Here is a 115,343-nt window from a genome sequence, read left to right as displayed (position 1 = left end):
ATTCATCGGCTGGCAAATCGCTCAAGAAATTTTAGGAAAGGAAACCAGCTTCGACCGTACTGCCTATTCACCTAATAACTACATTCAAAAACTATAATATAGCTAAAAGGGAGCGGGAAAGAACTCGACTGGTAAAAAAAGAGTTCGTCAACAAGTCATTATTTCATGTTGTTGAGCTGAAACAGTCTATCCCCAGACTGTTTCACTCCCACCCCCGCATAGCTCCAACAGTCAGAGTAGTGACTGTTGGAGGTTGGAAATAGAGCGAACTTTGTTCGCAACAGTCGTAATGGTCAGATTTGGAGTGTAAAACACGAACAAATCTACCAATTAACCACTGCGCTGAGATGGTGGCACGAACCCTAAGAAGTGAGGTTGAGCTTGAGCCCAACCTCTTTTTATATCTTTTTTCAAGAAAAAGTGATTTTACATATTCTTCAACTCGATGACCATGTCGCGAATCTGGGCTGCCAATTCGAAGTCAAGCACTTCTGCTGCTTCCTGCATTTGACCTTCCAGTTTCTTAATCATAGCCTTGCGTTCGTCTTTGTTGAGGGCGTTAAAGTCCACCACTTCTTCCTTGTCCTGAGTGACAGCCTTGGTCACACTAATCAGGTCACGGATTTCCTTCTTAATGGTCTGTGGAATAATCCCATGCTCTTCATTATAAGCCATCTGGATTTGACGGCGGCGGGCTGTTTCCTCCATGGCCTTCCGCATGGACTCGGTGACCTTGTCCGCATACATAATGACATGCCCTTCAGAGTTACGGGCCGCACGACCAATTGTCTGGATGAGCCCCCGTTCATTACGGAGGAAGCCTTCCTTATCAGCATCCAAGATTGCCACCAGACTAACTTCTGGCACGTCAATCCCTTCACGCAAGAGGTTAATCCCTATCAAGACATCAAAGACGCCCAAACGCAAATCACGGATAATCTCCGTACGCTCCAAGGTCTTGATGTCCGAGTGCATATACTTGACCTTGACGCCCGTTTCTTTCAGATAGTCGGTCAAGTCCTCTGCCATTTTCTTGGTCAGGGTAGTGATAAAGGTCCGCTCGCCTTTGTCAACACGAGCATTGATCTCACCCAATAGGTCATCCATTTGGCCCATAGTTGGACGGACTTCTACCTCAGGATCCAACAGCCCGGTCGGCCGAATGATTTGCTCGACAACGGTATCGGTCTGCTCCATTTCATAGTCACCTGGCGTCGCAGATACATAGACAATCTGGTGGACATGGCTCTCAAATTCTTCCCTGCGCAGCGGACGGTTGTCCAGTGCACTCGGGAGGCGGAAACCATAGTTGACCAACATCTCCTTACGTGAGCGGTCACCATTGTACATGCCCTTAATCTGACCCATGGTCATGTGGCTCTCGTCAATCATAATCAGGTAGTCTTGAGGGAAAAAGTCCAGCAGTGTGTAGGGAGGCTCGCCCTCGCTTCGCCCGTCCATGTGTCGTGAATAGTTCTCAACTCCGTTGGTGTAACCCATTTCCCGAAGCATCTCGATGTCGTAGTCGGTTCGTTGTTTCAATCGCTGAGCTTCTAAGAGTTTTCCTTCTGCTTCAAAGACCTTGAGCTGCTCTTCCAGCTCTGCCTGAATTTTGGCAATAGCCGTTTCCATGTGGTCATCGTTGGTCACGAAGTGGGTGGCAGGGAAAATCGCCAAGTGATCCACATCGCCCAAGACCTTACCTGTCAGGCTTTCAATCTCACGAATGCGGTCAATTTCATCCCCGAAAAATTCCACACGGAAGGCATGTTCATCACGAGAAGCTGGGAAAATCTCCACCACATCTCCACGCACACGGAAGCGCCCCCGTTGGAAGTCAATGTCGTTGCGTTCAAACTGGATATCTACCAGAGAATTGAGCAACTGGTCCCGGGAAATCTCCTGACCTGGTCGCAGACTAACCACGCTGTCAGAATATTCCTTGGGGGACCCCAAACCGTAAATACAGGAAACTGAAGCCACGACAATAACATCGTTTCGCTCCAGCAGGGCTGAGGTCGCTGAGTGGCGGAGTTTATCAATCTCATCATTGACCGAACTATCCTTTTCGATATAGGTGTCGCTGGACGGAACATAGGCTTCTGGCTGGTAGTAATCATAGTAAGATACGAAGTATTCGACCGCATTTTCTGGGAAGAACTCCTTGAACTCACTGTAGAGCTGACCAGCCAAGGTCTTATTGTGGGCGATGACTAGGGTCGGCTTATTAACACGGGCAATGACCTGACTCATGGTGTAGGTCTTACCCGTACCCGTCGCCCCCATGAGAATCTGGGCTTTTTCGCCACCCTCGATATTATCGACCAAGGTTTCGATGGCTTGGGGCTGGTCACCAGACGGTGAATATTTAGATACAAGTTTAAATTGGTTTTCAGTATTTCGATTGATCATAGTTCTATTATAGCAAATTTTTCTTGTGGATAGGATTTGTGAGTTTCTTAACTTTTTTCTAAAAAACTATTGCATTTGTACTAAGATAGTAGTATAATAACTGTAATTTATTATATTTATCTAGGAGGTTCTTATGATTCAATTTAACCACGTTAGTAAAGCCTATGGCGACACAGTAGCCCTTGATGATTTGGATTTGACCATCGAAAGTGGGGAAATTTTCGGCTTGATTGGACATAACGGTGCTGGTAAGACAACGACAATCAGTTTGCTCACTTCTATTATTCAAGCCAGTCATGGAACCATCTCCGTCGACGGACTTCATCTGGAAGAAAATCGAGATGAGGTCAAAAAACGGATTGCCTATGTACCAGACTCGCCTGATATTTTTCTTCACTTGACTGCTTTTGAATATTGGCACTTTATGGGCAAGGTTTACGGAGTGAACAAAGACACTGTTGACCAACGTATCAACAAGCTAGCCAGCCTTTTTGACATAACTGCCCGTCAGCACGAACCCATTGACAGTTTCTCCCACGGTATGCGACAGAAAACCATTATCATCGGCGCCCTCATTCCCAAGCCAGATATTTGGATTTTGGATGAACCCTTGACAGGACTGGATCCCCAGGCCTCATTTGACCTCAAGCAGATGATGAAGGACCATGCCAAGGGTGGCAACACCGTTCTCTTTTCGACCCACGTTTTGTCTGTTGCAGAACAACTCTGTGACCGTATTGGCATTCTCAGAAAGGGACGACTCATCTTCGTAGGCAGTCTGGAAGAATTAAAATCCCAATATCCTGACAAGGACTTGGAAACCATCTACCTAGAATTAGCAGGTCGCCAACAAAGAGAGGCAGGTGAGGTCGGATGAACAAATCTCTGATTTGGGAATTGGTCAAAATCAATATCCTCTACTCCAACCCGCAACTGCTAGCTTCCGTCAAGAAAAAACAAAATAAGAATAAAGATGGACGTTTTTCAGCCTATCGGAGCATCCTTATCCAACAAGGCTTCCTCATTCTGATGATGGCTATTCTCTACTCCGTCTTCTTTCTAGGGATTGATTACAAACGGTCCACAGGTTTCTTCTCCCTACAACTAGCCCAATTTGCTATACTGGCAACCGTATACGGTTTCACAGGCTTCTTTTCTGTCTTCTACGACAGCAAGGACACCAAACTCTATCTACCTCTTCCCTTAAAAGCAAGCGAGGTTTTTATCGCCAAATTCTTATCGGCTCAAGGTATGGTCTTGCCCTTCCTCATCCCCTGCCTCTCTCTTCTTATCATTACCTATTGGCAAATAGGTGGACCAGCCTTTGCACTTTTTGCCTTGCCAAGTTTTATTCTCCTATGGTTCCTAGTCAATCTTCTCAATATGATTTTTATGCACTTTATCGGAGAAATCTTGACTAAGAGCCCACATAAGACAACCATTTCTACCATTCTTCTGACAGGCTCATCTCTGGTTTCAATGGGAGCGCTTATGTTTCTCCAATCCCAGCAGACTGTTTCCCTCCAATCAGATGGTTTTGTTCAGTTTCCAGAATTGCCACTTTTTGTCGGTTTCCACTACATCATCAGCCAACCAATTTCGTTGGGGACAGTTATCAATCTCATCCTTCCTATTTTCTTCATGTTGGGATTGGTCCACTTTGCCTTTAAAACTGTTATTCCGAATTATTTCCAACAGGTTTTGGCGATTGATACTGCTTCATCAAAACGTAAGGTCGGCAAACCAAGGAAATTACCTCAGAATTTAAATCAGGCCCTTATCAAACACCATTTATCTACCCTCAACGATAGCAACCTGATGGTACAGACCTTCTTACAGTCATTGGTGCTAGGAGTTGCCCTGCTCCCTTCAATTTCAAAAATTACTGAAGGTGGTAGACTGGGTGTTCTTTCATGGGAATATTTCGGAATTGCTTTACTGGCCGGCTGTTTGTTAGGAAGCATGTTCGCAGGTGCTACAACCTTTATCGGAACAGCTATGTCCTTGGAAAAGGAAAACTATCACTTCATCCGAACCTTACCCATTAACTTCAAACAGTTTACGATTCAGAAGTTTTGGGTGATTGCTGCGGTTCAATTCCTGGTTCCGACTTTGCTCTATCTCATGTTAGCCCTATTTGTCATGAAAGTAAACATGGTCTTAGCCCTCTTCTTTGGTCTAGGCATACTTGTTTCTGCCCTACTAACTGGACAAATATACTACTGGAGGGACCAACGCCTACTCATGCTCAACTGGCAGAACTCCAACCAGCTTTTCGGTCGCGGAGCGGGTCAATGGCTGATTGCTGGTTCCATCTTGCTAACGATGATTTTCGGATTCATCTTGCTCGTCATCAGTAGTGTAATGACTACCATCATTGGTCCGACCTTAGTAAGCTCTGGACTAGCAACCTTGATTCTTGTCCTTTCGGGATTACTGCAATTCTTTCTCTATAAATCCTATTGGCAAAAATTGTAAAAAAAACCAGATTTCGCTCGTCGAAATCTGGTTTTTGAATGCTATTAGTTTTGTTCTGCGTAATATTCTTGACCGTAGCCTGCTACTTCTGCGTTGACCTGCCAGTGGATACCGAATTTGTCTTGCAAGGAACCATAAGCAGGTGACCATGGCACAGCTTGCAAGTCCATTGTAATTTTCATAGCACCTTCAGATAGTTTTGTGAACAAGTCTTTCGCGGTTTCTGCGTCTTCTGTAATCAAGGCAACAGTAATGTTGTCGCCAACTGAATAAGGCATTTCTGGGTTATTGTCAGAAAGCATGAAACGTTGTCCGTTCAAACGGAATTGGGCATTCATGACATGGTTTTCTAATTCTGCTGGACAGTCTGGCAAGAAATCTTTGTATAAGTTTACTTGTTCCACCTCTGCACCAAGTGCATTTTTGTAGAATTCAATCGCTTCTAAACCATTTCCATTTGTTACCAAATATACTTCCATCGCTTTAAGCATGGGATACCTCCAAATCATTGATAGCCCATTATATCACGAGTTAGTTATACGGACAAATTTTTTGTTTAAAAAAGTTGAGTTGTCATCAACTCAACTTATACTTTATTCATACCCGCCACCAGGTACACCGAAGTATTCTTCTAATGTTAGTCCTGAATTATAAATATCCGTCGCTTCTTGTCCAATATAACGGACATGCCAGGTTTCCGCCATGTAACCTGTCGAGCTTTCTTTTCCAGGCAAATAACGTACGATAAATCCATAATGATGGGCGTTATCAGCCAACCACTGGGAAGCTACTGGTTCTTCCAACAGATTACCAGCGCTGTCAATAAGATCGAATGCTAGACCTGTTTGGTGTTCGCTATAGCCCGCACGCGCTGAATAGGTATCCGCTGCTGCTTGACCATCTTGATTGACATAGGATTGGTACAAACCAGCCTGTGTTTCATAGGAGCGGAAACCACTATAGTTGTTGGAAATGGCAAAACCTTGTGCCTGCATATCTGCAATTAACTGCTGGAAAGCCGCCAAGGCTTGAGGATCTTCACCAGGAGCGTAACTAGCTGCAAGAGGGTGTTTCTTATTAGCGATAATGACTTCTCCATATTTTCCTTGTACACTGTAATATGAGCCATTGTAGGTTGCAGTTGTTGCTGAATTTATCTCAGTACTTTGCTGTGTAGATGAGTTCTCAGTATCACCTGTTTCGGAACTTTCAGCATTGCTATTAGACGTCGTTTGAGAAGAGCTCTCGCTCGTCTTCACCGTTTGATTAGTTTCACTTACTTTAGAAGATTCTGTTTGATTTTCAACTGCACCACAAGAAGCTAATAACATGCTAGAACATAACAAAAGGCTTACGGTTAATTTTTTCATAGTTTTATTCATTACTCTTTATTCACTCCAAATATCAAGAAAGAATCGCCATTCGGTTTCACATTAAACACCTGATTTTTCGTAACTGTGTCTGACTTACCATTGAGATATACTTCCCTAAATTGATTATGTACAGTAACAAGATAATTCTCACCATCTTTTCTTACATCTGTAACGGTATAATCGATTGTCGATTGGTAATTAATATTTGCTCCAGCAACACCACCGTTCTCAATATAGTTGACATAATCATGGTAAACCTGACTAGAGGTGTCGAAATACTTATCAAAGCGAACTGTCCTTGAATTGATAGATGAACGCATTGACTCAATATATTCTGACATGAATGATTGGATATTGCTCTTGAGTGCTTGTTCAGCTCGAGCTTGTGCTTCCTTCTCTTCCTTCGCCTTTTTAGCTTCTGCTATTTTCTTACTTGTATCTGAAGACAAGGCCAACTCTCCTTCAAGCTCAGTTAAAGCTGGATCGACTAAAACTGTTGCTGTCTCCGTCTTATAGCCTCCACCTTCGTATTTAAACTCAACGGAAATATCGAGTCTCTGATTCTCCAATACTTCTACCGCAGATTGTAGGCCTGTTGCAATCTCTTTGCCATTAGCTATTACTTTAATTTCAGTAGCACCGGTCACTTCAGTAGGAAGATTCAATTTTAATTGTTTCTTAACTGTTGATAAATTTAAATTCAATTTATTTTCTGACGCTTGTTTCAGGCTGGGTTGCAATTCTGTTTCAAAAGCGCCTAACTTTGTAGTTCCCTTAGCTTTCAGAGATTGATTGGCAAAACGAAACTCGCCTAAAGAAGTTTCTTTATTAGCTGCAATCTTTGTTTCATTTATGACCAAATCTGATAAATTACTATTTACAGTAATTTCGAGTGGATAGCTAACAACTTGGTATTCCGAGAAGATGCCCAGTTTTTTACCAGTTTCCTGTAAACCAAGTAATTTGTTACCACGTTGATCATTATAAGTGTTTTTTCCTCCAGAAGCTTCAATGGCTTTCAATTCCGTTTCGATATTAACACCTTCATCATTCAAATAAGAAATGAAAGACTTCGCTTCTGTTTTTGACCACTTTGCCTCTTTCGTAGATAGCAAGTTGGCAATTCTATCATAATCATTACTTTCAATTGCTGTTGAAAAGTCTTCTATGGCAACATCCATTCCTGTTGTCTTGTCCATGTAATAATAACCGGCTGCAAGTCCTAGTACCGCTACAGCACCTAAACCAAAAGCAATTTTCTTTTTACGACTAATAGGTTTAGCTTGAGCAAACTGAGGTGTAGGAGGTTGCGTCTGCACTTGACTAACTGGGATCGGAGCAGGCTCAACTACAGCATCAACAACTTCTGAGGCAGGAACTACTACTTCCTTTACCTGCTCAACTGTTTCCTGAACAAGTTCTTGAGAAGCCTCAACCGGCAAACCTGCGATAGCCTTGATTTGTTTAATATCGAAATCAAGATCTTTCGCTTTGATGAATTCCTCAGGACTTGGTTTACGACCGACTACCTTTTCAAATAATTCAACCCATTTTTCTTTAGTTGCCATATAGCCTCCTATTTATTAAAATAAACCTGCCAAGAACATTCTTCCAATAATTGAAAACGCGATTAATGATGAAATAAAAATAATCAAACCATTAACAAAGATTGCAATGAGATAACGATATAAAGAATCCATGTTGCTAGAATTCTTAAAGTTAGCCAAAGCATAAACACTAGCTGCACTCATCGCGGTTAGAGCCATCCAGCTAGCAATTCCTGAAATAGTAAACAAACCAAGAAGAGAAGCCACCGCTGCAATTGCATATAAGAAAGCATTTACCGCAAATAAGCGTCCATAATATTCTAGTGAATAAGCAAATGTATATTGTTCTTCTTTGTAGATGTAGCGTTTTACAACAAAACCTGCAAGTACAATTGAGAAAATAATTAAGAATATACCGATAAAGCTCTTAAATAATATATCTAAACCAAGGCTGACTTGTGGTGCTTGATATCCATAAGAACCATTTCCAAATTCACCATTCAAGAGGCCTGTTAAGCTGCTTGAAAAATCATTCACACCCGAAGCAATTCCATTTAAAGGAATATAAATCGTCAAAGCTGCAAAAAGAGAAATCAAAGCTAAAGAGACCCATCCATTATACTTGTGGGATTGTGTTACTACTGATGTCGGAGCCTTTACGGCTGACCAAATCCATTCACGGAATTGTTTAAAGAAAATACCAAAAGCTGACGGCTGGGCAGGTTGTTGGTGTACCTGTTGTTGCACCGCATCGTTGACTGGGTGCTGGGTCCTAGGTTCTTGTACAGGTGGGATTACCTGACTTGTTTCTTGAACAGGAGTTGTTACTTGAACAGGTTCTTGCACTGTTGCCCCCTGATCTTGAGCTATTTCCTCAGTAGTTTCTACTACTTCCTCTTCGAATTCACCTGCTGCCAAGGCTGCCGCAATCTCTGCCTCCTCTGGCGAACGGCCATTAACCGCTTCGAAGTATTCAATCCAATCAATCTTTTTCATAAAAAAACTCCTTTTATTCTATTGTGAAAATTCACGTAATAATTATAGCATATTTTAATTTATAAATACAGTAATTATCATTACTGAAACTAGATTAACTTTACTATTTCAAGGAGATTGAAACTTCCTATCTTATAAAAGTACACGAAAATACTTTGTATTTTATATTGGTATTTTCATGAAAAAAATGGTTGTGTTAGGTTATTCAAATAACAAAGCAATAAAAATCATTCTTTCCACATTTTATCAAATTGTATGATAAAGTAATGGAAACATTTCTATTAGAAATACCATTCTATATTTCCCTTAACTAGCGATAAATAGATAGAAAAAACTTGTTCCCACCATATCTGCAAATGCATGCCCTAGGAAAAATGGTAAGATGTTGTCATACATACGTGTATATAGGAAGTAATAGAATAGACCAAATACAACACCGATAACCAGTGCTGATGGAAACCCTTGATAGGTATGGAAGGATGTCCGTACAACAGTTGAGAACAAAAGTACCAAAGGTCGATACTTTTTATTGGTACTCAATAGCAAACCTAAGAAGAACTCTTCATAGAATCCATTCATTAGGGAAAAAAGGACGCGACTACGGCTGAGGGAAGTAAACTTATCTATGGCTGTCAAAATATTCCAATCGTAATAAGGTAAGTAACCTAAATATGTAAAATTATCCGTCAAACTGGGGAACAAGTCATAATAATCAAATGCCAAGTCACTTAGTAAGCCTGCACCTAAAAAGATTGCAAGCACCCAAAAAAGCACATCCCACTGAAGTTTCACATTTAATTGCTTGAAATCAAAGTGACGAATTGCGAGATAAACCAATGCAATTGCCAAAAGCTTAGCCTCATTACCAATCGCCCACCAGTCAACGTAAAAACGAAATAAGCTGACATCCTCTGTCACCGAAAAAGAGGCAACCCATATTCGAGTTGAGATAATAATATAATCTACCTAAATGGTTGCAGTCAAAATAAGTACATCAAACCACCTTAATTCTTTCAATGGTCGTTCCGGATGAATTTTCTTTAGCAAGTTTTTACCTTTCCCCTTTTTAATCATTTTATTTTTGCGAATAATAGTTTGCATTTATTTACTAAATCATAATTCGTCCCTTAAAAAAGTGAATACTTTTATAGCAGTATGTCAAGTAAGTCTTGATAATTTGAAATTGTATAGGTCGGTGTAATCTTGCTATTTTTTTCTAGCTGATTAGGATTATACCAGACCGAATCCATGCCCGCATTATTTGCGCCTTGGATATCAGCCGTCAAGCTGTCACCAATCATGAGAAATTTGGACATATCTGAACAGCCAATTTGCTCTGCTATTTTTTCATAAAAATCAGCTGCAGGCTTCTGTGTTCCCATCTGTTCTGAGATAAAGACCTGCTTGAAATAGGTCTGAATAGGGGAGTTGAGGAGACGATTTTCCTGAATATAGGTCACACCGTTGGTCGCCGCATAGAGCTGGTAACCACGGTCAACCAGTTCTTTAAGTAATAGGTCTGCACCTTCAAATATCTGACCTTGCTGACCAATAAATTCCTGATAGCGAAGGGCCATTTCACGACCATCCACTTCCCTCCCAAAATGTGCAAAGGTTTTGGAAAAGCGCGTGTTGATCAATTCTTTCTTGGTAATTAAACCTTTTTCAAGTTCCTTCCACATACCTTGGTTGAGCGGACGATAGATGGCTTTAAAGGCCTCTATATCCTCCACATCCATGAACTCCAAAAATTGAGTGAGGGCCACTTCTTCTCCTTGGTTAAAATCCAAAAGTGTGTGATCAAGATCGAATAATAAATATTTATATGACAACTTTATATCCTCTCTTTTACTAGTGTTTCTGCCTTTTCCGTGCTTAAGCTCTCCAGCGTTGGGTTTTCGTCAACATCATTGGATAGCTTGCTTTCATGAGGAATTTTATAAATGCATTTCCTTGGCCGTTTGAAATAGCATGTTTCCCCTTTTCAAGCATTTGTTCAAAGGTAATATCTGGCTCTAAAAATTCACCGTTGGCATAGCAGTAAGAGCAAAAGAAATTAGAGTGGCTGCCGTCTTTCTCTGATCCACGAACATCTTGACCATGCAAATTTAAGGGCATGGCACAAGATTGACAAAATTTTTCCATTATTTTCATACCTCATTTTCGAAGATAGTCCATTCTATCATAAAGAAGTCTGTTATTTCTACTCTTCCTTACTAATCGGTGCCAGACTTGCTAGGACCTTCTTAAGTCCCATCTCTGGGAAATTGATTTTGAGTTCTTGGTTGCTGCCTGTACCTGATACTTCAAGAACAGTTCCGCGCCCCCATTTCTTATGGACAGCGATGTCACCAACTGACCAGTTGGTGCCTGAGCCTGACGATTTGTTGCTTGATGCGAAGGGCATGCTGCCTCCGAGCTTGGCAGATGGTTGGACGGTTGCTTTCCGGCCTTGCATGGCCTCTTGCAAGCTCATGCCTTGTCCAAACTGTGTCGCTCTGCCATTGACATAAGAGGCCTTAAAGCTGGTATTGGCTGGACGAGCAAGACCTTGATAGTCCAATAGGTCGCTGGAGATTTCTCGAATAAAGCGGCTTGGCTGATTGTAGTTGCTGCGACCAAAAAGGAGTCGAGAATTGGCATTTGTCAGATAAAGGGTCTTCTCTGCCCGTGTGATACCCACATAGGCAAGTCGACGTTCTTCTTCTAGCTCATCCTCATCTTCTGCTGCGCGACTGAGTGGGAAGACATTTTCTTCCATACCAATTAGAAAGACAACAGGAAATTCCAAACCTTTGGCTGCGTGGAGGGTCATGAGGGTCACCTCAGATGCCTCACGGCTATCGTCGTCCGTATCAGCAATCAATGCCAAATCAAGCAGGAAACGAGTCAAGCGATCCAGACCTGTTTCTTCTTCCTCAGTATTCTTCTCATCGAAGTTTTTGGTCACAGATAGGAATTCTTGGATGTTTTCAATGCGGGCATTGGCTTCTAGTGTGTTCTGAGCTGCAAGGGCATCGACATAGCCTGTTTGCCGCAAGACAGCCTCGACTACTTGGGTCACGGTCAAGTCATCCAGTTGATTGCGGAGCTTATAGAGAAGGTTGGCTAGGTCGAATACTGCCTGCGCTGCCTTGCCCTTGACTGGTGACAACATAATATCCTGCGAAGCCTCCAGCAAGGACATACCATGTGTGTTGGCAAAATCGCGGATCTTATCGACTGTACCTGGTCCCACGCCACGCTTTGGCTCATTGACAATGCGCTCGTAAGAGATATTGTCCGATGGGTTGGCGATGATATTCAAGTAGGAAATAACGTCCCGAATTTCCTTACGGCTGTAGAACTTAGTGCCGCCGACCATGGTGTAAGGGATATTGGACTTGAGCAGGGCTTCTTCAATGGTACGGGACTGGGCATTGGTTCGATAAAGAACGGCAAAATCCTTATAAGCCTTGCCTTCTCTATTTAACTGGTCAATCTGCCCTGCAACATAAATCGCTTCATCATTCTCATCCCTGGCACGATAGTAGGTAATCAAATCCCCTTGGGCATTCTGGGTCCAGAGTTTCTTAGGACGACGGTTGCGGTTGTTTTCGATGACCTCATTGGCAGCCTGCAAAACAGTCTTGGTAGAGCGGTAGTTCTCCTCCAAAAGAACGACCTTGCTTTCTGGATAGTCCTTTTCAAAGTCTAGGATATTCTGCATATCTGCCCCACGCCAGCCATAGATCGACTGGTCCGCATCACCGACCACGCAAATATTCTTGAAACGCGATGCCAAGAGTTTGACCAACTGATACTGGGCATGGTTGGTATCCTGATATTCATCGACATGGATGTACTGGAATTTCTGCTGGTAATAGGTCAGGACCTCTGGATTTTGGTCAAAAAGGCGAAGCGTCAACATGATCAAGTCATCAAAGTCAACAGCCTCTGACTGCCTTAGTTCCTTTTGGTAAGCTGTATAGCATTTGGCAACAATCTGCGTGTATAAATCGCCTGCCTGTGCTTCATAAGCCTTGTCATCAAGCAAGTCATTTTTGGCATTGGAAATGGTGCCCAGGATAGAACGTTCACTCCACTTTTTCGGATCTAAATTCAGATTTTTCAAAATCCGTTTCATGAGTGTGCGCTGCTCACCAGGGTCTACAATAGTAAAATTACGATTATAGCCGATATGGTCGGCGTCACGGCGCAAAATACGGACACACATGGAGTGGAAGGTAGCAATCAAGCAACCCTGAGTTGCAGGATTGAGGGCATAGGCCCGCTCCTTCATCTCCCGTGCCGCCTTGTTTGTAAAGGTAATGGCCAAGATGTTCCACGGGTTTACCATCTTTTCATCAATCAAGTAAGCGATACGATGGGTAAGAACACGGGTTTTTCCCGAACCAGCCCCTGCCATAATCAAAAGCGGACCTTCAGTTGTCTGCACCGCTTCCGCCTGTCTGTCATTCATTCCGTTTAATAATAGGTTCATTTTCTCATACTTTCTTAGAATATGTATTTACAAGTGAAGTGCTTTTTAAATAAGAGATAGTTTTTCGCTAATCAAGGTAGTTTTTTGAAGGAGTACCAACTGTATCGTCATTTAGTTTTTCTTTTATTACTTCGACGTACGAGAAAACTTCGTTTCCCTATTTCCAACTTCAAACACTCCACTGGAGTGTTTGATCTCGCCTTGCCTGATTGAAACAGTCTGGGGGATACGAATAGTCCGGTGGACTATTCGTACCTGAGCCTGAAAACAAAAAAGCGAAGTACATCAGCTGGTCACCTAGAAACAAGAAAGCATTGAGTTATGCCTACGGCTCGTTGCCTAGTACTAAAAGTAAACTAAAAGACTATATTTTGAAAAAACTAACGATGAGTAGCTGAAAAACTAGCTTTAGAATAGAAGTGCTACACTGTGAATACAGGTTCTTAATTTTCATTCTCTCCATTATACCAAAAAATCTCTCGATAGGCAGTTGCAATATGATAGATGACAAGCAAAAAAGCCCAGAGGCATCTCTGAGCTTTACTATTTCTATTGATTATTTTGCGCCCAAGGCAGCTACTGTGATGTAGTTGTATGGTTTGTTGAAGTGTGGCAAGAAGAACAAGTCAGTCAATGCCAATTTCTCAATTGTTACACCTTCTTGGATTGCCAATGAGAAGAGGTGGATACCCAATGAGATATCTTCACGAGCTGCCATTTGAGCACCAAGGATACGACGTGAATCTTTATCGTAGACGATCTTGATAGTTACTGGGAAGTTACCATGCTCCATGAATTCTGGTTTTTGGTTGTCAGTTACTTCAGTAACAGCAGCGTTCAAACCAAGACGAGTAGCTTTTTCAAGTGTCAAACCAGTTGATACAAGGTTAAGACCGTAGATAGAGATACCGTTAGAACCTTGTACACCGATACCTTCAAGGTCAGTACCACAGATGTTGTGTGCTGCTACGATACCAGTACGTACTGCGTTTGAAGCCAAAGCGATGTAGCTTGTGTCGCCAGTAGCGTTGTCGTAGATAGTTGCACAGTCACCGATAGCGTAAACGCCTGGGATTGAAGTCTCTTGGCGTTTGTTTACAAGGAAGGCACCGTTGCGGAAACGCTCAATTCCTTCACCTGCAAATGCAGTATTTGGACGGAAACCAACAGCCAAGATAACCATATCAACATCGTATTCGTTCTTGTCAGTGATGATTTTCTCAACTTTGCCATCACCAGCAACTTCTTGAACAGTTTCCCCGAAGGCAAGTTTGATACCGTTGTCTTCCATGTTTTTAGCCATAAGGTCTGACAAGTCGCGGTCATAGTAACCAGCCAAACATGTATCTACAACGTCGATAAGGATAACTTCTTTACCTTTACGTTGGAATGCTTCTGCAAGCTCAACACCGATGTAACCAGCACCAACTACTGCTACGCGGTTGATGTCTTTGTTTTTCAATTTTTCAATAACATCTGCTGAGTTTTGGTACAATTTAACGAATTGCAAGTTTTCAAGAGTTGCTTCAAATTCAAGAGAACCTTCTTTGATTGCAGCACCTTTGATTGGTGGCAAGATTGGTTGTGAACCTGTAGCGAAAAGAAGTTTGTCATAAGCTTCAACATGCTCTTGACCGTTTACAAGTGCAGTAACTGTTTTTGCTTCATAGTCGATAGCTGTAACAGGTGACTCCATGTACACTTTAGCGCCAAGGCTTTCCAACTGTTCTTTATCAGAGTAGAAAAGTCCTTCTGGACCAGCAATTTGCTCACCAATCCACAAAGCCATACCACAACCCAAGAATGAGATGTTTGAGTTTTGGTCAAATACAACGATTTCGTTTTCTTGACCGTAGTTTGTCAACATAGTTTTGATTGCGGCAGTACCTGCGTGGTTAGCACCGACAACAACGATTTTAGACATAGTAAAATCTCACTTTCAAAATAAATATTTTTTTACATCATCCATTATACTACAAATTTGTTACCGATTTCAAAAATTTTGCTCAAAGTATCACATTTTTTAATAGAAATTTCACTATCCATCAAAAAAAGTGTGTAAATAAGGTCAAAATTACCTCTGTCTATTATTAGCAAGACATATTCCAAGTAGACCTAGCATACAAGCTCAGCAGCTATATCTTTTTTCTATTATAGAAATAGGATGCACAAAAAAATCCCATAGGCACGAACTACGGGATTCAACTAGTTAGATTGGGATTAACTAATTTGATTATACGCTAATGGTTCGTTGTTTACAAATACTTTTTAAATATAGATTGTTATAGCTTTTGACTATAACAAAAAGAGCAGGGAAGAAAGCTAACTTCACCACTCTCCATATCTTTTCTTTATCGAATTTGCTCAAAGCGTAAATGAACGACAATCTTATCAGCATATCCATTACGTTCCAAATCACGTTGCAAACGATAAGAAATATAATGTTCAGCAATGGTAATATAACCGGCATCCAATAAACGATGCTCAACTTGTGACTGAACCATGCTGATGGTTGGACGTTCTGTATGAGCTTCTTCCAAATCAAGCACGACTTTCTTCGTCACTTGAGCTAGGTTTTTCCGCCATGTATCGTCGATTACATATACAGTTTGAGCTGCCTTGATAATGGCTTGATAAATTTTTTCTGGGTCAAATTCTACAACTTCACCACTTCGTTTAATAACCTGCATATCTAACTCCTTTCCGGTTTTCAGTAAACCCTTTCATACTATAATTATCTACGTTTTTAAGCATTTTGTCAAGTTTTCTTTTCATAAATTGGTCTAACATTATTTTTCCTCAAACCAATTCTTATGTTATAATGTAGCTATCAATAAGAAAAGGAGAAATATATGACTTCTGCAATGCCAAAGCGTCAAGAAATTGATGTGCAATTAACTTGGAATACAGATTTGCTATTTCCAACACCTGAAAATTACAAAGAAAATTTGATTGCTTATGCAAATCAAGTTACTGCCTTCGAAACTAACTTCAAAGGAAAACTATCAGACAAGGAAACCATCGTAAGTGCTCTCACAGAATATGAGAAAATTGTTATTCTGGATAGCAGACTTTCTCACTATGCGTTTCTTCCACTCGAAGTCGATAAGATGAACACTGAGCTTGCTAGCCTAGCCAACGAATACGACCTCGTTTCTGCCAAGGCACGTCCTCAACGAGATTTCCTCTATTCAGAACTTGGTCAGTTAGATGAAGCCTTTCTTCTTGAATTAAAAGAAGAACAACCACAATGGGCTGCTTTCTTTGATGCTATTCTACGTGACAAACCTCATCAACTCCACCCACTTCAAGAAGAGCTTCTCTCAAACTTTGCACCAACATTTGGTCAGCCTTATAACAATTACGGTGTGACTAAGTTTGAAGATATGACCTTTGACAACTTTGAGGCAAATGGCGAGACGCTCGGAAACAGCTATGTACTTTTTGAAAATGATTATGAACTCAGCCATGATACCGAAATCCGTCGCAATTCCGCTGCTGGTTTCTACTCAACCTTGAAAAAATACAAGAATACTACCGCAGCGACATATCTATCTCATATCAAGAATGAGCAAATCGAAGCTCGCTTGCGTGGATTTGACAATACCATTGACTTCCTCTTGCATCGTCAAAACGTATCTCGCGACCTCTTCGACCGACAGATTGATGTCATCATGAAGGAATTGGCTCCACACATGCGCCGTTATGTGAAATTGGTTGCCAAGGCTCATGGCTTGGAAAAAATTACCCATGCCGATTTGAAAATCAGCTTGCCATCGGAATACAACCAACGCATCACACCTGAAGAATCTAAGCAATTCTTGATTGACTGCTTAGGCATTCTTGGTAAAGATTATGTGAAAATGATTGAACAATCATTTGATGAGCGTTGGATTGACTTTGCTCAAAACGAAGGCAAGGCAACAGGTGGTTTCTGTGCTACTCTTTACGATGGACCATCCTATATCTTACTTTCATGGACAGGTTTGATGAACGAGGTCTTAGTATTGGCTCACGAATTGGGTCATGCTGGTCATTTCCAATGGGCGAAAAAACAAAGCGTCCTCAGCTATGAACCTTCACTTTACTTCATCGAGGCACCTTCTACTGCTAATGAAGTCTTGACATGTAACACCCTTTTGAAAAACAACCAAGACCCTGGCTTCCAGGCTTACTTGATTAGCGAGTTAATTAGCCGTACCTACTTCCACAACATGGTTACTCACTTGCTTGAAGCAGCCTTCCAACGTGAAGTCTACACTCGTTTGGACAATGAAGAATACCTCAACGGTGATATTCTCTGCCAAATCAAGTTGGATGTCATCAAGGAATTCTGGGGTGAAGACTTTGAAATCGGTGACGATGCAGGTCTTATCTGGATGCGTCAACCGCACTACTACATTGGTTTGTATCCATATACCTACTCAGCTGGCTTGACCATTGGTACAGCCATGGCAAAACAATTGGAAGAACATCCTGAAGAAGTTGTTGACAAATGGTTGGAAACCTTGTCACTCGGTGCTAGTCTTTCTGCCCAAGACCTTGCAAAACACGCAGGTGTCGATGTTTCGACTGACCAACCACTTAAAGAAACCATTGCTTATGTCGGTTCTTTGGTGGATAAATTGAAAACACTTATCTAAGACATATAAAAGACTTGAACTTATTTTGTTCAGGTCTTTTTGTTCATTCTTTCTTGATACCAATTTTTGATATAGGTCAATTCATCCTGACTTAAAAAATGTCCCTTGTCAAAACGAGCTAGGTTGGCTCTGGGAAAGGCTGACACTCGCCAGTCTACTACAAGATTTTCAAGAGCCAATGGGTCAATTAACACATCATTCTGACCTAACGTAAATAAAAGTTCTGCTCTGCTATTTTCCATAGGAAAAGCATAATCTAAGGCTGAGGGATGGAGTAAGATATAATTGTCCGCCAGGTTTGACTGCTTGGTTAACAAGCCCATGATAAAGTTAGCACCGTTTGAAAAACCTACGAAAGTAATCTGACGATAATCTCGGATGTCCAAGTCCTGCCAAAAATCCAGAAAAGCCGACAAGCGCCTTTCAAAATCAACAAGATCCAACTGACCGTCAATGAGAGGTGCAAAGAACCGCCTTTCCCTGCCTTGGCCCCAACTGCCATCGAAGGAAAGGACAGAAGCTTTTGGATCCAACTGTTGGCGCAGAAAGAGCATGGAGTCCTTGTTTCCACCTGTGCCGTGGAAAAAGACCAACAGACGAGGACTGGTCCCTTTGATGAAGCGATAATCCATACTTCATTTCTCCTAATAACGTTGGGAGAGATTTTTTTCGATATCCTGTCTGTCCTCCTCAAAGAAACTTGGCAAAAATAGGTCTACCTGATCCAACTCTTCATTCTGAGTTGGCATTTCCGATTCGCGCTCACCAGTCATAGTTGCCACCTCAAACATGAGGTAATTGGGCGCTCGGAAGTATAAGGAATGAATGAAATCTCGATTAATGATACCAGAATGTGGACGATTGATGAGATTTAATCGGCTAATCAGATCTTCCAAATCAGACTTATCTAAGACACCAAATGCAATATGATGAGTAGCCCCAACTCCCAATACACTGATTGAAGACTCTTGGTCTAAAATCAAATAAAGGCGATGCTGGAAGCTATTGTCAAAGAGCAGAGAAATCACCATCTTATCCTCAAAGACAAACCGACCTTCCTCAACAAAGCCGAATGTTTCAGTCAGCAACGATACCAACTCCTTTTCCTCCCGGATACGCATATGAAGACTGGCGATGCCAAGAATAGCGTATTCCGACGGAATTTCATCTGTTTCATACGGAAACATTTCTCCAATTGATTCATGATAGGTCAAACCAAGCAACTGGCCATCTTCATCTTGGAAATTCAGAATATGCCCATTTCCAAAAGCAAGAATTCCTTCATTCTCCACTTCCAAATCTGTCAACCTTTTCTGCCAAAATTCTAATGCCTCAAAATTTTTTACCAGAAAAACAGTTCTTTCCAAACGATTGGTTCCGTTTCGACGACTGGGATGCTTAGGCATATCAAAAATGGTGTATTCCGTTCCAAAACGACCTTCATCATCACCGAAAAAGAGATGATACATGCTTGAATCTTCTTGGTTGACTGTTTTCAAGGTCAATTTCAAACCAAGAATATGATGATAAAAATGATAGGCTTGGTGTATGTTCCCTACCAAACTTGAAATGTGATGAATACCTGTATTGTTCATAGCTTTACCTCAATATTTAATTTGAATGCATTTTATCACTAATTAGTTATAAAATCAAGAAAAATGCACAAAGAAAACACCTGAATGACCTCAAGTGCTTCTAGGAGATTATATGAAAAAGATGGTTTTATTATAAGACACTTTCCTTAAACTAATCTAAATCAAAAACAACTAGAAAAAATGTTCTAGCTGTTTCTATCTATTATAAAATGAAGGAGAGGATTAAGCCACCTAGGATTCCACCTACAAGTGCTGCAAGTAGATTATTTGTCGCTTTACCAACTTTTCCGCCTCTGGCTGCCGAAGCAACAAATAAGCCGATACCTGCTGCCAATCCCATGTCAACCCAAACTGCCCCAGACTGGGTCATGAGCCCAACACCGTGGTTAAGGGTCCAAATTGTTCCGACAATCATAGAAGCTGCCATCCATCCTCCAATGGCACCCCAGTGCTCAACCATTTTTCCCCACATCATGCGAATGACAAATGGGAAGATAAAAGCACCTACAATTGTTGCGATTGCTTGTTGAATTGTCATCTTTACTCCTCCTTAATCTTTTTCCATATCTTCTTCGACTTTTGCAGCAACCAAGCCACCCAAAACAGCACCTACTGTAATAAGAAGAATGGTTGGAAGAGAATCTGCCAGTGTTCCAAATCCATTGAGAAAGGCATCACGGAAAATACCACAGAGGGCAATTCCCAATCCCATATCAACAAAAGCTGAATCAGAATCGTGTTTGATTAGACCTAGATAGTGGTTCATAAACCACATAGGTCCAATGATAATAAAGGCTGCAAAGTAGCCACCTGCTATGCCATAGGCTTCCGCAAAGGCTCCCCAAACACTCATGACAATCATACCGGCAATCATATAGCCGATTGTTGAACGTAAAAATTTCATACTTCCTCCTTCGGATATTCTAATCTACCACCTTGTAAATCAGATAAATTATTTTATGCTTGTTTCAAATATGCCAAATCATTCTTAACGAGTGTATCAGCTAGCAATTGTTCCTGTTGAGCCACTTCTTCCTCAGACCAAGCATAATAAGCTGCCATTTCCTTGATGATTTTAGGTGCTATTGCATCCAATTGCTCACGCATAAAGAGCATATAGTTGGTGCGACGGAGTAAGTAATCCACTACTGTCAAGGTCATTTCTTCCTTCATAGCATAGTGAAGAGAAAGCAAATCACGCTTGTTGAGGGTAGACACAGCCTCTACTTTATGGTTCAAGGCAAAGACTTTTGGAGCATTTGATCCGTACAAGTTGGCAAGATAGAGGGCATCGTCGTAGTCCAAACCTTTTTTCACACCTAATTGAGCCAAGTGTTCGATTTCTTCTGCTACATTAGCTGGGTTCAATTCACCACCAGATACAGGATAAGTCTTAGAATTGATGAGTTTGAAACTGCGACCATGTTCTTCTTTGAGAATATCTGCTACTTTTTCTAAAGCCCCCTCTGCCATCTTACGGAAATCGGTAATTTTACCACCAGCAAGTGTGAGCAAACCATTGTCATCACGGTCAAGGGCAGAACCACGCGATACAGCAGACGGATCCAAGTGTTTTTCAGAAACGCTACCTTCCAGATGGGTCAAATCATGTTCCACATCATCACGGGTCTTTTCATTGTTTAAGTAACCTTTGACTGTTTCAATTAAGCTGTTGAAACTATCGTCGCTGAGTTTTCCATTGTTACCACCGTTGTAGTCAGAAGCACCATTTCCTGACAAGAGTGGACGAAGACCTGCCCAGCCACTTTCAATATCATCCAAGGTCAAGTTTGCTTCTGGGAAGCGATTATTGACAATATCCAAGAGATAATCGACATCTTCTTGAGTGACCATTGGATTTGCCAAATCGCCTGTATAGTCCGTATCTGTCGTACCAAAATAGGTTTTATTTTCACGAGGAAGGACAAAAACCATACGGCCGTCAGCGTGTCCAGTGTCAAAGTAGGTTGGCTGTGGCACAGACAAGCGAGAGCTATCAACAACTAGGTGTACACCCTTGGTTGGACGCATCTGAAGGACACCTGAACCTTCGCCACCCAGATTACGCACTTCATCACTCCATGGTCCTGTTGTATTGATGACCAAACGCGCACGGATTTCAAAGGTGCTGTCTGTCAGCAAATCACGAGCGACGATTCCGACTACTTTTCCAGCCTCATCCTTGATGAATTTCTCCGCTTTGACACGGCTGGCAATCAATGCACCGTCTTTGGCTGCACGTTTGATATTTTCAATTACCAGACGGGCATCATTGTTACGGAAGTCCAGATAAACACCGCCACCAAGTAGTCCTTCTTTTTTCAAATGCGGGGCACGTTCCAGCACTTCTTCTCTTGTTAACACCTTATTGGCAAGGTCTGTATTGTTGACACCAGCCAACAAATCATAGAGATCCATGGCCACTTTCAAGCGGAAGAGGCTAAAGGTAGATCCTTCTTCATCATAGACGGGTAAGAGCATTGGATCTGGTTTTGGAATGTGAGGAGCGATGTTTTGTACTACTGCACGTTCTGAAACTGTATCAGAAACTACCTCTACATCAAACTGTTTAAGGTAGCGTAGTCCACCGTGAACCAATTTGGTTGAACGACTTGAAGTTCCCTCAGCAAAGTCTTGCATTTCAATCAAGGCTGTTTCCATACCACTAGCAGCAGCTTGGAGGGCTACACCAGCCCCCGTAATACCACCACCGATAACCAGAAGGTCCAACTGTCTATCCTGCATTTTTTCAATCGCCAAGCGACGTGTTTCTTTTGAAAATTCCATGTCTTCACACTTTCTAACTTTTTACTCTTCATCCAATTGTGCAAATAATTGCGTTGCAGCAACAGCTTTTTTCCAACCTTTGTAGAGCTGTTCTTTACGGGCCTCGTTCATAGCTGGCTGGAAGGATTGTCCAACTGCGTTCAATTCTTTCAATTCATCCAGATCTTTCCAGAAACCTACTGCAAGACCTGCTAGGAAGGCAGCACCAAGTGCGGTTGTTTCCAAGTTTTTAGCACGGGCAATCTCGATACCAAGGATATCAGCCTGGAATTGCATGAGAAGGCTGTTCATAGCTGCGCCACCATCAACCTTCAAGACTGAGATGTCAATACCTGAGTCAATCTGCATGGTGTCAATAACATCGCGTACTTGGTAGGCAATGGATTGGAGAGTTGCTTTCACAAAATCTTCCTTGGTTGTTCCACGCGTCAAGCCAAAGACTGAACCACGCGCATCTGAATTCCAATAAGGAGCTCCCAAACCTGTAAAGGCTGGTACAACATAGACCTCATCATTACTAGTTGACTTGCGAGCCAACTCTTCTGATTCTGGTGATTCTTTAACCATCCGCATACCATCACGAAGCCATTGCACAGCTGAGCCTGCGATAAAGATTGACCCTTCGAGTGCATAGTAAACTTTTCCGTTGATGCCATAACCGATAGTGGTCAAGAGGCTATTCTCAGAAAGCTGCATTTCCTCACCAGTGTTCATAACGATGAAGGAACCTGTTCCATAGGTATTTTTCACCATACCTGGCTCAAAGGCCAACTGTCCAAAGAGGGCTGCTTGTTGGTCACCTGCCATACCAGAGATAGGAACTTCTGCTCCGTAGAAATGGAATGGAGCTGTGGTACCATAAACTTCTGAGTTGGAACGAACTTCTGGCAACATAGCTTTTGGAATATTGAGGAGTTCAAGGATTTCATCATCCCACTTGAGTTCCTTGATATTGTAAAGCATGGTACGAGCTGCGTTAGAGTAGTCCGTCACATGGCACTTACCATTGGTCAATTTCCAAACCAACCAAGTATCAATAGTTCCAAAGAGGATTTCACCTTTTTCTGCACGTTCTTGAGCTCCAGGAACTTGGTCCAAAATCCAACGAACTTTTGTAGCTGAGAAGTATGCATCAATGACCAAGCCTGTTTTCTTATGAAAGAGTTCGGCATGTCCATCTTGTTTTAACTGTTCTGCAATGTGGGCTGTCTGACGTGATTGCCAAACAATGGCGTTATAAATCGGAAGTCCAGTTTCCTTGTCCCAAACAACTGTTGTTTCACGTTGGTTGGTGATACCAATCCCTTCAATCTGGTCTGGACGAACACCACTTTCAATAAAGGAACCTGCAATAACAGACTGAACAGAATTCCAAATCTCATTGGCATTATGTTCTACCCAACCTGGTTTAGGGAAGATTTGTGTAAATTCTTTTTGGTAGCTACCAACCTTTTCACCTTTTTTGTTAAAGATGATGGCGCGTGAGCTCGTTGTACCTTGGTCAATGGCCATGATGTATTTTTCTGCAGACATTTCCTGTCCTCCTTGTAGGTTTATCTTATTTTTGAAAGCGTTTCCGACTTCCTTGTGATTTTATTGTAATCCATTTTTCGAAAATAATCTTATCAATTTTTTTACTATTTCAAAAAAAACTGATAAAGTTATCGTCTTTTAGGAGCAAAAGAAAAACTTCCTAGATAACTAGAAAGCTTTTCACCGCCGTTCAATCCGAAACTGCTTTCGTTCGACCAAGCGTTTTGACTGCTCTAACTTGCGCTGATGAATTATCTGAATAAGGCTCTTTACATCCTTCAACTCCTGAGTAGTTGGTAGACCATAGATATGATAAGATGGGTCTTGCTGCCAAGGATAATCATGGCAAATAACCAGATCATAGTATTGGTCTGATTGGATAGGTTCGATTTGAATGGACCGATTACGTTCTAAGGACTGACGAAGGACTTGTAAAATGGGAGAACTAATGACAGACGGATAACTGGATGCCCACCCAATTTTTACCATGGTTGGCTCCACCTGCATAAAATAAGAAAATAATTGTGTCAAGGATAGCAAATGGCAGGTAGCCAGCCCTTTCCTTCTTCCAAAAATCTCCTCAGATACATGATGCAAGATACTAGAAGCAGCCTCTTGCATGAAGGGAGCATAGCTATCCAACTCATCAAAGCCACTATCGATGCAGGAAGTGAAAAAATAGAGCTGACTAAAAACCTGATTGAGATGATATAGTTCGCCTTCTTCCACTGTCAAATCTGTCTGCAAGAGAATTTTTACACGTTGAAAGGCCCAACTAGTTGCTTCCATAATGGGTCCACCAAAGCCCAAGACCTGTTCTAATTGATGGGCTGCCACTATCCCTTGACTAAACAAGAATGCAAAAATCGACATGGTGTCCCCCTCTTGAAAGGAAGCCGACGCTTGCTGGCGTATGGTTAAAAAGAGCTGACGTAGGTGACGGTAAAATTTATGCTGCTCATAGGGGGCCATTAACTGATAAACTGCCTGGAAATCCAAATCCTTCAATCGCATTCTTTTCTGGACAATCATCAACCAGAGAGCCAGTTGATGGGCCTGCCGAGGATTAAACTGGGATTGATAAAAGCGTTCAAATATCGGCAGGTGCCCAAGTTGCTCCATAAAGACCCGATCTTGTTCTAACTCCTTGAAAGGCTTGGTCAACCAGAATAATTGATAATAAAAATAGCGAATTTGCAACTCACTGCCCCGCAAACGACCGTTCCGTATGGTCACCTGAAACTCTTTCAGGACTTTGTTTAATGACGAAAGGTGTCTGTTCAAAGTAGCCTCACTCAGCAATAAATCTTGAGCTAGCATGGGGATGGAGCATTCATTTTTATCAAAAAAATAAAGTAAAATCTGGTACTTGATACTGGTTCTAAAGAGATAGGCAAACAGGTCTTGACTGGATAAATTAGCTCCGCGTTGTAAGACAATTTCCTCTTCTTTAATCTGAAAGAAAAGACCAAACTGCTCAACCTCTTCAGAGAAACTTTCTATATAGCGTAACAAGGTAGATTTAGACAGATGGAGCTCCTGGGCAACTTCCTTTATTCCAATAGGTGCAATGGACTTGCGCAAGAGAAGAAAGAGCTGGTAAATGGCGCGCTCACGTTTTTCCAATAAATCTAGAATATGCACACAATCACCACCTATTCTTGGTCCGTATTTTGCCACAAATACTGATTGGCTGCCTCCACAATGAATGGTTGCAAATCTGTCCTCCTTGGCAAACAGAGCCAAGATTCTTGTAGCAAATCTTCCACCGTCATTTCCTTAGAGATGGCAAGAGCAAGAACATTCATCTGTGCCATGTGGTCAGAGGAAGATACCAATTGACCACCAAGAATACGTCCATCCTCTCGACTGACCACCATTTTGAAGTCTATTTCTTTTTCATCCCACTGGCTGAATGGTTGTCGGATGCGAATAGTGTCTGTGTCCAACCACAGGTTTGCTTCCCTTTCCGTCAGACCTACGCTAGTCAGATTATAGCCAAACACATGGGTGGAAACAATGCGTTGAACAGGCTTTAAGCGCTTCTTCTTAGCCAGAAGATTTTCAGCAACCAGACGCCCTGTCAACATAGCATGGTTAATCATGGGCAGATAGGCCTGCCCAAACATAGTAACAGGCATCCGGATTAAATCTCCTACCGCAAAAATTCCAGATTGACTGGTTTCAAGATAGTCATCCACCAGAATACTACCATCTGTATTCAGGTCCACTAATCCTTCCACCAAATCTGTATGGGGTCTAAAGTTGGTACCCAAAAGAACAAAGTCAGACAGGTAGGTTCCCTGCAAACTGCTTAACTGGACTTGACCCAACTCATTCAAGTTAACTTCATTAACTGTTTCCGAAAAATGATAGTCCAAGCCTATCCGTTCGAATTCATTCCAGATGAAGTCGACCATTTCCTGATCAAAATACTTGGCCAAGGGCCATTCTTGCGACTCTATCAATCTAAGCTTCAAAGGCAAACGACTGAGAGCCTCTAGGCTTTCAAGACCAATTTGACCAGCGCCTATTACCGTCACATTCTCTGCCTCTCCGAGCTTTTCTAAGCTCTTTTTAGCTTGGCCAAGGGATTTACTTGTCAAAATTTTTTCTGATAGATCGACCGACTGATGTTCCCAAACTTGTTGGGCTCCCATGGCTAAAATGAGATAGTCGTAGGATAATTCTCGCGTGCTTTCTTCTTTTTTTAGCCTTATTTTTTTAGATACAGCTTCTATGGAAATGCATTCCCATCCAAGTAAGAAATGAAGGACCGACTGCTCTAGCCCCTCAAAATAGCCAACCCTTGCTTCTTCCCAGCTTGAAATTTCTCCTTTTACTTTCCAATTGAGTGCATTGGGAAAATAACCGATACTTTCTTCCTTGTCAATCAAGTAAATAGTCGCTTGTGGATAGCGTTTCTGGCATTCCATTGCAGCTGTCAAACCAGCGAATGAAGCACCAATGATCAAAATATTCATCCCGCTTCCTCCCTTCTTCTCCATTATAGCATTGACAAGGCAAATTCTTATTGAAAAGGTTTACACATCCAAACAAAAAAGCACACCTATTTTATGATGTGCTTGAATAAATTTAGATAAAAGGTCGAAAATAGCAGTTAATGCCTTGGATGGCCTCACATTTGAGTTTATAGGCTCGGGTTAAAAACGTCCACTGGACGTTGCTCGCTCTCTTGTTTCTTGGCTCGCGTTAAAACAGTCTATCCCCGACTGTCCTCGCTTTCGCATTTCTAGGCTCGGGTCTTCTATGGTCACTTTCGTATTTCTTGGTGACCAGCTGATATACTTCGCTTTTTGGTTTGCAGGCTCAGGTACGAATAGTCCACCGAACAAGCCTCGCTTTCGTATTTTCAGGCTCGGGTCTTCTGTGGTCACTTTCGTATTTCTTGGTGACCAGCTGAAACAGTTCCCCGAACTGTTTCACTCCACCAGACATTGTTCGCTCTCTTATTTCAAGGCTCACGTTAAAATAGTCACTCCCCGACTGTCCTCGCTTTCGCATTTCTAGGCTCGGGTCTTCTGTGGTCACTTTCGTATTTCTTGGTGACCAGCTGAAACAGTTCCCCGAACTGTTTCACTCCCCCAGACATTTTTAATAATCTGGTCTAACCACACCAGTCACAGTTGCTTTGGTTGCTTCGTAGTCGCCGTCAACGACGACTTTGATAATGCGTTTTGCATCTTCTTCTCGACAAGGTACCAATGGTAAGCGGAGTGGTCCAACTTCAAATCCCATGTAATTGAGAACTGCCTTGACTGGTGCAGGACTTGGATAGGAGAATAGAGCATTAACTTTCGGAATAAACTTGCGTTGAATGGCTGCCGCTGTTCGGATATCTTGCTGCTCAATGGCAGTAAACATCTCAAACATTTCATCGCCATTGGTATGGGAAGCAACGGAGATTACACCATCTGCTCCCAAGTTCATAGCATGAAAGGCATCGCCATCTTCACCTGTATACACTAAGAAATCCTCTGGTTTGTTTTCAATCAAGTAAGCCATATTGGCAAGGCTGGTACACTCTTTTACACCAATGATATTTGGATGCTCCGCCAAACGCAACATGGTTTCTGGCGTCATTTCGACCACGACACGACCTGGGATATTGTAGATAATGATTGGCAAATCAGAAGCATCCGCAATAGCCTTGAAGTGCTGGTACATACCTTCTTGTGAAGGCTTGTTGTAATAAGGCACGATGGCAAGACCTGCCGCAAAGCCACCAAAGGCCGCAACTTCCTTGGCAAACTCGATGGAGTCACGGGTATCATTAGTACCGATACCAGCAATCAAAGGCACACGACCATTAACAATTTTTTGCACCGCCGCAAATAATTCTAACTCTTCTGCGTGTGTAAGGGTTGGACTTTCGGCAGTTGTTCCTGCCAACAAAATCCCTTCCGTATGATGAGCCAACAAATGTTCGACCAATTCTGGCAATACATCATAGTTAATTGCACCATCTTCTTTAAAAGGTGTAATCATGGCTGTAATGATTTTTACATCGCGTAAATCTTGAATAGACATAGATTTTCTCTCTTTCTCTTGACAAAAAAGGCTGAAACCAGCCTTTGATTTTTTCTAAGTCCTCAAACTTATTTCAATTCAAATTTCAATTCTGCAGTTGGACGAACCAATCCACGTTCATGGAGAGTTTCAGCGATTTGAACTGAGTTCCATGCTGCACCCTTGAGCAAATTATCTGAAACAACCCACATGTGAATACCATTTTCCTTATCCAAATCCTTACGAATACGACCAACGAAAGTATCACGGCTACCCACTGCGTTAATAGCTTGCGGATAAATTTGATTAGCCACATCATCTTCCAACACTGCACCTGGGAAGGCTGCGATAGCTGCTTTCACTTCATCAATCGGAGCAATTTCCTTGGTTTCAATGTAAACAGACTCAGAGTGGGCAGACAAGACTGGGATACGGACACAGGTTGCAGAAACGGCAATGCTGTCATCTTCCATGATTTTCTTGGTTTCTTTTGTCATCTTCATCTCTTCATAAGTGTAGTCATTTTCGGTGAAGAGGTCGATTTGTGGAATGGCATTGAAGCCGATTGGGTAGTGTTTCTTATCACCACCTGAAGGAAGAATGTTTGCTTCTACCGCTTTTGGCTCGACTCCATCATTCAATACAGAACGAAGCTGAGCTTGTGTTTCCAAGATAGCCCCCATACCAGCACCAGAAACTGCCTGATAGGTCGATACGATAATCCGTTCCAAGCCCCACTTCTGACGAACAGGTTCAAGCGCAACCATCATCTGAATGGTCGAACAGTTAGGACAAGCAATGATACCATTGTGGGCATCAAGTGCGTGAGCATTTACTTCTGGAACAACCAAAGGTACATCTGGATTTTGACGGAAATAAGAAGTGTTGTCCACTACAACTGCGCCAGCTTTAACCGCGTAAGGAGCGAACTTAGCAGACGTAGAACCACCAGCTGAAAAGAGGGCAATATCCACGCCTTCAAAAGCTGTTTCTGTTGTTTCTTCAATGATAATGTCCTGTCCCTTGAACTGCAAGGTCTTACCTGCAGAGCGGGCAGAAGCCAAGAAACGTACTTTCTCGATTGGTAGAGTTGACTCTTCCAACATTTTAATCATTTGGGCACCAACTGCACCAGTCGCACCAACAACAGCTACTACATAAGCCATAGAAATCTCCTTTAGGTCAATTCTTCAAAATTTTCTAAAAATTTGTTATTTCATAATTATACCATAATATTTTCAAAAGAAAAGCCCTGAGAAAACTGAATTTCTCAGGACCAATTTAAAATAATTATGCAGAGTAGGCAAACATCTGCGAACGTTGCTCAATTTCCTCTGGGGTCAAAGCACTATTATAAAGGACAAATTGACGGAGATTCAACTCATCAACCGTCCAACGAAGTTCCGTTTGACGACGGGTTGCACCAACTTGGACATGATCCATAGCTGTTGCTGAGGTAAATGGAGCTTGCGACATGGTCGTCTGACCAGACAATTTTCCATTTACATATAATTTAACTAGATACTGGCTACCTGTCCCAACTTGTTCATAGGTTATGGCCACAGTATTCCAATTTCCATTTATTAGTCGCTGACTGGCATCTGTAATATGGCCGATTGTCTGACCACCACTGCCAATACGGCTTTCAAAAATCAGTTTTCCATCTCGCACTATGAGAGCTGAGTACTCATTTTTTAGACTGGCACTTGATGTTGAGAATAGGCTATAAAAACCAGAAGTTGTGCTGGCTTTAAAGTCCATGAAAATTGTTCCACTATTGATAGCTAAAAGGTTATCCTTGATACTGCTATCTAATTCAAGGCGTTTCCCATTTTGGGCATTTGTCTGAAGAGGATCCAAACTCAATACCTGATGATTAGCAAAAGCAGGTTCGGCTTGACTTGGAACGTATTCAAATAATTCCACCTCTTTCAAGGTCATCATGCGATTATTGATCTGATTTGGTCGCACACGCGCCTCCAGAATAATCAACTCCACTCTATCCGCTCGAACCTCTCGTGTAAATTGATAAGTTTCAATCTCTCTTTCATATGGCACTGAAATTTCAGTTGATTGATGAACCAAGTTAGCACCATTATAAGCCTTTATTCGATATTTAGTGACCGTTCCGTTGTTATTGATACGCTTGGTCATGACCAGACTATGCAATCTAGTTGCTTGGCCATTTCTAGTCTGGATAGTGATGGTCTGTGGCAAGGTGACCCGACTATCGCTCAAATTCCAACGAAGTTCCGTCAAACTTTCCTTATTGCCATCCATCAAGTTAGATAAGCCACGCCCAAAGGTATCCTCGTAGACATTTTCACCACGAACCGTTAGACGAGAACTGTCAATCTTCTCTACTCTAAATGCTGGTAGCTCTTCGACAGCATTTCCAACCTCGTACAATTCAACTTCCCTGATGGTCATGGTCCGATTATTGATAACATCTGGACGGAATTTAGCTTCTAAAATAATCAACTCAACCTTATTGGCAAAGACTCTACTTGTAAACTTATAATGATCTTCTGTCTGAGCATAGGGAACTTCAATCATACCCGAATCATGTGTCAACACCGTATCAGTATATGTTTTGATACGATACTTGGTGACTGTACCATAATTATTGATCCGTTTAAACAGAGAGAGCTTGTCCAGCTGAATAACCTGATTATCGCGTGTCTGGATAGAAATAGTTTGCGGAAGTCTTACCTTGCTATTACTCAAATTCCATAGCAATTCTGTTAGTGTATCTAGGTTGCCATCCATCAAATTAGCCAGACCGCGTCGATGACCATCCTCATAAACATCTTCGCCTCTCACTAAAAGGCGGTCCGATGTAACTTTCTGACTAGACGTCGCCAGTGACGGTTCAAAAATAGCTTTTAAATAGACCTGTTGATTTTCCGGTGTCACAATAGCCCCACTAACAAGCCCGTCAAAAACAAGCACTCCTGTCGTAGAATTCCAGTTATAAACCAAGGTCCTAGCATCCAACTGTCCGATGTAGCTCAGTTGGTGACCTGATTGGATCCGTAATTGAGGACGTCCCAAGGCCAACACCGGTTTAGTGAAGGACAGATACAACCGATTATCACGACCCAAACTAACAGTTTGTACGGCACTGGCGTAACTTGTACTCACAGGTTTTGTCAAATAATCCCAAGTGACCGTTTTGTAATATAAACTATAGGCATTCTGATTACCAGTCGTATGCTCGTAGAGAATACCAAAGGTATCATTGCCAAGATATTGAATGGAATTGTAGGCGAAATTTCCTTCCTGAATAAGAGTATGATGGGTCCAGATTAAACGACCATTAGTCGTTACCTCTGCCAAATGGATAGTACCATTGGTACGATTACGGTCAGGACCAGCTGCATTGGCTAAAAGAACATACTCTTTACCATTACGAACGTGACGAATAGCCGACAATTGAACATAAGGATCATGAACATCTTCCATCACCTCTAGCTCTTTCAACCAGGTTTGACCTCCATCTAAACTTGTTGCCACACGTACCTTACCAGCTAAACCACGCATAAACATTTTCAACTGACCATTCCCCAGTTGCACTAGGCTTGCTTCTGTTCCCTGTTCTTTTCGATTATTCATCGTACTAGAGTGCAAAACAGTTCCATCAGCCAAGGGACGATCATCATTGAAGCTTTTACCAGATTTCCAGGTCCTACCATGATCATCTGAATAGAGTACAAGAGCCGATTGAGAACCATGTAAACCAGTCACCCAGTTGGCAGAGTAGGCAGGAACAACCAAACGCCCTTTATTTGGACCAGTATGAAGGACAATGCCTGTACCAGGACCCAGACCTAAAAACTTCATAAAGTCTTTTTTTACACTAGGTGTAATATCTGTAGGTCTAGACCAAGTTCGTCCATCATCATCACTATAGGACATCCAAATATAGTTGGCATTTGCTACACGAAATAGACCTGGATCAGCCGTCTGATTATAGATATTCCCTATCAATTCTTGATCATAGTACAAGTCACCCATATTTGCATAGGCTGGACTGGTGTCGCGAATATTAACACGGTAGAGGGTAATTTGTCCATCTGGCGTATAAATATAGCCATTTTCTCTCAAAGTAAAGGGTCTATCATTCTTGTTACTATAAAGATTTAGATAGGATTTTCCATCGATGACGGTATACTCTACCTCTCTTTGAGACGGCATTCCAAATAAGGCTTGGCCTTCTGGATACATATCGTAAATAGCAAAAATTCGTTTCGTTGTAGGGTCTTGAACAAGAGCTGTATCGATGGTTAAAGGAGCACCAATCGTCGGATTACTTGCCTTGGCATTATTTTTTAAATCAACTATTTTAATGGTCGGTCCCCAAGTAGTTCCATTATCCGAACTCCGTTTAACAGCCTGCGCAATATCGCCCCAGTCACCTGAATGGTCATGACGCATATCTGTAGCAGCAATCAAGGTTCCTTTATCCGTTCTTAACAGAGCTGGAATACGAAAACTTGCTGCCCCTTCTGGACCTTTCTGACCAGCTCTACCTCCTTCAAAAACCGCTACCTTCTCAGATATACCCACAGTTGCTGGACTGCTTACCTCTGGACTTTGACGGACAAATAATTCGGAACGTCGTGCCACTTCATCCGCTGTCAACACCTTATTATAAAAGGTAAAATTCCGAATATCCATGCGGTCCACACCCCAACGTAGTTCACTTCCACGTTTGGTTGCCCCAAGTTGAGCATGGTTCATAGCTGTCGCGCTGGTAAAAATTCCTTGACTAGCTCTAGTTCCACCTGAAAATTCACCGTTGATGTAGAGCTTAACATCCATCTCCTGACTATTTAGGACTTTTTCATAGGTCATGGCAACTGCATTCCATTCCCCGTTGACCATATTGGCATCCATCTGCGTGACATTGGCAATGGTCCGTCCACCATCTACACGGCTTTCAAGCATAATACTGCTATCTTTTGCAATGAGTGCCGTATATTCATTAGCCTTTGTATCACTGGATGTTGAAAACAGACTATGGAAACCAGCATTTTGACTAGCCTTATATTCCATATAAATAGTACCATTCTCAGACTGCTTAATCAGCTGTTCAGTGCCTTCGTCTAGGACATGGCGTTTATCATTGCTGGTATCTAATTGGACAGATTCGACCTTGGTAACTTCATTAGCTTCAAATTCCTTGGCTGGACTATCTTCATTTATTGTGACGGATCCTCCACGAAATTCCATTGAAGTATCGGATGGGGTAGGGGGAGCTTCTTCTACTGGTGGTTGCTGGATATGAGGGTCTGAAAATACTGGAACCTCTACCCCAACAGCAGCTGGGTCTACCACCTCTTCAATATCTAACTCCGTATTTTCGACTACTGGTTGGAGGACAGCAACTGCTTGCTGGTTCTCAACAGTCGGTACAATCTCTTGCCCCTGAACTTGCTCGATACAGAAGAAAGCAGGTAGTATCATGCTTGAAAATAGGGACACCTTGTAAATTGATGATTTGGTAATCTTTTTCATATAATCTCCACAATTATTTTCCGTCCTAGTTAATCACAACCAGGAAGTAGTAAAAGAAAAACACTAATTCCTTATCTCAACTAAAAACAAGGAATATATCTAGTATTAGACTATCATCAAAAATTGATTATAGGAAGCATTTGGTGCAAAAGGAACATGAACTACTAGAAAAGAAAAAAGCCCACCTCAAGGGTGGGCAAGGGCATCGTTTCCGATGAGATTAGAAGGTTCACAGCATCTAACCAAGGTCCGCTCCTGCGTTTCAATCTAATGAAGACCTCCCTAGCGTCGAATGTGACAAAGTCACTACTCGGCTCATCGCATGTACCTATTCTAACATAATTTCTAGGATTTGCAAGTCTGACTACTCCGTACGTTCTTGAATAGTCACCTGAACTCTATCACCAGCCTGTTTACCTATGGTAGCTCGAATAGCCTTCTGAATTCCGATAATATAGCAGATATTCCCTTCTATATCACAAACTCCCATATTTACGATTGAACCATCATAAGGATGTTCATCAAAAGTCGCATGGACTTTTACTCTGCCTTTGCCAAATTCCTCTCGAATATCATAAGGAAAGATGACATAGGCTCCTCCCTTATCTGGAACAGGGTGGATAATTGCTTCAAATTCATATACTTTAGACAAAATTCCTCCTAGATGTACTTACTAGCTTCGCGAATGGACAAGCCTGCCATTTGAGAACTATATTTATCAAGAAAAGCTCGTACCCAGTCAGGATTGGTTTTGGAATAATCTCGCAAACTCCAGCCAATTGCCTTGTTAATGAAAAATTCAGTCTGATTGAGATTGTTAACGATAATTTTCTCAAGAAGTTCTGTATCTGTCTTTTCTTTTAGCAAGAGTTGGTGGTCAATGGCAATTCGCCTCAACCAGAAATCATCATCAAGGCTCCATTCCAAAATGGTCTGCTTGGCCTCAGGATTGTCCAAAACAATCTTGCCTACTAATTTATCAAGACCGTCAATGCTATCCCACCAAGACTTGGCCTGGGCTAATTTTTTCAAACGGGGTAGGTCGGCTAAAACCAAATCCTTTTTCTTTGTCACCAGATAATCAATAGCAATATATTGAAACTCACGGTAGGAGCTTGCCCAACAAGCCTCTACAAAATCCCAGTTAATTCCCTGAGCCTTGAAATCTTTGAAAAACTGCTTGGCAACTTTTCGGCGGTCAGGCGTTCGTACACCTAAGAATTCAAAGTTATTTTTCATATAAGCTTTCATAGGCTGGGCTTGACTAACATCTGCCACAGCATTGAGCCGTTCCTCTAATTCTTCAATTTTCATCCATTTCACCTACCAAGGATTTCTGTAGCCAGACAATATCGTGCCAGGTAGCAAATTTATAACCTACTTTTTTGAAATGAGCTACCTGTTCATACCCCCTCTTCTCATGGAGGGCAAGGGAGGCTGGGTTAGGCAAGGCAATACAGGCTAAAAAGTTCATAAAGCCACGCGCCGCTAGGTCTTCTTCCAAGGCATCATATAAAAGACTTCCGATCCCTTTTCCACGAGCTTCTTTACTGACATAAACAGACAATTCCACTGTCCAATCGTATGCAGCACGGGCATAGTAGGTCGATGCATAGGCATAGCCCACAACTCGCCCATCTTCTTCAGCGACTAGATAGGGAAATTTCTCCAAAGTCTTTTCAATACGACCGGCAAAGTCCGCCACAGTCGGCACTTCTGTTTCAAAAGTAATGGCGGTACCTTCAACATAAGGAGCGTAGATAGCCACCAAATCTGCAGCATCCTCTATCTTAACTGACCGAATGTGTATCATTTTTACTCCAACAATTCTCTGTCATAAATCGTATAGTCACAGCGGTAAATAATCAAACGCTTGCCGTCAATTAAGAGTTCAGAAGTCTTAGGCGCATCAGAAGCATAGAGGGACACCTTATCACCAGCATAGGTCGCAAGAGGAGTTCCGTTTTGCGAACGAATTAAAACAACCTTTGCTTTACCTGTAAAATCATTTTTCAAGCTAGAAACCATCCGATTAACAATGGGAATAGAAGGATCATAGTTGACCATATCTACAGAAGATTGATACTTGGCAAATAAATCCTCCAAGCCCTCTTCTGCAGCAATCAAGGAAGAACCAACATGGTCAATTTCATAGTTACCGAGTGTCACCTTCAAAACAGACGAATCCGCATTAGAATAGCCTTCGGCATCCACGGAATCGAATTCTTCATTCCGCGAAATCGATAAGGATTTACCAGACATTTCATCGATTAACTGAGAATTTTCATCAAATGTCCGAACTGTCATTTCCAAACCAATCCATTCTTCCTTGGTATTTTTCCACCAATTTGAAATCGACTGACAGGCTGACAATGTAAACAAACTTGTGACTAAGACAGCACTAAGTGCTAGTTTTTTATTCCATTTCATATAAAACCTCCAATGGTTGATACCTTATTGTAACATGGAAGAAGAAAAACCGCCCTATCGGACGGTCATTACAGTATTAAAAATTAAAGACATCATTCAAATTCTCAGCCATAGTCGGATGGGTGAAGATTTGCGTTTTGAAGTAGGTATAAGGGATTTTATTATCAATCGCCATAGCAATCAGGTTAATCAATTCTTCAGAATTGCGACCAAAGAAAGTTGCACCAAGAACAAGCTTACTTTCCTTATCCACGATAACCTTGAAAATGCCTTTGAGGTCATTATTAACATGGGCACGAGGCATATTGGCAACAGGCAATTCATTGGCAATGTAGTCGTAACCTGCTTCCTTGGCTTCCTTCTCGGTCAGACCAACACGAGAAAGCACAGGCGTGATAAAGACACTGGTTGGGATTGACTTGCGTTGGCTCAAGCTATAAGTTCCAGTCCCAGTCAACTTGCCAAAAACGATACGGAAGTCGTCTAGAGATGTGTAAGTGAATTGTGGACCGCCATTGACATCGCCCACTGCATAGACACCTGGAACAGTCGTTTCGCAGTAGTCATCCACCTTAACAGCACCATTTTCCAAAACCTCAATGGCTGTATTTTCCAAGCCCAAGTCAGCAGTGTTTGGCACACGACCTGTCGCATAGAGGACAGCATCAAAGTTAGCTGTTTCACCATTGACAGTCAGGGCAACTTGATCACCTGCTGCTGCGACTTGCTCAATTTTAGCACCCAAGGCGAAGGTCACGCCAGCTTCTTCCATATACTCCTTGGCTAGCTTGGCAACCACTTCTTCTTCTCTTGGTAAAATAGCAGAGCTGGCTTCATATACTGTCACCTGACTGCCGAGTTTGCTATAAAGACCAGCAAATTCCAGTCCGATGTTGCCTCCGCCGATAATTGCCAGCTTGTCAGGACGAACCTCCAAATTCTGAATGCCAGTACTGTCATAAACGTTTGGCGTATCCAACAAGCCAGGAATTGGAAGAACACGCGACTTGGCACCTGTGTTAATGATAACAGTTTCAGCAGTTAACTGAAGGCTTTCTTCTCCAGCAACTACCTCCACAACCTTGTCAGCCACAAAACGCGCGTGACCTTGATAGAGATGGGCTCCACTGCCTTTCAAGACTGCCTCGTTTTTGTTCCGCAAGCGAGTAGTAACGGCTTCCTTTTGCTCCATGACCTGCTCAAAAGTCCAGTTTTTATCCGCTGCTACCAAGAGGGTCTTAGTTGGAATACAGCCAATATTGATACAGGTGCCACCAAACATGGCAGGATTTTCCTCAACCAAAGCTACCTTTTTACCAGCTGCAGAAAGCTTTCCTGCCAAGGTCTTTCCAGCCTTACCAAAACCGATAACTAACAAATCAAATTGTTCCATAAGATACTCCTTTTAATGTTTTCAACCCTAGTCTATCAAAAAAGAAAATTTTTGGCACAATTCTGCTACGGCAGTAGAATTTTGAATTACTTTAGCAAAAAAACAGATAAAAATTAGACAAGATGGCATAATTTTTGCTACAATGTATCCATACACTAATTCGTTAATACAAAGGAGTTTTCAATGCGAAACATATTACACTATTGTAAAACCTATTTCCCCATTCTTTTAGCCAGCTTTGGGTTTGTAAAAGGCTGTCAAATGATATTTGAAGAGTTGGCCCAACCAAATGGTATGGAAGCCAAGTATCCCTTATTTTTACTGACTATCTCTGTTGCTGCCCTTTATATCATTCCCCTAGTCTATTTTATCCGCTACTTGGAAAAACGCTATGCAATTTCTAAAAAAGTCAGTCATTTGAATTGGATTTTGGGACTAACTGCCGGAGTGGCTTTTTCAGACTATGGACACACTGCTATCGGTTACTTTTTGCTAGAGATTGTTAAGGTCAGTGATGATTTTCGTTATGACTGGGGGGCTGCTGTTTCTGCCCCGTTTGCAGAAGAGTTTGGCAAGGCTCTGGTTGTTCTCTTGGTTTTACTCATTGCAAGAAAAATGACGCTCAAACATGCCTTGGTCAGTGGTATCATCGCGGGTCTTAGTTTCCAAATCGTTGAAGATATCATGTTCACTTTTCGTGATATGTTTATTGGTAAACTGGATGGGTTTGAGACCATTATCGGTCGTGTTGGACAGGCTGGTTGGACCCACTGGGTATTTACCATGCTCTTTGCTATTGGTATGGTGGCACTTTTTACCAAACAAAAAGCTATATCAAAAGTTCAAGGTGTGCTTTGGATTGCGGCAAGTATCGGTCTGCACTTCTTCTTTAACTCACCATTGCATACAGGTATTTTAACAACCCTGCTTCCGATGGCTAGTGTCTTGCTGGGACTTCTTGCCTATCGAACAGTTGATCAGTTAACAGAGTAACAGAAAAAAATCCGCCCAAGCGAGCGGATTTTATTCTATTTCATCAGATTAGAACAAACCAATAGCTGTTCCATCTTCTGCCACATCCATATTGAGGGCTGCAGGGGCTTTTGGAAGACCTGGCATGGTCATAACATCACCTGTCAATGCAACGATGAAACCTGCTCCCAATTTTGGCACAAATTCACGGACTGTAATGTCAAAACCTGTTGGTGCACCAAGGGCAAACTGATCATCTGAGAAACTGTATTGGGTCTTGGCCATGCAGACTGGCAACTTATCCCAACCATTCTTAGCAAATTCAGCCAGTTGATTGCGGGCTTTCTTTTCAAAGACAACACCTCTACCACCGTAGATTTGTGTAACAATCTTGGTCACTTTCTCTTCCAAGCTGTCTTCAGCCTTATAAAGACGTTGGTAATTGGCTACATTATTTTCAATAGTAGCAACGACTGTTTCAGCTAGTTCAACACCACCATCAGCGCCGTTTGCCCAAACGCTAGCCAACTCGACAGGTACGCCAATTTCAGCGCAAAGTTCTTTCAAAGCAGCGATTTCATCAGCTGTATCTGAGACGAATTCGTTGATAGCAACAACTGCTGGAATACCATACTTCTGGATATTTTCCACGTGACGTTTGAGGTTGGCAAAACCAGCTCTCACTGCCTCTACATTTTCAGTTGACAATTCTGACTTAGCTACACCACCGTGCATCTTGAGGGCACGAAGTGTTGCGACAATAACCACTGCATCAGGAGCCTTAGGCAAGTTCGGCACCTTAATGTCGAGGAACTTCTCTGCTCCAAGGTCAGCACCAAAGCCTGCTTCTGTGACGGTATAGTCAGCCAATCGCAGAGCGGTTGTGGTTGCCAAGACTGAGTTACAGCCATGAGCGATGTTAGCAAATGGACCGCCATGGACAAAAGCTGGCGTGCCATAGATAGTTTGGACAAGGTTTGGTTTGATAGCATCCTTCAAAATGAGGGTCAAAGCACCTTCCACCGCCAAATCACGCACGTAGACAGGACTGCGATCGAAACGATAACCGATCACGATATTGGCCAATCGTTCTTTCAAGTCATTGATGTCTGTCGCCAAACACAAAATCGCCATGATTTCAGAAGCAACGGTAATATCAAAACCATCTTCACGAGGAATACCATTGAGCGGACCACCCAAGCCAACAGTTACTTTACGCAAAGCACGGTCGTTGAGGTCCACCACCCGTTTCCAGATGATGCGACGTTGGTCAATACCGATTGCATTTCCTTGGTGGATATGGTTATCAATCAAGGCTGAAAGAGCATTGTTTGCCGTGGTAATGGCATGCATGTCACCTGTAAAATGCAGGTTGATGTCTTCCATTGGCAAGACCTGAGCATAGCCACCACCTGCAGCTCCACCTTTGATCCCCATGACAGGTCCCAAAGAAGGCTCACGAAGGGCAATCATGGTTTTCTTGCCAATCTTTGATAGTGCATCAGCCAAACCGATGGTAATAGTTGACTTACCTTCACCAGCAGGTGTTGGGTTGATAGCTGTTACTAAAATCAACTTACCTGGTTCATTGTCTTTCACCGCATTGATCTTATCAAAAGATAATTTTGCCTTGTATTTTCCATAAAGTTCAATATCATCAAAGCTGATACCAACTTTTTCAACGATTTCAGTAATAGGTTTCAAGGTCACACTTTGTGCAATTTCAATATCTGTTTTCATGAGAGCTCCATTTCCATATTTTTCACAAACATTATACCATAGAAAAAATGATTTTCGCATATTTTCCGAAGTTATTGCAGATAATGTACGGTTTTTGGATACAATTAATCCCGATGAAAGCACAATCATTTCAGTTAGGGAGATGATTTAATAAATCTTTGTGAAAATATCTTCTCTGAAACTTTACGAAAAATGGAAATTCTAGTACAATATGAACATGAAACTATTGATTACATCAGGTGGCACCAGTGAAGCCATTGACCAAGTTCGAGCTATTACCAATCATGCCTCTGGTAATCTTGGGAAAATCATTGCTGAACAGGCTTTGAGGATTGGACATGAAGTCACGCTTGTCACTACCAAGCAGGCTATTAAACCTGAACCACAGAAGAATTTAACCATTATCGAAATTACAAATGTTGAAAGTTTAAAATCAACTTTAGAACCCTTGGTCAAGACCCACCATGTCCTCATTCATAGCATGGCCGTATCGGATTATACACCTGTTTACATGACTGGCTTGGATGAGGTTCAGGCAACCGAAGATATTACTAGCTTATTGGATAAGAAAAATGCTGAGAGCAAGATTTCTTCCAAGGATGACTACCAAGTCCTTTTCCTCAAAAAAACACCTAAGGTTATTTCCTTTGTCAAAAAATGGAATCCAGCTATCCAGCTCATCGGATTTAAACTCTTGGTTGATGTTCCAAAAGAAGAATTATTTGCTGTTGCCCGCCAAAGCATTGAACGCAATGGTGCAGATTATATCCTTGCTAATGACTTGACAGATATCAAAGGTAATCAACACATCGCCTATTTAGTAGACAAGACTTCCGAAGTTCAAGCTCAGACGAAAGAAGAAATTGCTCAACTCATTTTGGCAAGCCTCAAAAAAGGAGAAAAACATGGCTAACATTACTCTGGCTGTAACTGGCTCCATTTCCGCCTATAAGGCAGCTGACTTGACCAGTCAATTAACCAAACTGGGTCATCAGGTGACCGTCCTCATGAGCCGCTCTGCTATGGACTTTATCACACCCTTGACCTTCCAATCCTTGTCAAAAAATCTGGTCCACACAGATGTCATGTTAGAAGAAAATCCTAGCTCAATCAAGCATATCGATATTGCCAAGGCGACAGACCTCTTCATCGTGGCACCTGCTTCTGCCAATACCATCGCGAAATTGGCACATGGTTTGGCAGATAATATGGTTACCGCAACAGCTCTGGCCCTACCCCTTGGGACCAAAAAACTTGTTGCCCCTGCCATGAATACCAATATGTACCTGAATCCTGCCACACAGCAAAATCTCAAAACCTTGACAGAATACGGCTTTGAGGAAATTAAACCACGCGAAGCCCTGCTGGCCTGTGGTGATTTTGGGACAGGTGCCCTAGCTGAAATCGAGATTATTTTAAAGAAAGTGAGTTCTATTCTGAATGAAAACTAAGAAAGCCAACCAAGTCGCAACCCTAGCTATTTTTATCGCTGTTATGGTCGTCATCGAAACCATCAGTCAAGCTATCTTTGCAGCCTTTGTCCTCCCGGTCAAACCGACTGTTACCCATATCCCTGTTATCATTGCAAGTATTATTTATGGACCTCGTATTGGTGCTCAACTGGGTGGTTTTATGGGGATTATGAGTATCATCCGCAATAGTATTATTCTTTCACCTTTGAGCTATGTCTTCTCACCTTTTGTTGAGAATGGAAATCTCTACTCAGTGCTCATCGCACTTGTACCACGGATTTTGATTGGGATTACTCCCTACTATATCTACAAATTGTGGCAAAATAAGGCGGGTCTTGCACTTGCAGGATTAACCGGAACGCTCACCAACACCATCTTCGTTCTTTCCGGAATTTTCTTCTTCTTCGGTGGGGTCTTCAAAGGAGATATTCAAGCTGTTTTGGCAGCCATCGTCTCTGTCAATTCTATCGCTGAAATGGTCATTGCAACCATTCTAACCCTTACCATTGTTCCTGTTTTGCAGAAAGTTCAAAAATAAATATCAGAAAATCATGTGAAAGCGTGATTTTTTTTTTTGAAAATGGTATAATGAAAGCGTTTAAAAGAAAAAATTTTAAGGAGATATGCGATGACTTATCAAGAAACCTATCAAACATGGCTCGACTTTGCGGACCTTCCAGATTACTTGCGTGAAGAATTAGTCTCAATGGATGAAAAAACAAAAGAAGATGCCTTCTATACAAACCTTGAATTTGGTACAGCGGGTATGCGTGGTTATATTGGTGCTGGTACCAACCGTATCAACGTTTTCGTTGTCCGTCAAGCTACCGAAGGTTTGGCAAAATTGGTAGAATCTAAAGGTGAAGAAGCTAAAAAACGTGGTGTTGCCATCGCTTACGACTCACGTCACTTCTCTCCAGAATTTGCCTTTGAATCTGCTCAAGTTTTGGCAGCACATGGTATCAAATCCTATGTATTTGAAAGCCTTCGTCCAACTCCTGAGTTGTCATTTGCAGTTCGTCATTACAATGCTATCGCAGGTATCATGGTGACTGCCAGCCACAACCCGAAAGAATTCAACGGTTATAAAGTTTACGGTGAAGACGGCGGACAAATGCCACCTGCTGATGCAGATGCTCTTACCAACTTCATCCGTGCCATTGACAATCCATTTGCAGTTGAATTGGCTGACCTTGAAGCCAGCAAGGAAAACGGCTTGATTACGGTTCTTGGCGAAGAAACTGACCTTAAATATCTTGAAGAACTCAAAGACCTCAATATCAATCCTGAATTGATTGCTGAATACGGTAAAGACATGAAGATTGTTTACACACCACTTCATGGTACAGGGGAAATGTTGGCTCGTCGTGCTCTTGCACAGGCTGGTTTTGAGTCTGTTCAAGTTGTGGAAGCTCAAGCAACTGCTGACCCTGACTTCTCAACTGTCGCTTCACCAAACCCAGAAAGCCAAGCTGCATTTGCCCTTGCGGAAGAATTGGGCCGTGAAGTCGGGGCGGACGTCCTTCTCGCCACTGACCCTGACGCAGACCGTGTGGGTGTTGAAGTTCGTCAAGCTGACGGTTCGTACTGGAACCTCTCTGGTAACCAAATTGGCGCTATCATTGCTAAATATATCCTTGAAGCTCACAAGCAAGCTGGAACTCTTCCAGCAAACGCTGCCCTAGCTAAGTCAATCGTATCTACTGAGTTGGTAACTAAGATTGCTGAAAGCTACGGTGCTACCATGTTCAATGTCTTGACTGGTTTCAAATTCATCGCTGAGAAAATCCAAGAGTTTGAAGAAAAGCATAACCATACTTACATGTTTGGTTTCGAAGAAAGCTTTGGTTATCTCATCAAGCCATTCGTGCGCGACAAGGATGCTATCCAGGCTGTGCTTATGGTTGCTGAAATTGCTGCCTACTACCGTTCACGTGGCATGACCTTGGCTGACGGTATCGATGAAATCTTCAAAGAATACGGCTACTTTGCTGAGAAAACAATTTCAGTTACTCTTTCTGGTAAAGACGGTGCAGAGCAAATCAAGGCAATCATGGCTAAATTCCGCGATAATTCACCAGCCCAATTCAATGCAACAGACATCGCAGTATTCGAAGACTTTGCCCTTCAAACCAAAACAGATAAAGATGGAAATGTTGAAAAACTCACTACTCCTCCATCAGATGTCTTGAAATACACCTTGGCAGATGATTCTTGGTTCGCTGTTCGTCCTTCAGGAACAGAACCAAAAATCAAATTCTACATCGCAACAGTCGGTGAAACACTTGCTGAAGCAGAAGAAAAAATCGCCAACATCGAAAAAGAAATCAACGAATTTGTTGGGTAAAATTATGGCTCTATAATATCTGTAGTGGGTAAATCCTCTATGGATATTATGGAGTCTTTTTGATTGTAGAAAAAAAGTCCCATATGGCCTATAATGAAAAGCAACCAAACTCACATTAGAAAGACTCATATGGAACAACTAAATCTTATCACAAATCTTCTCAGAATTAAAGACAAAAATATCACTATCTCTAATGAATATGATATGGGAACTCACTTAGAACTTCATGGTCATTTGGATTATACAGCCCCTAAATGTCCCTCCTGCAAGGGACAAATGGCAAAATACGACTTCCAAAAACCCTCCAAAATTCCCTACCTAGAAACTGCTGGTTATCCCTTGCTTATCCGACTTAGAAAGCGTCGCTTCAAGTGTAAAGATTGCAGAAAAATAGCGGTCGCTGAAACTCCTCTTGTCAAGAAGAACCACCAAATCTCCGTCGCTGTTAACCAGAAGATTGCTCAATTACTCATCGAAAATCAAGCAATGACACATATTGCACACAGGCTATCTATCTCAACCTCATCAGTTATGAGAAAGCTTAATGAGTTCAAGTTTGAAACAGATTGGAATACCTTACCTGAGGTGATGAGCTGGGATGAGTATGCCTTCAAAAAGGGGAAAATGAGCTTTATCGCTCAAGATTTCAACTCCCTAAATGTCATAACTATTCTAGACGGAAGAACACAAGCAACCATCCGAAACCACTTTCTACGCTATCCTAGAAAGGTTAGAAATCAAGTCAAAGTCATTACCATGGATATGTTTAGTCCTTACTACAAATTGGCTAGACAGCTATTTCCAAACACCAAGATTGTTCTGGACCGCTTTCACATTGTGCAGCACCTTAGCCGTGCTATGAACCGCGTTCGTATTCTAATTATGAATCAATTCGACAGAAAATCGCAGGAATACCGGTCCTTGAAACGCTACTGGAAATTGATACAACAAGATAGCCGTAAACTCAGCGATAAACGATTTTATCGCCCTATGTTTCGCATGCACTTGACTAACAAGGAAATCCTAGAAAAACTACTGTCTTTTTCAGAGGAACTACGACAGCACTATGAACTCTATCAGCTTCTCTTGTTCCATTTCCAAGAGAAAAACTCAGATCATTTCTTTGACCTTATCGAACAGGAAATAGCCAATGTTAATCCTATTTTCCAGACGGTATTTAAGACATTTCTAAAGGATAAAGAAAAGGTTTTAAACGCCATGGAATTGCCTTATTCGAACGCCAAACTGGAAGCTACCAACAATCTCATCAAAGTCATTAAAAGAAATGCCTTTGGTTTCAGGAACTTTGAAAATTTTAAAAAACGTATTTTGATTGCTTTGAACATAAAGAAAGAGAGAACGAACTTCGTCCTCTCTAGGTGTTAGCTTTTCATCTACCCACTACAGTTGACAAAGAGCCAAAATTATAAGCAAAAAGAGTCGCAGACGCGACTCTTTTTTTTATGAATAATGAGAGAGCAAAGTATTCGCTCTCTCTAACTCTAGCTTTCAACAATCCACTCGGTTGACAATGGGCAACTTTAATACAAGTAGTTTCAATGCACTAGTTATTTCTTCTTATTAAAGTTCCAGCCAAAGATAAGCTAGCAACAATAGCACCTCCACTCATAATCAATATGAATGTTGAGTCTGTTTCACCTGTATTTGGCAATACCGCTACTTGTGTCCCTGGAGTTACCACAACTTTAAGTGGTTCTGATTGAACTGGAACACTTGGAGTAACCAGTGGGGTAGGTGGAGTCAAAGCAACTGGAGGAATTGGAACTACTGGTGGGGTTGGAGCTGCCGGTTGAGCTGGAACTACTGGCGCAGTTGGAACTGCCGGTTGAGCTGGAACTACTGGCGCAGTTGGAACTGCCGGTTGAGCTGGAACTACTGGCGCAGTTGGAACTACCGGTGGAGTTGGGACTACTGGTGGAGTTGGAACTGCTGGCACAGTTGGAACTACCGGTGGAGTTGGGACTACCGGTGGAGTTGGGACTACCGGTGGAGTTGGAACTGCTGGCACAGTTGGAACTACCGGTGGAGTTGGGACTACTGGTGGGGTTGGAACTACCGGTGGAGTTGGAACTGCTGGCACAGTTGGAACTACCGGTGGAGTTGGGACTACCGGTGGAGTTGGAACTGCTGGTGGAGTTGGAACTGCTGGCACAGTTGGAACTACCGGTGGAGTTGGGACTACTGGTGGGGTTGGGAGATTTGGATCACAACCACAATCTTGACCATCTACACCGTCTCTACCGTCTTTACCGTCTCTACCATCTCTACCGTCTCTACCGTCTTTACCATCACGGATAAAGGTGGTTTCTCGTGTGCCGTCTGGTTTGACAATAGTAATCGTTTGACCTGGGTTACCATTTTGGTCTGTGCCTGGGGTTACTGTGACTTCTGAATTCTTACCGTCGCGGCCGTTGAGAATGGTTTGACGGCTGATTTCCTGACCATCACCATCTTTGATGATAATGGTAGTACCGATAACCTTGTCTCCCTCACGAACTTCGATTTGTTCTACAAGTGGAGACTTGCCATCCTTACCGTCAACACCGTCTCTACCATCTTTACCATCACGGATAAAGGTGGTTTCTTGAGTGCCGTCTGGTTTGACAATAGTAATCGTTTGACCTGGGTTACCATTTTGGTCTGTGCCTGGGGTTACTGTGACTTCAGCACTCTTACCATCGGCACCATTCTTACCGTCTACACCGTTGAGGATAGTTTGACGGCTGACTTCGTTACCATCGCCATCTTTGATGATAATGGTTGTACCGATAACCTTGTCACCCTCACGAACTTCGACTTGTTCTACTAGTGGGGACTTGCCATCGCGACCGTCTTTACCATCTACACCATTCTTACCATCTTGACCTTTGGCTCCATCTTTACCGTCGCGGATGAAGGTAGCTTCTCGTGTGCCATCTGGTTTGACGATAGTAATCGTTTGACCTGGGTTACCATTTTGGTCTGTGCCTGGGGTTACTGTGACTTCAGCACTCTTACCATCGGCACCATTCTTACCATCTTGACCATTGAGGATGGTTTGACGACTGATTTCATTACCATCGCCATCTTTGATGATAATAGTAGTGCCGATAACCTTGTCACCTTCGCGAACTTCGACTTGTTCTACTAGTGGAGACTTGCCATCCTTACCGTCAACACCGTCTCTACCATCTTTACCATCACGGATAAAGGTGGTTTCGCGACTACCGTCTGGTTTGACGATAGTAATCGTTTGACCTGGGTTACCGTTTTGGTCTGTGCCTGGGGTTACTGTGACTTCTGAATTCTTACCATCGCGACCGTTGAGAATGGTTTGACGGCTGATTTCCTGACCATCACCATCTTTGATGATAATGGTAGTACCGATAACTTTGTCGCCTTCACGAACTTCGATTTGCTCTACTAGTGGAGACTTGCCATCCTTACCGTCAACACCGTCTCTACCGTCTTTACCATCACGGATAAAGGTAGTTTCATGACTGCCATCTGGCTTAACGATAGTAATCGTTTGACCGGTATTACCATCTTGGTCAGTGCCTGGGGTCACTGTGACTTCTGAATTCTTACCATCGCGGCCGTTGAGAATGGTTTGACGGCTGATTTCCTGACCATCACCATCTTTGATGATAATGGTAGTACCGATAACTTTGTCGCCTTCACGAACTTCGATTTGTTCTACAAGTGGTGACTTGCCATCTTTTCCGTCGCGACCATCTGCACCGTTCTTACCGTCTTGACCTTTAGCGCCATCTTTTCCGTCGCGGATGAAGGTAGTTTCTCGTGTGCCATCTGGTTTGACAATAGTAATCGTTTGACCTGGGTTACCGTTTTGGTCTGTGCCTGGGGTTACTGTGACTTCAGCACTCTTACCATCGGCACCATTCTTACCGTCTACACCGTTGAGGATAGTTTGACGGCTGACTTCGTTACCATCGCCATCTTTGATGATAATGGTTGTACCGATAACCTTGTCACCTTCGCGAACTTCGACTTGTTCTACTAGTGGTGACTTGCCGTCTTGACCTTTGGCACCATCTTTACCATCACGGATAAAGGTGGTTTCTTGAGTGCCATCTGGTTTGACAATAGTAATCGTTTGACCTGGGTTACCATTTTGGTCTGTGCCTGGGGTTACTGTGACTTCAGCACTCTTACCATCGGCACCATTCTTACCGTCTACACCGTTGAGGATAGTTTGACGGCTGACTTCGTTACCATCGCCATCTTTGATGATAATAGTAGTGCCGATAACCTTGTCACCTTCGCGAACTTCGACTTGTTCTACTAGTGGTGACTTGCCATCTTTTCCGTCGCGACCATCTACACCGTTCTTACCATCACGGACAAAGGTAGTTTCACGACTGCCATCTGGTTTGACAATAGTAATCGTTTGACCTGGGTTACCGTTTTGGTCTGTGCCTGGAGTAACAGTGACTTCGGCACTCTTACCATCAGCACCATTCTTACCATCTTGACCATTGAGGATGGTTTGACGACTGATTTCATTACCATCGCCATCTTTGATGATAATAGTAGTGCCGATAACCTTGTCACCTTCGCGAACTTCGACTTGTTCTACTAGTGGTGACTTGCCATCCTTACCGTCAACACCGTCTCTACCATCTTTACCATCACGGATAAAGGTGGTTTCGCGACTACCGTCTGGTTTGACAATAGTAATCGTTTGACCGGTATTACCATCTTGGTCTGTGCCTGGGGTCACTGTGACTTCTGAGTTCTTACCATCGCGGCCGTTGAGAATGGTTTGACGGCTGATTTCCTGACCATCACCATCTTTGATGATAATGGTAGTACCGATAACCTTGTCTCCCTCACGAACTTCGATTTGTTCTACAAGTGGAGACTTGCCATCCTTACCGTCAACACCGTCTCTACCATCTTTACCATCACGGATAAAGGTGGTTTCGCGACTACCGTCTGGTTTGACAATAGTAATCGTTTGACCGGTATTACCATTTTGGTCTGTGCCTGGGGTCACTATGACTTCTGAATTCTTACCATCGCGACCATCTACACCATTATGAATGGTGGCGATTTCTGTACGCTGACCTGTAGAAGACACATTGTAAACTTTTACACTGCCATCTGGTTGAAGCTCTGAAACGACGGAGCTACCATTGGCACCATCACGACCGTTGGTACCGTCGACACCGTTGCGAATGGTGGCGATTTCTGTACGCTGACCTGTAGAAGACACATTGTAGACTTTTACACTGCCATCTGGTTGAAGCTCTGAAACAACTGAGCTGCCGTTGGCACCATCGACACCGTTGCGGATGCTGGCGATTTCAGTGCGCTGACCTGTAGAGGACACATTGTAAACTTTTACACTACCGTCTGGTTGAAGTTCTGAAACAACTGAGCTACCATTGGTACCATCTTGACCTTTGGCACCATCGACACCGTTGCGGATGCTGGCGATTTCAGTACGGTCGCCTGTAGAAGACACATTGTAGACTTTTACACTACCATCTTTTTGAGGTTCTGAAACAACTGAGCTACCATTGGTACCGTCGACACCGTTGCGGATGCTGGCGATTTCAGTGCGCTGACCTGTGGATGAAACATTGTAGACTTTTACACTACCGTCTGGTTGAAGTTCTGAAACAACTGAACTTCCATTGGCACCATCACGACCGTTGGTACCGTCAACACCGTTGCGAATGCTGGCGATTTCAGTGCGGTCACCTGTAGATGAGACATTGTAAACTTTTACACTACCGTCTGGTTGAAGTTGTGAAACAACTGAGCTACCATTGGTACCATCTTGACCTTTGACACCGTCACGACCATCGACACCGTTGCGGATGGTGGCAATTTCAGTACGGTCGCCTGTAGAAGACACATTGTAGACTTTTACACTACCGTCTGGTTGAAGTTCTGAAACAACTGAACTTCCATTGGTACCATCTTGACCTTTAGCACCATCACGACCGTTTGTTCCATCTACACCATTGCGGATGGTGGCGATTTCGGTGCGTTGACCTGTAGAAGACACATTGTAAACTTTTACACTACCGTCTGGTTGAAGTTCTGAAACAACTGAACTTCCATTGGCACCATCACGACCGTTGGTACCATCGATACCGCTGCGAATTGTAGCGATTTCTGTACGCTGACCTGTAGAAGACACATTATAAACTTTTACACTACCGTCTGGTTGAAGTTCTGAAATAACGGAGCTACCATTGGTACCATCACGACCGTTGGTACCATCCTGACCTTTGGCACCGTCACGACCATCGACACCGTTGCGGATGGTGGCGATTTCGGTGCGTTGACCTGTGGATGAAACATTATAAACTTTTACACTACCGTCTGGTTGAAGTTCTGAAACAACGGAGCTACCATTGGTACCATCTTGACCTTTGGCACCGTCACGACCATCGACACCGTTTCGAATGGTGGCAATTTCAGTACGGTCGCCTGTAGAAGACACATTGTAAACTTTTACACTGCCATCTGGTTGAAGCTCAGAAACGACGGAGCTACCATTGGCACCATCACGACCGTTGGTACCATCTTGACCGTTGGTACCATCTTGACCTTTGGCACCGTCACGACCATCGACACCGTTGCGGATGGTGGCGATTTCAGTGCGCTGACCTGTAGAAGACACATTGTAAACTTTTACACTACCGTCTGGTTGAAGTTCTGAAACAACTGAGCTACCATTGGTACCATCACGACCGTTGGTACCGTCGACACCGTTGCGGATGGTGGCAATTTCAGTACGGTCGCCTGTAGAAGACACATTGTAGACTTTTACACTACCGTCTGGTTGAAGTTCTGAAACAACTGAACTTCCGTTGGTACCATCTTGACCTTTAGCACCATCACGACCGTTTGTTCCATCTACACCATTGCGGATGGTGGCGATTTCGGTGCGTTGACCTGTAGAAGACACATTGTAAACTTTTACACTACCGTCTGGTTGAAGTTCTGAAACAACTGAACTTCCATTGGCACCATCACGACCGTTGGTACCATCGATACCGCTGCGAATTGTAGCGATTTCTGTACGCTGACCTGTAGAAGACACATTATAAACTTTTACACTACCGTCTGGTTGAAGTTCTGAAATAACGGAGCTACCATTGGCACCATCACGACCGTTGGTACCATCCTGACCTTTGGCACCGTCACGACCATCGACACCGTTGCGGATGGTGGCGATTTCGGTGCGTTGACCTGTGGATGAAACATTATAAACTTTTACACTACCGTCTGGTTGAAGTTCTGAAACAACGGAGCTACCATTGGTACCATCTTGACCTTTGGCACCGTCACGACCATCGACACCGTTTCGAATGGTGGCAATTTCAGTACGGTCGCCTGTAGAAGACACATTGTAAACTTTTACACTACCGTCATTTTGACGTTCTGAAACAACGGAGCTACCATTGGCACCATCACGACCGTTGGTACCGTCAACACCGTTGCGAATGCTGGCGATTTCAGTGCGGTCACCTGTAGATGAGACATTGTAAACTTTTACACTACCGTCTGGTTGAAGTTGTGAAACAACTGAGCTACCATTGGTACCATCTTGACCTTTGACACCGTCACGACCATCGACACCGTTGCGGATGGTGGCAATTTCAGTACGGTCGCCTGTAGAAGACACATTGTAGACTTTTACACTACCGTCTGGTTGAAGTTCTGAAACAACTGAACTTCCATTGGTACCATCTTGACCTTTAGCACCATCACGACCGTTTGTTCCATCTACACCATTGCGGATGGTGGCGATTTCGGTGCGTTGACCTGTAGAAGACACATTGTAAACTTTTACACTACCGTCTGGTTGAAGTTCTGAAACAACTGAACTTCCATTGGCACCATCACGACCGTTGGTACCATCGATACCGCTGCGAATTGTAGCGATTTCTGTACGCTGACCTGTAGAAGACACATTATAAACTTTTACACTACCGTCTGGTTGAAGTTCTGAAATAACGGAGCTACCATTGGTACCATCACGACCGTTGGTACCATCCTGACCTTTGGCACCGTCACGACCATCGACACCGTTGCGGATGGTGGCGATTTCGGTGCGTTGACCTGTGGATGAAACATTATAAACTTTTACACTACCGTCTGGTTGAAGTTCTGAAACAACGGAGCTACCATTGGTACCATCTTGACCTTTGGCACCGTCACGACCATCGACACCGTTTCGAATGGTGGCAATTTCAGTACGGTCGCCTGTAGAAGACACATTGTAAACTTTTACACTGCCATCTGGTTGAAGCTCAGAAACGACGGAGCTACCATTGGCACCATCACGACCGTTGGTACCATCTTGACCGTTGGTACCATCTTGACCTTTGGCACCGTCACGACCATCGACACCGTTGCGGATGGTGGCGATTTCAGTGCGCTGACCTGTAGAAGACACATTGTAGACTTTTACACTACCGTCTGGTTGAAGTTGTGAAACAACAGAACTTCCATTTGTGCCATCTTGACCTTTGGTACCGTCGCGACCATCTACACCATTACGGATGGTGGCGATTTCTGTACGGTCGCCTGTAGAAGACACATTGTAAACTTTTACACTACCGTCTGGTTGAAGTTCTGAAACAACAGAACTTCCATTGGCACCATCACGACCGTTGGTACCATCAACACCATTACGGATGGTGGCGATTTCTGTACGGTCGCCTGTAGATGACACATTGTAGACTTTTACACTACCGTCTGGTTGAAGTTGTGAAACAACAGAGCTACCATTGGTACCATCTTGACCTTTGGCACCGTCACGACCATCGACACCGTTGCGGATGGTGGCGATTTCTGTACGCTGACCTGTAGAAGACACATTGTAAACTTTTACACTACCGTCATTTTGACGTTCGGAAACGACGGAGCTTCCATTGGCACCATCGACACCGTTGCGAATGGTGGCGATTTCTGTACGGTCGCCTGTAGAAGACACATTGTAGACTTTTACAGTACCGTCTGGTTGAAGTTCTGAAACAACTGAGCTGCCATTGGCACCATCACGACCGTTGGTACCATCCTGACCTTTGGCACCGTCACGACCATCGACACCGTTGCGGATGGTGGCGATTTCTGTACGGTCGCCTGTAGAAGACACATTGTAGACTTTTACACTACCATCTGGTTGAAGTTCTGAAACAACTGAACTTCCATTGGCACCATCACGACCGTTGGTACCATCGATACCGTTGCGAATTGTAGCGATTTCTGTACGCTGACCTGTAGAAGACACATTATAAACTTTTACACTACCGTCTGGTTGAAGTTCTGAAACAACTGAGCTACCATTGGCACCATCGACACCGTTGCGAATGGTGGCAATTTCAGTACGGTCGCCTGTAGAAGACACATTGTAAACTTTTACACTGCCATCTGGTTGAAGCTCAGAAACGACGGAGCTACCATTGGCACCATCACGACCGTTGGTACCATCTTGACCTTTGGCACCGTCACGACCATCGACACCGTTGCGGATGGTGGCGATTTCAGTGCGCTGACCTGTAGAAGACACATTGTAAACTTTTACACTACCGTCTGGTTGAAGTTCTGAAACAACGGAGCTACCATTGGTACCATCTTGACCTTTGGCGCCGTCACGACCATCGACACCGTTTCGAATGGTGGCAATTTCAGTACGGTCGCCTGTAGAAGACACATTGTAGACTTTTACACTACCGTCTGGTTGAAGTTCTGAAACAACTGAGCTACCATTGGCACCATTCTGACCGTTGGTACCATCGACACCGTTGCGGATGGTGGCGATTTCAGTGCGGTCACCTGTAGAAGACACATTGTAGACTTTTACACTACCGTCTGGTTGAAGTTCTGAAACAACGGAGCTACCATTGGTACCATCTTGACCTTTAGCTCCATCACGACCGTTGGTACCGTCGACACCGTTGCGAATGGTGGCGATTTCAGTGCGCTGACCTGTAGAAGACACATTGTAAACTTTTACACTACCGTCTGGTTGAAGTTCTGAAACAACGGAGCTACCATTAGCACCATCACGACCGTTGGTACCGTCGACACCGTTGCGAATGGTGGCGACTTCAGTACGCTGACCTGTAGAAGACACATTGTAAACTTTAACAGTACCGTCATTTTGACGTTCGGAAATGACGGAGCTACCATTGGCACCATCTTGACCTTTGGCACCGTCGCGACCGTTGTAAATAGTCTGGCGATTGATTTCACGACCATCACCATCACGAACAATAATGAGGGTGCCGATGACTCTACCACCATCCATCACTGGTAATTGTTCAATAGATGGCGTTTTGCCGTCCTGACCATCGCTACCATTTAAGATATTTCTACGGGAAATGATTTGACCATCACCATCTTTTACAATAACCGTTGTACCAAGAATGCGGCCATCTTGACCTGTATAAGGTTGTAAATCTACACTCGGAGTTTTACCATCTATACCATCACGACCGTCACGACCATTGGTACCGTCTTTTCCATCTCGGATAAAGGTAGTAAAACTGCTACCATTCGGTCTAGTAACGGTAACATTGTGACCTTTTGTTCCATCTGTTGCAACAGCAGGAGTTACACTAATATCTGCATTTCGACCATCGCGACCGTCTTTTCCATCACGAACAAATCGAGTATATCTGCTACCATCAGCGCCAGTAACTGTGATATTGTATCCTGGTGTGCCATCCGCAGCTCGTGCAGGTTCAACAGTAATATCTGCATTTCGACCATCTTGACCTCGTTCCCCTTGTAAACCATCTGGGATAAAGACCTGTCGGATAATTCTACCGTTCGGACCATCTCTAAAGGTCAATTCCGTACCATTGACCAATGGCCCTCCATCTACAGAACCTTGTTTTCGAACTGTAGTCACATCAATATTCGGTGCTGCAACTGGTGCCTCTATGCCATCTTTGATATTAACCTCAATGATTTGATTGCGTGCCGGTGTATGTACAGTCGCTTGACCATACTCATAACGATGAGATTCCTCTGTACCATTTGCACCAATGTAAGCAATCCGTTTAACAGGAATCTGCATCACCCCATTTGCACCGGCTTCAATTTGTCTGGTGAAACCAGGAGCCTGGTCAGGCATAACAACGAAGCGGTATTCTGTTTGAAATGGAATCGGCATCGCAATAGGAGGCAAGGTCGTTGTGATTTCATTTCTACTTGGATTAGGATCAATGGTTACGACACTCTTATTCCAGAAGTAGTTGTCTGAAGAGAAGAAATCTTTCGTGTTGTTAGCCCCAGTGTCAACGGAGAACATACCAATGTGGTTATCAATACTCAAATCCCCATTCCAGTTTCTAACAGGTACTGTGAACTTCACATTGAGTGGTCCATTCATCACTTGGGCGTTTGTGTATTGGATAGGCGATGTCGGACTGTAACCAGTAATGGTATTTCGACGCCCACCATTAACGAGAGCGGTGGTCGTAGTATTGTTCCCAGCACGCACTGTTGCAACACCAGGTGTACCGTAAGCGCTTCCGAGATTGACAACAAAATCAGCCACGTGAGTACCCGAACGACCATTGATACCGTCTAATTTATAATTCAGTTCGAAATCCACGGTATTTCTGGCTCGGTTCGGCGTCACAGTCAAGGTGTAGTTTGCAGGACCATAGGCAAAGGTCTGCCCTTTTGCATTAACCACATACTTGTTCTGATTATTAGGCGTAATCAGTGTTTCTGACATAACTACCAAATTGAGTGGTTGCGGAAGGTTGGTATTGCCTAATTTATTTTGAATATAGAAATTTTTCTCAGCTTCACTGAAACCAGCTAAACTTCTTATTTCTTCCTCTGTTAGTTGAACAGAATTCGATCCTGTTTGTTGAGCAAGAATTTGATTGAACAGAGTGAGTTTCTCTTCTTCAGAAAGCCCTAAAGTTTCCAAGTCTGCAAAGCTCATATTGGCCAAATCTAACTGACTTAAATCACGAGTTGGCAAAGCTTGTCCATCTATTTGAGTTTCTGCGGCTCTTGTTGCATTCGCTACATTCTCCTTGCTAGCATCTGCTTGGACATTATTAGAAACAGGTTCAAGCTTCGTTACACTTTCTTCAGTCGCTTGCTGTGTTGCAACTCCTTGCTTCTGCTCAGGTTTTGCTTCTGTCGATGAAGTTGACAATACTGCTGGTTCAGGAGTAATCTCCTCCACAATTTCCTGGGATTTAGGCTCTGCTACTTCCTGAGCGGAACTAGGAACAGTTGCTGACTTAGTAGCAATCGTTTCCTCTGTTTCTTTAGGCTGTTCGTCTACTAGCTGAGTGGAACTTGGGGGTGTTGCAAGCACGGCAGAAGTTGGCTCTACTGTTTGTACAACCTCTCCTGCTTCTTGCTGTACCGAATGAGAAACTACTTCGTTTGCCTGAGCACTTGAATCCAGTGGTTTGTCCACCAGCTCGGTCGTCTGTGGCAACTGACCTGATTCAAGCTCTTCTGCAGCAGCTTTTAAGGCTCCACCGCTGAACATAAATAAGAAACCGATTAAAACTGAGGCTGCACCCGATTTAAACTTTTTAATGGTAAACCGTTGCTTCGAGCGCAATGCTTCGTTTTCAAGCTGTTTATTATCAAAAAACATAAGAATTCCTTTCCATATTCCAACAACTTTATAAAGAAATAGTTGCATGATTACACAATACATTATATAATGTCTATAAAATGAATGTTTCACAATAAATACATTTTTGTGCAGTGCATTTATTTTTTTATAAATTTTATTAAATAAATTTTTACGGAGTTATATATATATATATATATGGAAAAGTATTTTACAACCAGCCAAAAATTTCTGAAAGCCTTTTTCGAACTCAAAAAATCTGATGACAATAACAGTTTTACGATCAATCAAATTGCAGACCGTGCTAAACTAAGCCGTCGGGTCTTCTATCACTACTACAACTCTAAGGAAACCTTCCTAGAAGAATCCCTTGAATATATCCTGAACGAAATCAGTATTATTCTAGCAAAAGATCCCTCCCTAAATGACAATGTCGTAGGAGAAATGTTGCAGTTTCTCTATAAAAATAAGGAAATAGCCGTGGACTTTGTTCATTTTTTCCCTCATGTTTCTTTAGAAGTTACCAAGTATATTACCGAAGTTATTGAAAATTCCAGTATTCCTAATCTTCCAAAACAACTTGAACAGGCATATAAAATTCCTTACGAGTATGCCTTAACTGTTTATGTTTCAACCATCGACAGTATCATCAAGTATTGGATACAACATGGTTGTCAAGAATCACCTGAAACTATTCAGCGTTATATCTTGTCCATTGTGCGTATTTAATACCACAAGCTTTCTATTCTTTCAATCACAGGACTGGCTGGTGATTGTATAAGATATAGGAAAGGATAATTTATGTAAAAAGCTCCACTATGCTAGAGCAAAGAATGCCTCTACGTATTACAGAGCCATAAAATACAAAAAGCCTTGGTTTCAAGGCTTTTCAGTATCCCTTTCGTTCAAAGGTTTCTAGGCTTTTACGAGCAGAGCAACACACTCAGCAGTTCGCTGTTACCGCATCATATCATCACTACGTTCCTCACTCTCCGACAGCTATCGCATGGGCAAAACATCTGCTTTTACTTCGGTGATAAATCATCTCGTACAAGCAGTGATACTGCCTCCACGTGATGCGTATTTGGGAGTTCAAAGGTCCTGCGGACCTTTGAAGCAGCTTGCCAGAAAACAAGAGAGCAGGCTGGACAATCTAATTGCGTTTCTCTAACAAACTCACAACTTCAATATGTGGTGATAGGTTTTACCCATATTATGGAACGAAATGACCATGGTAAAATTTAAATTACACTATGCAACGTAATCATTACTCTCTTAAATCTATTGTTATTTAGATAAAAATATATTATAATGTTCCTGTTGAGTATCGATGTTCTCTTTATCTTATTCGAAAGGAGAATAATTCCATGAAGAATTTAAGTGACCAGGACATCCTTAATATCGTCAAGGACATACAGAATACTACTCGTAGTGTTCGCGACATCATTTATGCTGTCAAGGATATCATCCAAATGTTTAAACGATAAGGCTCAACTCTAGACAAAGTCTATACTGACTTTGTCTTTTTTTAATGAACTAGTTTTTCAATTTTCCGACAATATAGGACAATCCCACTTATTTTATTCATTAAAATCTTATGTTCGGCTTTGTAAATATCCAATAATTTCTCAACCAAATCGACTACTTGTAGTTCAGCAATATCTGCAGCACATAAATATAAAGATTGCACATTATATGAGTGACTCAATTCCAAATATTCTCCATTTAATAGTTGATATTTTTGGGAGATATATTTTTTTCTATCAAAAACTTTGAGCAAATATGCATTAAGTTGCCACTCCCCATTATGAGAACTTACCATGAACACTAGACCTGGAATTTCAATTGGTAAATCAAACTTTAAAGCTTTATTAAACCAATTTTTGAAATTTATATACACTGAGTCAATGTTAAACTTTTCTTTCACTATTACCTCTTCATCATGTATTCCCAACTCCTTCAGTTGTATATTTGAAAACTCCAACCCGCCTAATATGATAAAGTATAAAAATAGTGTTAACGATCTTATCTCATCGATTTTATTATCTTGTTTATATAGATTATGTTTATGAAAATACCCATTTCGTTGATATCTTGTCCATTGTGAAATTGCATGATTCATACAGCCTCTGACTTTTGATGATAAAGCTAATTTTGCTTCTTTCGAGGTAATGAATTCATTCAATGACCCTAACGTACTATCAATCATTTCAGCATTGTCTTTAGTATAATGAATCCTTCGGTTTCCGTTTTGTCTGTTTGTTCTGATAGAAAATCCCTTATCAATATTAAGTTGGACTATCTTATACATTAATTGTTCTATTGACTTTAGATACCCTGATATTATACCTGTTAATTCTAACTCACCCATCGAATGGCTATAAATATCAAATAACCATTCAGCACTGATGAAACTCTCTGAAAAATCATTTTTGCCAGTCATTGCGAGATACATCTTATTCTCTAAAAAATTCCCTTCAACTTTCAAAAAATCTTCATTTGTAAGGAATCCTGATTTACCATAGTCGAATATTGCTTTATAATCCATAGTTTGTAACATTTCGGACTTTTTTGTTCGAAAAGCTGATAATGTATTTTTACTTGGGATAATTACCGTTTTATAAGTTATTTCACTCATGATTCGTTCATGAAACTCTCTTGCAAAACTGATAAAAGAATTATATTCTACTTCATCAAAATACTGTAAAAAGAATGATTTTATTGGGAAGACTTTTACTAAACCATTTTGATTTAACTCACTATTCCCATTCACCAAGTTAGCTAAGTCCACAAAATGTATTGCATCACGTAAAATAAATATATGGATTTCATCAACATTAACAGCCTTAGCATGAAGAGATTTTGAAATTTTATCATAATCCGTATTGCTAGCACTTTCATATGAAATATCATAAAGAAAAAATACTTCAACTCGTATGCCATTAGGGCAAAGCAACATGGAGTATGCCTCAGTTCCATCTCCATAATAATGTTCCTCAAAGAAGATTGATTTTCGCTCTAAAATATTTTTGATGATTTTAAAGATATAAATTTCAATCCAAGAACGGTATTCTGATTCTTGAGCTTTGAACCTATTAAATTCTACATTTCCAATATCAAATAGATGCTTCGAGGGAAGAAATATTAAATCTTCCTCATCAATAGTTTCATCATAGATAGGGGATTCCCCAATCAAAGATTTTATGTGATAATATAATGCTCCAAAGTGATGCTCGTAAATATCGAAATTCAAATTATTTTCCATGTATTTCACCATCAATTATAATTTATACGGCTATTATACCACGAAACAACGCAAAAAACTGTAACCTTTCGGTCACAGTCGTTTATATGTCTACCTCAGTTCCCTCTAAAAATCTGACAGTTATCTGCCCATCTTCTGAAATTGTAATACTGTCTAATACCTGACACATCTCATACGAATCAAATTCCCAGGAAGGCTTGTTAATCATTTCAGCTAACTTTGTACTATAATGCTTTTCTAGTGGACGATTTTCTTCCAGAATCTTATTCCACTTTCCATGCAATAGATCCACGTTCTCACCCAATAGTTCTACAGCCATTACTGCGGCTTTCTCTAGCGTTTCTTCATCAATATGGTTATTCTGACAGCCAATCTGTCCTTAGACCCTATAACGAGTGTTACACTGCCAAACCATACGTTTACCTCGACCAGTGGTCCAGTTCTTTCGACCAAAGGCCGAACCACATTCTGCACAGAACACTTTTGTTGTGAACGGATTATCGTCATTTTGCACGATGTAAGATTTCAGTAGATGTTCTCCACGAAAGGCTTTCCTCCTTGCTAATTCTAAAGTAGCAAATCCAATTGCTCCTTTCAAATAATCAATTAAGTTAACAATCTAATTTGGATTAATATAATTTTTCCCATTGAGTAATGGATGTTGGCAAAATTATTTTATTAGTGTTATAGAAATCAAGTAATTCACTTGGCGTGATAACAATAATATTTTTCAGCGTTTCTGCATTTTCTACATTTGGTGCAAATAGAAATACTTTATAACCTGCTTCTACAAAACTTGAAAATTGCATCGCATCCAAAGTAGCAGCTTTTTTACCTTTTACTTGTACAACTGCCTTCGATACATTTGCTGGATTACGGGACAAAAATTCACATTCAATTTTTATAGTTGTCGACTTACTAGCAATAGAATTTGAAAGAACATAATAATCATATTTAATTTGAATATAAGAAATAACCAACTCCTCTAAATCAAAATCGGGTAGATTATCTAATAAATTCCCTCGCAACTGGTTAACTTGATAATGGTCAGTTTGAGATAAATTATTATAAGTGGCTTTAGAGTATTCCTCAATGATTGCATCTCGAATTTCATTAGCCGTACCTGCATTTGCCCTATTGAAAGACGCTTTAATCTGCCCTGGAACTTGCAAACCTACTTTATAAGCTTCAACTGGAATCACTGCACCGATATCTAACTCTTTACTAAAAAAAGCTTCTGCTTTCCCTTTTGAGCGACAAATCCAATAATTCCCCTCCAAATCCCTCGTCCAGAACAAATCATCAATTGCAACATTTCTAAAAATATTTAAAACTGGGTTAATTCTTTTCATACCACTTCTAACAGTATTAAAATATGCTTCAAATGTCTCAAACTCACCTGCCCAACCGATGGCGAGAAACTGTTTGTGGTTACTTAAACAGTAATCTATCAAATCTTTCCTATTCTCTGCATGTGTTTTTAAATTTATCCTAATAATTTTAACCATATTTTACCTTTCCAAATATCTGTCTGACTATTAACATTTATCCATTGCTTTCAAAATAAGCCTTAATTGTTTGATTTTCTGAATCGATTTTTTTGTTCATTGTTAATCCTTTCAACTTATATTCAATCAAAAATTAGAACTCGTCTTAACTTTATCAAAACACTCTGTCACTTCTACTCACTCCAAAAAATTTCTCACTCTAATACTTCCCCCATACGACAAAAAGCCTTGCAATCAAGGCTTTTCATTATCCCTTTCGTTCAAAGGTTTCTAGGCTTTTACGAGCAGAGCAACACACTCAACTTGTTCATCATTGTCCAAACCTATATTTAAATCTTCATCGATGATAGGAAGTTTAAATGTAATTGATTTTAGCCATTGTCCATTCGGTTGCTTTTCTTCGTAAATTTGAATTTCAGAAATCAAAGCTGTAATTAACTGTCTACGCTCTAATTTATCAATATACGCTTATATTAAAACAAATTTTCCAGTCTTAAAAATGACTGTTTCCAAACCTTTTCAAACCATAAACGTGCCTGTTCCCATTTTTCTCCCTCTCCCCAACCACTATGAATCAAATGAATTTCCGTCTTATTTTCTTTTTCTGCAAAGAATGTAATACATACATGAGTCAGTGGTTTTGCAACATTCATTACATCCGCATATTGTACCGGACCTTTCCAATTGAAGCATAATAGTTTATTCAATTCAAATGCTGTTACTTTGCACCCTAAAGTACTATTATTTTCATTATCATTTTTATCCCAAAAAAGTTCATATTTCCCACCAACCCAAGGTTCTATTTCTGATTTTTCTGTTAGCCAAGTTATAATCTCTTCATTCTTAGTGAATAAACAAAATGCTCTTTCTGATGAACAGTTTAAGAGTGCCTTGCAATGGATTATTTTATTCATAATTTCTCCTTTCGCTTATATTCATTTTAATCTTTCCACCCACAATTATCCCACGCAATAAAAGTATATATCTCAAATGATTGCCCTCCTTAAATTTTACATTGCTTTCGTCTTAATTCTAATTTTTCTCTCTGAATAATCAACAACATTATACCATTTTTAAGCCATTTTTTCTATTGTCAAATTTCCTATTTTCTCCCACATGCAGCACGGATAAAAAGGAACCTAAATGATATATACAAAATTTCTGTTTTCACTATTTCCGTTCCGCTTTCACTACCTTAAACAATTTATCTTGAAATGTATCTTTGCTCTTTTTGTCAAAATATATCTCTGTTATAAAGGTTTTTCCGTTTATCTTTTTTGTTATAACACCATCAGGCTTTTGATGTTGTTCTTTCTGTAAAATGCCTTAACGCATCCATGATAGCTTCTTCTTTCTCAGGTGTACATTGTGGAATAACTTGTTTTTCTTTTTTTGACTTATTATAATTTTCTCTCAACTCTATTCCACATTTCTTTTTAATCTGGGCAATATAGAGTGCTGAAACTTTCAAACCAAATTTTTCTAATATATATTCCTTAATCTGAGCATAAGTAGCTTTGCTCTCCGCACTTGTCAAATCAAGTTCATCTAGCTCTACTTCAACACTTATATGCTTATCGACATTAAGTTTGGACAATAATGCTACCGTCTCCACGTGATGCGTATTCGGAAAAAGATCCACCGGCCGTACCTTAGTCAGTTTATACCCCAATTCCTCATAAAGCTTAATATCACGCGCCATGGTAGCGACGTTACATGATATATAGACAATTTTCTCAGGCTCTACAGAGCTACTTGCCTTGATAAAGCTCTCAGTCAAACCTTTTCTTGGCGGATCGACAAAAATCACCGTTGGCTTAATTCCGTCAGATACCCATTTCTTCATAGCAGACTCCGCACTATCGCAGACATAAGTCACATTGTCAATTCCATTTCGAACAGCATTCTTCTGACTGTCAAGGACAGCCTTCTCAACGACTTCCACACCATAAACATGCTTGACCTGTTTGGCAAAGGACAGACCAATAGTCCCAATGCCTGAATAAGCATCAATTACGACATCATCTGCTGACAAATCTGCAAAATCGATAGCTGTCTGATAGAGTTTTTCGGCCATTTCTGTATTGACTTGATAGAAAGACGGTGCAGAAATCTCAAATTCATTCCCCAACATGCTGTCTACAATGGTTTCACTGCCATGCAAAAGACGGAAGTCCTGACCGAATATCGCATTGGTATTCTGATCATTGATGTTCTGGATGATAGAAACTAGATTTGGAAACTGACTTATCAACCGTTCAATCAAGGTTTCAACACGGAAAATTTTTGGTCGAGTTGTAACCAAAATCAACATCAATTGACCTGAATAATGACCGCGACGAACAACAATATTTCGAACAAGTCCTGTCTGTTCCTTTTCATCGTATGGCTTCAAATCCAATTTCCGTAAGAGGTCACGAGTAGCCAAAATCAAGCTATCAATTTCCTTATCTTGAATATAAAAATCTTCAATCGGTACTAAATCATGAGAATTCTTTCGGAAGAACCCAGTTTCCAACTGACCATTGACACGACGAACAGGTACTGCCGCCTTATTACGATAGGCAAGAGGACTATCCATACCGAGAGTACTTTCGACTACAATTTCTGAAATGCCTGCGATCTTACGTAAGCTTGTTTCTACTTGCTTTTTCTTAAAGGCTAATTGGGCAGGATAGTTCAAATGCCCCAGGTCTGCAATACCCGTTCTTAGATAGGTCAAGTCTAGGTCTTGATTACGGTCTGGTGAGTAGCTCTGCCATTCTTCCACCTTACCAAAACCAATATTTTTCTTAAGCTTCAGAACACGCATAAACACTTTCTCACCTGGCAGTGCATTGTCCACAAAAAAGACAAAACCATCCAACTTGGCAACCCCCTGCCCCTCATGGGTTAGGTCTACAATTTCTACTTCAACAACATCATTTTTCTTTAACATAGTACTACTTTCTATTTTGGACACTAAAAAAGTGACCGAAGTCACTCTCTAGTATATCACATTTTTTATCGTAAGCCCAAATCAGTTAAGCGCTGTTGGTACTTTTCAAAATCAACTCGCAGGGCCATACCACCATACATATCATAATCGTCAATCCAATCCCCATTTTCAGGAATGGTGATGCGTTCGATACCATTAGCTGCATCCATAACAACTCCCGGTCCATGGAAAAGCATAAAGGCCTGGGGAACTGTTGTTGGGGTCATCGCCACTACTTTACCAAGTGCTTCCGCCCCTGAAAAAAGCTTCATCGGGTTTTTAGCCTGAGTCATGACAGCCGACAAGACTTGTTGCTGACGCTTGGTACGACCAAAATCCCCCTCATCATCTGAACGATAACGCGCGTAGTTGAGCAGAGTTTTTCCATCCATTTGTTGAACACCAACCTGAATGGTTTGATAGGCTGGGGCATTTTCCTCCAGCTGCAAATCATTTGGCACTTCCACCGAGCTAACCGTTTCTCCATCTATGGTTGAAAATTGTGCATCAATAGTCACCCCCTCTGGAAAGAGTGTATCAATTGTTGTCGCAAAAGTTGCAAAATCAACCATAGCATAATAGTCAATATCAATACCAAAATTGTTTTTCAAAGCCTTACGAACTTCTTCAGCTCCCTGCTTGTTATCTTGTTCACCGAGGGTATAGGCGGTATTTAATTTATACTCATAACCTTCAATATCGACCAAGGTATCCCGCATAAAACTAACCAGTTTGACCTTATTATCTGCATTATTGATATTTAAGACCATAATGGTATCTGTCCGTATTTCGTCCGTGCTTTCACCTGCACGTCCATCCGTACCCAAAATCAAAATATTGGTACCATTAGCAGAACTAACCCCGTTAAATACTTCAGCAGTAGGCTGCTCACTCACACTATTCAGGCCCTTAATGAAACTAAAGCCCAAAGCAAAAACAAACAAGAACAGGGCAAGGAAGAGTAAGTAAAACATTCGCTTCATACCCCATTTTTTCTTTCTCTTTGTTTTTGGGGGCATTTTCGGAATATAGTCAACTGAATCCCTCCCTGAACTTTTTTGTCCTTTCCTTCTATTTCTTCTAGACCTGGTTTCAGGATACGTAGGAAGGAGTTCTTCATTCTGCTCAATTTCTTCCTGCCAGTCATCTTCTTCCATATCTTCAGTGATGGGTCTAGGAGTTTCAATTGCAAATTTCTTTGGTTTCCCATGGCGAGTACGGAGTTCCTTCTTATAAAGAAGATAATCCAACTCCTCTCGCTCTCTATCATTTAAATAATGTATATTTTTATGTAAATAATCCAACCGCAACTCTTCATGATGGGTTAAGATTCCTTTGTTTTTCGTCATACGTTCATCTTTATCCTAACTAGCCAGGTACACTTGATAATTACCTAGTATTTTACATGATATTCCCAAACTTTTCAATTCTTCCAATGAAAAGGTCATCAATTCAGGTTGCTCGTTCTCAATGTCTAAGATGAAAAAATACTCACCCAGCGCCGTTTTCAATGGCCTACTTTCAATTTTTGTCAGACTAATTCCTCTCCAAGAAAAAACTGACATAGCTTTATATAAAGCTCCCGGTAAATTATCTGGCAAGGTTAAAGCTAAACTTAGCTTATTCGTTACTTCCTTAAGTTGCAAACTAGGTGCATCATTTCCCAAAATCCAAAATCGAGTAAAATTCTCACTAATTTCCTGAATGTCTTGCCCAATTACCATTAGACCATATTCCTCTGCCGCAGCTTGTGGTGCTATAGCCGCATAAGACTGGGCTGGATGCTCAGCCACATACCGTGCTGCATAAGCTGTACTAGCCGTCACCTCAATCCGAGCAGTAGGAAAATGCTCCAGAATATATTTCTTCCCCTGTGCAATAGCCTGTGGGTGTGAATAAATAACCTCAATTGCCTTATCTGCACCCGTTGCCAAAAGTTGCTGGGCTATCGGTTGAACAATTTCAGCAACCGCATGGATTTCCGCCTGATGAAAAAGATAATCAATAGTTTCGTGGACACTACCCTCAATAGAGTTTTCAACTGGAATAACAGAATAGACAACCTGCCCTGTTTCATAAGCCTTAATCACTTCTGTAATAGTTCCGAAAGCCTGCAAATCAGCACTTGGAAAGGCCTGTTGGGCAACTTGATGGGTAAAAGAACCGCGCGGTCCTAGGTAAGCTACTTGCATAGAATCTTCCTTGCTACTTGTTCTGGAGTAAGTTGGTCTGTATTGATAATGGTAGCCGCCAATCCTTGATAAAGGGTCATGCGTTCTTGATAGATAGTTTCAAATTCTTCCTTGCTATGTTGCAAAAAAAGGGGACGCTTTGATTGACTATCCTGGCTAATTCGCTCATAGGCAACTTCAAACGATGCAGTCAAAAGAACATTTTTTTCTTTATTATCTAATAATAACTGACGATTGAACTCAGATTTGACCACACCACCGCCTGTCGATACCAGACAGTCAGCAGGCAAATCCAATAATTCTTTCAAGACTTCCGTTTCAACTTTACGAAAAGTAGCTTCTCCTTCGAGCTTGAAATAATCAGCGATGGTCATGCCAATCCGTTCTTCAATAATTTGGTCCATATCGTAAACAGGGAGGTCCAACAAACGTGCTGTGGTTGATTTTCCAACTCCCATAAATCCAAGTAAAACGATTGGCATCTCTTCTCCTAGTCTATCAAACTATTTAGGTGGTCAAAGAAGGCTGGATAGCTAGTATTGATAGCCTCCGCTCTCTCTAACTCAACTTCTCCATCCTGAGCCAAAAGGGCCGCAATGGCCGTCATCATACCAATACGATGGTCACCGAAGGTGTTAACAGTCGCACCATGCAAGGCAGTTGGACCATGAATAATCATACCATCCTCTGTCGGCTCAATCTTGGCTCCCATGCTATTCAGGGCATCTGCCACCACTTGAATGCGGTCTGTTTCTTTGACTTTGAGTTCTTCGGCATCACGGATAATTGTTGTGCCATTTGCCTGAGTGGCTAAAAGAGCAATAATCGGCAACTCATCAATCAAACGTGGAATTAAGTCACCCGCAATCTCCGTAGCCTTCAAGTCAGAAGTTTCCACCGTAATGGTCGCAGATTTTGCTATCTCATCAATATCTGATAGTGTCATCTGACCACCCATGGCCTTGATAACGTCTAAAATTCCAGTCCGTGTTTCATTGATACCGACATTCTCCAGAACAATCTTGGAATTTGGTACTACCAAACCAGCTACCAGCCAAAAGGCTGCGCTGGAAATATCACCCGGCACCGTAATCTCTTGGGCCGTAAATTCCTGACCACCTTTGATACGAATTTCCTTACCATTGACCGTCAACTCACCACCAAACTGAACAATCATATCTTCCGTGTGGTTACGGGTCAACTCTTTCTCGACGATAACACTTTCACCTTCGGCTTGTAAGGCTGCAAATAGCAGAGCAGACTTGACTTGAGCCGAGGCAACTGGAAGTTGGTAGTTGATTGCTTGTAAATTCTTGGTTCCTTTGATAGTCAATGGTGGCAAATCACGTTCTGTCTGACCAGAAATCTCCACACCCATTTGGCTAAGCGGAATGGTCACACGATCCATAGGACGTTTAGACAGGGAATCGTCACCAAACATGGTTGCCTCAAAGTCTTGACCTGCTAAAACGCCAGAAATCAAGCGAATAGATGTCCCTGAATTCCCCATATCTAAGTGATTTTGGGGTGCTTGAAGACCATCGAAACCAACACCGTACACTTCAACCACATCACCGTTGTCTTCAATTTTCACACCCAAATCACGAAAGACCTGCATGGTAGACAGTACATCCTCGCCACGCAAAATATCATGAACACGAGTGACACCTTTTGCAAGGGAGCCGAAAATAATAGAGCGATGGCTGATGGATTTATCCCCCGGAACTCGAATACTACCTTGTAATTTTTCTATATTTGTCCTTAATTTCATAACCCCTACCTCGAAATAGTGTTAGACCTATTCTATCATATTTATTGAATATTTTCAGATTTTTTTGGCAATTTCTATCTAAAATAAATATATAGAGAAAACCCATAAAAGATTTATGAATGAATTTTCGGAGTTCACTGCGATTTTAGCAAATGTACCTTAATTTAAGTTTAAAATTCCTAAAAATCATGCTATAATTAAGAAATATACTAATCGAAAGAGGACTTCTATATTGTTTACACCAATCAGTGAAAAAATCGACATCAATCAAGTGCGAGAGCATTCTAAACTATCTCCCGAAACTCTTGCCAAAAAACAAGCCCGTGACCGTGAATTAGAAGCTATTCTAAAAGGTGAGGATGACCGTCTTCTCTTAGTAATTGGGCCATGTTCTTCTGACAATGAAGAGGCAGTTTTGGACTACGCTCACCGTTTGGCTAAACTTCAAGAAGAAGTCAAAGATAAAATTTTCATGGTTATGCGGGTCTACACTGCCAAGCCTCGTACAAATGGCGATGGCTACAAGGGCCTCATGCACCAACCTGATACAGATGCCGCACCTAGCCTGATCAACGGCATCAAGGCTGTTCGTAATTTGCACTACCGCGTCATTACCGAAACTGGTTTGACAACAGCCGACGAGATGCTTTATCCAGAAAACCTGCCATTGGTTGACGATTTGGTTTCTTACATTGCCGTTGGTGCTCGTTCTGTTGAAAACCAACAACACCGCTTTGTAGCTTCTGGTATTGATGTTCCAACAGGCTTGAAAAACCCTACTTCTGGCAACCTTAAAGTCATGTTTAATGGTATCTTTGCAGCTCAGAAGAAACAATCCTTCCTCTTCAACAATACAGAGGTCGAAACTTCTGGCAACCCGCTTGCCCACGTTATCCTTCGTGGTGCTGTCAATGAAAACGGGAAGTATTTGCCAAACTACTACTACGACAATCTCTTGGAAACCATTGACCTCTATGATCAATTTGGTTTGAAAAATCCATTCATCATCATCGATACCAACCATGATAACTCTGGTAAAAATTATCTGGAGCAAATCCGCATCGTTCGCCAAACCTTGATTAACCGTGACTGGAATGAAGCTATCCGTAAGTATGTTCGCGGCTTCATGATTGAATCCTACATCGAAGACGGTCGCCAAGATAATCCAGATATTTATGGTAAATCCATCACAGACCCATGCTTAGGCTGGGAAAAAACGCAAGAACTCATCCGAGAAATCCACAGTAGATAGGAAAAGATTATGGGAATTCACAAACGTAGCACCAGTCTAGATATTGATAAAGTAAAAGAACTCTCCAAACTAGAAGGCGAATTTTTAGCCGCTAAAAACCAACGTGATGAAGAATTAAAAGGCATCATCCGTGGTGAAGATGACCGCCTGCTCTTGGTCATTGGTCCATGTTCATCTGACAATGAAGAGGCTGTTTTAGAATACGCCAACCGTTTGTCCAAACTTCAAGAAGAAGTCAAAGACAAAATCTTCATGGTCATGAGGGTCTATACTGCCAAACCACGAACCAACGGCGAAGGCTATAAAGGACTTGTCCACCAGCCAGATACTTCTAAATTACCAGACCTCATCAACGGTATCGCCGCTGTTCGTAACCTGCACTACCGTGTCATTACTGAAACAGGTCTAACAACAGCCGACGAGATGCTCTACTCTGCCAACTATCCACTGGTGGAAGATTTGGTATCCTACCATGCGATCGGAGCCCGCTCAGTTGAAGATCAAGAGCACCGTTTTGTAGCTTCCGGTATTGATATACCTACGGGTATGAAAAATCCTACTTCTGGCAATCTTAAAGTCATGTTCAACGGTATCTACGCTGCCCAAAACAAACAAAACTTTATCTATCGTGATGCCGAAGTTGATACAGACGGCAATCCACTTGCCCATGCCATTTTACGCGGTGCCACGACCGAACAAGGTACTTACGAGCCAAACTACTACTACGATATTCTCTTGAAAACCATCAAACAGTATGAAGAATTTGGGCTAGAACATCCATTTATCGTTATCGATACCAACCACGATAATTCTGGAAAAAATTACCTGGAACAAATCCGTATCGTCCGTCAAACCCTCATCAACCGAGCTTGGAACGAATCCATTCGCAAGTACGTTCGCGGCTTCATGATTGAATCCTACTTGGAAGACGGCCGTCAGGACAGCCCTGAAGTATTTGGGAAATCCATTACCGACCCTTGCTTGGGCTGGGAAAAAACGGAAGCACTTATCCGTGAAATCCACCAGACCCTGTAAAATACCCACTAAACCTTAGCATTGAAAGATTAGAATTGGAGGAAAGTTATGACTATAGATGGATATACTCGTCTAGCAGCTGTTGTAGCCAAGCCTATCAAGCACTCTATTTCCCCCTTCATACATAATCTGGCTTTTAAGGAAACAGGTGTAAATGGAGTATACGTCGCTTGGGAAATCCCAGAGGAAGACTTGGCAGTCACTCTTGACAATATCAAACGCTATGACATGTTTGGTATCAACCTGTCCATGCCTTACAAACAAGCCGTTATTCCCTACCTTGATGACCTAACACCATCAGCTCGCCTGATTGGAGCCGTTAATACCGTTATTCACAAAGACGGTAAACTAATCGGACACAACACCGATGGAATTGGATTTTTCAAGAGTTTGGAAAGACTAAAAGGCTTTCAAGTTAAGAATAAGCGACTAGCCATCCTAGGAGGTGGCGGTGCTTCTACTGCTATCATGGCCCAGGCTGCTCTGGATAGCGCCAAAGAAATCACCATTTTCTGCCGCCAACAAAGTTTAGAAAGAACCCAGACAAGCATTGCACCTATTGTAGAAGCTACTGGAGTTCCCATGCAGGTCCTAGCCAATGATGATAGTCAGTTGATGCAAGAAGAAATTGCCAAGTCAGACTTACTTGTCAACGGCACTAGTGTCGGTATGGATGGTGTTTCTCTACCGATCCCAGCTAACCTAGAATTTCCAGAACAACTCTTGGTTGCGGACATTATTTACCAACCATTTGAAACACCCTTATTAAAACTAGCCCAGTCACAAGGCAATCCAACCATCAACGGATTAGGCATGCTGCTCTTTCAAGCAGCCGAGGCCTTCCAATCTTGGACTGGAAAGGAAATGCCGACTGACTTGATTTGGGACCAATTAGTCCAGAAATACGACATCAACTAGAGAGGAAACCCGATGAAACTGACCGTCAATCTCCCTAATAATCCCTACGATATCCTCATCGAAAGAGGAAGTTTAGCACAGGCAGGTTCCTGGGTCAAAGGGCTCTGGAAACCTCAGAAAATCGCCATCATCACAGATGACCACGTCGGCTCACTCTATGCTGAAACAGTACAGTCTAGTCTGGAAACTGCTGGCTTTGAAACCATTGTCTTTGACTTTCCAGAAGGTGAAGCTTCAAAAAATCTTGACACTGTCAATCAGGCCTACGAATTTCTCGTACAGCATGGCATGACCCGAAGTGACGGCATTATCGCCCTCGGTGGCGGTGTCGTTGGTGATTTGGCTGGCTTTGTTGCCTCAACCTATATGCGTGGCATCCATTTCCTACAAATTCCAACCAGCTTGACAGCACAAGTTGATTCCTCTATCGGTGGAAAAACTGGCGTCAATACCCCATTTGCAAAGAACATGGTAGGTACCTTCTGCCAGCCAGACGGCGTTTTAATTGACCCTGACACCCTCAAAACCCTTGGCAAACGAGAATTGATTGAAGGAATGGGCGAGGTTGTCAAATATGGCTTAATAGATGATGTGGAGCTTTGGGAAACCTTAGCTCAACTAGATGGATCTATCGAGAGCATTTTGGAACACGCTGACTATATCATCTACCATTCCTGCGAAGTCAAACGCAAGGTCGTTGTCGAGGATGAATTGGACAACGGTGTCAGACTCTACCTCAACTTCGGCCATACCATTGGCCATGCTATTGAAGCGACTGCAGGTTATGGACAGGTCATGCACGGTGAAGCTGTTGCCATCGGTATGGTGCAAATCTCACGCGCTGCTGAAAGAAAAGACCTCATGCCACCAGGTATGACTGAAAAAATCATCGCCATGTGCGAAAAATTCGGCCTACCAACTGCACACCAACCATGGAATATCGATGAATTATTCGCAGCCTTAACCCGTGATAAGAAGGCGCGAGGCAAGTCCATCAAACTAGTCATCGTTCCACAATTAGGTCAGGCAGCCATCCATCAAATCCCGATGGAAGAAATGCTAGAATTTCTACAACTATAAGAAAAAAGACTACTGACTTGCATGAAATCAGTAGTCTTATTTTTTGTATAGTCTTTCAGTTTGCTTTTAGTACTAGGCAACGAGTTGAAGACAGTACTGGAGTACGGCAAAACGAGTTAACGACGTAATAAAAGATAAACTGAACGACTATAAAATCATCTCATCGTCAGTTAGTTTCTCACCGCTGTTTTTGTAGAAGAGGTCCATCAAGTTTTGAACAGTCAGGTTCTTTTTCTCTTCTCCTGCTACATCGACAACAATCTGACCACGGTGCAACATGACCAAACGATTTCCATATTCGATGGCATTTTCCATGTTGTGCGTAATCATAAGAGCTGTCAACTGGTGACTTTCCACGATTTTCTTGGTCAGTTCCATAACCATGTCGCTGGTTTTTGGATCCAGGGCAGCAGTATGTTCATCCAAAAGTAGAACCTTTGGTTTCACAAGCGAAGCCATCATCAAGGTCAGAGCCTGACGCTGACCACCTGATAAGAACTGCGTATCCACTTTCATACGGTCTTCCAAGCCCAAGCCAAGCTCTTTTAATGCTTCTTTGAAAATAGCCCGTTCGCTGTCTTTCACACCCCAACCAAGTCCACGAGATAAACCACGGCGGTAGGCAATGGCCATGTTTTCTTCAATGGTCAAGCGAGAGGCTGTTCCCATTTTCGGATCTTGGAATACTCGACTAATGTCCTTAGAGCGTTTGGCAGCTGATACATGCTTAATGGATTTACCTTCAAGCAAAATATCGCCCGAATCAACCGTCAAGGCACCTGCAAGTGAGTTCATGAAAGTCGATTTGCCTGCACCATTACCACCGATAATGGAGATGAAATCCCCTTCTTTTACATCTAAGTTCAACCCACGAAGGACATGGTTTTCATTGACTGTCCCTGCTTCGAAGGTCTTATGAATATTTTGTATTGATAAAATAGTTTTCATGACTTCCTCCTAAGCATTTCCGTTCAATTTTGGTCGACGAATGTTGAGCTTCTTCTGCAATTCTGGCACATAAAGGACTGTTGCCAAGAGAATGGCTGAGAAGAGTTTTACAAGGTCTGCATCCATGCCTGGAATTTCCAAAATTGCAAGGATAATCAAACGGTAAACAACTGCACCAAGTACAACGGATAACAATCTCCAACCCAAGCGTAAGTTACGCAAGATAACTTCTGCAATAATGACAGATGCCAGACCGATAACAATGGTACCTGTACCAGAGTTCAAATCTGCATAGCCATTGTTTTGTGTCAACAAGGCGCCACAGAGGGCAATCAAACCGTTTGACATCATGTAGCCATAGATTTTCATATTGTCAACGTTGATACCATTGGCCTCACTCATTGGGATGTTGTCCCCTGTTGAACGAATAGCCAAACCAATTTGCGTATTCAACAAGAGAGTAAGCAGACCTACAACTGCTAGTACAAAGACAAGACCGATAACCAAGACTGCATTTGTTTTGGTTAAACCAAATTCCTGCAATTGCGTTACCAAGGTTTCTTGTTTTAGTAGGGCCACGTTGGCCTTACCCAAAATTTTCAAGTTGATAGAGTAAAGGCCTGTCAAAGTGACAATACCTGTCAAAAGGGCTGGAATTTTCAGTTTTGTATGAAGCAAACCTGAAATCAATCCAGCTACCATACCTGCTAGCACTGCCATAAAAGTCGCCAGCAAGGGATTTACTCCATTAACAATCCCAGTTGCACAGACTGCAGCTCCGAGGGGATAAGACCCCTCCGCTGTCATATCTGCGATATCTAAAATACGAAATGTCAGGTAAACACCAATCGCCATGACCGACCAGAGCAGGCCTTGTGAAATGCTTGATAAAATAATATCCACAATTTTCTCCTTATTTGATAAAAATAAACTAGGTTCTATTTTACCACTTTTATTCTGTTACAGATAGTTTAGCCGTATCGATACCCAATTTCTTAGCCATTTCTTCATTGACATGAAGGCTAACTGTTTCAGGATATTCTACAGCTGTTTCAGATACCTTAGCACCTTCGATGATCTTAATGGCCATTTTGGCAGTTTGACGACCGAGTGCCTCATAGTTTGTACCGTAGGTCAACAGACCACCTTCATCCACCATATCTGTTGAACCACCGATGACAGGAACTTTATGCTCCACAGACAATTCACCAATCATGGTCATGGTGGAAGCAACGGTATTATCAGTTGGAACAAAGACAGCATCCACATCCTTCATCAAGCTGGTTGTTGCATCTTGAACTTCATTGGTTGAAGTAATTCCTTTGACAACAACCTTGTAACCAGCTTTTTCTAGTAATGCCTTGGCTTGTTCTACCTGAACTTCTGAGTTCCGTTCGCTAGTAGTGTACAAAATACCAACTGTCTTGGCATCTGGAACAGCTTGACCTAGCAATTCAACTTGTTTATCAATTGGTGCCTGGTCAGATGTACCCGTCAATAAGCCACCTGGTTTCTCGATTGTTTCAACCAAGTCGGCTGACAATGGATCTGTAACGGCTGTAAAGAGAATTGGTGTTTCCGTTGATACAGTCGCCAAACTTTGAGCTGATGGCGTTGCGATGGCTAGGACTAAATCATTTTCCCCAACCAATTGTTCTGAAATAGTCTGAAGGTTGGCTTGGTCACCTTGGGCATTTTGATAATCCAAGACCAATTTTTCACCTTCCTTGTAGCCATTTGCTTCCAGTTCAGCCACAAAACCTTCACGCGCTGCTGTCAATGACTCATGCTCCATATACTGAAGGACACCAACTTTAACGGCTTCAGATGAGGCTTGTTTAGATGTTGAGGCGCAGGCTGCAAGTGTCAAAGCTGCTACACTTGCCAATGAAATAGTTGCCAATTTTTTTACTAGTTTATTATACATATAATCCAATCTCCTAACTGTTTATTCTTCCAATGCTTTAATGGTTGCTGGATTAATTCCCACTACTGTTGCCATTTCTTCATTGACTGTAATAGCTGCTGTATTTGGTTTTTCAACAGCCAAGTCTGCTGGCTTCTCACCATCCAAAATTTTAGCAGCTAATTCTCCAGCCTGCACACCGATTGCATGGTAGTCAACACCGTAGGTAAAGAGTGCTGCATCAATAACCGCTGCGTCAGATCCCATAGCTGGAACTTTTGCCTCTTTCAAAACATCGCCAATGGTCGAAGCTGTTGATGCTACTGTGTTATCAGTTGGAAGGTAGATTGCATCCACTTTGCCAGCCAATGAAGTGATGGCTTGCTGAACATCGTTAGTTGAAGTAACAGTCGTCACTTCTACCTTAATCCCTTTTGCTTCAAGCGCTTTTTTTGCCTGCTCTGCTTGAACTTCAGAGTTTACCTCGCTAGAATTGTAGAAAATACCAACTATTTTGGCAGAGGGAACTACTTTGACTAACATATCAATTTGCCCCTCTACATCTGTCGCATCAATTGAGCCTGTCATGCTTCCTCCTGGGACTTCCAAGGATTCCACCAAGCCTGCTTCAACTGGATCCGTTACAGCTGTAAATACGCCAGGAGTTTCAGCATCTGCGTTTAACATGGCCTGGGCAGCTGGTGTTGCAATGGCAAAGTTAAGGTCATTGTTACCAGCTAACTTTTGAACCATTGTCTGCAAATTGGCTTGATCACCTTGTGAATTTTGCAAATCAATTGTTAAGTTTTCACCTTCTTTGTAGCCTGCTTCTGCCAAGGCTTCCACAAAACCTTCACGGGCTGCAGTTAATGCCTCATGCTCGGCATACTGAATGATACCAACATTTACTGAACTATTGTCTGATGAACTTGAGCTACAAGCAGCCATGGTAATTGCTGATAAGAGTGTTACTGAACTAAGGATAATTTTTTTAAATCCCATGATTTATCTCCTTTATTTAATAAAAAATGAATACGAAAGGACCGCTTAGACTACACTCTAAACGGTCCCATATTTCAACTGTATGTGAAAACAGAATGAAGTACTGTGCCATTTAGATGTATCATCTATGAGGCACACGTCAAAACAGCTACAGCCACATAGATACAAACCTTACGTTCCCGTGTTTGCATCCATGTTTACCATGTCTACAAACACTATCTAAAATAGCCGTAGAAATAAGTATGATTAGCTGAATGGTTTTGACACATTTCTAACATCTCTGTTTTCCTTTCTATTGATTTTTAATTCCTACTTATCTTAATTCATTTTCAAGCATTTGTCAACAAAAATTGCTTAAATTTTCAGATTTTTCAACTTTTTTCCGAAAATCTTTTAATAATTTCATGGAAAAAGAGGCTGGGCAAAAAAAACAACCTCGCTTCTCAGGGTTCGTGTCAACATCTCAACGCAGTGGTTGATTGGCAGATTTGTTCGTGTTTTACACTCCAAATCTGACCTAATCAACTGTGCGGGGGCGGGAAGACGAACTCTTTTTTTTGATGCGACGTCTAGCGTCAAAAGAGTTGTCGACTTAACAAGACACCTCTACTTTATCATAAAGAAAAAGTAGTGAGTACTCTCTCCCGTCGGAGATTTCCTCACTACTAATCTTAGTATGTTTTTGACCAGTCGAGTTCTTTCCCGCTCCCAAAGTTTTTATTTGACTTCTACTTTTTCTGTCCAAGGATGAGCAGTAGTTGCCAGAACTTCATTAAGCTCCTCGACGTTGCGACGACCTTGATCAGCCAACCAAGCTTTAGCTGCTTCTTCCCCTTCGCTTGCAAAGATTGCTACTGCATCCTTCCAAGTTGCACGTCCACAAAGAACACCGTTAAAGCTTGAACCTGCTTCTTTAGCAAAGACAAGGGTTTCTTGGAAGAGTTTCGCAGACACGCCCGCACTCAAATAGATAAACGGCAAGTGAGTACTGTCTGTTTGCTCCTTGAAGAAGGCTTTGGCTTCCTCAACTGTGTAGACTGGCTCTTCATCTGTGTAGCCTTCTACAAAGTTCATGTTAACCGGTACTTCTACCTTAAGCACATCTGCATTGTAGCGTGGCTTGCTGAATTCGCGCATAGCTCCATTAACCTTACGTGGTTTAAGGGCTGCATACTCACGAGAGGTTACATCCATGTCGCTAGCATCGTAGGTCAAGATTTCCACGAAGTAAGGAATATCTTCTGCCACACACTCGCTACCAATGCGTTCTACCCAAGCATGCTTGATGTCGTTGATTTCTGGCTTGTCATCTACATCATAGTAGAGCAAGATTTTGACGGCATCTGCACCCAATTCTTTGATGCGTTTTGCTGACCAGTTTGGCAAAAGGTCTGGCAAACGACCTGGAGTTGAGGCATCGTAACCTGTTTTTTCATAGGCTGCAATGAAGCCACAGTCTGCATGGCGCAATTCTGAAGCTGGAACACCGTATTCCGCATCCAAAAGGATGGAGCTTGCATAAGGCGTCAAATCGCTTGAGATGACTTTTTTGAAATCAATCAAAATATCATCTCCAAATTCGCCACCACCTGCTGCCGCAGCCAAAAGGCGTTTCAATGCACCACGTTGGTCAATAGCTAGGGCTGCAATGACTTTGTCGCTGTTTGACAAGCGTGTCATATGGTCAAATTTAGCCTGAGAAAGTTGTAATTTTGTCATTAGATTCCTCCTGGAAAATAGTATTACCAATTAAGTTGCTGTTGATATACAACTAGCAGTTTAGAAGCCTTTAACTAATTTTCAAATCGTTTCACACCGTCTAAGTAGGTTGCTTGCAATCGTCCTGCATCATCTACGACGATAAAGTCTGCTGCCCGTCCTTCTGCAATCTGACCACAAATATGATCAATGTTGACAGAACGAGCTGGTGCCAAAGATGCCATTCGAAGGGCATCAGGCAGGGAAACCAAGCCCCATTCAACCACATGTTGAACAGCTTGAATCAATTCGAGAATAGATCCTGCCAAGCTGCCATTGTGCTTGAGGCGGGCTGTGCCGTCTTTTACAACGACTTCAAATTCTCCTAATCGAGAATTTCCTTCACCCATGCCTCCTGCTCGCATACAGTCCGTAATCAATACAGTTTCTTCTGCGCCACGCGCCTTGATAACAATTTCTGCTGCCGCTGGATGAACATGGTGACCGTCACAAATCATTTCTGCATAAACATTTTTTAAGTTCAGTGCTGCGCCAACCATTCCTGGCTCACGATGATGTAGCCCACTCATACCATTGTAAACATGTACAAAAATATTGGCTCCTGCATCAACAGCTGCTTTGGCTTGCGCATAGGTCGCATCACTATGGGCAAGAGCTGTATGAATGGCCTTGCTGTTGGCAAATTCGATAAATTCTGTCACGCCTTCTCTTTCTGGTGCAATGGCAATTTTATTGACCAGACCCTTGGAGAGCTGGTGCCATTTATCCAACTTCTCAATCGATGGATCGCTCATATACTTGGGATTCTGAGCTCCCTTGTATTTTTCTGTAAAGAAGGGACCTTCTAAGAAAATACCTTGAATTTTAGCACCTGTTTCTTGCCCTGCATAGGTTCCAATCGTCTCACAGACTGCATCTAAATTTTCAGTAGAATCTGTTAAGGTCGTTGGCAACCAAGAAGTTACCCCACAAGATAAGAGGCCTTCTGAAATGACCTTGATGCCTTCAAAATCATTGTCCATGACATCATGAGATGCATAGCCATGAATGTGGGTATCCACCAAACCTGCTGCCAGATGATAGTCGGAATAGTCGATAATATCCCCTTCAGGCTTTTCTGTCAGAATTTTACCAAAGGTACCTATATCTGTTAGTTCGAGATAGGCATTCTCTACCTCAGTATCCTTCAAAATAATAGACTTAGCATATATATACTTAGACATGTCCTACCTCCTTAATTCAATATAATATTTCTATATACTGGTTATAACCATATACTAATTGTAGTATATACCAATTTTTCCATAATGTCAAGTAAAGTCCAATTTTTCAAACAAAAATACAGCCTTTCGGCTGTACTCTTTATAACAATTCATTCAAGGGTTTGAAAATAATACGTTCCAAATCAGCTACATAAGCTGCCAACTGCTGCTGTTTTGTAAAGTATTCAACAAGAAGTGGATTAGCTTGAACTTTCTTATTGAAATCCAACATGGTTTTTTGATCTTCCTCAGTTGGAATATCACCCGCTTGTAATTTTTCCTGAATACCTTTTTGGAAAGTGATATAGCTCTCCAAAATTTCTTTGGCTTCAGGATTGCCTTCGACGGAAACTTTGACTGCCTCTACCGCCTTATATTCAGGCAGGTTACGGATAGCACGTTCCAATTCATTTGCAATATCATAGATATTTGTTGACATAAACTTTCTCCTTTAATCATGGTTAATTTGGTAGTTGGTCTGGATTCGCAATCGCTGCGAAGCCTCCTCCAAATTCTCTCTTGTTTTAAACGTAATTTGCAATATACCGTGAATATCTTCACGGTTTTCTTCGTTAATACGAATATTGACAATGGAAATACCACGCAGGACTTCCAAGACCTTCAAAATCGTATCTTCCTCATCGGGAACGCTAAGAAATAAATCATAAAAGGAATCCACACCGGCCCGCTTATGAATTTCCATAGCCTTGCGAGTCTGACGTCCTTTTTCAAAGAATTCCCAAATAGCTTCTTTATCTCCAGATCTCAAGACCGTTGACACTTGACTTAATCTCTTTTGAAACTCCTCAATCCTATCCAAAATCGCTTCTGGATTGGTCATGAGAATGCTGGTCCACATCCCCGGCTCACTCTCAGCAATCCGGGTCATATCCCGAAAACCACCTGCCGCAAAATTATTGGTGAAGGGATGTTCCTGGGCATAATCCCCAGCCTGATTCATCAAACTAGAGGCCAAGACGTGTGGAAAATGGGAAATCTGGCTTGTTACCTTGTCATGCTCTACCGCATCAATCTGGACAAAGCGGGCACCTGTTCCAGACAGTAAATCTGTCAATCTAGGTACAGCATCTGCCTTTGTAGCCTGACAGGGTGTCATGATAAAATAGGCATTTTCAAACAAGTGTAAATCTGCAGCGGCAGCCCCTGACTTGTGACTACCCGCCATGGGATGTCCACCAAGGAAATTGATTTGTTTGGGAAGCAAAAATTTCTCAGCAGCATCTACAATAGCCGACTTGGTCGAACCCGCATCCGTAATCAAGACCCCCTCTTTCAGCTTCATGTAACTTAAGTCTTCTATCAAGTCAAGCGAAACCTGAATGGGAACACAGAGCAGTATCACATCTGCTTGACCAGCTAGTTCAGCTAGATTATCCGATAGCTCATCAACCATCTGTCTTTCTGTGGCTATACTTGCTGATGCTTGATTGGGTTCATAACCTAAGATATGATAATCTGGGTGTTGTTTGCGGATACAGAGGGCTAGAGAACTTCCGATCAGTCCTAGACCGACTATCAAAATAGTTTTTTTCATTGTCGACCTAGAAATTTCTAACATAATCACGGTGACTTGCTACTGCAGCCTTTAATTCTTCCATGTTATCAGAAGAGAATTTCTCTAAGATTTCTGTTGCAATGGTCGTAGCAACTACAGATTCCATAACCACACCAGCTGCTGGAAGAGCCGTTGGGTCAGAACGCTCCACAGTCGCCTTATAAGGCTCATGCGTGTCAATATCAACGGACATCAAAGGCTTGTAGAGGGTTGGAATTGGTTTCATAACACCACGGATCACCAAAGGCTGTCCATTTGTCATGCCACCTTCAAAACCACCGAGATTGTTGGTTCTGCGTGTGTAGCCCTCTTGCTCAGACCAAAGAATTTCATCCATGACCTGACTGCCTTTTAGGTAGCCTGCTTGGAAACCAACCCCGAATTCTGCTCCTTTAAATGCATTGATAGAAACCACTGCCTGAGCCAGCTTAGCATCCAATTTCTTATCCCATTGAACATAGGAACCTAAACCAACTGGAACACCACCAACAATGGTTTCGACGACACCACCAATGGTATCACCATCACGCTTAATTTGGTCGATATAGGCCTTGATTTCCTCTTCACGCTCTTGGTTAACGATGGAAACTTCAGACTTGGCTGCACGTTCTTTGATTTCTGCAACAGTTAAGCCATCTGGAACATCAATTTCCTTACCACCGAAAACGACAACGTGGTTAGCAATTTCAATATCCAGCTCCGCCAAAATTCGTTTGGCGACGGCACCGACTGCCACACGCATGGTTGTTTCACGCGCACTGGAACGCTCCAAGGAATTTCGCAAATCATCAAAACGGTATTTCATACCACCAACCAAGTCCGCATGACCTGGACGAGGATGTCTGATACGACGCTTGCTCTTGAGCTTGTCCTCAATATCTTCTACAGCCATAATATCTAGCCACTTTTGATGGTCCTTATTGGTCACATTGAGGGTAATTGGGGCCCCCGTGGTCTTACCATGGCGCACACCAGCCGTAATTTCTACACGGTCTGTTTCGATTTGCATCCGGCTTCCACGACCGTAACCACCTTGGCGACGTTTCAAATCCGCATTGATATCTTCTGCAGTCAAAGGAAGACCAGCTGGAACTCCCTCGATGATGGCTGTTAAGCGTGGTCCATGGGACTCACCAGCTGTTAAATAACGCATATTTAATTCTCCAAAATTTCCAAAAACTTACGTGTATTGGCCAAAGACATCTGTCCTGGAGCCGATACTTCATCCAAACTTGCAAAGGTCCAACAAGAACCAGTAATTACCCCTGCAATCCTTGTGATTTTTCCTAGCTCACCCATGGCAATGGTCGCAAAGGTCTGTTCAGCATTTAAGGTCTTGAAGCCACGAGTATAGTTCATAACATCCAAGACATCCTGCTCACTCTTTGCCAAGACTGCCATTTTAACTACTGCTGGCGAAAGGCTAGTCAATTCAGACATGATTTCCAAATAGTTAGCAGGTGTTTCATCAAAATTATGATAACTCAAAACAAGATTTGGAAACTCCAACATCTGTTCAAAAACTGACTGATAGGAATAATATTCAAAATCAATGTAGTCTGGCTGATAGAGGGCAGCCACTTCCTTAATCAAGTCCACATATTCCTGATCTGCCAAATCCAAATAGCCACCCTCACGGGTCGTTCGAACTGTAAAAATCACTTCCTTGCCATTGCATTTTTCAAAAATGGCAGGAGCTACTCTTAGAATATCCTCTTTTGGAAGATAATCCGCTCTCCACTCAATGAGATCTGCTTCAGCTAATCTCCCCACATCAAGAGCCTCTACTTCTTCCAAATTTCTAGGCATAATAGGTACTACTATTCTCATTTTTCTACCCTTATCGTAAAGACCTTGAGGTAATTACTACTTTCATCATTTTTATTGATTGTAAAATCGGCTGGTAGGCGATAGGCTGCCAAATAGCCATGTTTTTGAGAACCAAACCCTTTCTCAATCTGCTGACGGAATTTCTCAACCGTAACATTGGCTGCATTGGTTGATGCAATGATTACTCCATTTGGATTTAAAATCTCTAAGGACTGAGAAATTAGTTTGTGGTAATCCTTGGCTACCGAAAATGTCTGCTTTTTATTACGGGCAAAGCTGGGTGGGTCCAAGACAATGACATCATAGGTCAATCCCTTGCGCTTAGCATACTTGAAATATTCAAAGACATCCATGACCACAAAGTGATGATGATCTAATTCTACACCATTAACCTTAAAATGAGCTTTAGAAAGTTCACGCGATCGCTTGGCTAAGTCAACCGAAGTTGTTTCCACTGCCCCACCAATAGCGGCAGCAATGGAGAAGGCTGCTGTGTAGGAAAACATATTGAGCAGTGATTTACCAGCCGCCAGTCCATCTACTAAGGAACCTCGGACTTCATGTTGGTCCAGAAAAATACCCGTCATCAAGCCGTCATTCATGAAAACTTGATAGGCAACTCCATTCTCTAAAACAGTGAAATTTTCCGGCGCCTCTTGTCCGTATAGAAAGGCTGACTCATAGTCCAAGCCCTTAAAACGGATTTTCTCATAGGCACCCTTCACCTCTGGAAAGACCTCTTGGAAGGCAGTAATAATCATATCCTTCTTCGAATAGATAAAGGTATTATACCAGGAAAAAACTGCATATGTATCATACAAGTCAACCGTCAAACCACCGAAATCATCCCCATCTTGATTGAACAAACGAAAGGCAGTGGTCAAGTCAGACTGGTAAAAATAATGTCGCTTCTGTCGTGCTTTCCTGAACAGGTTCACAAAGAAGCTTTCTGTCACTTCTTCTTTGGAGCGACTGTACAGCCAGCCAATCCCTTTATTTTGAGGAGAAAGATAAGCTGCGCCAAGATACTTCCCAGCTTCAGAAACCAGGTCAACAAGCCTATCTTCTGTCACAGAAAGACCTGAAAAATCAGCACTATCTAGGAGTTGAATGCCCCTGTTAATCTTCTGCTCTACATTTCGATTTACCTTTATTTTCATATATTTATTATAACACGATTTTGCATATATTCCAAAAAAACTCCAAACTTTGAGGCTTATTTTAAAATTATGGTATAATGAACTGAGATTTAGAAAGGACTTTGAGGTGTATTTGTGAAAAAAATAATTGACTATGTCAAAGAGTTTTCCAAAACTCGGTTTGGCTTCGTCCTCCTACTTCTAGCGATGTATTGGTTCAAGACCCTCTGGGCCTACTACGTTGATTTTAGCTTAGATTTACAGGGATTGTTTCAGCATTTCATTGCCATTCTCAATCCCTTACCAATCGCTCTACTCTTAATAGGACTGGCCCTATACGCCAAACAGACTAAACTATTTTACGGACTGGCCAGCGGCCTCTATATCCTACTCTTCGCCTGGCTGTTCTCAAATGCTGTTTACTACCGAGAATTTTCAGACTACATTTCCATCTCAACCATGATGGCAACTTCGAGTGTTTCTGCGGGTCTTGGTGAAGCAGCAATCAAGCTGTTTCGGCCCTGGGATCTGGTTTATTTTCTGGACTTTATCGCCTTCGGCATTCTTTTTTATCGGAAAAATCTACAGTGGAATCCAGAAGCTTTCCAGTCCAAAGCCAGCTTTGCTGTAACAGCATTCTCAACCCTGCTCTTCTCCATCAATCTATTTTTGGCTGAAGTTGATCGACCTGAATTATTGACACGAGGTTTTTCAAATACCTATATTGTCAGAGCATTGGGTTTGCCAGCCTTTTTAGGTTATAATGCTCATCAGACCTATACAGCCCATAAGGATCGCTCAGGAGCCAATCCAAGTGACCTTGAACCCATTAAACAGTATGTTGAGGAACACTATGCCCAGCCCAATGATAACTATTTCGGCATTGCCAAGGGACGCAACGTCATCTATCTCCATCTAGAAAGCCTGCAACAATTTGTCATTGATTACAAGCTAAAGGTTAATGGAGCAGAGTATGAAGTAACCCCCTTCCTCAATTCCCTCTATCATTCCAACTCTACTCTAGCTTTCTCCAATTTTTTTAACCAAGTTAAAGCAGGTAAAACATCCGATGCTGAAACCATGATTGAAACCTCCTTATTTGGATTAAACCAAGGCTCATTCATGGTTCAGTATGGGGGAAGCAATACCCAGCAAGCAGCACCTTATATCCTATCTCAGAACGGTGGCTACACATCTGCTGTCTTCCACGGTAATTCGGCTAGTTTTTGGAATAGGAATAACACCTACAAACAATGGGGATACTACTATTTCTTTGACCAATCCTATTTTTCTGAAGCGACAGAAGAAAACTCTTTCCAGTATGGGTTAAATGATAAAATCATGTTTGCAGATTCCATCAAATATTTGGAACGGATGCAACAGCCATTTTATGCTAAATTCATCACCGTATCCAACCACTATCCTTACACCACCAGCTTGATTGGCGATGAGAAAGGATTTCCACTGGCCAATACAGATGATGAAACCATCAACGGCTATTTTGCTACTGCCAATTATTTGGATACATCCATCAAATCCTTCTTTGACTATTTGAAGGCGACTGGTCTATATGAAAATTCAGTTATCGTCCTCTACGGCGACCATTATGGAATATCTAATTCACGCAATCCAGACTTAGCCCCCCTTTTAAATAAGGACCCTCAAACCTGGACAGAATTTGACAATGCTATGCTACAACGCGTCCCTTATATGATTGTGGTGCCAGGTATGACCACGGGAGGCATTTTCAATACCTTTGGCGGAGAAATCGATGCTCTCCCAACACTCGAACACCTGCTAGGCATAAAAGCAAATAATTTCTTACAGGTCGGTCAGGATTTACTGTCACCTCAAAACAAGCAAATCGTGGCTCTCCGAACAGAAGGAAGTTTTATCACACCAAAATACACCAGTTATGCAGGTAAGATTTACTATACCGAAACAGGGATTGAAATTACCAATCCTGACGAAACCACCCAAAAAGAAATTGATGTGATTAAGGAAGCCGCAACTGCCCAATTAGCAGCGAGTGATGCCATTCAAACCGGCGACCTCATCCGCTTCTTTGACAATGGTCTGCCAGCCCTAGATGCTAGCAAATACAACTATATTGATTCCTTGGCTGCTGAGATTGCCATCGAAACAGAGCTTGGCGACCAATCAACCAGCCTCTACAGCCAGAAGGGGAACCAATCTACTGTCGATCTCTTCAAAGCACCAACTTATCTTGAATTAAATGGTAGCTCTTCAAGCAGTACAACAAGCTCTGATGCACAAAATAATACGGCAACGAGTGCAGAAACCAGTACAGCATCCAGTTCTTCAAACGAATAGAAGGAGCAATTATCAACAAAAGCCATGGTAATATCCCAAACAGAAGGGAATACCATGGCTTTTAAAAATTCTACTATTCCATTTTCTCCAAATGTCAAAATATTCCTAATATACCTACCTTAGCTATTTGATTGACTTTCAGCTACATACTACTAGAATTGGCTATATACAGAAAAAAAGGCTCTTTGTCAACTGTAGTGGGTAGATGAAAAGCTAACACCTAGAGAGGACGAAGTTCGTTCTCTCTTTCTTTATGTTCAAAGCAATCAAAATACGTTTTTTAAAATTTTCAAAGTTCCTGAAACCAAAGGCATTTCTTTTAATGACTTTGATGAGATTGTTGGTAGCTTCCAGTTTGGCGTTCGAATAAGGCAATTCCATGGCGTTTAAAACCTTTTCTTTATCCTTTAGAAATGTCTTAAATACCGTCTGGAAAATAGGATTAACATTGGCTATTTCCTGTTCGATAAGGTCAAAGAAATGATCTGAGTTTTTCTCTTGGAAATGGAACAAGAGAAGCTGATAGAGTTCATAGTGCTGTCGTAGTTCCTCTGAAAAAGACAGTAGTTTTTCTAGGATTTCCTTGTTAGTCAAGTGCATGCGAAACATAGGGCGATAAAATCGTTTATCGCTGAGTTTACGGCTATCTTGTTGTATCAATTTCCAGTAGCGTTTCAAGGACCGGTATTCCTGCGATTTTCTGTCGAATTGATTCATAATTAGAATACGAACGCGGTTCATAGCACGGCTAAGGTGCTGCACAATGTGAAAGCGGTCCAGAACAATCTTGGTGTTTGGAAATAGCTGTCTAGCCAATTTGTAGTAAGGACTAAACATATCCATGGTAATGACTTTGACTTGATTTCTAACCTTTCTAGGATAGCGTAGAAAGTGGTTTCGGATGGTTGCTTGTGTTCTTCCGTCTAGAATAGTTATGACATTTAGGGAGTTGAAATCTTGAGCGATAAAGCTCATTTTCCCCTTTTTGAAGGCATACTCATCCCAGCTCATCACCTCAGGTAAGGTATTCCAATCTGTTTCAAACTTGAACTCATTAAGCTTTCTCATAACTGATGAGGTTGAGATAGATAGCCTGTGTGCAATATGTGTCATTGCTTGATTTTCGATGAGTAATTGAGCAATCTTCTGGTTAACAGCGACGGAGATTTGGTGGTTCTTCTTGACAAGAGGAGTTTCAGCGACCGCTATTTTTCTGCAATCTTTACACTTGAAGCGACGCTTTCTAAGTCGGATAAGCAAGGGATAACCAGCAGTTTCTAGGTAGGGAATTTTGGAGGGTTTTTGGAAGTCGTATTTTGCCATTTGTCCCTTGCAGGAGGGACATTTAGGGGCTGTATAATCCAAATGACCATGAAGTTCTAAGTGAGTTCCCATATCATATTCATTAGAGATAGTGATATTTTTGTCTTTAATTCTGAGAAGATTTGTGATAAGATTTAGTTGTTCCATATGAGTCTTTCTAATGTGAGTTTGGTTGCTTTTCATTATAGGCCATATGGGACTTTTTTTCTACAATCAAAAAGACTCCATAATATCCATAGAGGATTTACCCACTACAGATATTATAGAGCCGAAAAAAAATCCTGGAAAAGCTTCCAAGATTTTCTTCTGTATATGTTGTCTTACTTAGCAAGTTTTGCTTTTGCTGCGTCAGCAAGAGCTGTGAATGCTGCTGCATCGTTCACTGCCAAGTCAGCAAGCATTTTACGGTTTACTTCGATTTCAGCCAATTTCAAACCGTGCATCAATTGTGAGTATGACAAACCGTTCATGCGAGCAGCCGCGTTGATACGAGTGATCCACAATTTACGGAAATCACGTTTTTTCTGACGGCGGTCACGGTATGCATAGTAGTAAGAGTTCATTACTTGTTCTTTCGCAGTGCGGAACAAGAGATGTTTAGCTCCGTAGTAACCTTTAGCTAATTTTAAAATACGTTTACGGCGTTTACGAGAAACAACGCCACCTTTAACACGTGCCATTTAATTTTCCTCCAAATAATTCAAAAAAGTAATTGTGCAATACTGATGCGAGATTAGCGCATTTGTGTAAGCATTGACTTGATACGCTTAAAGTCACCAGCATGTACCATACCTGCTTTACGAAGGTGACGACGTTGTTTTTTAGTTTTACCGTGGAAACGGTGTGAAGTATAAGCGCGGAAGCGTTTCAATCCACCAGAACCTGTACGTTTAAAACGTTTAGCTGATGCGCGGTGAGTTTTTTGTTTTGGCATTTTAATTCTCCTTTTAGCGTAAAAAGCTTATTTTTTATCTGAAGCTGGGGCCAATTGCATAAACATTTGACGTCCGTCCATCTTAGCACGTTGTTCGATAATAGCAATATCTTGGGTTGCTTCGGCGAACTCAGCTAATACTTTCGCTCCAACTTCTTTGTGGGTAATCATACGACCCTTGAAACGGATCGAAACCTTAACCTTGTTTCCTTTTTCAAGGAATTTACGGGCATGACGAAGTTTTGTGTCAAAGTCCCCTTTATCAATAACTGGGCTAAGACGCACTTCTTTTACAGTGACAACACTTTGTTTCTTGCGTTGTTCTTTCTGCTTTTTCTGATATTCAAATTTGAACTTACCGTAGTCCATAATTTTAGCTACTGGTGGTTTAGCTTGCGGTTGAATCAAGACTAAATCCACGTTTGCGCTATCAGCAATGGCCTGAGCCTCATTGAGCGGTTTGATTCCCAACTGTTCACCCTCAAGACCGATAAGACGAACTTCACGCACTCGAATTTCATCATTGATGAACAAATCTTGCTTTGCTATGGCTTTTCACCTCATTTTATATTTTTCGAGAAAAACGAAACGGACTTGCTAAACAAGTCCGCACTACACCATTATTCTTTCCGAAGAAATCTTAATCCGTAGAGCCAGACAACGTTAGTCGCAAGGCGAGAAGCTCTCACTTCTGCTTTTCTCAATACGACTATTCTAACACGTCCAAAACTACTTGTCAAGAATTTCTTTCGCTTTTTCTGAAATAAATTTCACTACACCTTCGATGGATACACCTGTTGTATCAAATGTGATGGCATCGTCAGCAGCTTTCAAAGGTGAAACCTCCCGAGTACTGTCTTTCAGGTCACGAGCTGCAATCTCCTCTTTCAAGATTTCCAAGTCTGTTTCGATGCCACGTTCCGTATTTTCCTTAAAACGACGAAGGGCACGCTCCTCTACTGAGGCAATCAGGAAAATCTTAAGTTCAGCTTGAGGCAAGACGACTGTACCAATGTCACGGCCGTCCATAACAATGCCGCCCGCTTGAGCAATCACCTGCTGCAGGCGAACCAACTCTTCTCGCACCAAGGGAAGTGCCGCAACTGCCGACACATTGTTAGTTACTTGATTATCTCGAATGGGTAAGGTAACATCTTGCTCACCAACAAATACCTGTTGTTGCCCTTGTGCATCCCTACCAAAACGAATAGGATGTTGAGCAAGCAAGGTCACAATACCATCTTGGTCAGTGACATCAATACCATTTTGCAAGGCCAAATAAGTCGCAGAACGGTACATGGCTCCTGTATCTAAGTAAGTATAGCCAAAATCTTTAGCGATAATCTTGGCAACGGTTGACTTGCCACTCGATGCAGGACCGTCAATAGCAATTTGAATGGATTTCATAATACCTCTTATCTAATGCGGACAATATCACCTGGGTGAGCCAACCAAGAACCTGTCGCCATTTTTTCAGGATTTAAACGCTCTAACTCAGCAATGGAAATACCACCACGTGCCGCCAATGCTCCAACTCCCTCCCCAGCTTGAACTGTTAGGGTAGAACCATCTGCAGCTTCTGTCAAGCTTGAGCTAGTTTCCGTAGTTTCAGCTGTATCTATCACTTCCGTTTCCTCTGTTTCTGTGACTTCTGTTTCAGTCGTCGTTTCCGTAGGGACAGTTGAACTTTCTGCTACCACCGCAGCATTGCTTGGATTGTAAAACTCTTTCGTCGAATCCGTCTTACTGCCACCAACAGATAGATAGAAGGCAATTGCCCCTATAATGATGACAATGATAAAGAAAATAATAGCCAGTACGGTAAATACTTTCGTACTTGCCAATCCTTTACTCAAGCGGTCTTTACGACTTGCTGCAGCTGTTTGATACACTTCTTCATTCCATGGCTCTTGTGACATTCTCGGGACAACTCCTTGTTTTTTTCTAAAAATATGATTAAAATAATAGTATGAAAATAAAACTTATTCCTGAACGGTGCATTGCCTGTGGGCTATGCCAAACCTATTCACCTGTGTTTGATTATGATGACGACGGTATTGTGATTTTTTCAGATAGAAAGAACCTAGAAAGAGATAGCGACCTAACTCCCGACATACTCGAAGCCATCAAATCCTGCCCTACCAAAGCCATTTCAATTGATTGATTTGGCTTTTTTTGCATAATAAATTTCGAAGTAATCTTGCTTCAACAAATGGTCAGACAACACCACTTCCCCTGAAAATGCAGGATGCAGGGCTAAATGATTAACAAAAAACTTTTTAGGCCATTTCCGCATATGATAGACCTTTCCTTCAGGAAATTCGTTGGAAAAGATGCGGACAGCAATATAGGAAACTTCCACTTTGGTTATCTGAGCAATTTCTATATCTTGTATGGCAAATAAATTAGCCGATACAATGCGCAATTGGCTTTCTTTTATTTCAAAATACCTGTGTAATCCTAAGATTACTAAGAGTAAAAATAGAAATATTAGTAAAAGAAATATTCCTGACACGCGTAGTTTTTCCAGCAACAGGGTCATGCTCATGAAAAGTGGAATGAAGGTAAGTGACCAGTAAATAATGCCCCAGGAAAGTTCTGGTTGCCAATGGTAACGGATTTTACCAAAAATTTTGATCATATCGGACCTCCATTTACTATTCTAGCACAAAACAAGAGATTTTCCTATGAAAATCTCTTGTTTTTGAAATTTTTTATTACATTTACATGACAAACTTTGTCGAAGTGTAAAACAATTGAAATGATTTTGAAACAAAACAAAAGTCGTACTTTAACTAATAACCAGCTTACTTCTTAGTTTCAATAGCTATATATTGAATAAGATCTTTCAGTTTGAGTTCCAATTTGGCTTGCTTTAATGTCATACGGTACTGATTAACTATTAGTAAAAAAATAATAGCTAAAAACACGAAATTAGCAGGGGATTCGATCCCAATCCAATCTGATAATTGACCAATGGCTTGGGGTACAAGTGCAAAAATAACTAGAATACCTGAAAAAAAGAACCAAAAGATACTATCTTCTATTTGAATATTGGATTTTCGAATATTCAATAGAATAACTGCCGAAGTCAAAACGGCTGTCACAATAAGTAATAATTGAAATTGAAGAGCCATTATTTCCTCCTAAAATTTTGTATCAACAAAATTGATGTGAACATATGAATCATATACTTAATTGAACGAGATAAAGTTAAATAGGATTGACCCGCCTGTCTTTCAAGCATTTTTACTTGGACTTCTTTTATCTTATAGCCTTGGCGAATCAGAAAAGAAATGGTATCAGGTTCCGGAGTATAGTTAACATTTAATGCAAAGTCCTTAATCAACTCTTGATTAAACATTCGCATTCCAGATGTTGGATCAGTAATCGTTTGACCTGTTGTTAATTTTATTGACCAGCTGATAAGACGATTACCTAACATACGTAAAGAATTATTTTTAGGTTCAGACACGAACCGCGAACCAATGACACAATCTTGACCTTTTTGAATTTCGGCTACTAAGTCCCCAATATATTCTGGAAGGTGTTGACCATCGCCATCAAACTGAACTGCCTGTCTATACCCCATCTTGTAGGCATATTTAAAACCAGTCTGAACGGCACCTGTTAAACCTAGATTCACCGGCAAATCAATAATATTAAATCCATTTCGGTGGCAAATTTCAGAAGTCGTATCTTTAGAACCATCGTTCACAACAACGTAATCAAATTCCTGAAAGTTCTTTTCTAGATTTCGCACAACCGCTTCTATTGAACCTTCTTCATTGTAAGCTGGAATAATAATCAGTGTATCTGATTTCTTATTAAACATATTCTCCCCTATCCATTAGACTCTTGACTTTTTTCATAGAAATAAATCAGAATTTTAACCATGAATTCCGGCCAAAATAGTCTATACATTTCCATATCTTCTTTTGTCCTGACATTATCTCTAATTGTATTTGATGTTTCAGAATCCTGATGAATACGGTGGCACATCAGTTTATCAGAAACATAACCAAAACTTCCGCGATAATGCGAACTAATATCGTACCATGCATACCAATCTAAATTTGTTCTCATTTTAGTTTCGAACTGAAAACCATTTAGTTTATCCATATCATAGGTCACGGCTGGGCAACAAATAGCATTGCCAAAAGCTAGAATCCTATTTCTCCAAAACATCCAATTTGGAAACCAGGACAGCACATTCAACATTAAAGTTTTAATCTTTAAATTTGTATTCGCTTCTATTTCTCGACCATCACGATACTCAACATAGTCAGAATACACAATTGTATGCTTTAAATCCCGACGGAACTCAGACAAAATTTTCTCAGCATAATTTTCTTTATACAAGTCATCCTGATGTGCAATCGTAACAAAGCGAGTATTGGCAAATGATAGAGCATTATTCCAATCAATACCAATCCCACCACCTTGCTTCACATGATAAGGAATTGAATATTCCTGACACAAGTGTTCAATGTGCTCACTAGGTGTCGAGGTATAAAGAATAATAGTTGATTGTACTGTTTGATTTCTCAAAGAAAGAATACACTCTTCTAAATATGGACTATCACCATAAGCACAAATCACAAAAGTGTGATTATTTTCCATAAATTTCTCTCCATACTACATTATAAATTTAAGTTTCAATAAAACTCAGTATCCACGTTTTACTTTTTGTTTATTTCCATTTTCGCTATCTTCCTATTAACAATATGATAAACCAGCAAACTTGACATGAAATAAACCAACATTGTCAAAGTAAAACTAATAGATGCACCTAAAATAGCAAACTTACGAATAAGCACTTTAGTTATTGCACTAGAAAATATGAACGCCAGTATAGTCGAGAATAGTAGATAATATTGCTTGCGATGAATTGTTAGTACATTATCAATCATTACCGAATAGACATTAAATCCAGCACCAACAAGTAAAATAATAAATGATAATAGATATGGTGACAAGTTTACTCCAAAAATAAGACTTAATATTGGAATTCCTAGTAAATAGCCTCCAACTAAAACTAATAGATGTAAACCTATTAAAGCACCAAAAATCTTTTTAACCTGTCTGTTATAGGCACTAATTTGACCGTTATGCAAAAAGATTGATATTTCTGTTAACATTGGTCTTAAAAGCATTAGTAAAAGATTAAGGACAAATGTTGGCATAAATAATATATTGAAATCTCGTTGCAAACCTTCTCCAAGATATCCTACAGTTATAAAACTATCAATAATAATTTTTGGTAAATTAAAAATGTAATTGATGATAAAGCTACTAATAAATAGAGCCAAACATAATTTAAGGATATTCCAACTGCCTTGCCAACTAGAGTTAATTTCGAAACTACTTCTGGAGAAGTTTAATTGATAATATCTAATATCTAAGAAATAGGACAATATTAAGTTGGTAAGAAAAAGTGAAATCGTAGCTACTAAAAGATTACCAGTAACTAACAAAACTAGAATAAACACAACAATAGTAGACAAGCTACGGTAGAATAAAACTTTCCCTGCTAAATCCGAACGCTGTTTTTGTTGAAACTCTCCTTGATAGACATCTGAAATGGCATCACACGCTCGATAAAGAACCATGAAAACGATTATCCAATATTTTTCATTAGTAAAGCCTGTCACATTCAAATAAAGCATTAAACTAACTAACATTAGTAATATGCTCATTACTCTAGAAAGAAAGTAGGCACTAAATGAATAGCTCTCATTAACATCTGTAGCTTGAAAGTTTCTAACTCCAAATAAGCCTATCACTAAAAACTGTTGTCCCAGCGTAAAAGCAATACTAAAAGAATCTGCAATACTCGGAGATGTTAATCTTGATACAATTAAAAGTAGAACTATAGAAACAGCTGTCGAACTAATTGTCCCAAGCATATTCCAAAAATATTGATACTTAATATCTACTATTGGTTTAGTTTCTCCTCTCAAGTTATCTCCTTCTCACCTTGTTAAATTTGAGTATAGAACCCAACACTTACTGTAAAGATTACTAAAAAAGACAAAAGATATTGAATAGCAATCGTCAATTTACGATCCACTTCCTCACTTGGTTGGATAATCGGTATAAAAGAGTTCAACCAATTTCCCAAAAACAATGGGATTAGACAGATCATAAAATAATAGTATCTTCCTTGCACTCCACCGACAGAAATATTGCCAGGATTATATACACGAGGATCTCCTGTAATTGCATATACCATCAAAAAGGTAATCCCTAACATAAGCAACACTGTATATGTTCCCCATATCTTAGGTACTGTAATGCGTGTACAAAGAATAAGTACAAATAGTACCGATAACACAATTAGTGTTGTAGCTGTAAATAGTAGCCCCGAATCATGACTAATATATTGAAGAGGACGTCGAATAAAGTTCTCTAAAATTGCCTCTGGTGCGCTAAGCATAGTTCTAATAATTGGCAATGGATGTTTCAAAAAGTAACCTAATCCAGGACTCTCTCCCGTCACAGAACCAGAAAAATTAAATATGTTTAAGATCCCTGAATAAATTACAGCAAATAGAATGACTGGAAAGAACGATACTACTCCTAGTATCCTTGCTTTCTTAGAGGCAAAGTATTCTTTTGGTAAGAAGGTTAATAAGGTTCCTAACAGAACAAAAGGAAACTTAGAAAAAACGAATAAAAGCACTAAACTTTGAAATTTGACAACAAACTTAGAGGTAATTTTTTCTTTTCGAGCCAAAACATTCGTAAGCAAAGCAACCAAAATAAGTGAAGCGCCATAATATAAATAATCATAGTGGTAGCCAGAAACCACATAAAGAGCAGATGGTAATGTCCCCATTAAATAAAGCATTTTTTGGTATACTTTACTAATCTTAATAGAGAGGAACACTAATAGCGCATAGGCTAATACATGGACTATTCTCCCTATGTAGTACGAGATATAAACCTTATTTGACACCAAACGACCAATATTCCAGCCTATTGCCCCTGGTAAAAAAGAAGGATTATCAAAAGATTTCGGAACACCTGCAATTTTGCTCGGTTGATGCTCTACATTATACCAGTAATCATCTCCCTTGAAGTTTGCTTGATTACGAATACCGTCATGTAAAAAGACAGAATCATAATCAGAAATTGTTTCATCACTGTATTCAAATAGAAAACTGTCAGAAATCCCAATTGCATTTTCTAAATGGGATTCTTCATCCAAAGCATATTGAACTGGTCGAATCAAAGCAATAACTGTTCCAAAAGACAAAATGAGAAGAAAAGCATTTCGAGCTATTTTTTCAGGATTTTTGAAATCTACTAATAAAAAATAGAGAACAATAGCAATTACAATGTACCAAAAATTCAAATTAATTTTCCACTCAAATAGAATTGGCAAAGTAAGTTGTGCGAAAAAGACTAAGAAAATTCCAATGAAGATATTACGAAATTTCTCCATCACTATTTTTTGTATTTGCATACCACTCCTACCCTTTCTTCTTTTCTAAAGAATATTGCGAAATATCCTGGTTTAAATCAACACGATTCGCCAGACGAATACCTCGCCATTTTTCAATATGAAAGAGAGGATTAACCAAAAGCCAATACATTCTTCTTTTCCAATTATAATCTTTATCAGAAATAATTTTTACACTATCTTTCAAACTTGCTTTGAATACATTTGTAATAACCGAGAAAATAGAAACATTATTTGTTATACCACTATTCAAACGAACATTATATGTTTCATCGAAAATTCGTCGTCTATACTCCGATAGTCGCACATCGTTTGAATGCTCAACAATTGCTTTTGCATTATAAACCTTGATATAGCCTGCATCTAATATGTCCTTCCCGTATTCATAATCTTCTGAATAAGCTACAGGGCGATAACCAATTTTTTCAGTTAGAAATCGACGTGGGGCAGCAGAACACACATCACTATAAAAAGATTCTTTCGTATATTTTCCTCTTTGGCTCTCATCTAATCTCTGCCAGAAAGTCAATGAATCAGATACGCCCTGTTCATTAAATACCGCTAGAATATCGTACTTCATGGCTGGAAAACAGTAATGACGTGGTTTTTGATTTCCTAATACGGCCACGATATCCGAGTGCATCGCAAAGGGTCTTACCATTTCCGCTAACCACTGCTCATTATGAGGAACTGCATCTTGAGTAAGATAGACCATTATTTCACCTTGACTAATCTCAGCAGCCATTTGACGAGTTTTCCCATGCGAAAATTCTTCCTTTGATAAATGAAGAAGACGGAGATTACCGTATTTTTCAGAAAAATAATTGATAATTGCAACCGAATTATCAGAAGAACCTGAATCTGTTATTAAAACATCCCACTTAAAATCTGTGACTTGACGGTATAAAGCAGATAAGGTTTCTTCTAAATGGTCCCGTTCCCCGTTATAAACTGGAATAAATACTGTCGCTTTCAATTGATCAGCCATTCAAAACCTCTCGACGAATAATCATTTCAACTTTTTTATAACTCTCTTCCCAAGATAGCCCCGTATATTTATCGCTCATTTCTTTAGCATGTTCATTGATATCGGAACGCTCAACAGCCTGGCAAAGTTTTTCCGCTAGGGCCACAGGATAGGCTTCTGTATAGAGAATATCATCAATTTCACCAAGTACCATACGATTATTATCCCCATCATTCATGACTGGTACACAACCAGCCACCAAAAGTTCCAATGGTAATAATGAAACATTTGTTAAAGAGAGGACAAGACAAGCTACACTTTCGTGATAAACCTCTGCTAATTGCGCCTTATTTAAAATACCGCGGTCAACGAATTCAAAAGGAATATCATAATTAGACATATCTTGACCAAAGAATTCGATTTCGTATTCCGGATGACGTTCTTTAAAAATCTTTAAAGCCATTACTCCGATTTCAAATCCCCTACGCTCCGTATGGGCACGAGCATAAAAGGCAATTTTCTTCTTTTTAACGATAGGGGATTTTGGCTTATAAATATCAATATCCGCACCAAAATCAAAGTAGTCAGATTGCATCCCATATTGTCCAACTTTATTTACAAGCCATTTTCCAGCGGTAATACCATAAAAACCAAATTTATAGGTTGCTTCAGCCAACATATAACGCGACCCTACACCAAAGAAAACTGGTTCAAAATCTTGAACAAAGTAAAACTTATGAAGGCGTTCCCCTTGAAGATTGAAGACTGCATAAGCAGTTTCCCAACTTGTTGCAAACACAAGGTCTTGATTTTTAAAATCCTCTAACTCTTCAACATCAACATCAATACCATAAGAACGCGAAAAAATATCTTGTGCTTCTTTGGCTGATTGAGGAATTGTATTGTTATGATAGATATAAAATGTTATATGATGTCCTTGACTTTGTAAATATTTTACAAAACGTGAAATAGTCGTATGCCCACCTCCGCCTGGTCCAACTGGAGGAGATACCCAAGCAATATTTAGAAATTCTTTATCTAACTTTTCTGGTTTGATATATGGATAATTGATATAGTCTGCAGTAGCTAGATCGACAAATTGTGGCATTTGTGGCAGAGTATTCATATCAATTTTTGAAGGTACGCTTACTCCAACTTGGATATTCTGTCCAGTTGAGGTTAACTGTTGATAAACTTTTCGACTAACAGCGCGCAAGCCTTCATTCTTATATGTCCTAAAGACTTTTCCGAAAATGTTCATATTTTCACCTATCTTTTTATAATTTTTTTCAATACACTCTTCATTTCTCTAAGAGGCTTGGTTAATTTCCATGAAAGTGAGTTTTCTATTTTTTTAATTTCATTTGTAAGATAGTCAATTTCAATGTTTTTGCTAACAATCTCATTATTCAAAGATTTAATATCCTGATGCAACTCCTGTTTCGTAGTATTCAAAATTGAAATTTCTTCTGCCTGCTCAGCTACTATCCGTTCAAAATCTGCTATTCTTTCCTCATCCCAAGCAACATCACCTTCTAATAAAGCTTTCTTAAAGGTGGATGACCAAGTAAATGCGAAAATACGAATAGCCGAAATACTTAGTGGAAACTCACTCAATGGTAATGTTCGAAAAGTTGCATTATTTGAATAACCTGTAAACCCCTGTATCCGTTCTATCATTTCCTCACGAATAGTTTGATATTCTGTAGGATTTGGAAGAGGGTTATCAAGTGGATACTTCTCAGGATGTTCAATATATTCTTTATCAGTCAAACTATGTGGCAAAGTATCTAAACCACCATAACGTGCAGGTTCATATTTTTCTGAATCCTTGATTAGAAGAACTGGTGTTTCAAATGCTAATGATGGCATAAAGCAATGCAACCTTGTCGTTACAACTGCATGGGCTGATTGGTAAAGAGCTAGCATGTACTCCGCCACTTTAAAACGTTCCTCATTTTCTAAAAATGGGTAATGGTATACCGATAATTCAATGACTTCACGTTTAGTTGATTCTCGCATTTTTTTAACGACATCTTTAGGAACATCTACAGCTAAAATGAAGTCTTGTTTCTTAATGTCCGGATCACGTTGCAAAGTTAAAGTGACACATCCGGAAAAATAGGTTTCTAATCCCTGTTGCTTGAAAAACTCTAGCGTTTGTTCATCACGCGCCCCAACAGGACCATTTTTTTTAAGAAAATCTAAACTTTCAGTCGTTTCAAATGCCTCTCTAACCGCATCATCCTTCACACTAACATGTATAGAAGTCAGAAGCGGTTTTAAAAGGTCACTATTCTTAGGTGGCCATCCCTTCGGATCTCTATTATACCAACCATTCATAATTAACTTTGTTGGTTGATTTGGTTCCCACTCCGCCAACTTATCCCTATCAACATACTCATCAATGCGTGGTAGGAAACGTCTAGCGGCGATGCTTTGAACTTCATCACCAATATTCTCTGTTGAATAATTTAATAGTGCGAACTTATATTCCATACTATCTCCTAAATTTCACTCCAAGTGCCTTGAGCATTAAATTGACCACTGCGAGCAACATTTGCTTCCACAATATTTATCTTAGGCGGATTTCCTTCCATTGTGATATCTTCATATCCAAGAAGTTCACGTGTATCACTCCAAAATGAAACATTTACAGAATATTCACCCTTGATAAATTGTGATGCTGGAATTCTGCACTCAGCTAGATATTCACCTTCTTCTTTATTCAGAAGAGCCATATCTGCTATACTTCCTATTCCTGCAACCAGATTATCACCGTAATCTCTAAAAGAAGTTCCTATAGTAAAGGTTAAAGGCTTATTTACTTTATATTTCACCTCGACCAAAATATCATCCGTTAGATAAAAAGTATCGGTTGCTTTGCTCGAATTTTTGGTTCGAATTGATAAAACATCAATACTATTTTTCCGCTTTTCACCTTTTTCTACAGTTTCTCCTTCAACTTTCTTACTATCGGTTCGGTGCTCTACATTACGTAAGGTATATTTTCCAGCAACCATATTTGGATCGCCAATGATAGAAATTTCTCCCGAATCAATCATCATGGCCTTTGTACAAAAACGTTGCACAGATGCCATATCATGAGTGACTAAAATAACTGTTTTCTTTTGTTTTTTTAGACTAGCAAAATACTCAAAACATTTTCTCTGAAAAGCTTCATCCCCTACAGCCAAGACTTCATCAAGTACCAAGATGTCACCTTCTGCCTTAATAGCAATTGAAAAAGCCAAACGTACCTGCATACCACTCGAATAATTCTTTAGTTTCTGATCCATGAATTCTTCAAGTTCAGCAAACTCTACGATGTCATCATACATGGCGTCAATTTCTGACCGTGTAAAACCAAGAAGGGCTCCGTTCAAATAAATATTCTCTCTCCCTGTTAGCTCCGGATTGAAACCAACTCCTAGTTCTATAAAGGGAACAAGTGTACCATTTACGCTTACTTTTCCTTTTTCAGGAACATAGATTTGTGAAATAATCTTCAACAGTGTAGATTTCCCTGAACCATTTCTACCAACAATTCCAAAAAAATCCCCTTTTTCTACTTCAAAAGATATATCTTTCAGCACCTGCTGCTCTTTATAGCCTTTGATTCCTCTAAAATAGTTTACCAATGTCGTTCTCAAACTTTGAGTTGATTCGGTTGGTAGTTTAAAAGTCTTGCTTACTGACTCAACTTTCAATGCAATTTCTTTGTTTGACATTATAGAATCTCCGCAAATTTCTTAGAATTCTTTTTAAAGATTGTAAATCCAATAATAAATACTACAATAGATATGAGATATGGAATAGCTACCATCCATTTATTGTCATAAATATCCCATGAAATAGTCGCCCCATCAAAGACAATGTGATGTCGAAGATCTTGTACAACTTGAGCAATAGGATTCATCATCATAATCTTGGCTACCCCAGTATGCCCTCTTTGTATGATATAGGTGATGGAGTAAATAATTGGTGTCGAGTACATCCCTGCTTGCAAGACTACTTCCCAAATCGGTCCCATATCACGATATTTTACAAAAAAGCTAGACAAAATGAATGCCAGTCCCGTTGCCAAAGTAATTAACTCTACAAATGCTGGCAATAACATCAACACACCAAAATCAAGCTGTACACCATTGATAATGGCGAAAAGCATAACTACTGCAATATTTATTCCATAGTTGATTGCCGCACCAATAATTGATGAAATAACTATAATTTCTTTAGGAAAGCTAATTTTACGCAATAAGTCACCGCGCGCTGCAATGGAAAGCATCCCCATATTTGTAGCTTCTGTAAAAAAGTTCCAAGTCACCATTCCAAGTAATAAACTTACAGCATAATGGGGGGTTCCATCATCAAATTTTAGAAACCGCACAAAAACCAAATACATGATTGTAAACATCATAAATGGTTTTAAAATTGACCAGAGGTGTCCAATGATAGACCCTTGGTAGCGTAATTTAAAATCAGTTTTGACCATTTCTCTTAAGAGAATTTGGTTTTCTTTATTTAATAAATTCATAACTATTCCTTATAAGCAAATTTTGTCACAATCAGTGTTGTAAACACAAAGGTGTGAAAAGCCTTGTTTTTTCTCAAGCCATATTTCTTCAAAGTCTGATATCGTTCTAGCATAGGTTTATCCATGATGGTCACAAAGGCTTCAACAAGCTCCCTATGAGCTGGCGATAACGGTTTATCAAGCAAAAAGCTGGCTTGTTTTTGACTGTTTTTAATCAAGTCCCAATAAACTTTGAATAAAATATGGGGACGAATCCATTTTTTAAATCGTTTAGAGAGGGTTCTGGCCCCCAAAACATTATCCGCATGCTGGCGATAGAGTTCTCCAGGCTTGTCAATAAAAACCAGTTTACCCAAAGCCGAGGCCAACAAAGCTAAATACCAGTCATGCATCAAAATGTCTTCTGTTTCAGACCACAGCTCTGCTAGGGTATGGTTGATCATGGCAACACCACCAGTCACCGTATTCTCAGTCAGTTCCTGTACTAATTGGGTATTAGCATGGTGAGATTGGGAACGGATCATGCTCTCTGTCATGACTTGGAGGTCTTGATTGACGACGGTCAAATCCATATAGACCATCAGAGGCTGGTCAGTCGGATATAATCGGGCTTCCTGCAAACTTACTTCCAGCTTGTCAGGCAACCAGACATCATCCTGATCGCTGAAAAAATAATAATCAGCCTTCTCATACTGAACCAGGCGATGAAAACTTTTTATCACTCCAAGATTGTTTTGTTCCTCAACATCTATCAGGCGGATACGACTGTCCTGTCTTGCAAAATCTTGTAGCAGGTCCTTCGTTTGGTCACTGGAACCATCATCTCGAATCAATAATGTCCAATCCGAAAAAGTCTGCTCTTGGATAGAGCGAATTTGCTCAGCCAAGAACTGTTGACCATTATAGGTTGACATCAGTATGTTTACTTTCATTGTAAAAATAATTCCTCGTATTCTTGGACTATCTTTTCCCAAGTATAAGCAGTACTCATGTGCTCTTTGGCAATCCGTCCAAGTTCCTCTGCTTCTGCTTGTCCATCAATCCTGTCAATCAGTTCAGACAGATTACCCTGCTCCTTAGACCAGTAACGAGCGCCATTCAGGGCTACTTTCTGGTTAAAATCAACACCTAGAACGAGATTTTCGTTGGTCTGAGCCAAAGCCTCGAGCAGGCTAGGGTTCGTGCCTCCTACTTCATGTCCATGAATATAGGCACGGCATTGATTGCGAAGATACTTGAGCAGATTACTATCATAGACAGTTCCGACAAATTTAATCCGTTTATCCCGTGAAAAATCTGTTTCCTCTTCAAGCTTTTGGAAATAAGCAGAACCCTCATGATTGGCAACGATGACCAAATCACGCTCAGTCGAACTAGCCATGAATTCCTTGATAGCTGTCAGATAATTATTTTCAGGAACAAAACGACCGATAATCAAATAATAGCCCTTTTCAGTCAAGTTCCATTGTCCAAAAAAATCTAAAACAGCTTGGCTATCCGCTTGATAGTCTGTCGGACTTAAATCCGTTCCGTAAGCGATGAATCGTGTCTGAGTACCTGGATAGGCAGTCTGAATGTAGTCTTCAATGCCTTCATTATCGGCAATCAGCAAATCTGCATGTTTTGCCATGATTTTTTCAGCATACTTGAGATAGGATTGAACTGGTTTGGACCACTTTGTCCGCTTCCATTCTAGACCGTCAGGATTGACAAATAAGGTCCCGCCTACAGAGTGAATCTTCTTAGCAAAGGGACCAATAAAGCCACCTATGGTATTTCCCAAAATATAGAAAATAGGTCGCTCCATCTGTTGAGCTTTCACCAGTTCTAGCGCATAGGAAATGGCCATCATGTCGTAGGCAATGACGCGAGCCGGACCTAGTTTGGGAGGATTGATAGTGAAACAATCGGCTCCCTTATATTCTGAATGCTGATGGTGACTGCTGTCAGATAGACAGGCCACATGGTAGCGGATATTGGGGCTTACTTGGTTGGAAACCAGTTGCTCGACAAAGGTTTCAAAACCTCCGTACTGGGCAGGTAAACCACGACTACCGATGATAAAAATGTGTTTCATGTATCCTCTCCATCAAATTGCAGTTCTTTTCATTATACCATTTTTTCATTTTTTTTCCTATAGACAACCTGACTTGGTGTGAGTTCTTCCTCAAACAAGTCATTGAGAAATTTTGAGTTAATGAGAAAAATTTGATATAATGTATACTGGTTTTTACCAAGAAATAACTAACTATTAGAATAATACAAATAAAAATGAAATTACTAAAGAAGCTTATATCTATTTCCTTGACACTTTGCCTGTGCATTCTATTCATTAACTATACCAATATCATCCAAAAAGAATTAGGTGTTTCCAAAAATAGTGGTAAGGTTCGTATTGAAGCAAATGAAACTCAGCAATACATTGATAGTATTCAATTGAACGGAAAATACATTTCTAGCGAATCCGTCGTCAAAAACGAATGGTATATTGTCACACAAAATGTAGTCGATACTTTTTATATATCGCAAACCAAGAATAATGTTATGGAGTTCGATTTATCAATTCCTGTAAAGTCCATTAGCTTTGAATACAGGGTAGGTGAGAAGGATAAATATATTCGCATTTATGTAGATAATGAATTAGTCCGAACAATAAATACTTCCAAAGGTGATAAACATAAAAACTTGGTTTTCATCTCCCTACCTACCAAAATACAGTTTAGTAACCAAAATTTCCTCTGGTACTTACAGCTGCTAATTCTGGCATGTGGACTATTCCTATTTATTACAAGGAATAGTCTGTGGAAAATTAGAAAATGGAAACTTTTATCTCTAACCCTCTTATTAGCAAGTCAATATTTCATTATTGAATTCATTTATCCACTATTCTATCGGAATGAGCTCGTTTTGTTCAACTCTAGTTTTAATCAAAGTGAACTACAATCGCTACTGTTTTCACTCACCACTCTCATTTTCGCTAGTTTTCTAGGTTATCAGCAAGTTCACTTTAAGCTTATCCGTTTTTCTAAGTTTATTACCAACATCCTGTCATTTACCTCACTCCCGCTACTTTCTCTATTTCTTATCGAAAATAGCTACAGTCAATTTTCCACACTTTCACAAGAAAATATCGTCTATAATGCATTGATTATTGGACTATTCTATATTTTATTATCGTTCATATTTAATTTGCGACTTGCTAGTATACTCATCCTTGTGAGTTCTATCTTGTTGGGAATTAGCAATCAAATGATGATTGAAAGTCGCGGAACCCCACTACTCTTTTATAATATTTTCCAATTAGAAGACGGCTTAAATATTGCATCTAGCGTAGCCATTACTTTTAATAATCGGATGTTACAAAGCATAATCTTCTGTTTTATCCTAATTACCTACTACAGCTGCCTGCCAAAATCCAATATACAAACACTTGTTCCATTCCCTAACTCAAAAAAAGTCTATCACATGAAATGGACAAAGCGTTGCATTCATTTGTTGATAGGATACTTAGCCATTTTCACACTCATACCATTTATCAATCGAGCAGTAGTCAATAAAGTAAGCATTGATTTAAATTATTGGAAAATGTATGTCACATACGGTGAATACGGCTTACCACTCTCGCTCGCTTCTTTCTATGAAGATAGTAAAATATCAAAACCAAAAGGTTATACCACTTCAACACTAGGCAGCATTTTTGAAAAATATCCGACTGAAATTGTAAATCAAGAAGCCCAACCAAATATTATTTTCATCCAAAATGAATCACAAGCTGATTTTTCTAAGCTAAAGGGCATTAACCTACAGCCTAATCCATTAGCAAACCAACATGCTCTGAAGGACAATGCTATCCATGGTACTTTAAATGTATCTGTTTATGGAGGAGGTACTGCAAATACTGAATACGAGGTTCTAACAAGCAATCCCATTAGTTTGTTGTCATCCAATCTATTTCCATATCAACAGATTATCAATCAAGAACGCCCTTCTTTTGCAACCTATCTTCAAAATCAGCAATATGATACTGTGGCTATGCACCCTCAATCCGGGAATAACTATAATCGTAAAACCGTATATCCACTTCTAGGTTTCAACAAGTCCTACTTCCTAGATTCAGAACCTGGTATAGACACTCTTTCAACTTTAACAACTGAAAGAAATTGGCCATCTGATCAATTTTTATTTAATAACTTGAAAAAACTTTATTCTCAAAAAGGAAGTAACCCTCTCTTTAGCTTCGTTGTAACAATGCAAGGACACGGTGGTTATTTAACTAGCGAAAGCTCTTACACTAGGGAAGTTAGTATCAATGGTTCTACGTCAGATTATTTAGCTGAAACCGAATTCCTAACAAGCATGAAACATACCGACGAAGCTTTCGCGGATCTCATTTCTTTTTTCAGTACATATAAAGAACCAACTGTCATTATTATGTATGGTGATCATCAGCCAACTTTAAGTCAAGAGTTCTACACTCAATTTATGGATACAAATAGTCCATCCGCCAAATATACAACTCCATTTGTTATTTGGGCAAACTTCGATATCCCTAAAAAGGAAAATACAACTATCAGTCCTAACTATTTAGTCCCTTATTTAATGTCCATACTAGCTGAATCTAAGTATCCATTACCTCGGACAGGCTACCACCAGTTTTTGGATGAAGCACAAAAGTCAATGCCTATCCTAACAAGCTGGGGTAATCTAGATACCACTGGAAAAGCTATTGATAATATTGAGGAACTGCCTATTTACCAAACCTACCTCCAATTAGAATATAATAATGCTATTGATAAACAGACAAAACTAGAATTTTTTGAATAACAGAAAGAACTCTTGCTACTTTGTAGCAAGAGTTCTTTCTATAATAAAAACTAAGAATCCAATTTATTTAGTGCATAACGTTCAATAACTGATTTTATTTTTTCACTATACTGAGGGTCAGTAGCATATCCAGACTTTTGCAGAGCATTTGCTGCATCTACATAATTAGTCGCTGTTCGAAATTCCTGATAATTTTTTGTTCTCCACGGAGTTGATGTAAAAAAATTACCATAATCCGTCACACTATCAGCTACTGATTTATAGGATCTAAAACTTGCTTTTTCAGTCACAGAAGTACCATTACGAAATTCTCGTGTTTCAACCTCAAAAGTTTCGCCTTGCCAGTTTTGTCCAACCTTTATTCCAAATAAATTATTGGCTTCTTTTGCTAGTTTCGAGGTTCCCCAAGCACTTTCTAAAATAGCTTGCGCTAAAATAATACTTGGTACAATACCTGTCTTCTTAGATACTGAAACAACAGCTGGTTTCAACGCTTCTACGAACGACTTCTGAACATCATTCATTTGAGCCGCAATAGCTTTGGTAGAAACCAGTCGGCTCGTTTCTTCATTAGAATATGCCTTTTGGAATGATTGTCCAGAGTTAATTACTTTCCCCCAACAGCACCATACCAATCCATAATTCCTTGCGTCAAAGCCTTAGCAAGTTTAACATGGTACTTCTCTTCCTTAATGACAGCCAGTTCAGATGGATTATCCATAAAACCAAGTTCTACTAAAATCGCTGGAATGGCCGTTTCTCTCAGTACTGCAAAGGTTTCTCTTCTGACACCTCGGTCAGTCGCACCTGTTTCCTTGATTAAGTTCGATTGAACTTTTACAGCTAAGATTTCGCTTTCAGCTAAGCGTGTTGGATCATTGTGTTTATCTTGATTGATTTTCGGCTGATACTCAGGATCATACTGATACCAGTAGGTCTCAATTCCTTTTACTGTCGATTGTACACCAATACCCGTCGCATTAAAGTGTATACTCACAAACAAGTCCGCATTGCTTTCGTTAGCCATACGAGAACGTTCGGTTCGGAAGTCAACATCTGTATCGCCTGTACGAGTCATCAATACATTTATACCACGTGCTAAAAGGTTATCACGTAATTTATTTGAAACAGACATAGCTAAATTCTTCTCATGGATTCCCCCATAAGAAGCACCCGAATCCCTACCACCATGACCTGGGTCAATATAAACTGTATAGGAACGTGTTGATGGAACATCTACTGTCGTAGAGCCGATTAAATCTCTAGTATTTGCATATCGATAATACACTTCTATGTGGTACGTACCTGTATCATTTCTATGTAGTCCTTTGGCTACCTCTACATGGTATGTTCCATCACTTTTACGATTTGCACTATAAGATTTCAAATCATCTTGATAATTCTTTTCTGACCAAACTGCTACCTCTACATCTTTGATAGGCTCCGCACCAACAATATTAGAAACAGATACAGAAAATGTTCCCTTTGTTGCATCAACTAATTCAGCTGAAATTGTCCCCTTAGCTGATGATTGTGGTAGATTAGTGGTCGTTTGAGCAACATAGGTCATACTGCCATCCGTACCGCGATAATACAAGTGAATATGGTACTTACCTGTGCCATACTTATGCTTACTCTTTGGAACAGTAACTTTATAACTTCCGTCTGATTGACGATCTGCAGTATGGTAAATGATATCATCTTGTCCATTGCTTTCCGTCCAAGTAGGAACCAAGACCTTGCTCAAACCTCGTGGGGCTGATACATTAGTAACATGGACATCAAAGCTACCTGATTGGGCATTGACATTCGAAACCGAAACATTACCACTTGTCTTTAATTCTGGTAAAGTAGTGGTCGTTTGAGCAACATAGGTCATACTGCCATCCGTACCGCGATAATACAAGTGAATATGGTACTTACCTGTGCCATACTTATGCTTGCTATTAGGAACCGTTACTTTGTAACTTCCATCTGATTGACGATCTGCAGTATGGTAAATGATGTCATCTTGTCCATTGCTTTCCGTCCAAGTAGGAACCAAGACCTTGCTCAAACCTCGGGGGGCTGATACATTAGTAACATGGACATCAAAGCTACCTGATTGGGCATTGACATTCGAAACCGAAACATTACCACTTGTCTTTAATTCTGGTAAAGTAGTGGTCGTTTGAGCAACATAGGTCATACTGCCATCCGTACCGCGATAATACAAGTGAATATGGTACTTACCTGTGCCATACTTATGCTTGCTATTAGGAACCGTTACTTTGTAACTTCCGTCTGATTGACGATCTGCAGTATGGTAAATGATGTCATCTTGTCCATTGCTTTCCGTCCAAGTAGGAACCAAAACCTTACTTAAACCACGAGGGGCTGATACATTAGTAACATGGACATCAAAGCTACCTGACTGGGCATTGACATTCGAAACCGAAACATTACCACTTGTCTTTAATTCTGGTAAAGTAGTGGTCGTTTGAGCAACATAGGTCATACTGCCATCCGTACCGCGATAATACAAGTGAATATGGTACTTACCTGTGCCATACTTATGCTTGCTATTAGGAACCGTTACTTTGTAACTTCCGTCTGATTGACGATCTGCAGTATGGTAAATGATGTCATCTTGTCCATTGCTTTCCGTCCAAGTAGGAACCAAGACCTTGCTCAAACCTCGTGGGGCTGATACATTAGTAACATGGACATCAAAGCTACCTGACTGGGCATTGACATTCGAAACCGAAACATTACCACTTGTCTTTAATTCTGGTAAAGTAGTGGTCGTTTGAGCAACATAGGTCATACTGCCATCCGTACCGCGATAATACAAGTGAATATGGTACTTACCTGTGCCATACTTATGCTTGCTATTAGGAACCGTTACTTTGTAACTTCCGTCTGATTGACGATCTGCAGTATGGTAAATGATGTCATCTTGTCCATTGCTTTCCGTCCAAGTAGGAACCAAGACCTTGCTCAAACTTCGGGGAGCTGATACATTAGTAACATGGACATCAAAGCTACCTGATTGGGCATTGACATTCGAAATTGAAAGATTGCCTGAAAGACTAGTTGTTCTTGGCATCGAACGTAAACTGGTTCCAACCTGTGTCGATGAAGTTGTTGAACTTGTTTCAGTTACACTAGAAATTACAGATTTAGTACTTGCTCTAGTGGACGGATTTGGAATACTAGCTTCAGTAGAAGACGCCGTAAAACTGGACGTACTGATTTCATCAGTAGAGCTTTCCGAAAGATTGGACGTGCTAATATCAGTGGATTGATCAGAAACACTGGACGTGCTAGTGTCAGTGGATTGATCAGAAACACTGGATGTACTAGTGCCAGCGGATAGGTCCGAAAGATTGGATGTGCTAGCATTATTAGAACTATCAGCTTCCTCTGAAATACTCCTTACCTCTTCCTCCACTTGTAAATCAATGGAAGATGATGAACTTGCAACTGTAGAGCTAGTCGAGTTAAGCTGTGCTGAACCTGATTCGTTTTCCTCTGTTACATTCTCCAAAGTAGTCGAGTAACTATTTTCTTGCTCGACTGATGGCTGTCCGCTAGAATTGGCTACAACTTCCGCAATAGCATTCTGAGGCGTTACATTTTCAGCATCAGCATGAACAACTTGACTACTTAAGACCAATGTGCAAAGTGAAAGGAATACAATTATCTTTTTCACTAATTCCTCCTTTTCTAAGAAACTTCTCACCTCGAAAAGTTTCTTGAGTATTCTAGTATGCTCGCAAATACATTTGCAAAGCATACTGTTCAATATTGGTATAGAAAACTACCACCCACCTTCTATAATTATACAATTTTAATTATAGCATATTTCTTTTTTGATGAAAAGTTATTATACAAAATTTTGACCAGTAGAATGAAGAAAAATTAGCATTTCCCCTGCTTATAAAATGCTTCCAAGGCTTCTTGCCAAGTTGGGATATCAAAACCTGTCGCCTTTGCCTTATCCAAATTCATAGTTGAGTTGAATGGACGCTTAGCCTTGGCTGGGAATTGGCTAGAATCCACTGGCAATACTTTGGTGTTGGTATCCTTGAGGATTTCCGTCGCAAAGTCAAACCAGGTTGTATCTTCTGCCGCATCGTTTGACAAATGATAATAGCCAAATTCTTGACTAGTTTCAACCAAGTGTACCATAAATTCCGCAAGGGTACGGGTCCAAGTTGGGCGACCATGTTGGTCGTTGACAACTGTCAAGGTATCCCGAGTTTCCGCAAGGTTTTGCATAGTAAAGACAAAGTTTTTGCCATAATTACCAAAGACCCAGGCTGTACGAACAGTGTAGAATTTGTCAGCAAATTTCTCAACTGCTTCCTCACCCAAACGCTTGGTACGACCGTATTCAGATTGAGGATCTGGTTGGTCATCTACTTGCCACTCTTGACCGACTGGCAACTCACCGTTGAATACATAGTCAGTTGAGATATAGACAAGGGTCGCACCGTATTTGGCTGCAGCCTTGGCAACATTCTCAGAGCCTGTTACGTTAATTTTGTAGTTGAGTTCTTTGCCTTCATCTTCCGCCATATCAACCGCTGTGTAGGCTGCACAGTGGTAAACAACGCTTGGCTTGACCTCTGCAAAGAAGGCATCTACCTTTTCTGCATCTGTGATGTCCATTTCTGCTACGTCAGCAGCAACATACTCGACACCACGCTCATCCAAGAGGTAACGTAACTCAGTTCCCAACTGACCATTTGCACCTGTAATTAAAATCATATTTGCTCCTTATTTCAAGAAAGGCTTGGACCAAAGCCCCAGCCTTCAATTGTCTTATTTAATAACTTCTTGCGTTTTCGCGTAATTAGCTTCAACAGCTTCTTTTTCAGCCTTCCACCAGTCTTGGTTATCTGTATACCACTGGATAGTTTCTTCCAAACCTTGAGAGAAATCTGTAAATTGTGGTGTCCAGCCAAGTTCATCACGAAGTTTGCTTGCGTCAATAGCATAGCGCAAATCGTGTCCTGCACGGTCAGTCACGTGGTCGTAAGCATCTTTTGGTTGACCCATTTTTTCAAGAATCAATTCAAGAACTTCCTTATTGTTCTTCTCACCGTCAGCACCGATCAGGTAAGTTTCACCCATACGGCCTTTTGTCAAGATTGCCCAAACACCAGTTGAGTGGTCGTTGGTATGGATCCAGTCACGAACATTCTTGCCTTCACCGTAAAGTTTTGGCTTAATACCTGCCAAGATATTGGTGATTTGGCGTGGGATAAATTTCTCGATGTGTTGGTAAGGACCGTAGTTGTTTGAACAGTTTGAAATCGTTGCTTTGACACCAAATGAACGTACCCATGCTTTGACAATCAAGTCGGATGCAGCCTTGGTTGATGAGTAAGGTGATGAAGGGTTGTAGTTGGTTTCCGCAGTAAATTTCTCCCCTGGACCTTCGCCATGACCTGGCAAATCTTCACGCAAAGGAAGGTCACCGTACACTTCATCTGTTGATACATGGTGGAAACGGATGTCGTATTTACGAGCCGCTTCAAGAAGAGTATAGGTACCGATAAAGTTGGTATGAATAAATGGGCTTGGATCGTTGAGAGAGTTGTCGTTGTGGCTTTCTGCCGCATAGTGAACGATGGCGTCTGCCTTAGCTGCTAATTTGTCAACCAATTCAGCATCTGCAATGTCGCCAACAACAAGCTCAACACGATCACCAAGAATAGCTTCCAAATTCGCCTTGTTTCCTGCATAAGTAAGTTTATCCAAAACAGTTACGTGAACGTCTGGATGATTGTTATATACATAGTGTACAAAGTTTGAACCGATGAAACCAGCGCCACCAGTTACGATAATATTTTTAAATTGAGACATTTTTTTCTCCGAAAAGTTTTTTCTTTTTTGTGTGTCATCTTAAGTAGTGGGGGCGTAAGCAACCACCAAAGCGTTTCATTACTAACCCATGAGCCAACGGTCTCATGGGTTCCTCCGCTCCTTAGCAAAGCAAAGGAGCTTATCACTACGGCGATGACACACGGAGCAGCTCGCTATGCTCGCTTTCTTTACTTCAAGATTTCTTTCAAGTAAGCAATCTTGGTAAAGTCTTTTTGATTGTTATTTTCTGCACGGTAGGAATCTTTTGAAGAGGCTTGGTAGATTTTCAGGTATTGTTCAAGTGTCGGTAGGTAATAGCGAACACCTGCTGTTTCTAGTTCTTCCAAATCTTCTAGCTCTACACCAGCAAATTCAGGCAGTGAATGTAGGCCTCCAAATTCAACAGATAAGCCGTCTTTATGAAATTCATGTTCATGACGGTCAACCAGGACATAGCCTAGTTGGTTCATCATAGAAATCAAGGCATCCGCCTGATAAATCCGTTCGTCGTCTGGAGCTTCCCAGCCACGTGGATCACTAGGAACATGAATATCTAAATCTCCTGCCTGCCAGTCCCTACCTGTTCGCCTTTCCAAGCCAACTGAGCCCATTAACAAGGGAGTAATCCCTAACTTGTTTAACTGCTCTGCTATTTCCAAAAAGGCTTGAAACATTAGAGGTCCTCTTTTCTCAAAGGCTTGACGTCTTTGAGGAGTGGGTGATTTTTATCTGCTTCTGAAACTTCTGCTTCTTCTAGATTTTCCCACTGGATATCGAGGCTAGGGTCAGCGTAGTTGACGAAAGCATACTTAGGCTTGAGTTCCAAAGCCCAGTAGTCGTTGACCAAGTAACTGTAAGCCACGAAGTCTGACAAAACTTGAAAACCATTGGCTACGCCACGAGGAACGAAGATACCTTTTGAGGCATCGATAACAGTTTGGTAGGTATTACCGAAGGTCTCTCCTTCACGAAGATCGACCCAAGTTCCCAAAACCTTACCGCCGTCTGCTACTGAAATGTATTTATCCCAAGGCTCTGCGTGAAGACCACGGAGAACATTTTTGCGGGAGAAGGAAACATTATTTTGCAATTTTCCTTCTGCGAAGAAGCTTTCAGGGAAGCCGAGAGGCAACATTTTTTCCTTTTGGAAGTTCTCCTTAAACCAGCCACGGTTGTCACCATGTACTGGAATGTCAAACTCCAGCATTCCTGGAATGGCCTCGACTGGGCGAGCGGCTAGTGTTTTACCGAAAAAGTTTTCTGTCATTAAGCTTCTCCAATCAAACGGAGCAAATATTGTCCGTATTCATTTTTCTTAAGTGGCTGTGCCAATTCATGCACTTGTTCTTTTGTAATGTAGCCCATGCGATAGGCAATTTCTTCCAAGTTAGCCACTTGAACATTCTGCAAGCGCTGAACGGTTTCGATGTACTGGGCCGCTTCTAGTAGGCTTTCATGCGTACCTGTATCCAACCAGGCAAAACCACGCCCCATAAGCTCAACAGACAAGTCACCACGATCTAGGTAGGCCTTGTTGACATCTGTGATTTCCAACTCACCGCGTGGAGAAGGTTTGATATTTTTAGCAATTTCGACAACATCATTGTCATAGAAATAAAGACCAGTAACTGCAAAGTTTGATTTTGGCACCTCTGGTTTTTCTTCGATAGAGATCGCATTCATGTCTGCGTCAAACTCCACAACACCAAAACGTTCTGGGTCTTTAACTTGATAACCAAATACTGTCGCACCTTTTTCTTTGCTGGCTGCACGTTGCAACATCTTGGTCAAACCATTTCCGTGGTAGATGTTGTCGCCCAAAATCAAGGCTACATTGTCATCACCTATAAATTCTTCACCGATGATGAAGGCTTGTGCCAAACCGTCTGGACTTGGTTGTTCAGCGTAAGACAGAGAGATCCCCAATTCCGAACCATCGCCCAACATATCTTTAAAACGAGGCAAATCTTGAGGTGTTGAGATAATCAAAATATCCTTGATACCTGCCAGCATAAGTGTTGACAAGGGATAGTAAATCATTGGTTTGTCATAAATTGGCATCAACTGCTTGGAAGCTGCACGAGTTAGTGGATAAAGGCGAGTACCAGACCCACCTGCCAGAATAATACCTTTCATATACGAGTACCTTCCCACATTTTAATAATCAGTTCATTATACCATATTTTCAAAGATATTTGCATGAGAAAAAAGCCTGAACATCAGACTTCCTTTACCTATTCATCAACCTAGGGCTACATCCAAGACCATCATAATGATAAAACCTGCCATGAGGCCAAGTGTTGCAATATCTGTATTGCCGTTTGTTTGAGATTCAGGTATCAACTCTTCTACCACAACGAAAACCATAGCCCCCGCAGCAAATGATAATGCATAGGGCAAAATTGGTGTCATATAAGTCACCGCCTCCGCACCAAGCAGAGCTGCAATCGGTTCTACAATGGCTGACATGGAGCCCCAATAAAAGGCTTTCCAGCGTGAAGCGCCATCCGTCCGAATGGGAATAGCCAAGGCCGCTCCCTCTGGAATGTTTTGCAAACCAATACCGATAGCAAGTCCCAGTGCTCCCACAAACGCTGCCGGGCTGTAATTAGAAGCCAAGGCACCAAAGGTCACACCGACTGCTAAACCTTCTGGAATATTGTGGATGGTGATGGCTAAAAATAGCAAAGCTGTCTTAGACAGATTTTTTCTGTTCTTCTCATCTCCACCTTCTGCCTGCTCTTTGTCACGCCCCAAGTGCAAATGAGGAACCCAAGCATCGACCAAGCGCAAGAAAATACCGCCAACAGCAAAGCCAACTGCCGCAGGAATCCAGGCTAGACTGCCATAGGAGGCCTC

96 protein-coding genes, 1 pseudogene and 1 other annotated feature (2 of these 98 cut by a window edge) are annotated in these 115,343 nt (G+C 41.1%); of the genes and pseudogenes, 18 read left to right on the top strand and 79 right to left on the bottom strand.

The features are described from left to right. On the top strand, window positions 1-97 hold the 3' portion of the coding sequence (locus tag PW252_RS04795) for an NAD(P)/FAD-dependent oxidoreductase (protein WP_248049749.1). It extends 1,013 nt beyond the left edge of the window; only the last 97 of its 1,110 coding nucleotides appear in the window; the start codon falls outside the window, past its left edge; it ends in the stop codon at window positions 95-97. A 329-nt stretch (window positions 98-426) separates the two neighbouring features. On the opposite strand, the gene uvrB is transcribed toward PW252_RS04795, so the two are convergent. Then, window positions 427-2,412, bottom strand: coding sequence for an excinuclease ABC subunit UvrB (gene uvrB / locus PW252_RS04790; RefSeq protein ID WP_248049748.1), 1,986 nt, complete (start codon window positions 2,410-2,412; stop codon window positions 427-429). A 133-nt stretch (window positions 2,413-2,545) separates the two neighbouring features. Between uvrB and PW252_RS04785 the strand changes: the two genes are divergently transcribed. Beyond that, on the top strand, window positions 2,546-3,289 hold the full coding sequence (locus tag PW252_RS04785; protein ID WP_248049747.1) for an ABC transporter ATP-binding protein: 744 nt from the start codon (window positions 2,546-2,548) through the stop codon (window positions 3,287-3,289). Beyond that, on the top strand, window positions 3,286-4,890 hold the full coding sequence (locus tag PW252_RS04780) for a permease (RefSeq protein ID WP_248049745.1): 1,605 nt from the start codon (window positions 3,286-3,288) through the stop codon (window positions 4,888-4,890). Before PW252_RS04785 ends, PW252_RS04780 begins: the two co-directional genes overlap by 4 nt. Before the next feature lie 44 nt (window positions 4,891-4,934). On the opposite strand, the gene PW252_RS04775 is transcribed toward PW252_RS04780, so the two are convergent. The 10 genes from PW252_RS04775 to PW252_RS04730 form a co-directional block, all read right to left on the bottom strand. Next, on the bottom strand, window positions 4,935-5,381 hold the full coding sequence (locus tag PW252_RS04775; RefSeq protein WP_248049743.1) for a VOC family protein: 447 nt from the start codon (window positions 5,379-5,381) through the stop codon (window positions 4,935-4,937). A 102-nt stretch (window positions 5,382-5,483) separates the two neighbouring features. Continuing rightward, entirely contained in the window at window positions 5,484-6,260 is a 777-nt protein-coding gene (gene ldcB, locus PW252_RS04770; RefSeq protein WP_248049740.1) for an LD-carboxypeptidase LdcB/DacB, read from the bottom strand. Window positions 6,261-6,271: 11 nt separating this feature from the next. After that, a complete protein-coding gene (locus tag PW252_RS04765) occupies window positions 6,272-7,831 on the bottom strand; it encodes a TcaA second domain-containing protein (protein WP_248049738.1) in 1,560 nt (519 codons plus the stop codon). Between the two features lie 15 nt (window positions 7,832-7,846). Next, on the bottom strand, window positions 7,847-8,806 hold the full coding sequence (locus PW252_RS04760; RefSeq protein ID WP_248049736.1) for a DUF6574 domain-containing protein: 960 nt from the start codon (window positions 8,804-8,806) through the stop codon (window positions 7,847-7,849). Between the two features lie 306 nt (window positions 8,807-9,112). Next, entirely contained in the window at window positions 9,113-9,655 is a 543-nt protein-coding gene (locus tag PW252_RS04755; protein WP_248049735.1) for a CPBP family glutamic-type intramembrane protease, read from the bottom strand. A gap of 296 nt (window positions 9,656-9,951) precedes the next feature. Then, a complete protein-coding gene (gene pynA / locus PW252_RS04750; RefSeq protein ID WP_248049733.1) occupies window positions 9,952-10,638 on the bottom strand; it encodes a pyrimidine 5'-nucleotidase PynA in 687 nt (228 codons plus the stop codon). A 43-nt stretch (window positions 10,639-10,681) separates the two neighbouring features. Next, window positions 10,682-10,960, bottom strand: coding sequence for a zinc ribbon domain-containing protein (locus PW252_RS04745; protein WP_316716851.1), 279 nt, complete (start codon window positions 10,958-10,960; stop codon window positions 10,682-10,684). Window positions 10,961-11,009: 49 nt separating this feature from the next. Next, a complete protein-coding gene (gene pcrA, locus PW252_RS04740; protein ID WP_248049731.1) occupies window positions 11,010-13,289 on the bottom strand; it encodes a DNA helicase PcrA in 2,280 nt (759 codons plus the stop codon). A 556-nt stretch (window positions 13,290-13,845) separates the two neighbouring features. Next, window positions 13,846-15,213 (bottom strand): H2O-forming NADH oxidase, encoded by a 1,368-nt coding sequence (gene nox, locus PW252_RS04735; RefSeq protein WP_248049728.1) that lies wholly within the window; start codon window positions 15,211-15,213, stop codon window positions 13,846-13,848. Between the two features lie 427 nt (window positions 15,214-15,640). After that, on the bottom strand, window positions 15,641-15,979 hold the full coding sequence (locus PW252_RS04730) for an ATP cone domain-containing protein (protein WP_105125459.1): 339 nt from the start codon (window positions 15,977-15,979) through the stop codon (window positions 15,641-15,643). Window positions 15,980-16,141: 162 nt separating this feature from the next. Here PW252_RS04730 and pepF point away from each other — a divergent pair, with 162 nt between their 5' ends. After that, entirely contained in the window at window positions 16,142-17,932 is a 1,791-nt protein-coding gene (gene pepF, locus PW252_RS04725; protein WP_248049725.1) for an oligoendopeptidase F, read from the top strand. 29 nt (window positions 17,933-17,961) lie between these two features. Here pepF and PW252_RS04720 read toward each other — a convergent pair whose 3' ends face one another. The 16 genes from PW252_RS04720 to PW252_RS04645 form a co-directional block, all read right to left on the bottom strand. Beyond that, on the bottom strand, window positions 17,962-18,564 hold the full coding sequence (locus PW252_RS04720; RefSeq protein ID WP_248049722.1) for an alpha/beta hydrolase: 603 nt from the start codon (window positions 18,562-18,564) through the stop codon (window positions 17,962-17,964). Between the two features lie 12 nt (window positions 18,565-18,576). Beyond that, window positions 18,577-19,527 carry a VOC family protein gene (locus PW252_RS04715; protein WP_248049719.1) on the bottom strand — a complete coding sequence of 317 codons (951 nt, stop codon included), beginning with the start codon at window positions 19,525-19,527 and terminating at the stop codon, window positions 18,577-18,579. A gap of 202 nt (window positions 19,528-19,729) precedes the next feature. Beyond that, window positions 19,730-20,065, bottom strand: a complete 336-nt coding sequence (locus tag PW252_RS04710; protein WP_105118468.1) for a Lin0368 family putative glycerol transporter subunit — start codon at window positions 20,063-20,065, stop codon at window positions 19,730-19,732. A gap of 12 nt (window positions 20,066-20,077) precedes the next feature. Next, the gene (locus tag PW252_RS04705) at window positions 20,078-20,431 is read right to left on the bottom strand and encodes a Lin0368 family putative glycerol transporter subunit (RefSeq protein ID WP_105125392.1); all 354 of its coding nucleotides are present in this window, start codon (window positions 20,429-20,431) and stop codon (window positions 20,078-20,080) included. A 53-nt stretch (window positions 20,432-20,484) separates the two neighbouring features. Then, complete coding sequence (gene glpO / locus PW252_RS04700; RefSeq protein ID WP_248049716.1) at window positions 20,485-22,314, bottom strand: type 1 glycerol-3-phosphate oxidase; 1,830 nt, start codon at window positions 22,312-22,314, stop codon at window positions 20,485-20,487. A gap of 21 nt (window positions 22,315-22,335) precedes the next feature. Next, complete coding sequence (gene glpK, locus PW252_RS04695; protein WP_248049713.1) at window positions 22,336-23,847, bottom strand: glycerol kinase GlpK; 1,512 nt, start codon at window positions 23,845-23,847, stop codon at window positions 22,336-22,338. A gap of 180 nt (window positions 23,848-24,027) precedes the next feature. Continuing rightward, the gene (locus PW252_RS04690; protein WP_248049712.1) at window positions 24,028-25,491 is read right to left on the bottom strand and encodes a helix-turn-helix domain-containing protein; all 1,464 of its coding nucleotides are present in this window, start codon (window positions 25,489-25,491) and stop codon (window positions 24,028-24,030) included. A gap of 11 nt (window positions 25,492-25,502) precedes the next feature. Continuing rightward, window positions 25,503-26,831, bottom strand: coding sequence for an FAD-dependent oxidoreductase (locus PW252_RS04685; RefSeq protein WP_248049711.1), 1,329 nt, complete (start codon window positions 26,829-26,831; stop codon window positions 25,503-25,505). Window positions 26,832-27,462: 631 nt separating this feature from the next. Continuing rightward, entirely contained in the window at window positions 27,463-28,398 is a 936-nt protein-coding gene (gene dapA / locus PW252_RS04680) for a 4-hydroxy-tetrahydrodipicolinate synthase (protein ID WP_248049710.1), read from the bottom strand. Window positions 28,399-28,466: 68 nt separating this feature from the next. Further along, window positions 28,467-29,543, bottom strand: coding sequence for an aspartate-semialdehyde dehydrogenase (locus PW252_RS04675; RefSeq protein ID WP_248049709.1), 1,077 nt, complete (start codon window positions 29,541-29,543; stop codon window positions 28,467-28,469). 124 nt (window positions 29,544-29,667) lie between these two features. After that, window positions 29,668-33,897: a sialidase domain-containing protein gene (locus PW252_RS04670; protein ID WP_248049708.1), complete on the bottom strand. Its 4,230-nt coding sequence runs from the start codon at window positions 33,895-33,897 to the stop codon at window positions 29,668-29,670. A gap of 364 nt (window positions 33,898-34,261) precedes the next feature. Further along, the gene (locus PW252_RS04665) at window positions 34,262-34,549 is read right to left on the bottom strand and encodes a DUF1905 domain-containing protein (RefSeq protein ID WP_248049707.1); all 288 of its coding nucleotides are present in this window, start codon (window positions 34,547-34,549) and stop codon (window positions 34,262-34,264) included. 8 nt (window positions 34,550-34,557) lie between these two features. Further along, a complete protein-coding gene (locus tag PW252_RS04660; protein ID WP_248049704.1) occupies window positions 34,558-35,211 on the bottom strand; it encodes a DNA alkylation repair protein in 654 nt (217 codons plus the stop codon). Beyond that, window positions 35,201-35,710 (bottom strand): GNAT family N-acetyltransferase, encoded by a 510-nt coding sequence (locus tag PW252_RS04655; protein ID WP_248049702.1) that lies wholly within the window; start codon window positions 35,708-35,710, stop codon window positions 35,201-35,203. The genes PW252_RS04660 and PW252_RS04655 overlap by 11 nt, the downstream gene beginning before the upstream one ends. A 2-nt stretch (window positions 35,711-35,712) precedes the next feature. Continuing rightward, window positions 35,713-36,327 (bottom strand): DUF5052 family protein, encoded by a 615-nt coding sequence (locus tag PW252_RS04650; RefSeq protein ID WP_248049700.1) that lies wholly within the window; start codon window positions 36,325-36,327, stop codon window positions 35,713-35,715. A 76-nt stretch (window positions 36,328-36,403) separates the two neighbouring features. Beyond that, complete coding sequence (locus PW252_RS04645) at window positions 36,404-37,720, bottom strand: FAD-containing oxidoreductase (RefSeq protein ID WP_248049698.1); 1,317 nt, start codon at window positions 37,718-37,720, stop codon at window positions 36,404-36,406. A gap of 261 nt (window positions 37,721-37,981) precedes the next feature. Here PW252_RS04645 and PW252_RS04640 point away from each other — a divergent pair, with 261 nt between their 5' ends. Then, complete coding sequence (locus PW252_RS04640) at window positions 37,982-38,713, top strand: PrsW family glutamic-type intramembrane protease (protein ID WP_316716850.1); 732 nt, start codon at window positions 37,982-37,984, stop codon at window positions 38,711-38,713. A 48-nt stretch (window positions 38,714-38,761) separates the two neighbouring features. Here PW252_RS04640 and PW252_RS04635 read toward each other — a convergent pair whose 3' ends face one another. Next, window positions 38,762-40,432 carry a formate--tetrahydrofolate ligase gene (locus tag PW252_RS04635; RefSeq protein ID WP_248049694.1) on the bottom strand — a complete coding sequence of 557 codons (1,671 nt, stop codon included), beginning with the start codon at window positions 40,430-40,432 and terminating at the stop codon, window positions 38,762-38,764. Between the two features lie 217 nt (window positions 40,433-40,649). On the opposite strand from PW252_RS04635, the gene PW252_RS04630 reads away from it, so the two are divergent. The 5 genes from PW252_RS04630 (at window position 40,650) to PW252_RS04610 (ending at window position 45,637) form a co-directional block, all read left to right on the top strand. Beyond that, complete coding sequence (locus tag PW252_RS04630; RefSeq protein WP_248049792.1) at window positions 40,650-41,345, top strand: phosphopantothenate--cysteine ligase; 696 nt, start codon at window positions 40,650-40,652, stop codon at window positions 41,343-41,345. Then, window positions 41,338-41,883 (top strand): phosphopantothenoylcysteine decarboxylase, encoded by a 546-nt coding sequence (gene coaC, locus PW252_RS04625; protein ID WP_248049693.1) that lies wholly within the window; start codon window positions 41,338-41,340, stop codon window positions 41,881-41,883. Before PW252_RS04630 ends, coaC begins: the two co-directional genes overlap by 8 nt. After that, window positions 41,873-42,442 (top strand): ECF transporter S component, encoded by a 570-nt coding sequence (locus tag PW252_RS04620; RefSeq protein ID WP_248049692.1) that lies wholly within the window; start codon window positions 41,873-41,875, stop codon window positions 42,440-42,442. The genes coaC and PW252_RS04620 overlap by 11 nt, the downstream gene beginning before the upstream one ends. 90 nt (window positions 42,443-42,532) lie before the next feature. Beyond that, a complete protein-coding gene (locus tag PW252_RS04615) occupies window positions 42,533-44,251 on the top strand; it encodes a phospho-sugar mutase (protein ID WP_248049691.1) in 1,719 nt (572 codons plus the stop codon). Between the two features lie 129 nt (window positions 44,252-44,380). Beyond that, complete coding sequence (locus tag PW252_RS04610; RefSeq protein ID WP_316716633.1) at window positions 44,381-45,637, top strand: ISL3 family transposase; 1,257 nt, start codon at window positions 44,381-44,383, stop codon at window positions 45,635-45,637. 178 nt (window positions 45,638-45,815) lie between these two features. On the opposite strand, the gene PW252_RS04605 is transcribed toward PW252_RS04610, so the two are convergent. After that, on the bottom strand, window positions 45,816-56,882 hold the full coding sequence (locus PW252_RS04605; RefSeq protein ID WP_316716849.1) for a collagen-flanked surface repeat-containing protein: 11,067 nt from the start codon (window positions 56,880-56,882) through the stop codon (window positions 45,816-45,818). Between the two features lie 177 nt (window positions 56,883-57,059). Here PW252_RS04605 and PW252_RS04600 point away from each other — a divergent pair, with 177 nt between their 5' ends. Beyond that, on the top strand, window positions 57,060-57,590 hold the full coding sequence (locus PW252_RS04600; protein ID WP_248051613.1) for a TetR/AcrR family transcriptional regulator: 531 nt from the start codon (window positions 57,060-57,062) through the stop codon (window positions 57,588-57,590). A 799-nt stretch (window positions 57,591-58,389) separates the two neighbouring features. Here the strand turns inward: PW252_RS04600 and PW252_RS04595 are convergent. The 12 genes and pseudogenes from PW252_RS04595 to aroA all read right to left on the bottom strand — a co-directional run bounded on the left by PW252_RS04595 (window position 58,390) and on the right by aroA (window position 68,574). Further along, complete coding sequence (locus tag PW252_RS04595; protein WP_248051612.1) at window positions 58,390-60,126, bottom strand: hypothetical protein; 1,737 nt, start codon at window positions 60,124-60,126, stop codon at window positions 58,390-58,392. Window positions 60,127-60,208: 82 nt separating this feature from the next. Continuing rightward, window positions 60,209-60,445 carry a resolvase gene (locus tag PW252_RS11365; RefSeq protein ID WP_459559303.1) on the bottom strand — a complete coding sequence of 79 codons (237 nt, stop codon included), beginning with the start codon at window positions 60,443-60,445 and terminating at the stop codon, window positions 60,209-60,211. A 60-nt stretch (window positions 60,446-60,505) separates the two neighbouring features. After that, entirely contained in the window at window positions 60,506-60,607 is a 102-nt protein-coding gene (locus tag PW252_RS11360) for a recombinase zinc beta ribbon domain-containing protein (protein ID WP_459559305.1), read from the bottom strand. 148 nt (window positions 60,608-60,755) lie between these two features. Then, window positions 60,756-61,634: a ribonuclease D gene (locus tag PW252_RS04585; protein WP_248051611.1), complete on the bottom strand. Its 879-nt coding sequence runs from the start codon at window positions 61,632-61,634 to the stop codon at window positions 60,756-60,758. 270 nt (window positions 61,635-61,904) lie between these two features. Continuing rightward, window positions 61,905-62,084: pseudogene (locus tag PW252_RS04580) on the bottom strand (recombinase family protein); the annotation flags it as partial. A 23-nt stretch (window positions 62,085-62,107) separates the two neighbouring features. Then, a complete protein-coding gene (locus PW252_RS04575; protein WP_044678192.1) occupies window positions 62,108-62,548 on the bottom strand; it encodes an SRPBCC family protein in 441 nt (146 codons plus the stop codon). 256 nt (window positions 62,549-62,804) lie between these two features. Beyond that, on the bottom strand, window positions 62,805-62,879 hold the full coding sequence (locus PW252_RS11290) for a hypothetical protein (RefSeq protein ID WP_397610518.1): 75 nt from the start codon (window positions 62,877-62,879) through the stop codon (window positions 62,805-62,807). A 46-nt stretch (window positions 62,880-62,925) separates the two neighbouring features. Then, window positions 62,926-64,572: a 23S rRNA (uracil(1939)-C(5))-methyltransferase RlmD gene (gene rlmD, locus PW252_RS04570; protein ID WP_248051610.1), complete on the bottom strand. Its 1,647-nt coding sequence runs from the start codon at window positions 64,570-64,572 to the stop codon at window positions 62,926-62,928. A 65-nt stretch (window positions 64,573-64,637) separates the two neighbouring features. Continuing rightward, window positions 64,638-65,960, bottom strand: a complete 1,323-nt coding sequence (locus PW252_RS04565) for an LCP family protein (RefSeq protein WP_248051609.1) — start codon at window positions 65,958-65,960, stop codon at window positions 64,638-64,640. Between the two features lie 15 nt (window positions 65,961-65,975). Next, the gene (gene pheA, locus PW252_RS04560) at window positions 65,976-66,803 is read right to left on the bottom strand and encodes a prephenate dehydratase (RefSeq protein ID WP_248051607.1); all 828 of its coding nucleotides are present in this window, start codon (window positions 66,801-66,803) and stop codon (window positions 65,976-65,978) included. Beyond that, on the bottom strand, window positions 66,794-67,285 hold the full coding sequence (locus PW252_RS04555) for a shikimate kinase (protein WP_248051604.1): 492 nt from the start codon (window positions 67,283-67,285) through the stop codon (window positions 66,794-66,796). Before PW252_RS04555 ends, pheA begins: the two co-directional genes overlap by 10 nt. 8 nt (window positions 67,286-67,293) lie before the next feature. Next, complete coding sequence (gene aroA / locus PW252_RS04550; RefSeq protein ID WP_248051603.1) at window positions 67,294-68,574, bottom strand: 3-phosphoshikimate 1-carboxyvinyltransferase; 1,281 nt, start codon at window positions 68,572-68,574, stop codon at window positions 67,294-67,296. A 229-nt stretch (window positions 68,575-68,803) separates the two neighbouring features. On the opposite strand from aroA, the gene PW252_RS04545 reads away from it, so the two are divergent. From PW252_RS04545 to aroB, 4 genes are read left to right on the top strand one after another with little or no spacing between them, the layout of a single operon-like run. After that, window positions 68,804-69,826, top strand: coding sequence for a 3-deoxy-7-phosphoheptulonate synthase (locus PW252_RS04545; protein ID WP_248051617.1), 1,023 nt, complete (start codon window positions 68,804-68,806; stop codon window positions 69,824-69,826). A gap of 9 nt (window positions 69,827-69,835) precedes the next feature. Further along, the gene (locus PW252_RS04540) at window positions 69,836-70,861 is read left to right on the top strand and encodes a 3-deoxy-7-phosphoheptulonate synthase (protein WP_248051601.1); all 1,026 of its coding nucleotides are present in this window, start codon (window positions 69,836-69,838) and stop codon (window positions 70,859-70,861) included. 48 nt (window positions 70,862-70,909) lie between these two features. Beyond that, a complete protein-coding gene (locus PW252_RS04535) occupies window positions 70,910-71,779 on the top strand; it encodes a shikimate dehydrogenase (RefSeq protein ID WP_248051599.1) in 870 nt (289 codons plus the stop codon). A 12-nt stretch (window positions 71,780-71,791) separates the two neighbouring features. Continuing rightward, the gene (gene aroB, locus PW252_RS04530) at window positions 71,792-72,859 is read left to right on the top strand and encodes a 3-dehydroquinate synthase (RefSeq protein WP_248051597.1); all 1,068 of its coding nucleotides are present in this window, start codon (window positions 71,792-71,794) and stop codon (window positions 72,857-72,859) included. Between the two features lie 147 nt (window positions 72,860-73,006). On the opposite strand, the gene PW252_RS04525 is transcribed toward aroB, so the two are convergent. The 11 genes from PW252_RS04525 to PW252_RS04475 form a co-directional block, all read right to left on the bottom strand. Then, a complete protein-coding gene (locus PW252_RS04525) occupies window positions 73,007-73,807 on the bottom strand; it encodes an ABC transporter ATP-binding protein (RefSeq protein ID WP_248051595.1) in 801 nt (266 codons plus the stop codon). Between the two features lie 9 nt (window positions 73,808-73,816). Next, window positions 73,817-74,710, bottom strand: a complete 894-nt coding sequence (locus PW252_RS04520) for an ABC transporter permease (protein WP_105108719.1) — start codon at window positions 74,708-74,710, stop codon at window positions 73,817-73,819. A gap of 49 nt (window positions 74,711-74,759) precedes the next feature. Further along, complete coding sequence (locus PW252_RS04515) at window positions 74,760-75,734, bottom strand: ABC transporter substrate-binding protein (RefSeq protein ID WP_248051593.1); 975 nt, start codon at window positions 75,732-75,734, stop codon at window positions 74,760-74,762. Window positions 75,735-75,755: 21 nt separating this feature from the next. After that, on the bottom strand, window positions 75,756-76,715 hold the full coding sequence (locus tag PW252_RS04510; RefSeq protein ID WP_248051591.1) for an ABC transporter substrate-binding protein: 960 nt from the start codon (window positions 76,713-76,715) through the stop codon (window positions 75,756-75,758). 717 nt (window positions 76,716-77,432) lie between these two features. Then, window positions 77,433-78,434: a tagatose-bisphosphate aldolase gene (gene lacD / locus PW252_RS04505; RefSeq protein WP_248051590.1), complete on the bottom strand. Its 1,002-nt coding sequence runs from the start codon at window positions 78,432-78,434 to the stop codon at window positions 77,433-77,435. 74 nt (window positions 78,435-78,508) lie between these two features. Further along, a complete protein-coding gene (nagA, locus tag PW252_RS04500) occupies window positions 78,509-79,657 on the bottom strand; it encodes an N-acetylglucosamine-6-phosphate deacetylase (RefSeq protein WP_248051589.1) in 1,149 nt (382 codons plus the stop codon). A 139-nt stretch (window positions 79,658-79,796) separates the two neighbouring features. Continuing rightward, a complete protein-coding gene (locus PW252_RS04495) occupies window positions 79,797-80,135 on the bottom strand; it encodes a YlbF/YmcA family competence regulator (protein ID WP_248051588.1) in 339 nt (112 codons plus the stop codon). A gap of 12 nt (window positions 80,136-80,147) precedes the next feature. Then, entirely contained in the window at window positions 80,148-81,251 is a 1,104-nt protein-coding gene (locus PW252_RS04490; RefSeq protein ID WP_248051587.1) for a prephenate dehydrogenase, read from the bottom strand. A 7-nt stretch (window positions 81,252-81,258) separates the two neighbouring features. Then, window positions 81,259-82,425, bottom strand: coding sequence for a chorismate synthase (gene aroC / locus PW252_RS04485; protein ID WP_248051586.1), 1,167 nt, complete (start codon window positions 82,423-82,425; stop codon window positions 81,259-81,261). A 2-nt stretch (window positions 82,426-82,427) separates the two neighbouring features. Continuing rightward, complete coding sequence (gene aroD, locus PW252_RS04480; protein ID WP_105114247.1) at window positions 82,428-83,102, bottom strand: type I 3-dehydroquinate dehydratase; 675 nt, start codon at window positions 83,100-83,102, stop codon at window positions 82,428-82,430. Continuing rightward, window positions 83,099-84,262: a class I SAM-dependent rRNA methyltransferase gene (locus PW252_RS04475; RefSeq protein WP_248051585.1), complete on the bottom strand. Its 1,164-nt coding sequence runs from the start codon at window positions 84,260-84,262 to the stop codon at window positions 83,099-83,101. The genes aroD and PW252_RS04475 overlap by 4 nt, the downstream gene beginning before the upstream one ends. A gap of 114 nt (window positions 84,263-84,376) precedes the next feature. On the opposite strand from PW252_RS04475, the gene PW252_RS04470 reads away from it, so the two are divergent. After that, window positions 84,377-86,575 carry an LTA synthase family protein gene (locus PW252_RS04470; RefSeq protein ID WP_248051584.1) on the top strand — a complete coding sequence of 733 codons (2,199 nt, stop codon included), beginning with the start codon at window positions 84,377-84,379 and terminating at the stop codon, window positions 86,573-86,575. Window positions 86,576-86,788: 213 nt separating this feature from the next. Here the strand turns inward: PW252_RS04470 and PW252_RS04465 are convergent, their stop codons facing one another. From PW252_RS04465 to PW252_RS04440, 6 genes are all read right to left on the bottom strand, one after another. Then, a complete protein-coding gene (locus PW252_RS04465) occupies window positions 86,789-88,045 on the bottom strand; it encodes an ISL3 family transposase (RefSeq protein WP_316716633.1) in 1,257 nt (418 codons plus the stop codon). Between the two features lie 173 nt (window positions 88,046-88,218). Beyond that, window positions 88,219-88,578 carry a 50S ribosomal protein L20 gene (gene rplT, locus PW252_RS04460; protein ID WP_012028296.1) on the bottom strand — a complete coding sequence of 120 codons (360 nt, stop codon included), beginning with the start codon at window positions 88,576-88,578 and terminating at the stop codon, window positions 88,219-88,221. Window positions 88,579-88,631: 53 nt separating this feature from the next. Beyond that, a complete protein-coding gene (rpmI, locus tag PW252_RS04455) occupies window positions 88,632-88,832 on the bottom strand; it encodes a 50S ribosomal protein L35 (protein WP_024375714.1) in 201 nt (66 codons plus the stop codon). Window positions 88,833-88,859: 27 nt separating this feature from the next. Further along, on the bottom strand, window positions 88,860-89,366 hold the full coding sequence (gene infC / locus PW252_RS04450; RefSeq protein WP_105118085.1) for a translation initiation factor IF-3: 507 nt from the start codon (window positions 89,364-89,366) through the stop codon (window positions 88,860-88,862). Between the two features lie 40 nt (window positions 89,367-89,406). Continuing rightward, window positions 89,407-89,535 (bottom strand) — a sequence feature (ribosomal protein L20 leader region). A gap of 26 nt (window positions 89,536-89,561) precedes the next feature. Further along, window positions 89,562-90,239, bottom strand: coding sequence for a (d)CMP kinase (cmk, locus tag PW252_RS04445; protein ID WP_248049573.1), 678 nt, complete (start codon window positions 90,237-90,239; stop codon window positions 89,562-89,564). An 8-nt stretch (window positions 90,240-90,247) separates the two neighbouring features. Further along, a complete protein-coding gene (locus PW252_RS04440; RefSeq protein ID WP_105125293.1) occupies window positions 90,248-90,751 on the bottom strand; it encodes an SAG1386/EF1546 family surface-associated protein in 504 nt (167 codons plus the stop codon). Between the two features lie 50 nt (window positions 90,752-90,801). Here PW252_RS04440 and PW252_RS04435 point away from each other — a divergent pair, with 50 nt between their 5' ends. Beyond that, window positions 90,802-90,996: a ferredoxin gene (locus tag PW252_RS04435; protein ID WP_105118088.1), complete on the top strand. Its 195-nt coding sequence runs from the start codon at window positions 90,802-90,804 to the stop codon at window positions 90,994-90,996. On the opposite strand, the gene PW252_RS04430 is transcribed toward PW252_RS04435, so the two are convergent. The 13 genes from PW252_RS04430 to cps2T all read right to left on the bottom strand — a co-directional run bounded on the left by PW252_RS04430 (window position 90,985) and on the right by cps2T (window position 103,881). After that, the gene (locus PW252_RS04430; protein ID WP_172091680.1) at window positions 90,985-91,473 is read right to left on the bottom strand and encodes an EbsA family protein; all 489 of its coding nucleotides are present in this window, start codon (window positions 91,471-91,473) and stop codon (window positions 90,985-90,987) included. The two genes, PW252_RS04435 and PW252_RS04430, sit on opposite strands and share 12 nt — an antisense overlap. Window positions 91,474-91,639: 166 nt before the next feature. Then, window positions 91,640-91,969, bottom strand: a complete 330-nt coding sequence (locus PW252_RS04425; protein WP_248049572.1) for a DUF2304 domain-containing protein — start codon at window positions 91,967-91,969, stop codon at window positions 91,640-91,642. Beyond that, on the bottom strand, window positions 91,969-92,667 hold the full coding sequence (locus tag PW252_RS04420) for a glycosyltransferase family 2 protein (protein ID WP_248049571.1): 699 nt from the start codon (window positions 92,665-92,667) through the stop codon (window positions 91,969-91,971). The genes PW252_RS04425 and PW252_RS04420 overlap by 1 nt, the downstream gene beginning before the upstream one ends. Window positions 92,668-92,675: 8 nt before the next feature. Beyond that, on the bottom strand, window positions 92,676-93,455 hold the full coding sequence (locus tag PW252_RS04415) for a glycosyltransferase family A protein (protein WP_248049570.1): 780 nt from the start codon (window positions 93,453-93,455) through the stop codon (window positions 92,676-92,678). Window positions 93,456-93,514: 59 nt separating this feature from the next. Further along, window positions 93,515-94,795 (bottom strand): lipopolysaccharide biosynthesis protein, encoded by a 1,281-nt coding sequence (locus PW252_RS04410; protein ID WP_248049568.1) that lies wholly within the window; start codon window positions 94,793-94,795, stop codon window positions 93,515-93,517. Window positions 94,796-94,815: 20 nt separating this feature from the next. Beyond that, window positions 94,816-96,303, bottom strand: coding sequence for a DUF2142 domain-containing protein (locus PW252_RS04405; RefSeq protein ID WP_248049566.1), 1,488 nt, complete (start codon window positions 96,301-96,303; stop codon window positions 94,816-94,818). Window positions 96,304-96,310: 7 nt separating this feature from the next. Continuing rightward, a complete protein-coding gene (locus PW252_RS04400) occupies window positions 96,311-97,288 on the bottom strand; it encodes a glycosyltransferase family A protein (protein ID WP_248049564.1) in 978 nt (325 codons plus the stop codon). Then, on the bottom strand, window positions 97,281-98,528 hold the full coding sequence (locus tag PW252_RS04395) for a rhamnosyltransferase WsaF family glycosyltransferase (RefSeq protein WP_398582951.1): 1,248 nt from the start codon (window positions 98,526-98,528) through the stop codon (window positions 97,281-97,283). Before PW252_RS04395 ends, PW252_RS04400 begins: the two co-directional genes overlap by 8 nt. Before the next feature lie 8 nt (window positions 98,529-98,536). Continuing rightward, window positions 98,537-99,766, bottom strand: coding sequence for a polysaccharide pyruvyl transferase family protein (locus tag PW252_RS04390; RefSeq protein ID WP_248049562.1), 1,230 nt, complete (start codon window positions 99,764-99,766; stop codon window positions 98,537-98,539). 8 nt (window positions 99,767-99,774) lie between these two features. Beyond that, window positions 99,775-100,998: an ABC transporter ATP-binding protein gene (locus PW252_RS04385; RefSeq protein ID WP_172029208.1), complete on the bottom strand. Its 1,224-nt coding sequence runs from the start codon at window positions 100,996-100,998 to the stop codon at window positions 99,775-99,777. Next, a complete protein-coding gene (locus PW252_RS04380; RefSeq protein WP_172029209.1) occupies window positions 100,998-101,804 on the bottom strand; it encodes an ABC transporter permease in 807 nt (268 codons plus the stop codon). The genes PW252_RS04385 and PW252_RS04380 overlap by 1 nt, the downstream gene beginning before the upstream one ends. A 2-nt stretch (window positions 101,805-101,806) precedes the next feature. After that, window positions 101,807-102,736 (bottom strand): glycosyltransferase family 2 protein, encoded by a 930-nt coding sequence (locus PW252_RS04375; RefSeq protein WP_248049560.1) that lies wholly within the window; start codon window positions 102,734-102,736, stop codon window positions 101,807-101,809. Continuing rightward, complete coding sequence (gene cps2T, locus PW252_RS04370; RefSeq protein ID WP_248049558.1) at window positions 102,733-103,881, bottom strand: beta 1-4 rhamnosyltransferase Cps2T; 1,149 nt, start codon at window positions 103,879-103,881, stop codon at window positions 102,733-102,735. The genes PW252_RS04375 and cps2T overlap by 4 nt, the downstream gene beginning before the upstream one ends. Window positions 103,882-104,075: 194 nt before the next feature. Here cps2T and PW252_RS04365 point away from each other — a divergent pair, with 194 nt between their 5' ends. Next, on the top strand, window positions 104,076-106,628 hold the full coding sequence (locus tag PW252_RS04365) for an LTA synthase family protein (RefSeq protein ID WP_248049556.1): 2,553 nt from the start codon (window positions 104,076-104,078) through the stop codon (window positions 106,626-106,628). Between the two features lie 50 nt (window positions 106,629-106,678). Here PW252_RS04365 and PW252_RS04360 read toward each other — a convergent pair whose 3' ends face one another. The 8 genes from PW252_RS04360 to PW252_RS04325 all read right to left on the bottom strand — a co-directional run. Next, window positions 106,679-107,263 carry a glycoside hydrolase family 73 protein gene (locus PW252_RS04360; RefSeq protein WP_316716848.1) on the bottom strand — a complete coding sequence of 195 codons (585 nt, stop codon included), beginning with the start codon at window positions 107,261-107,263 and terminating at the stop codon, window positions 106,679-106,681. Further along, window positions 107,236-110,322 (bottom strand): GBS Bsp-like repeat-containing protein, encoded by a 3,087-nt coding sequence (locus tag PW252_RS04355; RefSeq protein WP_316716847.1) that lies wholly within the window; start codon window positions 110,320-110,322, stop codon window positions 107,236-107,238. Before PW252_RS04355 ends, PW252_RS04360 begins: the two co-directional genes overlap by 28 nt. Window positions 110,323-110,531: 209 nt before the next feature. Then, window positions 110,532-111,383 carry a dTDP-4-dehydrorhamnose reductase gene (gene rfbD, locus PW252_RS04350; protein WP_248049551.1) on the bottom strand — a complete coding sequence of 284 codons (852 nt, stop codon included), beginning with the start codon at window positions 111,381-111,383 and terminating at the stop codon, window positions 110,532-110,534. Between the two features lie 54 nt (window positions 111,384-111,437). After that, window positions 111,438-112,484 (bottom strand): dTDP-glucose 4,6-dehydratase, encoded by a 1,047-nt coding sequence (gene rfbB, locus PW252_RS04345; RefSeq protein WP_002937117.1) that lies wholly within the window; start codon window positions 112,482-112,484, stop codon window positions 111,438-111,440. Window positions 112,485-112,672: 188 nt separating this feature from the next. Next, window positions 112,673-113,158, bottom strand: a complete 486-nt coding sequence (locus PW252_RS04340) for a phosphoribosylanthranilate isomerase (RefSeq protein ID WP_248049550.1) — start codon at window positions 113,156-113,158, stop codon at window positions 112,673-112,675. Then, window positions 113,158-113,751 carry a dTDP-4-dehydrorhamnose 3,5-epimerase family protein gene (locus PW252_RS04335; protein WP_002937119.1) on the bottom strand — a complete coding sequence of 198 codons (594 nt, stop codon included), beginning with the start codon at window positions 113,749-113,751 and terminating at the stop codon, window positions 113,158-113,160. The genes PW252_RS04340 and PW252_RS04335 overlap by 1 nt, the downstream gene beginning before the upstream one ends. Further along, entirely contained in the window at window positions 113,751-114,620 is an 870-nt protein-coding gene (gene rfbA, locus PW252_RS04330) for a glucose-1-phosphate thymidylyltransferase RfbA (protein WP_024418471.1), read from the bottom strand. Before rfbA ends, PW252_RS04335 begins: the two co-directional genes overlap by 1 nt. Window positions 114,621-114,725: 105 nt before the next feature. After that, window positions 114,726-115,343, bottom strand: the 3' portion of a protein-coding gene (locus tag PW252_RS04325; protein ID WP_248049549.1) for a ZIP family metal transporter. 207 nt of this gene lie beyond the right edge of the window; 618 of the gene's 825 nt are visible here — the last part of the coding sequence; its start codon lies beyond the right edge, outside the window — the gene reads right to left on this strand; it ends in the stop codon at window positions 114,726-114,728.

It is taken from the genome of Streptococcus sp. 29887 (assembly GCF_032595075.1).
GTDB lineage: Bacteria > Bacillota > Bacilli > Lactobacillales > Streptococcaceae > Streptococcus > Streptococcus iners.
The sequence above is the reverse complement of the archived record's forward strand: the minus strand, read 5'-3'. Positions and strand labels throughout refer to the sequence as shown.

Excerpts from the sequence above, each read along its gene's own strand:
- PW252_RS04425 (WP_248049572.1), bottom strand. The coding sequence starts at position 91,969 with ATGGCTCTTCAATTTCAATTATTACTTATTGTGACAGCCGTTTTGACT.
- rfbB (WP_002937117.1), bottom strand. The coding sequence starts at position 112,484 with ATGTCTCAATTTAAAAATATTATCGTAACTGGTGGCGCTGGTTTCATC.
- PW252_RS04745 (WP_316716851.1), bottom strand. The coding sequence starts at position 10,960 with ATGAAAATAATGGAAAAATTTTGTCAATCTTGTGCCATGCCCTTAAAT.
- uvrB (WP_248049748.1), bottom strand. The coding sequence starts at position 2,412 with ATGATCAATCGAAATACTGAAAACCAATTTAAACTTGTATCTAAATAT.
- PW252_RS04720 (WP_248049722.1), bottom strand. The coding sequence starts at position 18,564 with ATGGATTATCGCTTCATCAAAGGGACCAGTCCTCGTCTGTTGGTCTTT.
- PW252_RS04515 (WP_248051593.1), bottom strand. The coding sequence starts at position 75,734 with ATGTATAATAAACTAGTAAAAAAATTGGCAACTATTTCATTGGCAAGT.
- lacD (WP_248051590.1), bottom strand. The coding sequence starts at position 78,434 with ATGACAAAATTACAACTTTCTCAGGCTAAATTTGACCATATGACACGC.
- PW252_RS04465 (WP_316716633.1), bottom strand. The coding sequence starts at position 88,045 with ATGGAACAACTAAATCTTATCACAAATCTTCTCAGAATTAAAGACAAA.
- pepF (WP_248049725.1), top strand. The coding sequence starts at position 16,142 with ATGACTTCTGCAATGCCAAAGCGTCAAGAAATTGATGTGCAATTAACT.
- rplT (WP_012028296.1), bottom strand. The coding sequence starts at position 88,578 with ATGGCACGTGTTAAAGGTGGCGTTGTTTCTCGTAAACGCCGTAAACGT.
- PW252_RS04555 (WP_248051604.1), bottom strand. The coding sequence starts at position 67,285 with ATGCCAATCGTTTTACTTGGATTTATGGGAGTTGGAAAATCAACCACA.
- PW252_RS04775 (WP_248049743.1), bottom strand. The coding sequence starts at position 5,381 with ATGCTTAAAGCGATGGAAGTATATTTGGTAACAAATGGAAATGGTTTA.
- nagA (WP_248051589.1), bottom strand. The coding sequence starts at position 79,657 with ATGTCTAAGTATATATATGCTAAGTCTATTATTTTGAAGGATACTGAG.
- pcrA (WP_248049731.1), bottom strand. The coding sequence starts at position 13,289 with ATGAACCTATTATTAAACGGAATGAATGACAGACAGGCGGAAGCGGTG.
- PW252_RS04435 (WP_105118088.1), top strand. The coding sequence starts at position 90,802 with ATGAAAATAAAACTTATTCCTGAACGGTGCATTGCCTGTGGGCTATGC.
- PW252_RS04390 (WP_248049562.1), bottom strand. The coding sequence starts at position 99,766 with ATGGAATATAAGTTCGCACTATTAAATTATTCAACAGAGAATATTGGT.
- aroD (WP_105114247.1), bottom strand. The coding sequence starts at position 83,102 with ATGAGAATAGTAGTACCTATTATGCCTAGAAATTTGGAAGAAGTAGAG.
- dapA (WP_248049710.1), bottom strand. The coding sequence starts at position 28,398 with ATGTCTATTCAAGATTTACGCGATGTAAAAATCATTACAGCCATGATT.
- PW252_RS04615 (WP_248049691.1), top strand. The coding sequence starts at position 42,533 with ATGACTTATCAAGAAACCTATCAAACATGGCTCGACTTTGCGGACCTT.
- PW252_RS04635 (WP_248049694.1), bottom strand. The coding sequence starts at position 40,432 with ATGAAAACAGATATTGAAATTGCACAAAGTGTGACCTTGAAACCTATT.
- PW252_RS04365 (WP_248049556.1), top strand. The coding sequence starts at position 104,076 with ATGAAATTACTAAAGAAGCTTATATCTATTTCCTTGACACTTTGCCTG.
- glpK (WP_248049713.1), bottom strand. The coding sequence starts at position 23,847 with ATGTCTGCAGAAAAATACATCATGGCCATTGACCAAGGTACAACGAGC.
- PW252_RS04385 (WP_172029208.1), bottom strand. The coding sequence starts at position 100,998 with ATGTCAAACAAAGAAATTGCATTGAAAGTTGAGTCAGTAAGCAAGACT.
- PW252_RS04630 (WP_248049792.1), top strand. The coding sequence starts at position 40,650 with ATGAAACTATTGATTACATCAGGTGGCACCAGTGAAGCCATTGACCAA.
- glpO (WP_248049716.1), bottom strand. The coding sequence starts at position 22,314 with ATGGAATTTTCAAAAGAAACACGTCGCTTGGCGATTGAAAAAATGCAG.
- rfbA (WP_024418471.1), bottom strand. The coding sequence starts at position 114,620 with ATGAAAGGTATTATTCTGGCAGGTGGGTCTGGTACTCGCCTTTATCCA.
- PW252_RS04645 (WP_248049698.1), bottom strand. The coding sequence starts at position 37,720 with ATGGAACAATTTGATTTGTTAGTTATCGGTTTTGGTAAGGCTGGAAAG.
- pheA (WP_248051607.1), bottom strand. The coding sequence starts at position 66,803 with ATGCAAGTAGCTTACCTAGGACCGCGCGGTTCTTTTACCCATCAAGTT.
- PW252_RS04660 (WP_248049704.1), bottom strand. The coding sequence starts at position 35,211 with ATGAAAATTGAAGAATTAGAGGAACGGCTCAATGCTGTGGCAGATGTT.
- PW252_RS04420 (WP_248049571.1), bottom strand. The coding sequence starts at position 92,667 with ATGTTTAATAAGAAATCAGATACACTGATTATTATTCCAGCTTACAAT.
- PW252_RS04380 (WP_172029209.1), bottom strand. The coding sequence starts at position 101,804 with ATGAATTTATTAAATAAAGAAAACCAAATTCTCTTAAGAGAAATGGTC.
- PW252_RS04490 (WP_248051587.1), bottom strand. The coding sequence starts at position 81,251 with ATGAAAAAAACTATTTTGATAGTCGGTCTAGGACTGATCGGAAGTTCT.
- rlmD (WP_248051610.1), bottom strand. The coding sequence starts at position 64,572 with ATGTTAAAGAAAAATGATGTTGTTGAAGTAGAAATTGTAGACCTAACC.
- rfbD (WP_248049551.1), bottom strand. The coding sequence starts at position 111,383 with ATGATTTTAATTACAGGTGCAAATGGTCAGTTGGGAACTGAGTTACGT.
- PW252_RS04540 (WP_248051601.1), top strand. The coding sequence starts at position 69,836 with ATGGGAATTCACAAACGTAGCACCAGTCTAGATATTGATAAAGTAAAA.
- ldcB (WP_248049740.1), bottom strand. The coding sequence starts at position 6,260 with ATGAAAAAATTAACCGTAAGCCTTTTGTTATGTTCTAGCATGTTATTA.
- PW252_RS04610 (WP_316716633.1), top strand. The coding sequence starts at position 44,381 with ATGGAACAACTAAATCTTATCACAAATCTTCTCAGAATTAAAGACAAA.
- PW252_RS04335 (WP_002937119.1), bottom strand. The coding sequence starts at position 113,751 with ATGACAGAAAACTTTTTCGGTAAAACACTAGCCGCTCGCCCAGTCGAG.
- PW252_RS04400 (WP_248049564.1), bottom strand. The coding sequence starts at position 97,288 with ATGGCTGATCAATTGAAAGCGACAGTATTTATTCCAGTTTATAACGGG.
- PW252_RS04705 (WP_105125392.1), bottom strand. The coding sequence starts at position 20,431 with ATGAAATTTTTACGTTCAACAATCGGCTATATGATTGCCGGTATGATT.
- PW252_RS04585 (WP_248051611.1), bottom strand. The coding sequence starts at position 61,634 with ATGGTTAAAATTATTAGGATAAATTTAAAAACACATGCAGAGAATAGG.
- PW252_RS04475 (WP_248051585.1), bottom strand. The coding sequence starts at position 84,262 with ATGAAAATAAAGGTAAATCGAAATGTAGAGCAGAAGATTAACAGGGGC.
- PW252_RS04595 (WP_248051612.1), bottom strand. The coding sequence starts at position 60,126 with ATGGAAAATAATTTGAATTTCGATATTTACGAGCATCACTTTGGAGCA.
- PW252_RS04780 (WP_248049745.1), top strand. The coding sequence starts at position 3,286 with ATGAACAAATCTCTGATTTGGGAATTGGTCAAAATCAATATCCTCTAC.
- cmk (WP_248049573.1), bottom strand. The coding sequence starts at position 90,239 with ATGAAATCCATTCAAATTGCTATTGACGGTCCTGCATCGAGTGGCAAG.
- PW252_RS04655 (WP_248049702.1), bottom strand. The coding sequence starts at position 35,710 with ATGATACACATTCGGTCAGTTAAGATAGAGGATGCTGCAGATTTGGTG.
- PW252_RS04565 (WP_248051609.1), bottom strand. The coding sequence starts at position 65,960 with ATGACGAAAAACAAAGGAATCTTAACCCATCATGAAGAGTTGCGGTTG.
- PW252_RS04600 (WP_248051613.1), top strand. The coding sequence starts at position 57,060 with ATGGAAAAGTATTTTACAACCAGCCAAAAATTTCTGAAAGCCTTTTTC.
- PW252_RS04525 (WP_248051595.1), bottom strand. The coding sequence starts at position 73,807 with ATGAAAACTATTTTATCAATACAAAATATTCATAAGACCTTCGAAGCA.
- PW252_RS04730 (WP_105125459.1), bottom strand. The coding sequence starts at position 15,979 with ATGCAGGTTATTAAACGAAGTGGTGAAGTTGTAGAATTTGACCCAGAA.
- PW252_RS04785 (WP_248049747.1), top strand. The coding sequence starts at position 2,546 with ATGATTCAATTTAACCACGTTAGTAAAGCCTATGGCGACACAGTAGCC.
- PW252_RS04685 (WP_248049711.1), bottom strand. The coding sequence starts at position 26,831 with ATGAATATTTTGATCATTGGTGCTTCATTCGCTGGTTTGACAGCTGCA.
- PW252_RS04620 (WP_248049692.1), top strand. The coding sequence starts at position 41,873 with ATGAAAACTAAGAAAGCCAACCAAGTCGCAACCCTAGCTATTTTTATC.
- aroC (WP_248051586.1), bottom strand. The coding sequence starts at position 82,425 with ATGCGTTATTTAACAGCTGGTGAGTCCCATGGACCACGCTTAACAGCC.
- aroA (WP_248051603.1), bottom strand. The coding sequence starts at position 68,574 with ATGAAATTAAGGACAAATATAGAAAAATTACAAGGTAGTATTCGAGTT.
- PW252_RS04675 (WP_248049709.1), bottom strand. The coding sequence starts at position 29,543 with ATGGCTTATGTAGTAGCTGTTGTTGGTGCGACTGGTGCAGTTGGTGCC.
- PW252_RS04640 (WP_316716850.1), top strand. The coding sequence starts at position 37,982 with ATGATATTTGAAGAGTTGGCCCAACCAAATGGTATGGAAGCCAAGTAT.
- PW252_RS04375 (WP_248049560.1), bottom strand. The coding sequence starts at position 102,736 with ATGAAAGTAAACATACTGATGTCAACCTATAATGGTCAACAGTTCTTG.
- PW252_RS04605 (WP_316716849.1), bottom strand. The coding sequence starts at position 56,882 with ATGTTTTTTGATAATAAACAGCTTGAAAACGAAGCATTGCGCTCGAAG.
- PW252_RS04670 (WP_248049708.1), bottom strand. The coding sequence starts at position 33,897 with ATGAAAAAGATTACCAAATCATCAATTTACAAGGTGTCCCTATTTTCA.
- PW252_RS04405 (WP_248049566.1), bottom strand. The coding sequence starts at position 96,303 with ATGCAAATACAAAAAATAGTGATGGAGAAATTTCGTAATATCTTCATT.
- PW252_RS04415 (WP_248049570.1), bottom strand. The coding sequence starts at position 93,455 with ATGGAAAATAATCACACTTTTGTGATTTGTGCTTATGGTGATAGTCCA.
- PW252_RS11365 (WP_459559303.1), bottom strand. The coding sequence starts at position 60,445 with ATGGCTGTAGAACTATTGGGTGAGAACGTGGATCTATTGCATGGAAAG.
- PW252_RS04760 (WP_248049736.1), bottom strand. The coding sequence starts at position 8,806 with ATGAAAAAGATTGATTGGATTGAATACTTCGAAGCGGTTAATGGCCGT.
- aroB (WP_248051597.1), top strand. The coding sequence starts at position 71,792 with ATGAAACTGACCGTCAATCTCCCTAATAATCCCTACGATATCCTCATC.
- PW252_RS04715 (WP_248049719.1), bottom strand. The coding sequence starts at position 19,527 with ATGAACAATACAGGTATTCATCACATTTCAAGTTTGGTAGGGAACATA.
- PW252_RS04495 (WP_248051588.1), bottom strand. The coding sequence starts at position 80,135 with ATGTCAACAAATATCTATGATATTGCAAATGAATTGGAACGTGCTATC.
- PW252_RS04440 (WP_105125293.1), bottom strand. The coding sequence starts at position 90,751 with ATGTCACAAGAGCCATGGAATGAAGAAGTGTATCAAACAGCTGCAGCA.
- PW252_RS04395 (WP_398582951.1), bottom strand. The coding sequence starts at position 98,528 with ATGAACATTTTCGGAAAAGTCTTTAGGACATATAAGAATGAAGGCTTG.
- PW252_RS04510 (WP_248051591.1), bottom strand. The coding sequence starts at position 76,715 with ATGGGATTTAAAAAAATTATCCTTAGTTCAGTAACACTCTTATCAGCA.
- rpmI (WP_024375714.1), bottom strand. The coding sequence starts at position 88,832 with ATGCCAAAACAAAAAACTCACCGCGCATCAGCTAAACGTTTTAAACGT.
- PW252_RS04650 (WP_248049700.1), bottom strand. The coding sequence starts at position 36,327 with ATGAAATGGAATAAAAAACTAGCACTTAGTGCTGTCTTAGTCACAAGT.
- nox (WP_248049728.1), bottom strand. The coding sequence starts at position 15,213 with ATGTCTAAAATCGTTGTTGTCGGTGCTAACCACGCAGGTACTGCCGCA.
- PW252_RS04340 (WP_248049550.1), bottom strand. The coding sequence starts at position 113,158 with ATGTTTCAAGCCTTTTTGGAAATAGCAGAGCAGTTAAACAAGTTAGGG.
- PW252_RS04710 (WP_105118468.1), bottom strand. The coding sequence starts at position 20,065 with ATGACAATTCAACAAGCAATCGCAACAATTGTAGGTGCTTTTATCTTC.
- PW252_RS04575 (WP_044678192.1), bottom strand. The coding sequence starts at position 62,548 with ATGAATAAAATAATCCATTGCAAGGCACTCTTAAACTGTTCATCAGAA.
- PW252_RS04535 (WP_248051599.1), top strand. The coding sequence starts at position 70,910 with ATGACTATAGATGGATATACTCGTCTAGCAGCTGTTGTAGCCAAGCCT.
- PW252_RS04430 (WP_172091680.1), bottom strand. The coding sequence starts at position 91,473 with ATGATCAAAATTTTTGGTAAAATCCGTTACCATTGGCAACCAGAACTT.
- cps2T (WP_248049558.1), bottom strand. The coding sequence starts at position 103,881 with ATGAAACACATTTTTATCATCGGTAGTCGTGGTTTACCTGCCCAGTAC.
- coaC (WP_248049693.1), top strand. The coding sequence starts at position 41,338 with ATGGCTAACATTACTCTGGCTGTAACTGGCTCCATTTCCGCCTATAAG.
- PW252_RS04765 (WP_248049738.1), bottom strand. The coding sequence starts at position 7,831 with ATGGCAACTAAAGAAAAATGGGTTGAATTATTTGAAAAGGTAGTCGGT.